Origin of the sequence: Mesorhizobium loti R88b (assembly GCF_013170845.1) — a bacterium.
In the GTDB taxonomy this organism is placed as follows: domain Bacteria; phylum Pseudomonadota; class Alphaproteobacteria; order Rhizobiales; family Rhizobiaceae; genus Mesorhizobium; species Mesorhizobium loti_B.
Genome location: NZ_CP033367.1, coordinates 1,866,310 through 1,972,500 on the forward strand (window position 1 = coordinate 1,866,310; position 106,191 = coordinate 1,972,500).

Here is a 106,191-nt window from a genome sequence, read left to right on the forward strand (position 1 = left end):
GCTGGAAGCGCTTGCCGCGGAGCTCCAGAAGTCAAAGTAAATTCGAACCGCCAGCCACGGCCTTGGTCAGGACCGTGAGCCGTTGGTGGCGATCCAGATGACGTGACGCGCGCCGCGCTTGCCGTTGGCGCGCGTGTTGACCTCCTCGACCGCAAAGCCCGCCTGCTTCAGCCGCCTGACAAAGCCGCTGTCCGGCCCCTGCGACCACACCGCCAGCACGCCGCCCGGTTTGAGGGCGCTGCGCGCGGCAACGAGGCCCGCCAGGCTGTAGAGGGCGTCATTGCCCTTGTGGACGATGCCTTCGGGGCCATTGTCGACATCGAGCAGGATCGCGTCCCAGGCTGCGGGCTCAGACCGTATCAGCTGCCCGACATCTGTCTCCTGGATGGTAACGCGGGGATCGTCGAGACAACCGCCGAACACCTCGGCCATCGGGCCGCGCGCCCAGGCGACCACTGCTGGTACCAACTCAGCGATAACAATGCTGGCGTCCCTGCCGAGTTCAGCCAAAGCCGCGCGCAGCGTGAACCCCATGCCAAGGCCGCCGATCAGGATCTGCGGCTGCCGATGGTCCGCAATCTTCTGGCAGGACAGTTTCGCCAGCGCTTGTTCGGAGCCGCTGAGGCGGCTGTTCATCAGCTCGTTGGTGCCAAGCATGATCGAGAATTCAGCGCCACGCCGCTTGAGGCGAAGCTCTTGTCCGCCATCAGGGGTCTTTGCCGAATCGAGCTGGACCCAGGGTATCAAGGGTCTAAACCGCGACCGCCGGCTGGCTCCAGCGGGCAGCGACCAGCCGGTAGGGGATGAGCGCGACCACGGCGATGATCAGCTTTACCGAGAGATCGCCAAGCGCCCACGAGACCCAGCGCATCGCGTCCACATGGAAGACGCCCATCAGTGGCGCCGTTTCAAGCGCAAAACTGTCGTTCGGGCCCGCAAAAGCGAAAGCGGCCGAGAAGGCGACGGTGAAGAACACGACGGTGTCGAACACCGATCCGACCAGCGTGCCGATGATCGGCGCCCGCCACCAGCTCTGCCGGCGCAAACGGTTGAACACGGTGACGTCGAGCAACTGCGCGGTCAGGAAGGCGGCACCGGAAGCGGCCGCGATGCGCACCAGCCGGTCGGCCGCGGTCTCGAATTCGATCAGGCCGTGGCGAAACAGGAAGGGCGGGACAAGGATCGAGCAGACCACCGCCGTCATGAAGCCGACAAAGACGATCCGGCGCGCCACGGCAGGCCCGTAGCGGCGGTTGGCGAGGTCGGTGACCAGGAAGGAGAAGGGATAGGTGAAAGCGCCCCAGGTGAGCAGGTCGGCCAGCGACAGGCCGCCGATCTGGCCCTGCATCGGGAACTGCACGAGGATGTTCGATGCCACGACGACAAGCGCCATGGCAGCCACGAAGGGCAAATATCGCGAGAAGGAAGACATTTTTTTATCCTGGGTAATGGAACCAGCGGAGCATCATGCCCATCGAGGCGATGCTCGCTTCGTCTTCGAGCATGGATGTCGAACCTTGCGGCTTCCATCCGATACCAGAGGGCCAACAAGAGGTTGGCCAGGGGCCAACAAGAGATTGGCCGGGGCGGTCGTCCCCCGCCTTGTCAGGTATTAGGCAGCGACCTGCTCGGCAAGCTTCTTGGCGATCTGCTTCTTCAGCAGACGCGCGCGCTGCGACAGTTCCTTGATGTCGGCCTTGGCCAGGAAAGCGTCGAGGCCGCCGCGATGTTCGACCGAACGCAGCGCGTTGGCCGAGATGCGCAGGCGCACATTCTGGTTCAGCGCTTCCGAAATCAGCGTCACATTGACGAGGTTCGGCAGGAAGCGGCGCTTGGTCTTGTTGTTGGCGTGGCTCACATTGTTGCCGGTCATAACTGCCTTGGCAGTGAGTTCGCAGGTGCGGGACATGGTTCTAACCTTCAGTTCTTTCGAGACCTGCCAAACCTTTGTGCCCACGCCGGGTGGCGCGCGGTTCTGGTGAGGCGGCCTTATGGAAAAGTTGGCGTTCCATAGTTGCATTTCGCCGGGGCGTCAAGCTCCAGCTTGCCCACGGAAGCGCCCGGGATTTCATATTAAGGCCGGATTTCATCCTATAAGCGGTCTTATAGGGACACGCCAGACCGGAGTCGCCCGCCTCCGGCTGAAATCAAGGATCCGATCCCGCCATGCCTCGTTTGTCTCACGCGCTCGCTATCGCGCTTGCCATCGCCTTGCCGTCCGCCGCATCGGCGGCCTCGCCCCAGTCCTTCAAGGGCGAGTACACGGTGTCGTTCCTCGGTCTCTCGATCGCGAGGTCGACCTTCTCGAGCCATTACGAGAACGGCGCCTATGCGATCGACGGTACCGTCAAATCAGCGGGACTGGCCAAGCTGTTCGACGACACGCGAGGCACGATCTCATCCAAGGGCACAATTTCCGGGAAGAAGCTGGTGCCGCAGGCGTTCCGCGCCGATTACACCTCCGGCAAGAAGGTGTCCGCAATCGACGTCCGCTTCACAAATGGCGCGGTGACGTCAACGCAGGTCATCCCCGCCCCGGGCAAGCGCGACCCCAAGGCCTGGGTGCCGCTCGGCGCCGGCGACCTGGCGTCGGTGCTCGATCCAATGGCCGCGACCGTTATCCATGCCGACAGTCTCGATCAGGTGTGCGGCCGCACGGTGAAATTCTATGATGGCGAGATGCGCGCCGATCTGAAGCTGACCTATGATTCGAAAGGCACAATATCGGTGCCGGGCTACAAGGGCGACACCATCACCTGCCGGATGGGCTTCGAGCCGGTGGCGGGCTATCGCAAGGGGCGCAAGGCGCTCAACTATCTCAAGAACAAGAGCCGCATGATGGTGACGTTTGCACCGCTCGGCCAAACCGGCGTATATGCGCCGATCCACGCCACGGTCGGAACGCAGATCGGCACCTTGACCATCAGCGCCGGGCGTTTCGAAGCGGTACAATAGGCACGCCCCTAGGGACAGAAGAGGGCGCGCCACGGGAGAAAAAATGGCGCGCGCAACACTGATCGGCTTCTCGGCGGTCGCCATGTGGGCGCTTTTGGCGCTGCTGACGGATGCATCCGGCAAGGTGCCGCCGTTCCTCTTGTCGGCGATCACCTTCTCGATCGGTACCGGTGTCGGGCTTGTCGCGCGCCTGTTCATGCCGGCTGCCGACAAGAGCCAGAAGATTCCACCCCAGGTCTGGGTGATCGGCATCGCCGGCCTGTTCGGCTACCACTTCTTCTATTTCACCGCTTTGCGCAACGCGCCGGCGGTCGAGGCGAGCCTGATCGCTTATCTCTGGCCGTTGCTGATCGTGCTCGGCTCCGCATTGATGCCGGGCGAAAAACTGGCGTGGAACCATGTCGTTGGTGCGTTGCTTGGCCTTGCCGGCACCGTGCTGATCGTCACCAAGGGCGGCGGGCTGGCCTTCGATGCGCGCTATACGTTCGGCTATGCCATGGCCGCCGTCTGCGCCGTGCTGTGGTCGTCCTATTCGCTTCTATCGCGGCGCTTTCCATCGGTGCCGACCAGCATCGTCACCTGGTTCTGCGCGGCGACGGCGGTGCTGTCGCTTGCCTGCCATCTGGCGCTGGAACAGACCGTGCTGCCAGACGGCGCCGGCCAGTGGCTGGCGGTGCTCGGCCTTGGCCTGATGCCGGTGGGTGCGGCCTTCTATGCCTGGGACATCGGCGTCAAGCGCGGCAACATCCAGGTGCTGGGCGCGGCAAGCTATGCGGCGCCGCTTTTGTCGACGCTGGTGCTGATCGCGGCCGGCGTCGCCGAGCCATCGCTGCGCATCCTCGCCGCCTGCGTGCTCATCACCGGCGGTGCTGCCCTGGCGGCAAAATCGCTGTTCCTGCGCAAGCCGGCCGCGGCCGAAAGCGGAGCCGGGGCATCCGAAAGCGGAGCCGGGGCATGACGATGCCGTTTGCCGGCGGCATCGAAGCCAATGCCAATGCTACGCTGATCTTCTCGCTGGCGGCGGCGGTGATCTACGCCTTCACGCTGGGTATGCCGCCGCGCCTCGCCCGCTCGGCGGCAAAGACGCTCTCGGTCGCCATGCTTGCCGTGCTGGCGGCACTGCAAGGCGGCCCGCTGCTGCTGGTCGTGGCCCTTGTACTCAGCGCGGTTGGCGATGCCTTCCTGACGCGCGACGGCGAGAAGGCCTTTATGGGTGGGCTGGCGAGCTTTCTCGTCGCCCACATCGTCTATGTCGTCCTGTTCCTGCGCAGCGGCGGCGGGTTGGGTCTGCTCGGCGCCGAATCCTGGCGCGGCGCGATCGCACTCGCCATGGCGGTGTTCGCTGTCGTCATGCTGGCAGCACTCTGGCGCCGTGTCGGCCCTGGCCTGCGGGTCCCGATCGCTATCTACGTCGTCGCGATCCTGGCGATGGGCCTGTCGGCGCTGACGACGAGCAGCGCCTGGGTGATCGGCGGCGCCGTGCTGTTCATGGCCTCGGACGGGCTGCTCGCCACCGAGAAATTCCTGGTCGCCGCCATCTCGCCGCATCGTGCCTGGATGCGTTTGGCCGTCTGGGTACTGTATTACGCCGCCCAGATGGCGATCACCTTGGGGTTCCTGCTGGGGTAGGGTTCCAGCCCGGTGCGGCCAGTTCGAAGGCGGCGAAATCAAACCCCGGCGCGACGGTGCAGCCAACCAGGGTCCACTCGCCCAGGCTGCGCGCCGATTGCCACCAGCCCGCCGGCACGACGATCTGCGGCCGTTCGCCCGCGGCGAACTCGATGCCGAGCACCTGCTCGATCACGGCTGCGCCTTCTTCCCACATCGACAGCGCCAGCGGCGCGCCGGCATGGAAATGCCAGACCTCGGAGGCGTCCCTGACCCGATGCCAGGCCGAAACCTGGTGCTGTTCCAGCAGAAAGTAGATCGCCGTCGAATGGCCGCGCGCGCCACCGGCGCCATCGCGAAAAGTCTCGGCATACCAGCCACCTTCCGGATGCGGTTTCAGGCCGAGTGTCGCGATGACTTCCGCGGAGCTGGTCATGGTCTGCGAAATCCCCGGTTCAGAAATTGTCCTTGCGTTTGCGGATTTCGGCGAAGACTTCGGCATCCCCGGCCTTTTCCATACCGAGATGCTTGCGGATCGCCGGATCGTGCCAACGCAGGAAAGGATTGGTCGACAGCTCCTCGCCGATCGTCGTCGGCAGCGTCGGCTTGTTGTCGAGCCGCAGTGCCTCGATCCTGGCGGCGCGCTCCTTCAATGCCGAATTGCTCGGGTCGACAGTCAGCGCGAAACGGGCGTTGGCAAGGGTGTATTCATGGCCGCAATAGATTGTCGTCGCGGCCGGAAGGGCCGCGAGTTTCTTCAGCGATTCATACATCACCGGTGGCTTGCATTCGAACAGCCGTCCGCAGCCCAGCGCAAACAGCGTGTCGGCGGTGAAGGCGACCTTCGATGCCGGCAGATGGTAGGAGACATGGCCAGCGGTGTGGCCGGGGGTGGCGATCACCTCGATGCGCTCATCGCCGAGATGAAGGACGGAGCCGTCTTCAACGGCTTCGTCGATGCCGGGGATCTTCGCCTTTTCCGCTTCAGGGCCGATGATGCGCAGCTTGAAACGCTCCTTCAGCGCCAGATTGGCCTCGACGTGGTCCATGTGGTGGTGCGTGGTCAGGATCATCGTCGGCGTCCAGCCGGTGCGCTTGACCGCGGCCAGGATCGGCGCTTCCTCGGGCGCGTCGATGATCGCGGTCTGGCCGCTCTTGGGGTCATGCACCAGCACACCGAAATTATCGCTGCGGCACATGAACTGTTCGATTTCGACCGCCATCGCATCTCTCCCTTTGTCGCCGCAGACATAAGGCCCCGGCACGCCGATGTCATCCCGGAGATGACAAAGTCACTCCCGGAGATGACAAAGTCACTCCCGGAGATGACAAATGTCACTCCGGCAAGTCGGGTTGATTGCGGCGTTTTGTTGAAACCCGCCAGTATCACGGCTACATCCCTGCCATGCATTCCGACATCGTCGACCTTCGCTCCTTCTATTCGACAACGCTCGGCCGGTTCGCCGAACGCTCGATCACCATGGCGCTGTCGTCGATATGGGCGGCCGTGCCCAACGAACGGCTGGTGGGCCTCGGCTATACCTTGCCCTGGCTGGAACGGTTCGGCACCGATGCCGAGCGGGTGTTTGCCTTCATGCCGGCGACGCAGGGCGCCGTGGTCTGGCCGACAACAGGGCCAACGGCGACGGCGCTGGTTTTCGACGAAGAGCTGCCGCTGGTCGATTCCTGCATCGACCGCATGCTGCTCGTCCATTCGCTCGAACATGTCGAAAACCCGCGCGAGACGCTGAACGAGATCTGGCGGGTGCTGTCGCCCGCGGGGCGCGTCGTCATCGTCGTGCCCAACCGGCGCGGTGTCTGGGCGCGCTTCGAGCACACGCCGTTCGGCAATGGCCGGCCTTTTTCGCGGGGCCAGCTCACCGAGTTGCTGCGTGAGGCGAATTTCACGCCGGCGTCCTGGTCGGATGCGCTGTTCTTCCCGCCATCGCGGCGACGCTTCATGATGCGCTTCCACAATGTGCTGGAGCGCGCCGGCCGGCGGCTGTGGCCGATCTTTTCCGGCGTCATCGTCGTCGAGGCGCAGAAACGGCTCTATCAGGGCGTGCCGGTTGCCCAGCGTGCGTCGCGCCGTGTCTTCGTGCCGGTGCTGTCGCCGCACGGTGCGACGCGGCTCGGCCGCCTCACCGAGGCCGGCAGCGCGGCGACCCGCCAAGTGACACCTTCGTGATCATGGTGAAAACTGGTGTTGCTCCGCGTTTTCCAACCTATCTGTCGCAAGCGCATTCCAAGTCCGGTTGAACGACGGATGCCTTCAAGTCTCTCCATCCGGTTTCAGCACCGCTGTTGAACGCAAGGACCCAGGCTATGGCTGATCAACCGGACAGGAATGCCACAGCTCAGCCGGCTGCAGTGGCGGTCGAAGCCAGCAGCTTGCGTGATCAGGTGGCGACGATCAAACGGGCGCTGGTGGGGTCGCCGGTTCGCAAATGGCTGCTGTGGACATCGGCCGGCATCATGGCCGTCATTGTCGCGACATCGATCGGCCAGGTGCTGCTCAACAGTTGGAACCAGCCCTTCTATGATGCGCTAGCGCGCCGCGACATGGCGGCTTTCCTGCACCAGCTCCTCGTCTTTGCAATGATCGCCGGCGGGCTTCTGGTGCTGAATATCGGCCAGACCTGGCTCAACCAGATGTTCCGGCTGAAGCTGCGCGCGGCGCTGACGCTCGATCTGATCGACCAGTGGATGCGACCGGCGCGCGCCTTCCGGCTGGCCAATGCCGGCGCCATCGGCGTCAATCCGGATCAGCGCATGGCTCAGGATGCCGCGCATCTCTCGGACCTGTCGACCGACCTCGGCGTCGGCCTGCTACAGTCGTTCATCCTGCTCGTCTCCTTCGTCGGCGTGCTGTGGGAATTGTCGTCGGGCTTCGTGTTCCACATCGGCGGCTGGTCGCTGGCGATACCAGGCTACATGGTCTGGGCTGCGTTCATCTATGCGGGCATCGCCTCCTGGTTGAGCTGGCTGGTCGGGCGGCCGCTGATCAGGCTCAACAGCGATCGCTACACGCGCGAAGCCGAGCTGCGCTCCTCCATGGTGCGGGTCAACGAGAATGTCGATGCTATCGCGCTCTACCATGGCGAAGACGACGCCAAACGGCGGCTCGAAACCGATCTCGGCACGGTGCTGGCCGCGATGCGGCGCATCTTCACCGCCCAGATCAATCTGTCCTGGGTGACCGATACCTATGGCTGGATCACGGTCGTGGCTCCCATCCTGGTCGCGTCGCCGGTCTATTTCTCGGGCGATATCAGCTTCGGCGGGCTGATGATGGCGGTCGGTGCGTTCAACCAGGTGCACTCGTCCTTGCGCTGGTTCGTCAACAACATCGGCAGCATCGCCGATTGGCGCGCCACGCTGATGCGCGTTGCCGACTTCCGCATCGCGCTCGATGAAACCGATGTGCTGCACGACAAGGAAAAGCGCATCGCCTTCGAGGAAAACGCCAATGGCAGTCTGACGTTCGAAAACCTTGAAATCGCCTCACCGGAAGGCTGTACCAAGGTTGCGGATCCGCATGTCGAGATCCATCCGGGCGAGCGGGTGATGATCACCGGCGAGCCGGGCGCTGGCAAGACGCTGTTCTTCCGCGCCATTGCCGGCCTGTGGCCCTGGGGCAGCGGAAAGATTGGCCTGCCGGCGGGCGAAACCCTCATCTTCGTGCCGCGCGTCCCCTATTTGCCGGCCGGCACGTTGCGTGACGTGCTCAATCACGCGAACGGGCATGCGCCTGCGAGTGATGCCGACATTTCGGCGGTGCTTGCCGAGGTTGGCCTGGAACGGCTGTCGTCGTCGCTCGACCGCGTCGGGCGCTGGGATCATGAGTTGGGCGATGACGAACAGCGCTTGCTGGGCGTGGCCAGGCTCGCCTTGCGGCAACCGAAATGGGTGATCATCGATGAAGCCATGGATGCGTTCGACGGGCCTGCACTGCGGCGCGTGCTGGCACTGCTGGAAAAGCATCTGAAGGGAGCCGCGATCATCAACATCGGGCGCGGCCAGCACAACAATCAGTTCTTTCCGCGCGGCCTGACGATCGTCAAGGATTCCGCTGCCCCGGCGCTAAAACCCGCCCGCGTCAGGGCTGGCGCCATCGATCCGCCGCCCGCTGCCGCGCGCCGCAAGAAGTAGGCTGTTTTCGCTGGTTGCTGGCGCAAAACCTTATTTTGCCGTGATCGCAATGGAAGATTTCGCGAAGAAACAACGCTGGCGCCGGCCATGTTTGATGCTCTTCTGCTTGCCTGTCTCGCCTGCGCGCACCCGATCGCGTCGCCACCAGCGCCGTTGGCGGTCGACGTTGAGTTGGTGCTGGCGGTCGATATCTCGTTGTCGATGGACGAGAAGGAATTTGCCTTGCAACGCGCCGGCTATGTCGAGGCGCTGCGGCATCCCGACTTCATCCAGGCTGTGCGGTCCGGCAATACGGGCCGCATCGCGCTCGCCTATTTCGAATGGGCAGGCACGGTGCGCGATGACGCGATCATCAGCTGGCAGATCATCGACAGTGCCGAGAGCGCCAACAGCTTCGCCGACAAGGTCGCGGCGCGTCCGTTCCGGAGCTTTCGCGGCACCTCGATCTCCACCGCGCTTGGCTTCGGCGCCGGGCTGTTCGACAGGGCTGACTTCACCGGCGAACGCAGCGTCATCGACATTTCCGGCGATGGTCCCAACAATATCGGGCCGCCGGTCACCGCCATGCGTGATGCGGCAACCGCCCAGGGCATCGTCATCAACGGCCTGCCGATCCTGATCAGCCCATCGCCGACCTTCAAGCATCTCGACCAGTATTACGCGCAGTGTGTGACGGGCGGACCGGGCTCTTTCGTGCTGCCTATCTACGCGGCTGCCGAATTTTCGACGGCCATCCGTCGCAAGCTGATCCTCGAAGTGAGCGGCATTCAGGACAAGGCTGGGGTCATTCCCGTCGACGCGGATGCGCCGATCGACTGCCTGCAGGGGGAGCGTGACAAGCGGTTCTTCTCGGATCCATATTTGCCCGAACTGGATCGATGAGCCGTCGTCGGTCACGCCGGCGCGGCTGCATCCTTGAGCAATCTGAAAGGGGGCCTCTTTAAAGCTGCTAAGAGCGTTGGTTGCGAACTTCATTGTAGAGGTCACGACGCGAGCGTCGGCCACAGACATAGCCATTGACCAGTTCCGGCAAGGAATAGCCGAGCGCCGCCGATGAGCGGTTGGTCATGTATCCCGCAAATGCCTGAGGTATCCGGCCCTTGAGAAGATCGGCGATGATCTGCCGCGCGATCATGAAAGGCGGGATGTGCGGATAGCGGCGGGCGATATCCGGATGTTTGGCCATCAGGTTCGCATAGGCTTCGACATAGCCGCCCCGGCGGCTCGAAATCGAGTTCTGCGAATTGTGCTTCGTCCAATCGATGTCCCCGGACAATTGTGCGCCGAAGCGTGCGGCGAGGCGCAGCAGCAACTCCCGGTCCTGCATCCGGCTGATGTCGCTGTCATAACCGCCTATGGCCAGCAAGGCCTCGCGACGAGCCGTTATCGCCGAACCGGCGACGAACGCTGTCTGCACAACCACCGCTCGCTCCAGCATGGGCGGGCTCAGAAAGGCGGTGCGGTTGATGCAATTGGTGGTTCGATTTCCTTTCAGGGAAACATATGAGGAGAGCAGCACCTGAAGTGTGGGATTGTCATCGAACCAGGCCAAGGTCCGTTCGAGTCGATGTGGCAGGTAGACGTCGTCGGAATCCAGGAATGTCACGACAGGCGCGCTCGCCCGCTCGATGCCGGCATTCCTGGCGGCGTTGGCGCCGCGCCATTTCGCGCCGATATAGACCAGCCGGGTGTCTTCAATGCGGGCCAGCGCCGCTCCGGTGCCATCGGTCGAGCCATCATCGACGACAATGTGCTCGATCCGCCGCAAACTCTGGGAAAGCACGCTGTCCACGGCGCGCAACACCGTCTCACGCCTGTTGTGGGTCGGCGTGACGACCGTGATGAGGGGAGAGGTGTCTGCGTTGTTGGACACGTTGTGTCAGCTACATCCCTGGCGAAGCAGCGAGCCCTGCCGAGCCTCTTCTACTTTTACAATGACCGGATGGATCCAACCGTCCTTTTCACGTCTCGGCTCAGATTCGAAACGCTACAGAAGACATGTCCTGATGTCACCTTTCGGACAGGATTCCAGTCTCGCGAAGACGATGAATTTGTCACCCAGTGACTCGATGGCAACACCGAACCCCTTGCGATCGAGCGTTCCCGGTGCGACGTGCTTTCGTGTCGTTTCGATTACCTCCGGGGTAATCGCATCCTCTCCTGTCTCCTTGCACATTGTGTCCATCAAGCCGGAGATCGGCTTCAACCGATAAGGGAGTTACGTCATGACCGCCTACGCCGTTGCCCATATGCGCCAAGTCACGATGGGCCCGCAGATCGTCGAGTATCTGCACAGGATCGATGCCACGCTGGAGCCGTTTGGCGGCCGCTTTCTGGTCCATGGCGGCGATGTCGAGGTGATCGAGAATGACTGGCCGGGCCATCTGATCATCATCGAGTTTCCCGATCGGCAGCAGATGCGCGGCTGGTATGATTCGCCGGCCTACCAGGCGATCCTTTCGCTGCGCACCGACAATTCGGACTCCGCCGTCATCATGGTTGACGGCGTCGAGCATCCGCACAAGGCCACGGATGTTCTGCAATAGGTCGGCGGATGCGTTCTATCGCTTCAGCAAGAACACCGCCTGCTGGCCGAAGAAATTCCAGAACCACCAAGGCATCGACAGGCCGATCTTCTGGCCGGCGGCGTCGAGCGCGGTTGCCTTTTCCACCGTGGCCCCCAGCTCCTCGCACAGATTGACGAAATCGCGAATGGTGCAGAAGTGGATGTTGGGCGTGTCGTACCAGGAGTAGGGCAGATCCGCGGTCACCGGCATCCGGCCTTTGACGAACAGCGACAGGCGCACCCGCCAATGGCCGAAATTGGGGAAGGACACGATCGCCCGGTTGCCGATCCGGAGCAGTTCGTCGAGCACCAGCTTCGGGTTGCGGGTGGCCTGCAAGGTCTGCGACAGGACGACGAAGTCGAAACCCTTGTCGGGATAGAATTCGAGATCCTTGTCGGCATCGCCCTGGATGACCGAGAGGCCGCGCGCCACGCATTCGTTGACGCCACGCTGCGAGAGCTCCAGCCCGCGGCCGTCGACCTGCTTGGTGTCCTGCAGCAATTCAAGCAACGAGCCGTCGCCGGAACCGACGTCGAGCACGCGGGACTGCGGCGGGATGAGATTGGCGACGACCTCGAGGTCGACGCGCTGGTTTCCATTGACGCTCATGATGTCAGCCCTCTGGCGCGAGCCGCCGAGCCGATGAAGCCGTTGATGGCGGCGAACAGTTCCGGCTCGTCGAGCAGGAAGGCGTCATGGCCACGATCGGTCTCGATCTCGACGAAGGATACCGATGCGCCGGCGGCATTGAGTGCGTGCACGATCGAGCGGCTCTCTTCGGTCGGAAACAGCCAGTCCGAAGTGAAGGACACAAGGCAGAAACGGGTCCTGGTGCCGGCAAAGGCGTCCGCCAGCCTGCCGCCATGGTCGGCGGCGAGGTCGAAATAATCCATCGACCGCGTCATGTAGAGGTAGGAATTGGCGTCGAAGCGATCGACGAAGGTCATTCCCTGGTGGCGCAGATAGCTTTCGATCTGGAAGTCGGCGTCGAAGCCGAAGGTCAGGTGGTCGCGATCCTGCAGGTTGCGGCCGAATTTGCGGTGCAAGGCGGCTTCCGAGAGATAGGTGATGTGGGCCGCCATGCGCGCTACCGCCAGGCCTTTTTCCGGGCGCTTGCCGTGCTCGAAATATTTGCCGCCGTGCCAGTCCGGATCGGCCATGACGGCTTGCCGGCCGACTTCGTGGAAGGCGATGTTCTGCGAGGAATGGCGCGCGCCGGTGGCGATCGGCAGCGCCGAGAACACGCGCTCGGGATAGCTCGACGCCCATTCCAGCACCTGCATGCCGCCCATCGAGCCGCCGAGGACGCAGAACAGCTGTTCGATGCCGAAATGGTCGATCAGCATCTGCTGGGCACGCACCATGTCGCGGATGGTGATGATGGGCAGGTCGAGCCCATAGGGCTTGCCGGTGGCGGGGTTGGTCGAGGCCGGGCCGGTGGAGCCCAGGCAGCCGCCGATGACGTTCGAGCAAATGACAAAGAAACGGTTGGTGTCGATGATCTTGCCGGGACCGATCAGCACTTCCCACCAGCCCGGCTTGCCGGTCACCGGGTTGGTGTTGGCGACATGCTGGTCGCCGGTCAGCGCGTGGCAGACGAGGATGGCATTGGAGCGGGCATCGTTCAGCGTGCCATAGGTCTGGTAGGCGATCTGGAATGGCGACAGCAGCGTGCCGGCGTCAAGCTTGAGCGGCTTGTCGGGCCCGAAACGCAACACCGGGCTCGACGGTTGGTCGGCCTCGTTGTTGGTCTTTCCAGCGCGCAGAGCGGCCATTCACATCTCTTCCATCGGTCGTCCGGCCGGGCGCGGACAACAAAAAACCGGCATTGCCGTCGCAAAGCCGGTTACAGGATGCAAACGGCCCTTTAGCAAGTTGTTTAACGTGGCTGCAAGCCGACCGGCCAAATCACCACGGAACTGTCGCTGACCTTCTAGAACTCGCCCGCCTTGCCGTCAATGCCGACTGCTGGCCGGCTATAGGCACAACTGCCGCCTCTCGACATTGCGGGCCATGGCTTGTATTTCCGCTGCGGCCTCCGGCTGGAGGCATTTTCGACGGATTTTGCAAAAAATGAACCAGACATCGGATCAGGCACGTCCAACCCCGCGCGCGGGCATCATGGACATCGACGCCTATGTGCCCGGCAAGAGCACGGCGCCTGCCGGTGTCGCCAAGGTCTACAAGCTGTCGTCGAACGAGAATCCGCTCGGGCCCTCACCGAAGGCGATCGAAGCCGCGCGGGAGATTGCCGGAAAGCTCGATATCTATCCCGACGGCACTGCCAGACGGTTGCGCGAGGCGATCGCCGAGGTGCACGGCCTCAATGCCCAGAACATCATCTGCTCCAACGGCTCCGACGAGATCCTCGGCCTTTTGGCACAGACCTATCTTGCACCCGGTGACGAGGCCATATTCACCGAACACGCCTTCATGGTCTACAAGATCTACATCCAGTCGGCCGGGGCCACACCGGTTGTGGTCAAGGAGACCGAGGAACGCGCCGACATCGATGCGTTGCTGGCCGCCGTCACGCCGCGCACGAAGATCGTGTTCCTCGCCAATCCCAACAATCCGACCGGCACCTATGTGCCGTTCCAGGAGGTGCGCCGCCTGCATGCCGGCTTGCCCCGCAATGTGCTGCTGGTGCTCGACGCCGCTTACGCCGAATATGTCCGCCGCAACGATTATGAAGCCGGTATCGAGTTGGTCGGCGGCGCCGAGAACGTGGTGATGACCCGCACCTTCTCCAAGATCGGCCTGGGCGGCGCACGCATTGGCTGGATGTATGGTCCGATGCACATCGTCGACGCCATCAATCGCGTGCGCGGTCCCTTCAACGTCAACACGACGGCGATCGAGGCCGGTGTCGCGGCGATCCGCGACCGCGCCCATGTCGAGCGCAGCGTGGCGCATAACGAGACCTGGCTCACCTGGCTGAGCGCGGAGATGACCGGGCTCGGGCTGCGGGTGACACCCAGCGTCGGCAATTTCCTCCTCATCCATTTTCCCGACGACAAGAAGCACTCCGCGGCCGCGGCGGACGACTATCTGACCGCGCGCGGCTATATCTTGCGGCGCGTTTCAGGCTACGGCTTTCCCAACGCGCTGCGCATGACCGTCGGCACCGAAGAAGCCAATCGCGGCGTTGTCGCCGCGCTCACGACATTCCTGAAGAGCTAGAATGCTCGAAAAGCTGGAACACCCCGAAAGCTGAACGCCATGACATCACCGATGTTTGAAAAGATCGCGCTGGTCGGCATCGGCCTGATCGGCTCGTCGCTGGCACGCGTCATCCGCCGCGAGGGCCTTGCCGGCCATGTCGCCATCTCGACCCGCAGTGCTGCGACGCTGGCGCGGGCGGAGGAACTTGGGCTCGGCGATTCCTACACGACCGATGCGAAGGAAGCGGTTCGCGATGCCGACCTGGTCATCGTCTCGGTGCCGGTCGGTTCGTCCGGCGCGGTGGCGCAGGAGATCGCGCCGGCGCTGAAGAAGGGTGCTATCCTCACCGATGTCGGTTCGACCAAGGCCTCGGTCATCGCGCAGATGCAGCCGCATGTGCCTGATGGCGTCCATTTCATTCCTGGCCATCCGCTGGCGGGCACCGAAAAATCCGGTCCAGATGCAGGGTTTGCCGACCTGTTCGACAATCGCTGGTGCATCTTTACGCCGCTGCCGGACACCGATCCGGACGCGCTGGAGAGGCTGTCGGAATTCTGGCGCCGCTGCGGCGCCAACATCGACACGATGGACCCGCAGCACCACGACATGACGCTGGCCATCGTCTCGCACCTGCCGCACATCATCGCCTACAATATCGTCGGCACCGCCGACGATCTGCAGTCGGTGACCAAGTCCGAAGTGATCAAATATTCGGCTTCCGGCTTCCGCGATTTCACCCGCCTTGCCGCCTCCGATCCGACCATGTGGCGCGACGTCTGCCTGCACAACAAGGACGCCATCCTCGAAATGCTGGCGCGGTTTTCGGAGGATCTGGCGTTCCTGCAAAGGGCGATCCGCTGGGGTGACGGCGACAAGCTGTTCGACCTGTTCACCCGCACCCGGGCCGTGCGCCGCTCGATCATCGAGGCCGGCCAGGACATCGACGTGCCCGATTTTGGCCGCCAGGCGGTCGAGCATCCCGCCAAGAACTAAGTCTGTTCAAGCAGGCCAGGTTGCGGCGACCATGGCCAGCGTCTCGGCCCGCTCCGGCGCACCCAGCCGGCCGCCGAAGCGCTGGCATTTGAGCGCGGCGGCGGCACTGGCGAAGCGCAAGGCCTGCTCGACCGGCATGGCTTCCGCCAGTCCGACGGCAAAGGCGCCGTGAAAGACGTCACCCGCAGCCAGCGTATCGACCGCCTTGATTTTTGGCGCCGCGACATGACGGGATGATCTGGCAGCGCGATCGAACCACCAGGTGCCTGCCGCGCCGCCGGTGACCGCCACGAATGCGTCGGTGCGGCAGGCGAGGTCGGTGCAAGCGGACTGCAGATCGAGCGCCTGGCCGCATATGATGCGGACCGCCGGCTCGGAGGCAACGATGTGAGAAGCCAGCGGCAACAGTTGCTCCAGCACCGCCAGCGGCGCGGTGTCGGCATCGAGAATCGCCGGTCGGCCGATGGCGTGCGCCGCTTTCAGGGCAAGCGCCGCGGCACCCGGCCAGCGCACGTCGGCCAACACGGCATCGAACGCCCTGATGTCGGAAAACGGCAATGCCTCGGGATCGGCCTGGGCGCGCCTGTCGTAGAAAGGCACGATGATGCGCTCGCCATGGGCATCGACCACGATCGAGGCCAGCGCCGAGCGGGCGCCAGGGACGCGGCGCACATAGCTGCAATCGACGCCTTCGGCCTCGATCCCGGCAACCAGCTGACCGCCGACCGAATCATCGCCGGCGCTCGCCCAAAGCGACACCTCGGCGCCCAGGCGCCGTGCGGCACAGGCAGCACTCGTGGCCATGCCCGAGGCAATCTGGACACCGTCGGAGGCGATGAACTTTCCCTGATGCGTGGGCAGCGTCTCGACGCGCAGGATGGTGTCCAGCGTCAATGCACCGACACTCAGGAGCCTCACAGGTCTTGCCATGGCAGCGCTATTGCACCGGCTTGATCTTGCCCAGCGGGATGAAGCCGAGCGAAGCCTTGCCCTTGTTCACTTTCAACGGCATTGACGGTTCGCTGCCGAGCATGGCCAGCGCGGCGAACCCCTGTTGGATCGCGTTCTTCTGCTCCGGTATGGCGCCGGCAAGAATAGTTGCCACGGCCTTCGGATCCTTGATCTTGATCATCAGATCGGCGTCGATCAGGCCTTCGGTGTCGACCGACAGCGGCCCGGAAACGGTGACACGCGCAGTCCCCGACGACAAATCGAGGTTGCGGATTTGGATGCTCTGGCCGCGCAGGCTTTTCACCTGCGTGCCGATCAGCGCAAGGCCGTTCTTCAGGGACACGTCACCGCTGGCGTCAAGCGCCGGCAGCACGCGCCCGCCGATCGCGTCGGGGTCGATCTCGAGATCGCCAAAGCTGCCGAGATAGTCGAGGTCCCCGCCATTCGGCTGCAATTGGCCCGCCGCCTTGCCGGCGCTGAACAGCTCGACCGGATCGGTGTCGTCAGCCGGATCGGTCTGGCCCGACAGCCCGTCGACCTGCAGCGATATACGCTGCGGCAGCGGGTACCACAATTTGACATTGGCCTGCAGATTGTCCCAGTCGATCCACAGCGGCGTCATGCCGGGGACGGAGGTTCTGAGTGGACCGCGCAGATTGGCAACCGGCGACAAGGGTTGGACGATCTGGGCTACCGCATTGAAACTGCCGGCCGAGGCGGCAATGTTCCTGGTATCGTCCTCGTAAGCAAGGTTGTCGCAGGAGACTGTGAAGCTCAAGGGATAGCCGCTGACCTGGAGGTTGGCGCAGCCGGCCTCGACGCCGCTCTTGTTGAGCGTGGCAACCGCCTTGTCGGCCTCGCTCCTGACCCGGTCAGCCAGATAGAACCAGCCGCCGCTGTAGATGGCAAACAGCACAACGATGAACGCCACAAGCCAGAACAGGCCACGGCGGGACTTTGGTTGGCGTTCGTCACTTGACGTCATGCTTTGGCTCTCATTAACGCACGGGTATTGGTGGACGGAGCTTCGATTCCGACAACAATAGGTAGACAGACACGGACGGAAAAAACACCGATTCGGATGCGGTGTCGGCAATCTTTTGCAATCAGGCGCGGCGATATGGGCGATTTTTGGGTGTTTGGCTACGGTTCGCTGATCTGGCGGCCGGGTTTCGCACATGTCGAAACACAACGCGCGCGCCTTTATGGCTACCGGCGCTCGCTTTGCGTCTATTCCTTCGTGCATCGCGGTACACGCCAGCGGCCGGGGCTGGTGCTCGGCCTCGACCGTGGCGGTTCCTGCATTGGGCTCGCTTTCCGTGTGCCCGGGGAATTGCGCGACGAGGTCATTGCCTATCTGCGCGAGCGCGAGCTGGTCACCTCAGTCTATCTCGAGCGCATGCTCAAAATTCGCCTCGACAGCGGCGGTACGGTCGAGGCGGTGGCCTACATCGCCGACCGCAAGCATGAGCAATATGCCGGCGCGCTGGACGCTGCCCATGCGGCGGCTGTGGTGCGGGGCTCGGTCGGCCAATCCGGCAACAATGAGGATTATGTGCTCAGCACGCTCGAACACCTCGAGGCGCTCGGCATTCGCGATCACTGGCTTGAGGAGGTGGCCAGGCAGGTCGCCCCCGACGTCACATCGTGAAGATCTGCTTTCCCAAATCGGCGCGGTCCAGGCTGTTGGCGACGGCAAGCTCGAACGACGGCAGCCGATGAAGCCCGCCGACCGGAACATGGAAATCCGGCTGGCCGAAGACGTCGATAATCCTGCGCAGGATCGGGCCGTCGGCTTCGGCGGGTGGTGAAAAGAAGTAGCGATAGATGTTGGCCTTGATCTGGAGGCCGCTCAGCAGCACATCGAAATTGTGCAGTTCATAGCGTTCCGCGCTCATACCGCCATTGATCACCATCTGGCCACCGAGCGCGAGGCAGCGGATCAGTTCGCCGCTGACAGGGCCACCGACATTGTCGATGACGCCGTTCAACCCGGCGCCTCCCGTCAGGTCCAGAACCGTTTCCCGAATCCCGGCCTCAAGCTTCGAGAGGTCAAGGACGGCGGCCGCGCCGTGCGTTTTCAGGTCCAGTCCGTCATGCACGCGCCGCACCACGGACAAGACATTGATGCCGCGCCGCCGGGCAAATTGCATGACCATTGTTGATACCGATGAATAGCCGGCGGTGACGGCGAGCCACTGAGCCGGCTGGACCCGGGTATCGTCCAGCAGATCCCATGCGGTAATCGGATTGACCATCTGCGCGGCACGTTCGAGCGGATAGTCCGCCGGCAACGGGATCAGCCATTGGACCGGAACAACGGCATATTCGGCCCAGCTGTTGTAGTAGCTGAAGGCGACCAGCGTGCCGGGCTGCAGGCCGACACCGGCACCGACCTGCTCGACAATGCCGGCGCCATGATTTCCGGCGACCTGCCTGGGAAAGACCGGCTTCTTCGGCTCCGGGTAGAGATTTTCGATGAACAGGAAATCGCCCGGGTTGATCGAGGCCGAAACCATCCTGACCAGCACCTCATTGTCGCCGATCCGGGGAACCGGAATATCGTCGAGGTAGAGCACGTCACGCGGCGAGCCGATCGTGTCGAACACAATTGCTTTCATGTCAGCCTCCAATGGCGAGCCCCGGCGCGACAGCCGCGCCGACTGTGCCGGGACGCTAGGATTGCTTCGGGGAAATCAGAATTGGCAGATTTGACAATCTATGTGCTAAAACTGCCAAATTCGTCGAGCCGCATGGAATTCGAGGATTCTGATGAGCCCCGTCCACGTCGTGATCTGGCTGCCGTCGACCTTCTATTCAGCGGTCGCCGCGACCCTCGTCGAGATGTTCGACCTGGTGAACACCATCCGCCGCGAACGGGTGCTCTCCTTCGAATTCGTGGCGCGGCAGGCGGATGCCGCCACCACGCCAGGGATTTCGTTTCAGACGCAGCGCGAGCCGTCGCGGCGAATGGACGTGCTGATCCTGCTCGCCATGCCCGGCATGCAGATACCGGACCTGGTCGCCTCGCTGGAGGACGAGAGCCGCCATGCAGCACCGATCATAGCCAGGGCGCAGCGTGAGAATGCCATCATCGCCGGCCATTGCGGTGCGGGCTATTTCCTTGCCGATGCCGGCCTGCTCGATGGCAAGCGGGCGACGATTTCTTGGTGGCTGAAGACCGATGCACGTCGCCGTTTCCCCAAAGTGCGCTGGGACGCTTCCCGCGTCCTTGTCCAGGAAGGCCGCATCTACACTTGCGGTGGCGGCTTTTCCGGCCTCGAACTCGGCCGGGCACTGCTCAGGGACCTTGGCTTTGCCGAGGAAGAACGCCTTGTGCGCAAGCTCCTGGTGCTGCCGCCATCGCGGCAGGTGCAGACGCCTTATGAATTTCCGTTGCCGGGCCAGCCATTGCCGGAACCGTTCCGCGACCGGATCGAAGCGTTGTCGAAGAAGCATCTGCGGCGGTTGGACCTTGCGTTTCTCTGCAGGGGGCTGGGACTGACGCCAAGGACACTTGCGCGCCGGTTCTCCGAGGAATTGCACACCACGCCTGGACGCTGGATTCAGGATCAACGCGTAGAAGCGGCCAAGACGTTGCTGGAGAGCACAAAGCTTGGTGTTCTCGAAGTCTGCTATCAGGTCGGCTACCAGGATGCGGCATCTTTCAGCCGCCTGTTTGCCCGCGCGGTAGGTCTGCCGCCAGGTGAATACCGGCGTCAGAATCAGGAGCTTGCAACTATCTGATGTGCGAAGAACCCAACCCGGCATCCGTGCCACTGGCTGGCGCCGGATAGCGCCTTTGTGAAGCGCTGGCTCTGCGAAAAAAGGCTGCCAGCCCTTTGACCTCGATAGGGCAAGACCTAGGTTAGACCTCGAACATCAGCCGGCGGGCATTTCGCCCGCCTCAAATCATCCCGGAGATCCGCCTTGCAGAAACGCCGTCTCGGTCGCACCGACCTTTCCATCGCGCCGCTGGTTCTGGGCGGCAATGTCTTCGGCTGGACCGCCGACGAGAAAACCTCTTTCGATCTGCTTGATCGATTCGTCGGCGCCGGACTGAACGCCGTCGATACGGCGGACGCCTATTCACGCTGGGTTCCCGGCCACAAGGGCGGCGAATCCGAAACCATCATCGGCAGCTGGATGAAGGACCGTGGCAACCGTGACAAGGTCGTGGTGGTCACCAAGGTCGGCTCGGATATGGGGCAGGGGCACAAGGATCTCTCCGCCGCCTATATCGAAAAGGCCGTAGACGCCTCGCTGAAGCGACTGCAGACCGAGGTCATCGACCTCTATCTGTCGCACTGGCCGGATCCAACCACGCCCTATGAGGAAACGCTCGGCGCCTATGAGAAGCTGCTCGCCAAAGGCAAGGTCCGCCATGTCGGCTGTTCGAACCTCGACGCCGGCCAGTTGCGCGCCGCACTCGATGTCGCGAGCCTGCGCAGCCTGCCGCGCTACGAAGTGCTGCAGCCGGAATACAATCTCTACGACCGCTCCTCCTTCGATGGGCCGTTGCGCGATCTGTGTGTGGCCGAGGATATCGGCGTCATCACCTATTTCAGCCTGGCGAAGGGTTTCCTGAGCGGCAAATACCGCAGCGAAGCCGATCTTGGCCAAAGCGAGCGCGGCGGCGGGGTGAAGGACTATCTCAATGCGCGCGGCACACGCATCCTGGCCGCACTCGACGCAGTGTCGGCAAGGCATTCCGCCAAGCAGGCGGAAGTGGCGCTTGCCTGGGTTATCGCGCGGCCAGGTGTCACTGCACCGATCGCCAGCGCCACCAAGCCGGATCAGATGGACAGCCTGATCAAGGCAGTGTCGCTGAAACTGACTGCCGACGACATGGCCGAACTCGACAAGGCGAGCGGCTAACACCTTCGGCAGCCGGACGCACGAACGTCCAAGACGATCCTTCAGTCTTGCCCTACCGTTCTCTCGAACAAGGGCAGGACTGAAGGCATGAGATGAGTGAGCCGCTCCTTTCGCAACCAGACTTCTGGCGGCAATTGCTCGCTCTGGTACTTGCCGCCACCGTCGTCATGGGCAGCCCCGGGCCGGCAACAATAAGCGTTACCGCCGTTGGGGCCGCCTTCGGCCTGCGTCACTCGTTGCGCTATACCTGCGGGATCATCCTTGGCACGATCGCAGTGCTGCTGGTTGTGGCAACCGGGGTCGTGGCAGTGCTCACGTCGATGCCGAAACTGGCGCCGTTGCTGCTGCTGGCGTCGGCGGCGTACATTCTCTATCTCGCCTTCAAGATTGCCACAGCCCCACCGCTGGCGGCACGCGACGCTGAAGCCTCGCGCCCGACATGGCTGGCCGGGTTTCTCCTGGCTGTCGCCAATCCGAAAGCCTATGTGGCGATCGCGGCCGTGTTTGCCGGCGCCTCTTCGAAACAGGGCGGTGCCGAACTTGGCCTATGGTTGAAGCTGGCGGTCCTGGCGGTAATGATCGTGATAATCCACGCCGTGTGGCTTCTCGCCGGAGCGGCATTCGCACGCTTTCTGCGCAGACCCATGGCGTCCCGCATCATCAACCTGGTGTTCGCCGCGACGCTGGTGCTGACCACCGCGCTGGCGGTGTTCGGCTGATTGCTTCGGCGACCAGCTTGTTCAGCCTTTCGCGCCGAGCTCCTGCAATCGCTTCACCGCCGTCGGCGGCATGGCTGGCGGGTTCGTTGCGCGGGACGCCTCGATGAGAAGCTGGTCGCAGGCAGCTTCCGTCTCACCGATCAGCCGCGCCATGAATTCGTCCTTGCCGAGGCCGGGCGGGATCGGCGGCAGGAACCGCGCCTTGACCGTGCCGGGATAGCGCAGGAATTTGCGGCGCGGCCAGTAGAGGCCGGCGACATGGGCGACAGGCACCACCGGCACGCCAAGCTGCGCATAGATTTCGACGATGCCGTATTTGTAGGCCGGCTCGTCGCCCGGCGCGCGGCGGGTGCCCTCGGGATAGATGATCAACTGGCGCGGGTTGCGCGCCATCTCCGCCTTGGTCGCGGCGACCACTGCCTTCAGCGCTTTCGAACGGCTGCCGCGATGAACCGGAATCATGCGCATCTTCATGATGTACCAGCCGAAGAACGGGATCCAGGTGAGTTCCCGCTTCAGGATGTAGAGCGGGTCCTGGAGGAAGGGGAAGAAAGCGATGGCGTCCCAGAATGACTGGTGCTTGGGCGCCAGGATGAAGGAGCCTTCGGGCAGGTTTTCCTGCCCGGTGATTTCGCTCCTGGTGCCGGCGATCTTGTCATAGAGCCACATGCAGGTGCGTGACCAGAATTTCGGCACGAACCAGGCGAGGTGACGGGGCGACAGGAAATAGAAGGGGGTCCAGAGGATCATCTGGACGATCAGATTGACGTAGAAGACGAAGTTGAACGCCAGCGATCTGACATAGAGCATGGGGGAGGTCCGGTGAGGAAGTGTGCGTTGGTTACACCAAGCGCGGGCAAAATGGAAATGGCTCGAAGCGTGTTCCAACCGGTGCTGAAGCACGGCTCGCTGCGGGGGCCGGCCTGCGGTCACTTTATCCCAAGCGCTCCAGCCGCTCCTTCAGACGCGGAGCCGCGAAATCGAGGAAGGCGCGCAGCTTGACCGGCAGCAGGCCGTGGCCCGCATGCACCAGGCTGACGGGCCACGGTTCCGGCTCGAACTCCCGCAACAGGATGCGCAACGCGCCGGACCGCACCGCGGCATCGACCTGGTAGGACAGAACCTTTGTCAGCCCGACGCCGGCAATCGCGGCATCGATCGCCGCCTCGGCGGCATTGACCTGAAGCCGTGAGCGGACCTGAACCGTGACTTCCATCTTGCCTCTGGTGAAGCTCCATGGGGCGGCGGAGGAAAGTCCCTCGAAGGTGATGCAATTGTGCGTGTTCAGATCTTCGGGGATCGCGGGCGTGCCGTGTTCGGCCAGATAGGCCGGGCTGGCGCAGACGACGCGGCGGATCGAGCCGACGGCAATGGCGACCAGGCTCGAATCGGGCAACTGGCCGATACGCAGCGCGAGGTCGAAATGGTCCTCGACCAGTTGGGTTATGCGGTCCCCAAGGGTCAGGCGGATGTCCACGTCGGGATAGGCCGCGAGAAAACCGGTAATGACCGGCAGCACGTGCAGGCGACCGAACACGACCGGCGCGGTGATGGCCAGTTCCCCGGTCGGAGCGCTGTATTCGCCGGCCGCCGCGCGCTCGGCCTCGCCGACATCGTCAAGAATGCGGCGGCAGGCGGCAAGATAGGCCTCGCCGGCATCGGTCGGTGTCAGCCGGCGCGTCGAACGGTTCAGGAGCCTTGTGTTGAGATGGCGTTCCAGATCGGAAACCTTGCGGCTGACGGTCGCCAGCGGAATGCCGAAACGGCGGGCCGCGGCGGAAAGGCTGCCGGCCTCCACCGCGGCGACAAAGAGCGACATGGCTTCGAGACGATCCATAGCTTCTTCCAGAAAACGGAAGGATAGATTGCAAATATGCCATCTGCATTTCAAGAATGGAAGGCGTTATATCAGCGCCGTGGGCCTGTCTGCAGCATGGTCCAGCAAAGGAGTTCGCATGTCTGATAGCCGCCCGCCACTTCCGCCTTTCACCGCCGAGACCGCAGCGCAAAAGGCGCGTATGGCGGAAGATGCCTGGAATTCGCGTGATCCGGCACGGGTCGCACTTGCCTACACGACGGACAGCCGCTGGCGCAACCGCGCCGAATTCCTGCAAGGCCGCGATGCCATCCAGGCTTTCCTGACACGCAAATGGAGCCGCGAGCTCGACTACCGGCTGATCAAGGAAGTCTGGGCCTTCCACGGCAACCGCATCGCCGTGCGCTTTGCCTATGAATGGCGCGACGACTCGGGCTCCTTGTTCCGCAGCTACGGCAATGAGAACTGGGAGTTCGACGAGCATGGGCTGATGCGCTTGCGCATCGCCAGCATCAACGACCTGCCGATCGCGGAAGCCGACCGCAAATATCACTGGCCGCTCGGGCGCCGCCCGGATGACCACCCGACATTGTCGGAACTCGGGCTTTAAACCCCGTCTGGCCTAGGAGGTTTCGATGAACGCGCATGCTTTCACCAGCGACGTCGCTTTCACGCCAAGCGTCAAGGCGATCCAGGCACGCAAAGGATCGCGCCAGTCTTACGCCCGCGTCGAGGAGCGTGGCGGTTGGCAATCGGTGATCACGCCGGACCTTGCCGCTTTCATCGAGAGGCAGACCAGCGTCTTCCTGTCGACGGCCAATGGCGAGGGCCAGCCCTACATCCAGCATCGCGGGGGCCCTGCGGGCTTCCTCAAGGTGCTCGACGAAAAGACCATCGGCTTCGCGGATTTTGCCGGCAACAGGCAGTTCATCACGCAAGGCAACCTGGCCGATAATGCGCAAGCCTTCCTGTTCCTGATCGACTACATGCTGCGTCAGCGCGTCAAGATCTGGGGCACGGCGCGTGTGGTCGAAAACGATGCGGAGCTGATGGCAAGTCTGATGCCGCAGAATTACAAGGCGCGGCCCGAACAGGTCATCCTGTTCACCGTTTCGACCTGGGATGCCAATTGCCCGCAGCACATTCCGCAGCGGTTCGAGGCCGCCGATGTGGCGACGGCACTTGGCGAACGGGACAGGCGCATTCAGGACCTCGAGCAAGAGATCGCACGCCTCAAGGGCGCGACCAGAGCTGGCGGCAGCGAATAGCGAAATGCCGTGAAAGGTTAACCGCCAGCCGCAGTTTCGGCGAGCGCAAGACCGTCCGGCGTTGGTTTGATCGGTAGGATGCCGCGCGCGAGCGCCAAGAGATACTTGTTGTATTCGGTGAACAGCACGCGCAACGCCTGCGGTTTGGTCAGCCAGCTGCCATCGTCGAGGTTCGAGTTGACCACCGGATAGGGCTCCAGCTTGGCGCCATGCAGCAACCGGCCCATTTCCAGCAGGCTGCGCGGCATGTGGTAGTTGTTGGTGACCAGGATCACCGTGCCATAGGCATGGTTCTCCACCCATTTGGCGCTTTCTTCGGCATTGCCGATCGTGTCGAGCGCGGCTCGGTCGATGTCGACGCAGCAGGAAAACAGCTTCTTGTCGCCGCCGGTCGCCGCCTGAAGCTGGCGACGGCTGGCCGACGGATGCACGCCACTGATCAACAGCCGCTCGCCCTTGCCGGAGGCCAGCAGATCCATCGCCGCATCGAGGCGCGACTGGCCGCCGGTGAGCACGATGATGGCATCGGCCTTGGCCGGATTGGCGGGGGTCGTCAGATGGGCGACCTTGTTGGCGAACCAGCCGAAGCCGCCGGCAAACAAGGTTGCGAGGACGAGGAGCGAGAGCGCGGATATCCGCAGCGCGGTCTTTAAACGGCTAACCCCGCCGTGGTCGCGCAAAGGAGCAACCACCACTGGCATCTGTCCAGCCGTCCCGGTCGAATCCCGCGCGTCCATAACCATATGGTTAATCCTGAAATGCGGCCTTGGGTAGGTGAAAGACGCACTTTGCGTTACGCCAATTCTCCGTCCGTGATCGCCCTGCTTTCTGTCCCCACCGCCACCCGTAAAAGTGCTCTCCCTCTTCATGCGTCGGGCTGGCGAACGTCGATGTCGCTCAGATAGGCGACGACGGTGGCATGCGAGGTTGCCGCCGTCAGGGCGCCGATCACCAGCACCATGAGGACGACACCAAGATAGCCCATCGAGCCGATGGCGAAATTGCCGAACAAGGCAGTCGCCTGGTCGGCTTGCGGCGTCGCCATATTGCGCGACGACCACCAGGAAAAGACGATGAAGACCAGCACCGCCGCTGCGCCGCCGGCAGCCGCGCCCTTCATGCCGGTGACCAGGAAATGCCGGCGGAACTCGCGCGCGATGAAGGCCGCCTCGGCGCCGACGAAATGCAGCACCTCGATGATGTGGCCATTGCCAGCCATGGCGCCGCGGGTCGCGAACACCACGGTCAGCACCGTTGCCGACAGCATCAGCGCTAAAACGGCAATGCCGATGGTCACCGTGGTGCGGGCCATGGCCACCAGACGATCGACCCAGGTGCGATGGTCGTCGAGCGATGCGCTCGGCAGTTTCGGCGTGATCGCGGCGCGCATGGCGGCAAAGTCGGGCGGGCTGTTCTCGTCGATGGTGACGATGATCAGGCGCGGTACCGGCAACTCATCGATGTTGAGACCCGAGCCCAGCCATGGCTCCAGCAATCTTGCCGTCGCCTCGCGGTCGATGACCCTTGTCGACTTGACGCCCGGAAATTCGCCGGCGATCTGCGAGGCCTGTGCAAGGGCGGCCTCCATGTCGAGGCCGTCGGCCGGCTTGACCTGGATCGTCGCCTCACGCGAGATCTGGTTCTCCCAGACCGAGGCTGTGTCGCGCACCAGCGTCACCGCGCCAAAAGTCAGGCAGGACAGGAAGGTCATGATGGCGATGACCAGAACCAGGGCGCGGCCGGCAATGTTTTGCGCCGGCACGATAGGCGCCATCCGGCGCTGCGCGCGGGGCTTTGCCTCGGCCGCCTCGGCGTCCTGCTCTTCGAGATGCTCGGCGGAGAGGTCAGTCATAGATGTCCAGCCTTCCGCCGGCCAGGATCAAGCGGCGCGCATCGACCTGCTCCATCAGGCCGAGATCGTGGGTGGCGATCACCACGGCGGTGCCAAGACGGTTCAGTTCGAGGAACAGCCGCAAAAGGCGCCGCGCCAGCGGCGGATCGACATTGCCGGTCGGCTCGTCGGCGAGCAGGATTTCCGGCTGCTCGATGAGGGCGCGGGCGATCGCGGCGCGCTGCTTCTCGCCGCCCGACAGAACTGGCGGCAGCACATGCATGCGCTCGCCAAGCCCCACCCATTTCAACAGCTCGGTGACATCGGTGCGGTAGCTTGCCTCCTCGCGCCCGCGCACGCGCAGCGGCAGCGCGACGTTCTCATAGGTGGTCATGTGGTCGAGCAGGCGAAAATCCTGGAACACCACACCGATGCGGCGGCGCAGGTGCGGCAGCTCGGCGCGCGAGATTCGCGAGCGGTCCTTGCCGAAGATGGTGATCAGGCCGCGCGTCGGCTTCAGCGACATGAACAGAAGGCGCAGCAACGTCGTCTTGCCGGCGCCCGAAGGTCCGCTCAGGAACTGGAAGGAGCGCTCCGGTATATGCAGGGAAATGTCGCGGAGGATTTCCGGACCCATGCCATAGCGGAGGCCGACATTTTCGAAGCGAATCAATTTCGACGACCTGAATTTCCTGGCCGCGGCGAGGCGGCCTGCTCTGTGAAAAGACCATCGGCCGGCATGGTTAACCGGCAGTTAATTCCTGTGCTGTTTCGGCTTGTCACGACGGCTCCGGTGGGGAAGCGTTAACCATTTATGTTTACGCAAAAGAAACGAAAAGCGAACACGCGCAATACTGGGGCCATGATGGCTGACGAACGAACCGCGCGCCCGGTTTCCGGCGAAATCATGACCGATCCGGCGCCTATTGCGGCGGCGGACCGTTTGATGATGCGCGGTCCAGCGAGCGACATCGTCGATGCCGACTATATCGTGATGCCTCGGCCAGTTCCTGCAGTCGAAAGCCCTTCGCCACCGCCGCGGGCGATTGTCACTCCGTCCATCGAGGGTATGGACATGCTGCGCAAGCCGGAAGCGCCGGCGGAACGGCCACCAGCCTCGCGCGGCGGGCCGATCTTCTGGATCGCCGGCATCGGTGCCGCCCTTGCCGCCTTCTGGGTCTCGGGCGGGCATGCGCTGGTGCGTCAGTCACCGTTCCTGACCGGCGCGCAAGCGTCGGCGCTGACCATTTCAGGCGTCACCTCACGCGTCGATGTCTCCGGAGCCAATCCGGTGTTGTTCGTCGATGGCGAGGCCGCCAATGATGGGACGGCTCCGGCGACCTTGCCGCCGCTCGAAATCCGGGTGACTGGCAATGACGGACGTTTGACACGCTATACGTTGGGGACATCCGGCCACTCGCTGGCATCCGGTGAAAGATTCGGCTTTGCCAGCCGGCTCGACGTGCCTAAGAACGGCGTGAGGACCGTTTTGGTCACTTTTGCTGAGTAGGCAATCACCGGGGAAGACCACCAATGCCAATCGTACGCGACAAGGACATCGAGGTCCTGTTTTCGGCGTCGGCGATCGCGCGCCGCAATCTCGAACTCGCCAAGGAGATCGCCGAGCACGATTATCACGATCTGCTGGTGATTTCGGTGCTGAAGGGCTCGTTCATCTTCGCCGCCGACCTGATCCGCGCCATGCATGATGTCGGCCTGTCGCCGGAAGTCGAGTTCATCTTCATTTCAAGCTACGGCGCCGGCACCACCAGCGGCGAGGTGAGGGTGCTGCGCGACATCGACAATGAGGTCGCCGGCCGCGACGTACTGTTGATCGACGACATTCTGGAATCGGGCAAGACGCTGACCTTCACCCGCGACCTGATGCTGTCGCGGGGCGCGAAAAGCTGTTCCATCGCGGTGCTGCTCGACAAGCGCATGCGCCGCCAGACCGCGCTCGTCGCCGACTATGTCGGCTTCGACTGCCCCGATTATTTCGTCGTCGGCTATGGCATGGACGTCGCGCACGCTTTTCGCGAATTGCCGTTCGTGGGTGTTGTGAAAGGCGATGCGTGAGACGAGCGCCTGGCACCGGCGAATTCTGAAAAAGCCCTTAACGGTGCCGGAAAAATTAGCCTGGTCGAACGCTGGGGGCTTTCAGAAAAAGTCAACTTTTCGCGGCCAAATTGCCGGCCATGGCAAAGCTTCTAATCGTCGAGGACGATGAGTCCGTCCGCACCCTCGCAGCCCGCGCCCTTGAACGCGCCGGTCACGCAATCGATATTGCCGCCGACGGCGCTCAAGGCCTGGCGATGATACGCGCCGCGGATGGCGGCTACGATCTTGTCGTCTCCGACATCCGCATGCCGGAGATGGACGGCATCGAGATGGCGATCGCCGCGGCCGCCCTTTTTCCGGCGATGAAGATCATGCTGATGACCGGCTACGCCGACCAGCGCGAGCGCGCCGAGGAGTTGGACGGCATCATCCTCGATGTCGTCCAGAAGCCGTTCACCTTGGCCGAAATCCGCGCCCGGGTGGACAAGGCGATCGCCTGCTTCGCTTAGGCTGAACATCTGGCTGGTGGGCTAGGCCTGCGTGGCGGTAACCACGCCGTCGCAAAAAAGCCGTGCCACGTGACAATCTATCTTCGCATCCCCTAATATGATCCGGGGCAAGTCGGGGTGGGTGGCATGGCGCGTCAGCGTCGCAAGGTTGAATTGACGGCGGACGAACAGCCTGCAAGCGCGGAGGCGCCGGCATCACCGCCGGAGCAGCGGCGACGCCTGCGCGAAAGGTTTTCACTTTCCGGCTTCGACACGTGGTCGACGACGGTTCGCAGCATTTTCCTAAACGCGCTTTTCCTGGTCGCCGTCATCGTCGTGTTTCCGGTGCTGGTCAGCCAGTTCCGTCGCGACGAGGTGGTCATCGAACCCATCGCCGTTCCCGAGACGCTGAGCAAGGAAGGGCTGACCGCCGATGTCGCGGCAAGCCGGGTGTGGGACGGGCTGCAGGACGTCACCGCGAAGGCCAAGACCAGCAAGGCAAGCATCAGCGCCATCCCGCAATCGCGCCGCGTCGAGTTTTCCTTTCCCGATTCGGGCTTCTCGATCGAATCGCTGATTTTCCACGTGCGCCGGCTGTTCAACGCGTATGAGACGCGCATTTCCGGAGAGTTCGTCTGTGCCGACGAGGCATGCGGCCGCTCCGGCCTGCGTCTGCGGCTGCGGGTCGTGCGCGACACGGTCGAGATCATCGACCTGCCGCCGATCGGCGACCGGTCCGAGCGGGAATATTTCGCCGACGCCGCTTCCAGCATCATGGCGACGCTCGATCCGTTCATCGCCATTGCGGCCGATGCCGAAAAGGAGCCGCTGCGGGCAACCACGCTGGCGCGGCGGCTGATCCGCTCGCACCACAAGGATGCCAAATGGGCCTACAATCTCGTCGGCCTCATCCGCTACAATGCCAACGACCTGCCGGCGGCCATCGAGGATTTCAAGGCAGCGATCGCGCTCGATGCCGGTTTTCTGCCGGCGCGCCTCAATCTGGGAAATGTGCTGCGTGTCTCCGGCGACCTTGACGGAGGCCAGGCTGAGTTCAACGAGGTGCATGGCCGCGATGCAGGCAATGCGCTTGCCGTCGAAGGTTTCTCCGACGTAGCGATGGCCCGCAAGCAGCCCGACGATGCGATAAAATTCCTGACAGAGGCGGCCGACCTCGACCCGGAAAATCCGCGCTATTATGCCAAGGCCGGCAAGATCGAGCTCGATCGCGGGCGCAAGGAGCAAGGCGTTGCCCTGTTGCGCCGGTCGCTCGAACTCGACCCCGGCTACATCGTGGCCTTCGCCTATCTGGCGTCGATGTATATCGGCGACGGCAATTATGAAGAGGCGGAAAAGGTTTTCCGCGACGCCGCCGACTATTCGCCGCAAAATGCCGAGGCGCAGGCGCAGGACGCCAATCTCCTGGCCTTGCTGCACAAATGGGATGCCGCGGCGCAGCGCTACGATCGCGCCAAGACCATAGAGCCCGGCAATGCTGGCTACTGGCTGGAATATGCCCGCTGCCTGCAGGCGCTCAGCCAGCAGAAGGAGGCGCTGGAGGCGCTGGATACGGCGGTGAAGCTGGCGCCTGACAAGGCCGATATCTACAGCGCGCTCGGCGACAGCTACCGCGACACCGGTCGCAAGCCCGAAGCAATCGCCGCCTACAAGAAGTTTCTGGAACTGGACAAGACCAACTCGCCAACCCGGCCAATCGTCCAGCGCTTCATCGAAATTCTGTCCGGCTGAGGTGCGGCCTCATACGGTGTCGCTGGTTGTGGCAAGCACAGGTGCCGCGCTCTTGCGCCGTTCTGTGTTGAGCGCAAGCAGGCCGGCGCCGATGATCAGGGCGGCGCCGATCACTGTCGTCGACCGCGGCACCTCGGCGAAGAACAGAAAACCCCAGAGCGGCGACCACAGAATGCCGGTGTATTCGAAGGTAGCGACGCGATTGGCCGGCGCCAGCCTGTAACCCTGCGATAGAAGGATCATGCCGGCGGAGGCGACGAAACCGCAGGCGGCCATCTTGAGGAAATCCGGCAGCGTCGGCCATATCCACGGCCGCACCAGGAATTCGACGCTGGGGTGGACGGCGTGGGTTATGCCGGCGAGATGGAATGTGCCGGCGACCAGGGCAGCGCCGATGAGATAAGCGCCATTCTGATAGAAGGCCATGACGGTGGACGATTCGGTATCGCCGATCTTGCGCGCCATCAACTGCGAGAAGCCGTAGAGCGCCGCCGAGCCCAGTGACAGCAATGCCGCCCAGTCGAACAGCCCGGCGCCGGGACGCACCATGACGATGACGCCAACCAGTCCGATCAGCACGGTCGCCAGCGTCCGCCGGGACACGCGTTCGCCAAGATAGGGGCCGGCCAGCGCCATGATGAACAGGGGCGCCATGAAATAGAGCGCCACGGCGTCGGCCAGCGGCAGGGCGGCGATGGCCAGATAATACACCGTGTAGGAGGTGAACTGGATGAAGGCGCGGATCGTCAGCAGGCCGAACCGCTTCGACAGGATTGCCGACAGCCCGACATCGGCGTGGACGAGGACGATCAGGATCGGCAGGGCGACGATCGAGCGGATCGCCATCACCTCGGTCACCGGGTAACCGCTCGACACGGCTTTGACGAGCGGGTCCTGCAGGGAGAAAACCAGCACGCCCAGGCACAGGCTCAGGATGCCGCGCACCATCCTATTCTGCATCTGCGTTCCGGCTCCTATGGTCCGAAGCTGTCGCCTGCGGGGTAAAAAGAACCCGCCACCGTTTCGGGCAGCGGGCACGAGTGAGGACTCTTTATTGGTCCGCCGCTGATTTCGCAGCCGCATATCCAATGGGTGAAGCAACCATCCTCCGGCGTTTGACATGTTGCAAACGAATTGGAATGATACCAGCAATCAAATTTGCTTATGATGGAAATCATGCGTCCAACCCTCGACAGCGATCTCTTGCGCACCTTTGTCGCCATTGCCGAGGCCGGCAATTTCACCAGGGCGGCCGAGCAGGCCGGCCGCACCCAGTCGGCGGTGTCGATGCAGATGAAGAAGCTCGAGGAGCTGGTCGGCGACAGCCTGTTCGAGCGCGGCTCGCGCGGCGTCTCCCTGACGCGGCGTGGCGGCGAACTCATCGTCAACGCCCGCCGCATCGTCTCGCTGCTCGACGAAACGGCGGCGTCGATGGCGGCAGCGCCGCTTGGCGGGCCGGTGCGCATCGGCATTCCGGAAGAATATGGCCACGCGATCCTGTCGCGCGCGCTCGGCGCATTCTCGAAGCGTCACACCAAGGTCGAGGTCACCGTGCGTTATGCGCATTCGGAGGCGCAGATCGCGGCGCTCGCCGCCGGCGAACTCGATTTGTGCGTGGTGTTCGAATGGCAGGACCCTTCCAGCGGCGAAGTGCTGATGCACGACCCAACTGTCTGGGTGACATCGAGCCTGCATCACATGCATGAGGAGCGCCCGGTGCCGATCGCGCTCTACAACCGGGTCAGCTGGTGCAAGGACTTCGCCATCAAGTCGCTGGAGCAGCGCGGCCTTGCCTATCGTGTCGCCTATACCAGCGACACAACCGGCGGCCTGAAGCTCGCCGTCACATCAGGACTGGCGATCGCGCCGATCTCGCGCAGCAACATTCCGGATGGCTGCCGCGAACTGACGTCCGCCGACGGGTTCGGCGACATCGATTCATCCAATGTGGTGATGCATCGCAACCCGAATGCGTCGGGCGAGGCGATCGACGGCATGCAAGAGGCGATCCGCGAGGCGTTCGTCAACAGGCAGGGTTAGAGCAGTTCACTGTTTCACGGAAACGGCGACCCGCTCTGACTCTTTGTTTTGACGCAATTCCCAAGGGAAAGCGCTACGCGCTTTTCCTGGAATTGCTCTAGTCTCTCATATCCTCATAGAAGGTCAGGCGATTGCCGAACGGATCGTCGACCGTGACCTCCTTCGTCTTCCAAGGTGTCTCCTCCAACCCCGGCCCGGCAAAGCGGTACTTCCTGGCGGTCAACTCGCGGTGTAGCCCCGCGATGTCGGTCGCCTCGATCCGGATGTGAGTGCCCGGCGTGCCGTCGCCATGATGTTCGCTCAGATGCAAGATGCAGCCGTCGCGGGAGACGCCAGTGTAAAGCGGCGCATTGTCTTCGAAGCGGTGTTCGAACTGCACTTCGAAACCGAGAAAGCCGACATAGAATTCATGCGCCTTGGCAATATCGAAGATGCGCAGGATGGGCGTGACGATACCGAGCGTCGGCATGGTGTCGCAATCGTTCGAGAGGGGTTTCGGGCGGGGGGTGGCGATCCCTATTTCAGTTCAAGCAGCCGTTCCAGATAGCTGCGCTCGATGTCGGGGCTGAGCGCGTTGCCGAGCCGCTTGCGGATCGCTTCCAGGATCTGGCGGGCGCGCTGGACGTCGATCTCGTCGGGCACTTTCACGGAATCGCCGAAATCCGGGCCCTGGCTCGCGCGCGGCCGGCCGAGCGGGTCACGGTCGGCGTCCTGCTGGCGGCCACCTTCTTGGCTGCCGCCCTGGTCGCCCTGCATGGCCTGCATCTGCTTCATCATGTCCTTGGCGCCTTTGCGTAGCGCCTCAAGAGCCCGGCCCTGGTGGCCAACGGCCTCGTCGCCCTGGCCCTCGCCAAGCGCCTGTTCGGCGTTGCCCATGGACTTGCCGGCCTCGCCAAATCCCTCATTGGGCTCCATGCCCATGCCTTCGAGGCTCTTCTTCAGCTGATTGAGATCGCTCTTCAGCTGGCCCTGGCCCTCCTGCAGCTGCTTCAGCGCATCGGCGAATTCCTGCGGCGTCATCGGCTTCGGCCTGGCGGGTGGATCACCGTTCTGGCCAACCCCCGGCAAGTTCTGGTCCTCGCCGCCACCGGGCTGATCGTTGGGGTTCTTGCCGCGTTGCATCTGGTCCATGCGGAAGGTGTCGTTCATCATCTCCTGCTGGCGCTTCAGGATATCGCCAAGCTTGTCCATCTGCTGGCGCATCTGGCTGTCCTGCTCGCCGCCCTGCTGCTGACGGCCGGCCTGGAGATTGTTCATCATGTCCTGCAATTGCGACAGCAATTGCTGGGCCTTGTCGCGGTCGCCTGATTTCGCCAGGTTCTCGATCTGGTCCATCATGCGGTCGATGTCGCTCTGGCGCAGTTCCTGGCCGTTCTGCTGCATTTGCGGCGCGTTCGGGTTTTGCTTGGCGCGTTCGGCGAATTCCTGCAGGAACTGGTTCATCGCCTCGCGCAGTTCCTTCATCGCCTTTTCGATTTCCTGGTCGCTGGCGCCGTTCTTGATCGCATCCTGCAGCGCCTGCTGCGCCTGGCGCAGCCGCTTCTCGGCGGCCGATAGGTTGCCTTCCTCGATGCCGAGCGCGATTTCCCAGAGATAGGAAACCACATTGCGCAACTGGTCGTCGCTGTCGGCAAGCTTCAGCCGGCTGCGCGCGCTCATGATGCCGAGATAGTTGGACATGTTGTCGAACGTGTCTTCCGGCCGCAGCGTGATCGCATCGATCAGGTCGAACACGCGTGGCTTGGCATTGACGTCGAGCGCCAGCAAGCGGCGCTGTTCGATCACCGCCCGAGCCAGCGGGTTGGCGAACGGCCGCTCGGGCATCATAAGTGTCTTGGTCTCGCTCGAGGCGGTGTGTCCGGCGTCGTCGGTGGCGACCAGCGTCAGCTTGATGCTGTTGCCGGCCCAGACATGCTCGGTCAGGTCCTTGGTGGTCTTGGCCGCATTCGACTTGCCGCCGCGGCGCGGCAGCGTCAGCGGCATCTCAGGCGGGCCATAGAGTGGGTGTGCGTCCGGCGCCTGCGGGTCGGCCAGAGCAAAGACCGCCTTGGCGGTGGCGGCGCCATAGTCGTCTTCGATCTGGTAGTTGAGTTCGAAGGCGCCGTTGGCGGCGCGCTTGGGCTCACCGACGAAGCGGATCTGCGGCGGCTTGTCCGCGATCACGGCGAAGGCCCAGCGGCCAAGCTGGTCTTCGCCCGACTTCAGCGTCAGCGTGCCGTCGCCGGTCAGCTTGCCGGTGAACTGGCGAACCTTCGAGGGAGAGGCGGGGGACGGTGTTGCCGGGCTGGCGGCAGGCTTGGCGGTCGCGGCCTGCGGGCTTGCCGGGTCGATGGCGCGCGCATTGCCATCCTTGTCGGCATAGGCAAGCGTTTCTTCGCCCGAGCCTCCGGTGACGCGCAACGAGACATCGCTACCCTCGGGCACATGAAAAGTCGGCGTTGCCTGGTTGGCATCTGCGGTCAGGAAGATCGGCGGCTTGCCGGTATAGGCCGGCGGTGTCACCCAGGCGTCGATGCGTGGCGGCACGGCATCGTGTGCGCCATGGGCGCTGAAGCCGTCAGCTATCCTGCCGCCGGTCGGCCCGAAGGAGAAGGCAAAGGCGGTGACAAGCAGGAGTGCCGCCACGGCGCGCAGCCCCCACGGGTCGCGTTCCGGCACGCGCGTGCGCGGCAGGTCGGCACTGATCCTGTCGAGCTTTCCGGCCATGCGCTTCTGGTGTTCGCGCCACAGCGCCTGCGAAAAGCTGCTTTCCCGGCCGCTTGGCCGGTCGGTTTGCACAAGCACCGGGCTGTGCAGCAGTTTGTTGGCGGCCTCGATGCGGCGATCGACCTCGGCGGCACCAGGCATGCGGAAGAAACGCAGTGGATAGATCGCTGCCAGCCCTGCCAGGCCGAACGCCGCGACAAGGCCGATGCGCGCCGCATCCGGCAGCCGCGAGAAAATGCCGAGCCAGGAAATGCTCAGGAACAGGCTGCCGACGATGATCAGCGGCAGCAGCAGCGGCCAGCCGCGCTCGACCATCATCGAGACCCGTGTCGCCAGCCGGCTCAGGGCTAGGCGTCCAGCCAGGCCGCGATCGTTGCTGAAGGTGGGTCGTTCCGTCATCGGCCCTTCCTGGAATCGGACAGGATAGCCCGATCCTCACGACTCGAAGAATACCAGCAAACACGGCAAAGGCGAGGCAGTTTGAAAAAACGTGAAGCCGGGCCGAATGGTTTCAGGTCAGAACGTAGCGGGGTTCGCGTTGGCGCCACAGACCAGCACAGCGACGCGTTCGCCCGGTGCCGGCGTGTAGCGGCCGGACAGGATTGCGGCGAAGGCGGCGGCACCGCCCGGCTCGGAGATGATGCGCACCCGGTTCCACAGCGCCTTCTGGGCGGCGACGATGTCGTCGTCGCTGACCAGGATGGAGCGTTCGACGAAGGCTTCGGCGATCGGGAACATCATTTCGCCGACGCGCTTTGGCGCCAGCGAATCGGCGGCGATGCCTTCCGCCGGCGCGTCGACGGGATGTCCGGCCTCGAAGGCGCGATGAAGCGTCGGCGCGCCCTCGGGCTCGATGGCGATGATGCGGATGCGGCCGGCGTACCAGGCGGCGATGCCGCCGATCAGCCCGCCACCGCCGACGGCGACCAGCAGCGTGTCGATCTCAGGCAGGTCGTTCTCGATTTCGAGCCCGAGCGTGCCCTGGCCAACCAGCGTTTCCTCCTGGTTGAAGGCGTGGATCTGCAAGGCGCCGGTTTCCTCGGCGAAACGTTCGCTGGCGGCCAGCGCCTCGGCATAGCGGGCGCCGCCGACCACCAGGTCGGCGCCATAGGAGCGGATGCGGTCCAGCTTGGCCTGCGGGCTCACTTCGGGAACGAAGATGGTCGCCTTGTGGCCAAGCCGCTTGGCGGCATAGGCAACGGCGGCACCATGATTGCCGCCCGATGCGGCGACGACACCGGCCGCGGGAACCGGCCTTTCCAGAAGATTGGTGAAGGCGCCGCGCGCCTTGAACGAGCCGGAATGCTGCAGGCATTCGAGCTTCAGGTCGACCACCTGCGGCGGCCGGTCGAAGTCGGCCATGTCGACGCGCAACACCGGTGTGTGTCTGACATAGGGGCGGATGCGCGGTTCCATCGCGGCAATGCGCTCGCGTGTGATGGTGTTGCCCTGCGACATAATCTGTTCCTCGTATGAAATCCCGACCTATGCAAGCCAGTCGGGCATCGAATCCAGGCCGAGCAGATCGTCATAGGTCAGGCGCGGGCGCACGACGTGGAAACGGTCGCCGTCGACCAGCACCTCGGGCACCAGCAGGCGGGTGTTGTAGGTGCCGGCTTGCACCGCGCCATAGGCGCCGGCCGTGGAAACGGCAATGAGATCGCCGGCCTTCAGCCTGGGCAGATCGCGGTCGAGGCCGAGATAGTCACCGGTTTCGCAGACCTGGCCGACCACGTCGACCATCATGCGCGGCGTGTCGGCCGGTGGCTGCACGACCGGTCTGATCTCGTGGAAGGCGTCGTAGAGCGTCGGCCGGATCAAATCGTTCATGGCGGCGTCGACGACAAGGAAATTCTTCGCGTCGCCTTCCTTCACGAAGATCACTTCCGAGACCAGGATACCGGCATTGCCGACAATCAGCCGGCCCGGCTCGAACATCACCTTTAGTCCGAGCTTGGTGACATGCTTCCTGACGATCTGGGCATAGGCATCGGGCAGGGGTGGTGGATTGTTGTCGACACGGTAGGGAATGCCCAGCCCTCCGCCAAGATCGACATGCTCGATGGCATGGCCGTCGGCGCGCAGCGTGCCGACCAGATCGACCAGCAGGGCGAAGGCGTCGTCGAAAGGCTGCAGTTCGGTAATCTGGCTGCCGATATGGGTGTCGATGCCGGTGATCTTGATGCCCGGCAACGCAGCCGCATGGGCGTAAACCTGCCGCGCCCGCTGCCACGGAATGCCGAACTTGTTCTCGGCCTTGCCGGTGGAAATCTTCTTGTGGGTCTTGGCGTCGACATCGGGATTGATACGCAGCGAGATCGGCGCCACCTTGCCGAGCGCCACGGCGCGGGCTGAAAGCAGCTCAAGCTCCGGCTCGGATTCGACGTTGAAGCAAAGGATGCCGGCTTCGAGCGCAAAGTCCATTTCACGCGCCGTCTTGCCGACGCCCGAAAACAGGATCTTGCTTGCCGGAATGCCGGCGGCCAAAGCGCGCCGCAATTCGCCTTCCGAGACCACGTCGGCGCCGGCACCGAGCTTCGCCAGAGTGCGCAGCACGGCCTGGTTGGAGTTGGCCTTCATGGCGTAGCAGACCTGCGTGTCGAGCCCGGCAAAGGCCTGGGCAAACACGCGGTAGTGCCGGGTCAGCGTGGCCGTCGAATAACAGTAGAAGGGGGTGCCGACCTGCGCGGCGATATCGGGGATTGCCACGTCTTCGGCATGGAGCACGCCGTCGCGGTAGTCGAAATGGTTCACGAGAGTGGTTCCGGAAAGTTGGAGCACGAAGAGATCGGGCTGGAATGCCCCGGTCCCGTCGGCTCTAGATCAGCGGGTCTAGGAAGAACTTCTTGTCCTTGACCGGTTTTTCCGGCTCCGGCGGCAGCGGCTGCTTGGCCTTCTCGGCATCCTTGCGGGCCTGTTCGGCGGCTTCATAGGGGGTGTCGAGACCGGCCTTGCGACCGCAAGCCGAAACGACAGCCAGCGCCGCCAGCAGCGTCAGCGTCACCAAAATCCTGCTTCCGGTCATCGATCCATCCGTCCGAAATGTTTGCCAGCCGCCGCTTTTAGCCGAGTTCTCGATGTATTGCACCCCTGGCTTAGGCTTTCGCCAGTCGCTTTTTCCAGGTCCGGATCTGCTTCCTCACCTCCGACGGCGCGGTGCCGCCGAAGCTGGTGCGGCTCTTGACCGAGTTCTGCACCGCCAGCACCGAAAATATGTCCGCCGTGATGCCCGGATTGATCGATTGCAGGTCCTCGAGCGAAAGCTTCTCCAGGCTCACCTTCTTATCCTCGGCCAGCGCGACGGCGCGGCCGGTGACGTGATGCGCCTCGCGGAACGGCAGGCCCAGCGTGCGCACCAGCCAGTCGGCGAGGTCGGTCGCGGTCGCGTGGCCGGAGCCGGCGGCCTTCTTCATCGCCGCTGCGTTGACTGTCATGTCCGAGACCATGCCGGTCATCGCGGCCAGCATCAGGTCGAGGGTCTCGGCGGCATCGAAGACGGATTCCTTGTCTTCCTGCATGTCCTTGCCATAGGTCAAAGGCATGCCCTTCATCACGGTCAGCAGGCCGACCAGGTGACCGGTGACGCGTCCGGTCTTGCCACGCACCAGTTCGGCGGCGTCGGGGTTCTTCTTCTGCGGCATGATCGAGGAGCCGGTCGAAAAACTGTCCGACAGCCTGATGAAGCCGAACTGCGGCGTCGACCAGATGATGATTTCTTCCGCCAGCCGCGACAGATGCGTGGCGCAGATCGCGGCCATGGCAAGGAACTCCAGCGCGAAATCGCGATCCGAAACGCTGTCCAGCGAATTGCGCATCGGCTCGCGGAAGCCGAGCGCCTTGGCGGTCTGGTGGCGGTCGATGGGGAAGCTGGTGCCGGCAAGGGCGGCAGCACCCAGCGGGCTCTCGTCCATGCGTTCGATCGCATCGCGGGTCCGCGACAGGTCGCGCGAAAACATCTCGACATAGGCCATGCAATGATGGCCGAAGGTCACCGGCTGCGCCGCCTGCATATGGGTAAAGCCCGGCATCACGGTCGCCGCATGTTCCTCGGCTCGCTCCAGCAGCGCAGTGATCAGGCCCTTCAGCGCCTCTGCGACGCGAAAGCATTCGTCCTTGACCCAAAGCCTCAGATCGACCGCCACCTGGTCGTTGCGCGAGCGCGCGGTGTGCAGGCGGCCGGCGGCCGGGCCGATCAGGTCGGCGAGGCGAGCCTCGACATTCATGTGGATGTCTTCCAGCCTGGTCGAAAACTCGAACGTACCGGCCTCGATCTCTTTCAGGATCGTGTTCAGCCCGTGAGCGATTTTTTCTTGATCGGCCGCCGAAATAATGCCCGTTTGCGCAAGCATCTCGCTATGGGCGATCGAGCCGCGGATGTCCTGCGCGTAGAGTTTGCGGTCGAACGAGATCGACGCGTTGATCGCTTCCATGATCGCGGCCGGACCCGAGGCAAATCGTCCGCCCCACATCTGGTTGCTGGTCTTCTTGTCGCTCATCGCTATAAAACCCGTGCTTCGGAGCAGTTTTGAGAAAATGGCAGACGGAAACAGATTTTTCCCGGCACCGCGCCTGATCCTCGCCGCCCTGGTGGCGGGAGTGCTGGCCGGCGCGGTCGCGGTATATGTCAGCGAGAGCCGGTCTGGCAACAACGGCGCACCCCAAGCGGCGGTCGGCGACAGCAAGGACGACGTCGCCTGCGCCGCCAAGAGCGACCGGGCCAAGAAGGTCGCGGCTGCCGCCACCGGCGAGGTCGCCGCTTTGTTGCCCGCTGATCCGCCGCAATCCCTGAAGAGCCTTGCCTTCAATGGTCCGGACGGCAAGCCGATGACGATCGCCGATCATGCCGGCAAGACGGTGCTGCTCAATCTGTGGGCGACATGGTGCGCGCCGTGTCGCGCCGAAATGCCGGCGCTCGATGCGCTGCAGAAGGAAAAGGGCAGCGACGCCTTCCAGGTCGTGGCCGTCAATGTCGATGCCGGCGACGATCAAAAGCCGAAGAAATTTCTCAAGGACACAGGTGTCGAGGCGCTCGGTTACTACCGGGATTCGACGGTGGCGCTGTTCAACGACCTCAAGGCGCGTGGCCTGGCGCTCGGCCTTCCCGTCACCATGCTGATCGACGGCGAGGGTTGCCTGATCGCCCATATGAACGGTCCGGCCGAATGGTCGGGGCCTGATGCCAAGCGGCTGGTCGAGACCGCACTCGGGTCGTAAGATCAAGCAATTCCAGGAAAAGTAGGCAACGGTTTTCCGAGGGAAAAGCGCGTAGCGCTTTCCCTAGACTAGGCCGAGCGCAGCTTTGACTTGAGCGATACAACACCGCCATCCTTGCGATGGGCGCGCGCCGGAGTGCGCTTGCCGTGGCCGGTCAGGTCGTCGAACGCCTCGATCGGTGCCGGCTTGCCGAGATAGTAGCCCTGGCCGATTTCGCAGGCTTCCGCGTCCAGGAACTTCAACTCGCCCAGCGTCTCGACGCCTTCGGCAAGAACCGGCAGGCCAAGGCCGCGCCCCAGCCCCAACACGGCGCGCACGATGGCCGCGACCTGGCCGTTGGTGTCCACCGCCTTGATGAAGGAGGAGTCGATCTTGATCTTGTCGAAAGGGAAGGCGCGCAGGTTGGAAAGCGAGGAATAGCCGGTTCCGAAATCGTCCATGGCCACGCGCACGCCAAGTGCCTTGACCTGCCGCAAGGTTGCCAGCGCACGCGGCATGTCCTTCACCAGTGCGGTTTCGGTGATTTCGAGTTCCAGCCTGGCGGGGGCGAGGCCGGTTCTCAGCAAGGTCTCGTGCACCTTGCGGCCGAAATTGGGATTGTGAAGTTGTACCGCGGAGACGTTGACGGCGACCGCCAGCGGATTTTCCCAGCGGGCGGCTTCCTCGCAGGCCGCGTCGAGCACCCAGTCGCCGATCTGCCCGATAGCGCCGCTGTCCTCGGCCACCGGGATGAATATGCCTGGGGGAACGTCGCCGCGCCCTGGATGGCGCCAGCGGATCAGGGCTTCGAAGCCAACCATCTTGCCGCTGCTGATCTCCTTCTGCGGCTGGTAGACGAGGTAGAATTCGCCGCGCACCACGGCCTGGCGCAATTCGTGCTCCATGACCCGCTTGTCGCGGGCCTCGGCGCCCATCGACGCCTCGAAATAGCGATAGGTATCCCGGCCTTCGGTCTTGGCGCGATAGAGTGCCGTGTCGGCATGACTGATCAGGCTGGTCTGGTCCTCGGCATCGAGCGGATAGATCGCGATGCCGATGCTGGCCGAGACGAGGCCGCCGCCGACCGCGCCCCGGTTTTCCCCGCGCATGGCGGCGAGCAGTGACCCGGCGATTCGGCCAGCCGCCTGCGGGTCGGGCAGGTCGGGCGCGATGACGGCGAATTCGTCGCCGCCGAGGCGCGCAAGCATCTGGCCGTGGCGCAGAACGCCGGCCGCGCAGGTCGCCACTTTCTGCAGCATCGCATCGCCGGCGCCATGACCGTAAAGGTCGTTCACCTCCTTGAAGCGGTCGAGGTCGAACAGCAGAAGCGCAAGATGCCGGCCTTTGACGCCCTTGCCGGTATTGGCGATCCTGGTCATGGATGCGATTTCCGCGTCAAGACGGCTGGAGAAGGAACGGCGATTGGCAAGCCCTGTCAGCGGGTCGAAATGGGCGAGGCGAAGGATCTCCTGCTCCGCCTTCTTGCGTTCGCGAACGTCGCGGACAGCGATGACGTTGTGGGGCTTACCGCAATAGTCGATGCTTCGGGCGATCAGCTCTACGGGAATTCGCGTTCCGTCGCGGTTCCTCAATTCCGCCTCCCGCGGCTGGCCTTCCAAGCCGGCCGCGTCGGCTGCAGTGCGTTCGTCGAAGAGCTCGCCCAGATCCGTGCCGGCAAGCATTGCCGCCGGCGTGCCGGTCAGCTTGCCCATGCTGTCATTGGCACTGACGATGCGGTTGCCGTCGCAGACGATCAGGCCTTCCACGGCGGCATTGGCCAGGCCGTGCATGCGGTCGACCTCGAGCTTTTGGCGACGGAAGCGCAAATCGATCCACAGCGCCGATGCCGACAACACCAGGATCACCAGAGTGGCGGCCGCGGCCGCGAAAGCCTGCGAGGTCGGCTCGATCGTGTATTCGGATATGACGATCGAGGAATCGGGAAAGATCGAGACCGCACCCATGCCGATGAAATGCAAGGTGCAGATCGCCAGCGTCAGCAGCACCGCGCCGGCGGATGTCGCGGCCAGGGAGGGGCGGCGCAGCACGACACGCAGCGCCAGCGCCGCGAGCGTCACGCCAGCCAGCAGGGAGACGGCGACAAGCAGCAGGTTCCACTCGATCCGGCCCTGGACCTCGAACGCCGCCATGCCGATGTAGTGCATGGCGGCGATGCCGCCACCCAGAACGGCGCCACCGACGAGATGATAATCGAGCTCGTCCCGCAAGGTGGCGATCCACATACCGGCCGCCGTCAGCGTGACCGAGGCAGCGAGCGAGAGCACGGAAAGCGCCGGCTCGTAGGCACTGGGAATGCCCGGCGTGAACGCAAGCATGGCGATGAAATGCGTTGCCCAGATGCCGAAGCCGGTCGACGTGGCCGCGATCATCAGCCAGGCAAGCCTGTTCCGGTCCGCTGAGCGGCTGATGTGGCGAAGCAGGCTGACAGCAGAGAAACAGGAAATTCCGCAGATCAGTGCGGCGAGCGCGACCAGTCTCAGATCGTGCTGGTTCACGATGCAATTGTAGACCGTCAACATCTTATTTCCCCAAGCCCACCGGAGATAAGAAACGAAATATGACTGATTAATGCTTGGCTGTTGAAGGATCGATAAGTCCGCCTGCAACCGTAGCGTGCTTTCTCGGCGCAGGCGTCAGCTGCCGCACCGACATTTCATGACCCCTTTAGTCGGATAATCATGGCTGCCGGTCATGGTCTTTACGCCCTCAACAGACGCCCTAGCTAGAAAGGCGCCGGTGTGACGTTTTGATGCCGGCCAAGCCGCCGAAGGCGAGGAATGAGCAGCTGTGCAAAGGCCGGAGGCCACAACAGAACTGTCACATACCTTCTCTAAGAGAGCGGGCAAGGACTTGCGCAAGACCCTTGTCTCTAGCCACTCAAGAGGGAAAACCCATGACCATGATCAAGCGGGGCTTTGCTGCCCTTGCCGCTGGCGCGCTCAGCACCGCGCTCGCAATGCCTGCCTTTGCAGAGCCGGTAAAATTCGATTTCTGGTTCGGCCTTTCAGGCGATCTCGCCCGTGTCGTCGACACGATGTGCAAGAACTTCAACGCTTCGCAGTCCGATTATGAGGTGGTCTGCACCAGTCAGGGCAATTACGACGCCACGCTGCAGAACACCATCGCTGCCTTCCGTGCCGGCAAGCAGCCGACCGTCGTTCAGGTCTATGACGTCGGCACCGCCACCATGATGCTGTCGGGCGCCTACAAGCCCGCCGACAAGCTGATGGAAGAAAACGGCTACAAGATCGACTACGCCGACTATTTCCCCGGTATCGCGCGCTATTACGCGACGTCGAAGGGCGAAATGCTGTCCTTCCCGTTCAATTCCTCGACCGCGCTGATGTACTGGAACAAGGACGCCTTCGCCAAGATCGGCAAGACCGAAGCGCCAAAGACTTGGGAAGATGTCGGCGCCGACCTTCAGGCCATGAAGGACGCCGGCTATGAATGCCCGATGGCGATCAACATCTCGGCCAACGAAAGCTGGCAGCTGATGGAGCAGTTCTCGGCCATCCACAATCAGCCGGTCGCCACCAAGAACAACGGCTATGACGGCCTCGACGCGCGCCTGGAAGTCAACAAGACCAAGTTCGTCCAGTACGTCACCGACTTGAAGAAGTGGTATGATTCCGGTCTTATCAAGATCAAGTCCAAGGACCTCGGCCAGGACATGGTTCAGGCCTTCGCCTCGGGCACCTGCCAGGTCATCCTGACGTCGGTCGGCGACCACGGCACCGTCGGCCGGACCCAGAAGGAAGGCATGAACTGGGATGTTGCCGAACTGCCGGTCTATGCCGGCACCGAGCGCAAGAATTCGCTCGTCGGCGGCGCTTCGCTGTGGGTTCTCTCGGGTAAGTCGGATGCCGAGTACAAGGGCGCGGCCGCGTTCCTCAACTTCATCCACGATCCCAAAACGGCGCTGTTCTGGTCGACCAACACCGGCTACATCCCGGTGACCAAGTCGGGCTTCGACTACATGAAGGGCCAGGGCTTCTACGACAAGGCGCCCTACAAGGGCCGTGAAACCGCGATCGCCAGCCTGACCGCGTCCGAGCCGACCGAAGTCACCCGCGGTGTGCGCCTGGGCAACTTCACCCAGATCCGCGCCGAGTTCGGCACGCAGATGCAGGCGATCTTCGCCAACAAGGTCAGCGTCCAGGAAGGCCTCGACACGCTGGTCAAGAACGGCGACGCCATCCTCGACCGCTTCCAGCAGACCTATCCGGGTAAGACCCTGCCCTGATCCCGGGTAGCGGAAGGGCCGTCCGTCCAGATTCGACGGGCGGCCATTTCGTATATTAATCTCATCTTTGCTCTAAGTGGCCGTTGTGCGGCATCGGCGGACCGATGGAAAAACGCGTTACCTTCAGCAGTTGGACGATCGGCATCCTTTTCGCGGTGCCGCAACTGCTTCTTATCTTCACCTTCTTCTACTGGCCGGCCGGCCAGGCCGTATACTGGTCGCTGACGTTGCAGCAGCCCTGGGGCGGTGGCAACATCTGGGTCGGGCTCGACAATTTCCGCTCGATCCTGGCCAACGCCGACTACTGGAACTCGATTACCGCCAGCCTCGTCTTTGCCGGCATCAGCACCGGGCTTGCGATGTTCATCGCGCTCGTGCTCGCCGCCTTGACCGATCGGCAACTCGCTGGCTCGCGCCTCTATCGCGTGGTGCTGATCTGGCCCTATGGCATCGCTGCGCCCGCGCTGGCGCTGGCGTTCCGCTTCATCCTGGCGCCGGAGGCGGGGTTCCTTTCCGTCGTCAACCGGATGTGGCCGGGGATCTGGGATCCGGGTCTCGATGGCGCGGATGCCATGGCGTCGATCATCGTCGCCTTCTCGTGGAAATATGTCGGCTACAACTTCATCTTCTTCCTCGCCGCGTTCCAGGCCATACCCCGCTCGCTGATCGAGGCCGCCGCAATGGACGGTTCGGGCGTCATCAGGCGTTTCTGGGACATCCAGTTCCCGCTGATCACGCCGACGATCTTCTTCCTTCTGGTCATCAACATCACCGAAAGCTTCCAGGATTCCTTCGGCATCGTCGACATCATGACATCAGGCGGGCCGGCGAACGCAACCAATCTGATGGTCTACAAGATCTATTCCGACGGCTTCAAAGGTCTGGATTATTCGGGTGCCGCCGCGCAGAGCATCATCCTGATGCTGCTTATCATCCTGCTCACCATCTTCCAGTTCCGCTTCATCGAGCGGCGCGTGCACTACGGGTGAGGATGACATGGTAGAGCGCACCCCATTCCTCAATTTCTTCACGCATCTGATCCTGTTCATCGGCTTTGTCTTCTGTATCGCGCCGTTCCTGATTGTCGCCATCGCCGCGTCCCACAACCTCAAGGATGTCAACGATGTGCCGATGTCGCTGCTGCCGGGCAGCGACTTCTGGGTCAACATCAAGACGGCTTGGGTGACAGCCGATCTCGGCCCCAAACTGCTCAACAGCTTCATCGTCGCCGGCGGCGTGGCGGCGGGCAAAGTGATCATTTCGGCGCTCACCGCCTTCTCGATCGTCTATTTCCGCTTTCCCGGCCGGATGTTCATGTTCTGGCTGATCTTCATCACGCTGATGCTGCCGCTGGAAGTGCGCATCGTGCCGACCTACGCGGTCGTCGCCAACGTGCTGTCGCCCTATCAGGCCATCCTCGATTTGACAGGCTTGAGCTGGCTGATCGAGAAGGTGTCGGGGGTGCAGGTCTCGCTCAACCTCGGGCTGCTCAATTCCTACCCCGGACTGATCCTGCCGTTGGTCGCCACGGCGACCGGCACATTCCTCTACCGGCAGTTCTTCCTCACCCTGCCGGATGAACTGACCGAGGCGGCGCGCATGGACGGGGCCGGGCCACTGCGTTTCTTCATCGATGTCCTTCTTCCGCTGTCGCGCAACAATATGGCCGCTCTCGGCACCATCATGTTCCTCTGGGCCTGGAACCAGTATCTGTGGCCGCTGCTCATCACCACCGACCAGTCGCATGCGATGGCAGTGACCGAGTTAAAGCAGCTCATTCCCAATGTCGGCGGCACTCCGGAATGGCATATTGCCATGGCAGGCACGCTTATCATCATGCTGCCGCCGCTGCTTGTCGTGGTGCTCATGCAACGCTGGATCGTGCGTGGCCTGATCGCCACCGAGAAATAACAGGAGACAAACAATGGCCTCCATCACCATTCGCGGTGTCAAGAAGAATTACGCCAAGACGCAGGTCGTGCACGGTGTCGACCTCGACTTCGCCTCGGGCGAATTCGTCGTCATTCTCGGGCCTTCCGGCTGCGGCAAGTCCACGCTGCTGCGCATGATCGCCGGCCTGGAGGAGATCTCCGACGGCACGATCGCGATTGACGGCACCGTGGTCAACAAACTGGAGCCGCGCGAGCGTGGCTGCGCCATGGTGTTCCAGAACTACGCGCTCTATCCGCATATGAGCGTAGCGCAGAACATCGGCTATTCGCTGAAAGTGGCCGGCGTTCCCGCGGCTGAGCGCACGCAGCGCATCCAGGCGGTCGCCCGCACTCTGGAGCTCCAGCATCTGCTCGACCGCAAGCCGATGGCGCTTTCCGGCGGCCAGAGGCAGCGTGTCGCCATGGGCCGCGCCATGATCCGCGAACCCAAAGTGTTCCTGTTCGACGAGCCGCTGTCCAACCTCGACGCCAAGCTGCGCGTCCAGATGCGCTCCGAAATCCGCAAGCTGCATCGCCGGCTCAACGTCACTTCGGTCTTCGTCACCCACGACCAGGTCGAGGCGATGACACTGGCCGACCGGCTGGTGGTGATGAATGGCGGGCGTGTCGAACAGGTCGGTACACCGGCGGAAGTCTACAGCCGTCCGGCCAGCCGCTTCGTTGCCACCTTCGTCGGCGCGCCGGCGATGAACATTCTGGAAGGCACGGTCGAGCTCGACGGGCTGTCGCTGCTTGGCGGTAGCCGCCGCCTGACGATGGCACGCGCCGGCCTGCCGGTCGGCACCAAGGTGGCGATGGGCATCCGGCCGGAAGCCGTCCGTCTGGTGGCTCCGGACACGGCCGGCGCGCTCAATGCCACCGTCGACCTGGTCGAGGAACTTGGCGCGGGGCGGGTCATCTATGTCGATCTGGACGGTGCGCCGTTTTCGGTGATGACTTCGGAGGCTGTGCACCTGGAGCCTGGCACTACTGTTGGTCTCAAGATTTCGCCCGAGGACATGCATTTCTTCTCGTCGGAGACGGGAAGCCGCCTCGATGTGTTCAAGGCGTCCGTCCCCGAGCCGGCGCTCTGATCTTCAAGCCTGAGCCGTAAGCCTTCGGACGCTCAGGCGAAGACATGCGCCTTTCCCGACACGGTCAGCCGCACGATCTCGCCGACCGCCGGCGCGTCCATGCCGGATTTGCGCAGGATCAGCGGCGTGTTGCCGATGGCGGCGGCGTCCGGCGGGTCGGAATTGTTCAGGAGCCGCACCGCGATCGTGCACGTCGAGCCGGCGAATTCCGATTCCGTCACCTCGCCGAACGGCATGTCCGATGTACCAGACATGCCTTCGCGCGACGTTCTTTTCAATGCGATCTGCTCCGGCCGCAGCATGATGCGGGCGACATCGCGCCGCTCCTTTGTGTCGACAGCGATGCGGCCGAGAGATGAGTTGGCGAAGCCATCTGATATCTTTGCCGGCAGGATGATGGCGTCGCCGAGGAATTCGGCGATCATCCTGTCCTTCGGCTTGAGGTAAAGGTCGCGCGGCGTGCCGACCTGCGAGAATTTTCCGTCGCGCATCACCGCCACCTGGGCAGCGAAGGACAGCGCTTCGGCCTGGTCATGCGTCACCAGGATGGTGGTGATACCGGCCGCCTCCAGAAGTTCGGCCACCGCCTTGCGCATCGAGGCGCGCAGGCCAGTGTCGAGTGCCGAGAACGGCTCGTCGAGCAGCATCAGCCTCGGCTTCATCGCCATGGCACGGGCGAGCGCCACGCGCTGCTGCTGGCCGCCGGAAAGTTCGTGCGGACGGCGCTTGAGGATCGCCTTGTCCAGGCCGACGATATAGGCGAGCTCTACGATGCGCTCGGCGCGCTTGTCCTCGTTCCGGCCCATGCCGAAACCGATGTTGTCGCCAATGGTCAAATGCGGGAACAGGGCGCCGTCCTGCGCCACAACGCCGATGCCGCGGCGATGCGCCGGCACCGCCACACCGCCATTGGCCAGCGCCTCACCGTCGAGCGCGATGCGGCCCTGGTCGGGTGCCTCGAAGCCGGCGATCAGTCGCAGCAAGGTGGTTTTGCCACAGCCGGATGGTCCGACGATCGCCGTGCGGCTGCCGCTGGCGACGCTCAGGTCGACACCGGCCAGCGCGGCGACCGGGCCGTAATGCTTTTTCAGGCCGCTGATTTCGAGAAAGCTCATCGTCCGGCCATCCGTTTCGACTGGACATAGAGCAGCCAGGTGAGGGGGAGCGACATCGCTACCATGATGAAGGCGTAAGGCGCCGCAGAGGCATAATCAATCTCGCCACTATAGGACCAGAACGCCATCGCCAGGGTCCGGGTGCCGTTTGGCGCCAGCATCTGGGTCGCGGTCAGCTCGTTCATGATGCCAAGCGCCACCAGCGCCATGCCGGCCGCGGCTCCGGGCGCCGACAGGCGGATGGTCGTCGACCACAGCGCGTTGAGCGGTGCCCGGCCGAGGCTGGACGCGGCTCGCTCGAGCTCGACCGGCGCCTGCGCGATCGAGGCGCGCAGGCTGACCAGCGCGCGTGGCAGGAACATGAGTGCATAGGCGACCAGGATGGTGAACAGGGTCTGATAGAGCGGCAGGGCGATGCGCACGGTGATGGTGACGAGCGCCAGTGCGATGACGACACCCGGCAGCGAGCCGACGATGTAGTTGCAGCCCTCCAGCAAGCGCTGCAACGGTCCCGGGGCGCGGATCGAGATCCAGGCCATCGGCATGGCGGCGACAGTGGCGAGCAGGGCGCCGGCGAGCGCCAGGAACAGCGTCTGGCCAAGCGCCAGGCCGATCTCATCGAGGCGCCACACATCTGTGCCGCCGGCGGCAAGCCAGCGGCCGATGGTGACGAAGGGCACGCCCAGCGCCAGCAGCGTGGTGACAAGAAGCAAGAGGAGGCTCGGGATGGTGGCGCGTCCGAGATTGGCGCGCTGCTGATAGCGGGCGGCACCAGAGCCGACACGGGCATAGCGCTCCTCGCCGCGCACCAGCACTTCGAGGCCCAGAAGCACGAAGCAGCAGGTCACCAGCACGCCGGCCAGCATGTTGGCGGCCGGTCCGTTGAAGGTCGACTGGAACTGGTCGACGATCGCCGTGGTGAAGGTGTCGAAGCGGATGAAGACATAGAGGCCGTATTCGGCCAGCAGATGCAGTCCGACCAGCAGCGAGCCACCGCAGATGGCGAGCCTGAGCTGCGGCAACACGACACGCCAGAATACGCGCCACGGCCCAAGGCCAAGGGCTGCGGCCGCATCCTCCAGGGCAGGATCGAGGCGCCGCAGCGCCGCCGATATGGGCAGATAGAGGAAGGGAAAATAGGCGATGACGGATACCAGCACGCCGGCCCACAGGCCATGCAGCCCGGGCACCATGGTGATCCAGGCATAGGAATGCACGAAGGCGGGAATGGCGAGCGGCGCCACGCACAGCCAGGCCCACAGCCGGGCGCCAGGCAGGTCGCTACGTTCGGTCAGCCAGGCCAGCGCGACGGACAGCACGATGGCGATCGGCACGGCCAGCAGCACCAGCAGCGTGGTGTTGACCAACAGTTCGCCGACGCGCGGCCGGAAGACAAGCGCCGAGACGGTGTCCCAGCCGGTCTGCACCGCGATCCAGATGATGAAGGCGAGCGGCAAAAGGGCGAGCAGCGAAACGGAAATGGCGGCGGTGATCAGCCAAGGCGCCACGCGCCTTCGAGCCCTTCTGCCAGTGCCCGAAGGCAGGCCCGAGCGCGTGAGATCGACCGCGGACTGCATCACGTCAGACGCCGTGCCGCTGCCGTCCAGCGGCAACTTTTGAAGGACCACGGTTGCGGTCAGGAATGCAGCGTGTCGTCATCGACGAAAATGCCATCTCAAAACAAAACGCTCCCGCGGAAGGCAAAGTCCCGCGGGAGCACGGTCTGACGTCCTTATCAGGACGAACGGCAACTAAAGCAAGCCGGCTGCCGTCATCAGGTCGGTGACCTTCTTGGAGTTCAACGTCGTGGCGTCGACCTTCGGCGCCTGCAGCTCAACCAGCGGCACCAGCTTCGGATTGGACTCGGCCTCCTTGCCGACCGCGTATTCGAACGACGTACCGTTCTTCAGCACATCCTGGCCGCCCTTGCCGGTCACAAACTTCAGGAAGGCCTGGGCTTCCTTCGGATGCTTGCTCGAGGCGAGCACGCCGCCACCGGAGACCGAGACGAAAGCGCCCGGATCCTGGTTCTTGAAATAGTGCAGCGCAACGTTCTTGCTGTTCTCGCCGGTCTTGGCCTGATCGCCGAAGTAGTAATAATGATAGATCACGCCGCCTTCGATCTCGCCGGCGTTGACCGCCTTCATCACCGTGCTGTTGCCCTTGTAGGCGGTGAAGTTTGTCTTCATGGCCTTCAGCCAGTCAGCCGTCGCCGCCTCGCCCTTGAGCTGCAGCAGCGCGCTGACGATGGCCTGGAAATCGGCACCCGAGGGCGATGCCGCCCAACGGCCCTTCCAGCTTGGGTCGGCAAGATCGAGCAGCGACTTGGGCAACTGGTCGGTCTTGAGTTTGGTCGTGTTGTAGGCAAAGACGGTGCTGCGCGCGGCCACACCCACCCATTTGCCGCTGGTTGCCTGATAGTCCTGCGGCACCTGAGCCAGCGTGTCGGCGTCGACCGGCGCGAACAGGCCGGCATTCTCGACCAGCACCATGGCGGGTGAGTTTTCGGTCAGGAACACGTCGGCGGGCGAGGCGGTGCCTTCGGCGACGATCTGGTTGGAGAAGTCGCTGTCACCGCCATTGCGCAAGGTGACCTTGATGCCGGTCTCCTTGGTGAAACCTTCGGCCCATTCCTTGGCCAGGCTTTCGTGCTGGGCGTTGTAGACGATGATGCCGGCATCCTCGGCCATCGCCGGGCCGGCGATCAGGCCAATTGCCAGCGCCGTCGCGCCGACGAGCGTGGAAAGCGTGTATTTCATGGTGTCGTCCTCGATCTGGGGTTTTGGCACGAGGCCACCTATCGATACCTGACCACGATAGTCAACATTGATGATCTCGCTCAGGCACAAACGTTGGCCTCAGGCGATTAATCCACCGGGTGCAAAATAACGGCGATTGGCCCGATGAGCGTTGGCGCGCCAAGGGAATCCGGGCTCCCCTTGCTGGAAGAAGCCCGCGGACCGACCGTCATCGGCTCACATCGACCTGTCAGCAAACTTTCGTGACTTGCCCGTAATTTGGCTTGGACATTATTTCGCCGGCCACGTAACAAATCAGTGCCGAGGCACGAAATCGGGGGAGTGAACTCTTGTGAGCGGCAAGGACGAGGCCGAGCTTTCCCGGCTGTTGCGGGCCGCGATCGCGGGAGATGAAAGGGCTTACGCCGACTTTCTGCACCGGATTGCCGCGTTGGTTCGCGGTTTTGTGCGGCGCAAGATCGTGCAGGGCGGAGTCGATCCCGAGGATGTCGTGCAGGAAACCTTGCTGGCCATTCATGTGAAACGGCATACCTGGCGCCAGGACGCGCCGGTGCTGCCGTGGATCTATGCGATCGCCCGCTTCAAGCTGATCGACGCGTTCCGGCGGCGCGGCCGGCGCATCGAGATCGATGTCGACGATATCGCCGAGACGTTCGCCGAGCCGGAGCCCGAAACCGTCAGCGAGCGTGACATCAACAGGGCTCTCGACGGCCTGTCGCCGGCACAGCGTTCCGTGGTTTCGGCTGTGTCGGTGGAAGGCCGATCCATCGGCGAGACGGCCGCCAAGTTCGGCATCACCGAGACGGCGGTGCGTGTGTCGCTGCATCGCGGACTTGCCGCCATAGCCAAGCGTTTTGGGCGGGAATGACATGAGGACCGAGGATCTCATCAGGGCGCTCGACGCCGATGCAAGCAGCAAGGCGATGCCGCTGCGCTCGGCCTGGTGGCTGGCGGCTGGCGCGGCCATTGTCATTGCGGCGGTCGTTTTCCTGCTGACGATCGGTCTGCGCCCCGATTTCATGGTGGCCGCGCACACGATGCGCTTTCTGTCCAAATTCGTTTTCACCATCGTGCTGGCCATCAGCGCCTTCGCCCTGATCCGTGCCTTGTCGACACCGGGTGCGGCGACAGGCCGGGCGATGGCGGGGATGATCGCGGCGCCGCTGCTGGTCGCCGTTGCGGTGGTGCTGGAGCTCTTCATGGTGCCGGAGGCGTTGTGGGGCACGCGCATGGTCGGCTCCAACATGATGATCTGCATGGGCTTCATCCCGCTGATAGGCATCGGCCCGCTGGCCATTTTCCTGTGGATGCTGCGCTATGGCGCGCCGACGCGGCCGGTGCTTGCCGGCGCGGTGGCGGGGCTGCTTGCCGGCGGGCTGGCGGCGACCTTCTATGCCGCGCACTGTTTCGACGACTCACCGCTTTTCGTCGCCACCTGGTACACGATCGCGATCGCGGCCCTTGCTGTGCTTGGCGCGCTGGGCGGGCGGTTTTTCGTGCGCTGGTAGCTGGGTACCTGCGACCATACCTCGTGCATACCGATCCTTAATCATGCCGGCAATTGTTTGCCGGTTCTCCATATCGCCGGTACCCCAGGCGCAACCTTTCCTTAAAATCGATCCTTCAAGGTTTTGACGGGAAAAAGCGATTGCCCACGGGGGTGGCACAGATCGTGACATTGCGAGGAATGATCGGGCCGAGGCCCCACAAACAGGCAGCGCCGGCGTTGCTTGTGGCCGGTCTTGCCGTGGTGGCAGCCTCCCTCATGCTGCCGAGGCTTGAGCTTGGTGCGGACACACTCAGGCTTTGTCTTCAGGTGTCGGTCGCCGTTGCCGCCGGTGCGCTTTTCCTCGCCGGCCTGTTTGTCGTCCGCATCTCCGACGACCGGCGGCAGATCGCGCAGAGCGAGCAGCGGTTCCGTCGGGCCATGCAGGATTCGGCGATCGGCATCGCTATTGTCGGGCTGGACGGGCGCATTCTCGAAACCAATCCAGCTTTCGCCGCCATGCTTGGCTACAGCCGCGAGGAGATCGAGGCGCTGACCTTTCTTCAGATCACCCATCCCGACGACCTGCAGATCGGACGCGAAACGATGGACGGTCTGAAGGCCGGGACCGTCAATGCTTTTCACTTCGAGAAACGCTATCTGCGCAAGGACGGCACGCCCGTCTGGGCACATCTTGCCGGCTCCGTCATTCGTGACGAGACAAGCGGGCGCCCGCTCTATCTCGTCTCGCAGATCGAGGACATCGACGCGCGCAAGCAGGCCGAGGCGCGCATTGCCGAGGCCGAAACGCGGTGGAATTTCGCGCTGGCCGGCGCCGGCCAAGGCGTCTGGGACCTCGACATCCGCAGAGGCGGCACCACCTATTCCTCCACCTGGGTCAAGATGCTTGGCTATGCGGATGGTGAACTCGATGGCGACCCCGATCGCTGGCTGACGATGATCCATCCCGACGACCGCGAGGCCGTCGCCGAGGCGGACCGCGCCCATCTCGACGGCAAGACCGAGTTTTTTGAAGCCGAGTTCAGGATGCGCCACAAGGATGGTCAGTGGGTCTGGATCCTCGATCGCGGCAAAGCCATCGAGCGCGACCGGGACGGGCGTCTGGTCAGGGCCATCGGCAGCCTGACTGACATCACCCGGCGCAAGCAGGCCGAAGAGCGCCTGACGGTGTCGGCGGCGATGCTGGCCGACGAGAAAGAGCGGCTCAGGGTGACGCTGCAGTCGATCGGCGATGCCGTCATCTGCACCGATGCGGCGAACCGCGTCACCTTCATGAACCCGGTTGCCGAGAAGCTGACCGGCGTTTCCGGCGCGGCGGCTCTCGGCAAGACGCTCGGCCATGTCTATTGGGCGGTCGACGAGGAGACGGGTCACAGGATCGGGGTGACACGGCCCGCGATTGGCGCGGAAGCGCCCTCCGATCAGAACAGCCGCGCCGTGTTGATCCGGCGTGATGACACACGCTGCAGCATCCGCCAGGTCGTGTCGCCGATCATGAATGAACGCAGCGAATTCTGCGGTCTGGTCATCGTCTTCCAGGACTTCACCGATGCACGTGCGCTGCAGCGCCAGCTGGCCCACGCCGCGGCGCATGATGCGCTGACCGGCCTTGCCAATCGCTCAAGCTTCATCCGTACCATGGAGGGACTGGTCGATCAGGCGCGCAAGGACGGCACGACGGCTGGGGGCGGCCATCAGTTCATGTTCATCGACCTCGACCATTTCAAACTGGTCAACGACACAGGCGGTCACGCCGCGGGAGACGCCTTGCTGAAGCGGGTTGCCGAGGCGGTGCGCGGCGTGCTTGGTCCTGAAGACATCGTCGCGCGCCTGGGCGGCGACGAATTCGCGGTCATCCTGAAATCCGGTTCGACCGCCGGCGCCAGGATCGCGGCACGCTCCATCATCGATGCGATAGCCGGCCTGAACTTCACCTGGGATGGCCGCCAGCACGCGATCGGCGCCAGCATCGGCCTGGCGGCGATCTGCGCCAATTGCGGGGAAGTCGACGAGATCATCGCCAAGGCCGACGCCGCCTGCTACGTGGCCAAGGCCGCCGGCCGCGGCTGCGTTTCCGTGGCGCCAGACGGCAAGATCGCCGACGACAGGTCGGTGCCGCCCACGCCGCTGGCTGCGGCGTCGTAAGCGGACGCGTACCTCTTTTTGACGCAATTCCCAAGGGAAAGCGCGATGCGTTTCCCCGGGAAAGCCGCTTCAAACTTTTCCTGGAATTGCTTTATCGCGTCGGGACGGGATGCTCGCCGCGATAATCGTAGAAGCCGCGCCCGGTCTTGCGACCGAGCCAGCCGGCCTCGACATATTTGACCAGCAGCGGGCAGGGGCGATACTTCGAATCCGACAGGCCGTCATGCAGCACCTGCATGATCGACAGGCAGGTGTCGAGGCCGATGAAGTCGGCCAGCTGCAGCGGTCCCATCGGATGATTGGCGCCGAGCCGCATGGCAGTGTCGATGGCGTCGACCGAGCCGACGCCCTCATAGAGCGTGTAGATCGCCTCGTTGATCATCGGCAGCAGGATGCGGTTGACGATGAAGGCCGGGAAATCCTCCGAGACCGTGATCGTCTTGTCGAGCTGCTTCACATAGGTCTTTGCCGCCTCGAAGGTCTGGTCCTCGGTGGCGATGCCACGCACCAGTTCGACCAGCTTCATCAGTGGCACCGGGTTCATGAAATGTATGCCGATGAAACGCTCCGGCCGGTCGGTCTGCGCGGCGAGCCGCGTGATCGAGATCGATGAGGTGTTGGTCGCCAGGATCGCTTCGGGATTGAGCTGCGGACAGAGCTGCGCATAGATCTTGCGCTTGACCGTCTCGTCCTCGGTCGCCGCCTCGATCACCAGGTCGGCGCCGGCAAGATCGGCCATCGTCGGTGCCGAGGCAATGCGCGCCATCGCCTGGTTGCGCAGCTTCTCGTCGAGCTTGCCTGAGCCCACCTGGCGGGCCATGTTGCCGCTGATGGTGGCGATGCCCTTCTCGATGCGGTCAGGCGATATATCGTAGATGAGCACCTTGAAGCCTGAAAGCGCGGAGACGTGGGCGATACCCCCACCCATCTGGCCCGCGCCGATGATGCCGATCGTCTCGATCTTGCTCATTACACCGATCCCGTCCGGAGCCCTTCCGCCTGAATTGCGGAAGCGCCCCACCTTTTTGTTTTATTGCAATTCCGGACGCAAAACCGCTGGAATTGCTTTGGCCTCTGCGGCCTGTTTTTGTGCAGTGCAAACTAAAAGGGCGGGGCGACTTCGTCTACCCCACCCCAGGCATTTAATACGCTTTGTCCGAAAGCGTCAAAGCGCCTTCTGCAACTCCGGCAAGATGACGAAAAGATCGCCGACGAGGCCGTAGTCGGCAACCTGGAAGATCGGTGCCTCCTCATCCTTGTTGATGGCGACGATAACCTTGGAATCCTTCATGCCGGCGAGATGCTGGATAGCGCCGGAGATGCCGACCGCGATGTAGAGATCGGGGGCGACGACCTTGCCGGTCTGGCCGACCTGCCAGTCGTTCGGAGCATAGCCGGCATCCACCGCCGCGCGCGAAGCACCAACCGCCGCACCAAGCTTGTCGGCAACCGGCAGGATGACCTCCTGGAATTTTTCCGCCGAGCCGAGCGCGCGGCCGCCGGAGATGATGATCTTGGCCGAGGTCAGTTCCGGACGGTCGTTCTCCGACAGCTTGTTCTCGACGAAGGTGGACAGGCCGGGATTGGCCGCCGCGTTGACTGTCTCGACCGCAGCGGAGCCGCCCTCTGGTGCCGCCTGGAAGGAGGCGGTGCGCACGGTGATGACCTTCTTGGCGTCGGTCGACTGCACCGTCTGGATGGCGTTGCCGGCGTAGATCGGCCGCTTGAAGGTATCCGGCGAGACCACTTCGATGATTTCGGAGACCTGCGCGACATCGAGCAGGGCGGCGACGCGTGGCGCGATGTTCTTTCCCGACGAGGTCGCCGGCGCGATGATGGTGTCATAGCCGCCCGCGAGCGACACAACGAGTGCTGCCGTCGGTTCGGCGAGGCGCTCAGTGAGTTCGTCGGCTTCTGCGAGCAGCACCTTGGTCACGCCCTTCAGCTTGGCGGCGGCTTCAGCAGCGCCCTTGGCGCCCTTGCCGGCCACCAGCACATGCACGTCGGAGCCGATCTGCAGGGCTGCCGACAGCGCCTTGGCGGTCTGGTCGGAGAGCGTTGCGTTGTCGTGTTCGGCGATGAGGAGAATTGCCATTTTATCTGTTCCTTTCCCGATCGCTTACAAGACGCCGGCTTCGTTCTTGAGCTTGTCGATGAGCTCGGCAACGCTCTTCACCTTGACGCCCGCCTTGCGGCCGCTCGGCTCCTCGGTCTTGATGACCTTGAGGCGCGGCTTGACGTCGGCGCCGTAGTCGGCCGGGCTCTTTTCGTCGAGCTGCTTCTTCTTGGCCTTCATGATGTTGGGCAGCGAGGCGTAGCGCGGCTGGTTGAGGCGAAGGTCGGCGGTGACGATCGCCGGCATCTTCAGCTCCACCGTCTGCAGGCCGCCGTCGACTTCGCGCGTTACCTTGGCCTTGTCGCCGTCGAGCACGATCTTGGAGGCGAAGGTACCCTGTGCCCAGCCCAGCAGTGCGGCCAGCATCTGGCCGGTCTGGTTGGAATCGTCGTCGATTGCTTGCTTGCCGAGGATGACGAGGCCGGGCTGCTCGGCGTCGACGACGCCCTTCAGCACCTTGGCTACGCCGAGTGGTTCGGTCTGCTCGTCGGTCTTGACCAGGATGGCGCGGTCGGCGCCCATGGCGAGCGCGGTGCGCAAGGTTTCCTGCGCCTGCTGCGGTCCGATCGACACGACGATGATTTCTTCGGCCTTGCCGGCTTCCTTCAGCCGGATCGCCTCTTCGACCGCGATCTCGTCGAACGGGTTCATCGCCATCTTGACGTTGGCGAGTTCAACCGCCGAACCATCAGCCTTCACACGAACCTTGACGTTCGCATCCACAACCCGCTTCACGGGCACTAGGATCTTCATTTGCCTGTCACCTCTTCACGCTAGTTGGGCGCGCTATAGCAGCCTGCGCCTTTTCTGAGTTGTCGAAAGCCGACATTCCCGACTGAATTCCGGCCAGACGGAATTCTGGCCGGATGGAAATTCTGGTCTTTGCCCGTCTTGGACTGCGGCGCAGACGTTTCCGTAGTTGTGGTAACCCTGCACGTCAATACGCTGAAAGCGGCTCAAATCGGTTCAGTTTGAGCCAGAAGGATTTCCTCGGCCCCAGCGCGCCGTGGTGGCTGGCGGTTCTGACGCCGCTGGTTCGGCAGCAACCGGCGGCTGGTCGGGCGCAGGAGACACGGTATCCTCATCGGCGCCGGCAAAAAGCGGCACGCCGCGGCTGCGCAGGACAAGCACCAGCACGGCGCCTGCCATGATGCCGCCGATGTGGCAAGCCCAGGAAATCTGGTCCTCGCCGCCGCGGGCAAACATGAAAACCTGGAACAGCACCCACAGGATGAGCGGGATGAAGGCCGGTATGCGCAAAGGGATACGGGCAAAGGCCAGCACCCAGACCTTCACCCTGGGGTAGAGGATCAGGTAGGCGACGACCACGCCGGCGATGGCACCGGAGGCACCGATCAGCGGCACCTGAGAGTTCCAGGCGACGAGCCCCTGGAAAGCGGCGCCGGCGATGGCGCACAGCAGGTAGAAGATCAGGTAGCGGATGTGGCCGAGCGCGTCCTCGACATTGTCGCCGAACACCCACAGGAACAGCATGTTGCCACCGAGGTGGAAAATGTCGGCATGCAGAAAGGAGTAGGTGAGGTAGCTCAGGCTTTCCGGAATGATAATAAAGCGCGGGTCGAGCTCGGCCGTGTTGTGAACGACCGATGGAATGAAGCCGAGGCCAAGCACCGCTGCATTGGTGAAGTTCTCGCCGCCGAGCGCGGTGGCGCAATAGACCAGCGCGTTGGCCACGATCAGCCCGATCGTCACATATTGCAGGCGGATATGGCGCAGCCTGTTGGTGTCGTAAAGCGGGATGAACATCGGTTGCTGGCCCCCTCCCGCTCTTCGGTCCGTTCAGCGGTTCTTGCCGGGAACCCATAGCACGTCGGCATTTCCATTGTCATTGACCGCTCGGGCGGCGACAAACAGGAAATCCGAAACGCGATTGATGTATTTCAGCCCGTCGCGGTTGACGTGCTCATGCGGTTCTTGCGCCAAGGCCACCATCAGCCGTTCGGCCCGCCGCGCCACGGTGCGGGCAAGATGCAAGGCAGCGGCCGCCGGCGAACCGCCATTGAGCACAAAGGATTTGAGCGGCTGGAGGTCCTTGTTGAGGAGGTTGATGTCCTTCTCGACACGGTCTGTCTGAGCCGCGGTGATCCGCAACGGCTCGTATTCGAGCGGCTTGCCGTCGTCCGGCACGGCAAGGTCGGCGCCGAGGTCGAAGAGATCGTTCTGGATGCGCGAAAGCATGGCGTCGATCGCCGGGTGGTTCTCTGCGGTATGGACACGGGCAATGCCGATGCAGGCATTGGCTTCGTCCACCGTACCGTAGGCGTCCACACGCCGGTCGGATTTTAGCCGCCGTTCACCAGTGCCGAGGCCCGTGGTGCCGTCGTCGCCGGTGCGGGTATAGATCTTGTTGAGCTTGACCATGTCGTCTCCCCCGCTGCCGGTATCCTCACTTGCGGGTGAAATACACGGCCAGCAGGATCAGCACCAGCGCCACGGCCTGCAGCATGACGCGTGCCTGCATCAGCTTGTTCGAGGTGACGCCGGAACCGCCACGCATCATGTTGATGAGGCCTCGGATCAGCACGATCACCACGGCGGCCATGACCAGAATGGCGAGGATGTTGAAGACGGTTGCCATTATTGCGTTTCCAGTTGTTTGGCGTTCAGGCGCGTTTGGCCATCAGGCGGTAGAGTATCGATGCCGGCAGGATGCGTTTGAGCGCTGCGCCGATTTTAGCCGGCACTGTTACCACATAGTGCGGGCGCGGGCGCCGCGACAGAAGTGCATGGCGCAGAACCTTGTGGACCACCTCCGGCCCGGGTTTCAGCGCCGACTGGCTGCCGCCGGCGCGCAGCCGTTCCAGTTGCGCGGCATAGTCGGCGCTATGCACGGACTTCTCGATGTCGATGTTTTTCAGGAACCAGGGCAGGCCGTTGCTGGCGATCTTCGATTTCACCGGCCCCGGCTCGATCAGCGAAACATGGATGCCGCTGCCTTCCAGTTCCTGGCGCTGGCAGAGCATCAGCGCTTCGAGCGCATGCTTCGATGCCGAATAGGCGCCGCGGAAGCGCACCGGCACCAGGCCAAGGATCGACGAGCAATGGACGATGCGGCCATGGCCCTGGCGGCGCATCACCGGCACGAGGCGGCTGGTCAAATCATGCCAGCCGAAGAAATTGACCTCGAATTGCGCTTTGAGCGCTGCCACCGACAGGTCCTCGACAGCGCCTGCCTGCGCGTAGGCGCCATTGTTGAAGAGCGCGTCGAGCGTGCCACCGGTGCGGTCGAGCACCGCCGCTACCAGGGCGGCGATTGAGTCCGGTTCGCTGTAGTCGAGATAGAAAGCCTCGATGCCGTCCGCTTCGAGGGCGGCGATGTCTTCCGGCTTCCGCGCCGTCGCGAACACCCGCCAGCCCTCGGCCTTCAACGCCCGGGCGCAGTAGGCGCCGATGCCGGAGGACGCACCGGTGACGATGATGGTGCGCAACTCGGGAGCTGAAGAAATCGTGGTTTGACTTAGGGTTGCCATTTGCCGCATTCACTTCCCATATTCGCGGCGTCGAGACAATCGAAGGGAGCGCGCGTCCTTGCTGCGGAACATTGTCGCCCTGCGCCGCGTGCTCTACGACGCGCTCGGACATTTCAACACCGATGACGGCTGGGCGATGGCCAGCCATCTGGCGATCACCTCGCTGATGGCGCTGTTTCCGTTCCTGATCTTTGCAACGACCTTGGGCAGCTTCCTCGGCGCCCAGGCCTTTGCCGACACGGCCGTGCATCTGGTCTTTGATACCTGGCCGGATCAGATCGCCAAGCCGATCGCGCATGAGGTGCTGAACGTGCTGACCGTCAGGCGCACCGACCTGTTGACCTATGGCGTGCTGCTTGCCGCCTACTTTGCCTCGAACGGCATCGAGGCGCTGCGCACGTCACTCAACCGCGCCTATCGGGTCACGGAAACGCGCGGCATCATTTATCGCCGCGTGCAGAGCATTTTCTTCGTGCTGATCGCGACGGCCGGTTTCCTCGCGATCAGCGTGCTCCTGGTGTTCGCGCCCTTGCTGGCGCGGCTGGCGGAAGCCCATTTCGAGTGGATCAAACCCTACACCGGCACGATCACGCTGTGGCGTTATGTCATTGCCTCGACTGTCATCATCGGTGGCTTGTTTGCCGTCCACTACTGGCTGCCGGCCGGCAAGCGCCGCTTCGTCTCACTGGTGCCGGGCATCATCTTCACACTGGCCGCATGGCTCATCGGCTCGACGATGTTTGCCACCTATCTCGACCATTTCTCGTCTTATGTGACGACGTATGCCGGTCTCGCCTCGATCATGATCGCGGTGGTTTTCCTCTACATCGTCTCAGCGATCTTCATCCTAGGCGGCGAGCTCAATGCCGCGATCAGCCGTTACCTTGAGGCGCGTGCCCGGGTCGGCTGAGATTTTGCAGGTCGCGCCGTTGCCAGGCCAACGCCGAAGGTGGTGATCGCCATGCCGACAATCTGCAGCGCGTTGAGCTGCTCGTCGAACAGGGCCCAGGCGATGATCGCCGTCACCGCCGGCACCAGGTAGAACAGCGAGGCGACTTTCGACATTTCGCCGTCGCGGATCATCACCATCAACAGGAAGATGGCGCCAAGCGACAGCACCAGCACCAGCCAGGCCATGGCGAAGATCAGTTCGCCGTTGATGGTGACTGTATGTGTTTCGAAGGCAAGTGCTGCCAGGATCATCACGGAGGCGCCGCCGACATATTGCCACATGGTCGCGGCGACGAGGTCGCCGCCGGAGGCAAATCGCTTCTGCCAGATGGTGCCGGCGCTCATGCCGAGCACCGAGACCAGCGAGGCTGTCAGGGTCGCCACCGTCACGCCGCCGCCGAGCGCGCCGAGCTTCGGCCACAGCACGATGACGATGCCGATCAGGCCGATGCCCAGGCCAAGCCAGTGGCGCGGCAGGATCGCTTCGCCCAGGAATTTGCCGGCAAGCACGGCCGTGATCAGCGGCTGCAGGCCGACGATGAGAGCCGAAAATCCGGCGGGCATGCCCCGGTGGATGGCCCAGAAGACGGCGCCGAGATAGACGCCGTGCATCAGCACGCCGGCGCCCGTCGCATGCAGCGCCTCTTCCCGCGTAGCGCGTTTCGAGCCGAGCACCAGCATCAGCACAGCCAGCAGGATGGCGGCGATGACGAACCGTGCGGCGAGGAAGGTGAACGGCTCCGCCCACGGCATGGCGTAGCGCGCGCCGATGAAGCCGGTCGCCCACAGGACGACGAAGGTGGCGGGGATGAACCGCTTGATGCTGTGCATTTTCCGGAAACCACCGCGCTGGAAAGAATTGAACGTGGCGCTGCTCTAATCCCGTTCAGCCCGGCGCGCAAAACCAAACGATTGATCCATGCATCACGGGAATTCAACCGGCGGTACGTCCGCCAGGCTGCTTACCAGGCTCACTGAGGTCAAAGCCCGATCATTCGCCTGACATCGTCCGGCGACGCACCGGTGCCGCGCAGCGTGGCAAGGCCGCTGTCGCCAAGGCTCTTCGACAGTTTTCGCCCGTCCGGCCCGAGGATGAGCCGATGATGGAAATAGGCCGGTTGCGGGAGCCCCAGAAGCTCCTGGAGCAGGCGCTGCACGCCGGTGGCGGAAAACAGGTCCTGGCCACGCACGACATGGCTGACGCCTTGCAGCGCATCGTCCATGACGACTGCGAGGTGATAGCTGGTCGGGATATCGCGGCGCGCCACGATCACGTCGCCCCAGTCCTGCGGTCGGGCTTCGACCAAACGGGTCGCGGAAAGCGTCTCATCGGTGAATTCGGTCCATGCGAGATCCCCGCCGACACGCGCAACAGCGGCATCGACATCCAGACGCCAGGCGAAGGGTGCATTCTCGGCGATGCGCCGCTTGCGCTCGTTCATGGTCAATGCCTTGTCGGCGGGGGGATAGAGTGGCACGCCGTCGGGATCGCGCGGCCAGACACGCCCGCGCTTCTCGCTTTCGGTGATGAAGGCCCTGATGTCGCCCCGGCTCATGAAGGCGGGATAGACCAGTTCCATGCCTATCAGCCGGTCAAGCACCGCCTCGTACTCGGCAAAATGCTCGGACTGGCGGCGCACCGGCTCTTCCCAGCCAAGGCCCAGCCATTTGAGATCGGCAAGCACGCCGGCCTCTAATTGCGGCGTGCAGCGCGTCGTGTCGATATCCTCGATGCGCAGCAGCAGACGGCCGCCCGACGCCCTTGCCAGCTTCTGGTTGAGCAGCGCCGAATAGGCGTGGCCAAGGTGCAGTTCTCCATTGGGGCTGGGCGCGAAGCGGAATGTCAGGAGCGTCATGTCTCAAGCGGCAATCGGGTTGTGCTGTGGTTTCGGCGGTTGCTACCTTGCGGCACATCGGCGGACAAGGAAACCATGCAACGCATCGCGACACTGGACGACATCGCCCGGGGGCTGGATGCGCTTTGCATCATCGACCCGCGCCTGGAGAAGGTGCGCGGCATGGCGGGCGAAGTGCCGCTGCGGCTCTCAGAGCCGGGCTTCAGGAGCCTGGCCTCGATCATCGTCTCGCAGCAAGTGTCCCGGGCGAGCGCCGACGCCATCTTTGGCCGGCTGACCAGGCTTGTCGATCCGCTGACGCCGCAGGCGGTTCTGGCGGCCGGCGAGGACATGTTTCGCGAGGCCGGCCTGTCGCGGCCCAAGCAGCGCGGCCTGATCGCGGTTGCCCAGGCGGTGGCCGACGGCCTCGACCTCAATCACCTCTGTTCGCTTGAGGCTGAGGAGGCGATCACGGCGATGACTGCGGTGTCCGGTATCGGCCCATGGACGGCGGAAGTTTATCTCCTGTTTGCCGCCGGGCACCCCGACATCTTCCCGGCGCGTGACGTTGCCTTGCAGAGCGCGGTCGGTCATGCGCTCGGCATCGACCCGCGTCCGCCGGAGAAAACACTGATCCAGCTCGCCGAATCATGGAGCCCGTGGCGAGGTGTCGCATCGCGGCTTTTCTGGTCCTATTATCGCGAAACCAGAGGACGGGATGCTGCACCACCGGCCTGACTCTGCAAAAAACCATGAAAATCATGCGTTTTTGGCACTTTGGCCGAACGACAATCCGCTTCACATCCCTGTCATGTCGGGCTTACAGTATCCGCGCCGTTCGGGTCTAGAACCAAGGAGGTGAACACGTGACGGTTGCCGTATCTCCGGATGGGCTTCCAGCACTGGTGCTGAATGCGGATTACCGTCCGCTCAGCTATTACCCCTTGTCGCTCTGGTCCTGGCAGGATGCCATCAAGGCGGTGTTCCTCGACCGGGTGAACATCGTCGCCGAATACGAGCATGCGGTGTCCTCGCCGACCTTCTCGATGAAGCTGCCGAGCGTGGTCAGCCTGAAGGCCTATGTGAAGCCGTCCAGGCATCCGGCCTTCACCCGCTTCAACGTCTTCCTGCGCGACCGCTTCCAGTGCCAGTATTGCGGCACGCCGGAGGATCTGACCTTCGACCACGTCATTCCCCGCCATCGCGGCGGTGCCACGACCTGGGAGAATGTCGTCGCCGCCTGTTCGCCCTGCAACCTCAGGAAGGGCGGTATGATGCCGGCGCATGCCAAGATGTTTCCGCTGCAGAAGCCTTACCAGCCGACGGTGCATGATCTGCACAACAATGGCCGGCTGTTCCCGCCGAACCATCTGCATGAAAGCTGGATGGATTATCTCTACTGGGATGTCGAACTCGAACCTTGAGATCGTTCGAGAATTCGGGAGGCTGGCCGCCGAAGCGATTTTCTGCGCTTCCGGTGCTCACGTGCTTTAATACGCTCCGCTCCGGTTCTCGAAAATCACTTCATCCGACTCAGCCTGCCGAATTCTTTGAACGATCTCGCGTCGGCTCTGCAGCTTAATCGCGCGACAGCGCGCCGCGGAAGGCGACGGCGGCGAGGATCAGGCTGGCGATGGCGTTCCAGCCGGCCAAAGACAGGCCAAGGATGCGCAGTGCGGCCTTGTCGCAGGAGGGCGGCACGAATTTGTCGAGTGCGTCGAGCACGCCCTTGCCGCCGGTGTCGACCGGCCCGGCGCCTGCCGTGCAATCGGTCGGGCCTGCCCACCACTGCCATTCGACGCCGGAGTGGTAGACGCCGAGATAGAGGCCGTAGAGCATCAGCAGGCCGCCGATGCCCAGCAGGCCGCGCGTCAGCCAGGCCGGCGCGCGCAGCATCGATGCAATCGCCGCCAGCACCATCAACGGCACGCCGACGTAATAGGGGGTGCGCTGCTCCAGGCAGAGATGGCAAGGGATGTAGCCGCCGATGTGCTCGAAGCCGAGGGCCGAGCCGACGGTAGCGGCCATGGCGACTGCGAGAAACAAGGCCATGCGCGTGCGCTGGCGTCCGGTGTCGGCATTCATGGTCGCTGTCATGGTTCTTTCGTCCGTTGTGTTCGCCGCCCGTTCGCCCTTATCCATGTCGTTGTCCCAAAACCGCAGGACACTATTGGGCGACATGGACTAGAGCGCGTATTTGATCAGGATATAGAGCAAAATCAGGGCAGCCGCGCCGGCGCCGACAATCAATCCCAGGCGCTTCTCGATGAACTCCTTGATCGACTCACCATAGCGACGCAGCAGCCAGGCAAGCAGCAGGAAACGAGCGCCTCGCGCCAGGATGGCCGAGACGATGAAAACAACAAGATTTATGTGAAGCGCCCCGGCCAGAATGGTGACCACCTTGATCGGCGGCAGGTGCGCAACGCCGGACGTGACGAGCAGCACCAGCATTAGCCCCGTGCCCGACGACTGCCACTGCTCGAAGGCGGCAAGGCCGCCGAAGTGCTCCAGAATCGGCCGTGCTATCGTGTCGTAGGCATAGTAGCCGATCAGCCACCCGGCAATGCCGCCCAGCACGGACGCAACTGTGGCGGTCAGCGCGTAGCGATAGGCGCGTTCGGGCCGTGCCAACGCCATGGGCAGGAACAGTACGTCCGCCGGAATGAAGAACACCGAGCTCTCGACGAAGGCGATGAAGGCCAGCCACCATTCAGCAGATTTGCGCGCCGCCAGCGACAGGGTCCAATCGTACAGTCCGCGAAGCATCGGCTCTCCTAATGCATGTCGCCCAAAAAAGCGCAGATGCCTGGGGCAAGGGCATGGATGAAGACAAGACCCAAAGCGCGCGCGGCCATCCGTTCCGACGCGCCACGCTCCATGCGCCGCCTGTCTAGAAAGATTTTCCGCGCTGCACAATGGCAGCGCCGCCACGAAATCAAAAGGCGCAGTTGGTCGCATGAGGGCGATCCCTGGAATTGGCCAGTTGACGAACAGGCCTCCAACCGTATAGTCCGCGCCCATCCAGGCCGCCCGGCCTGAGCCCCTATGGCGGAATTGGTAGACGCGCTCGACTCAAAATCGAGTTCCGCAAGGAGTGCTGGTTCGATCCCGGCTAGGGGCACCATTTTCTCTACAACCCGCTACACGACAGTGGCGGGCGCTTGCTTCCAGAGCGATGCGAACGTCCAACCATAGACCATGGCCGTCAATCCTGTGCCCGGGCCACCTGCTTGCGTAGTTTGGCGTGCGGCTATACTCCTAGAGGCCAACATCAAACGGCACGATTGCCGAGTTTCCGGCCACTTTGCGTGATGGAAATACTCTACGGGCTTGGGTTTTTGATGCTGTTCAGCTTAAGCGCGGTCAGCGGGGTCGTGTTGCGCGCCCGGCTGCATGAAGCCCATTTCTCGAAGGACAATATGGATGCGGTAAGCCTGGGTACAGGTCTCCTCGTAACCTTCGCCGCCCTGGTTCTCAGCCTGCAGTTGTCTTCGGCGAGATCGACTTTCGATGTCGCCAACCGCGACCGCTCGCTCTACGCCGCCAAATTGGCACGCCTGGACGAATGCCTTCGAAATCTTGGCCCCGAGATGGGAGCAACGAGAGAACGCCTTCGCCAATATACCGCTGCCGTTATAGCGAGCACGTGGCCGCACGAGGTTGCGCCCGTCGTCGACGGCATGCCGGATGTTCAGCACATGGCCGTAAGTGGCGAAGATGCGACCCTAAAGGCCATCATGAACGAGGTCGGAGTATCGATCGACTCCGTGGCGCCGGCGGATACCGCGCATGTAAACATGGCTGCCAGGTGCCGATTGAATTTCACAATGGTCGAGGAGAGCCGTTGGCTGGTCATTGAAGATTCGGATCGTGGCGCCAGCAATTCGTACACTGGCATAGTCAGCTTCTGGCTGGCGCTCGTGTTCTTCAGCTTTGGGCTTCGGGTTCCACGGCGCACGTTGAGTGTCATGGCCCTGGCAATCTCGGTCGTGGCCGTCGCCAGCGTGATGTTTGTCATTGTCGATTTGAATTTTCCCTACGGAGGCATATTCGGCATTAAAAGTTCCGCTATGCGCGATGCCTTGGCGGATATGAGCCGATAGGCTGTGCAGGGCATGCGCAAGACCAAGCGTTCGCAAGGGTGCGTTCTCTCGGCCCAGCCTGTTCGGAGCCGAGAGAACGTGGCTGAAGCCCGCACTGTGGCTTCAGCCGGCTTTTGCCAATCCGCTCAGAGCGAGTGCTTGTACCCGATCGCGATGTTCCACTTGTCGCCCGCGAGATCGTTGTAGGGGGCTGACGTGGTGTCGGTCTTCTTCCAGGAATAGCCAACGCTGGCATAGACCGCGTTGGTGGAGTCGATGCTGTAGGTCAAGCCGGTGGCCAGCTTCGGCGTTTCCCAGGTGGCGTTGAAGGCATTCCGGTAGCGGAAGTTGAAGACGTTCCAGGTCCATTGCTTGGAAACCTTCCAATCGCCGGCGATGTACAAGGCGTAGTAGGGAACGTTCGCATTGGCATCCGCATCTTTGATGATGCCTGTATCGTGCCAGGTGTAGCCGAGCCCCAGGCTGGGGGTCAGGGTGAAGGCATCGGTGATCTTGATTTTGTAGCCGAGGCTCGCTTCGGCGTAGTACTGCGACTTTCCACCGGTCTTGAAGGTCGGCTGGATAAAGATCCCGCCGACGAAATTGTTGTCGAAACTGTGCGAAACACTGAGCTTGTAGTAACTGTCGGCAAGCGACCGGGCGGTGTTGCTGCCATTGTCGATGGCGTAGAATTCAGGGCTACCCTCGATGGCAATCGTCCAGGTCGGCGCTGCCGGTGGCGGGGCTTCGACCAGGTCGGCTGCAAAGGCCGATGTGGCCATGGACAAGCAGACGCCCAATGGGGCGATGATGGTGCGCAAAAGCATGGTCTTTCCTCGAGATGTGGCGGCGCGTCGGACAGCGGCGCGTTGGGATGTGGCGAGGATTTAGCTAGGCGCGCCCTATTACAGTTATGTGACGACGTGCCATTTGTATGGATCGCTTTGTCCAAACGGCTCCCGGCACGATATTGGCGGTGCAGTTTGGCCACACTCGGGAGGCGACGGCAGGAAAACTCTTCGATGAAAACGGTTTCTGTCTTGGACGAAGCAGGCGGACTGGCCGGCTGTGTCACGCGTTTCCGCGGTCGAGACGCCTATCGCATGTTGCCGGTGTGGCCTTGCGAGTATCTGCCCGGCTGCGGCCAGACCGTCAGGCCGTGGGGCTCGACGCCGACCCGGATTTTCGTCACGGCGCCCGAGGTCGTGTCGATCATGTAGACCTCGCTATCGAAGCGACCGGACAGCCACAATTGCTTGCCGTCGGCGCTGACATTGCCCATGTCGGGGCTGCCGCCACCCGGTATCGGCCATTGAGCGACGACCGAGCGGGTGGCGAAATCGATGACCGTCACGCTGCCCGGCCCCTTTGCACGGCCTTGCTCCATCTTGTGCGAGCCGCGGTTCGACACATAAAGTTTTTTCCCGTCACGGCTGACAACAAACCCGTGCGTGCCGATGCCGGTGGCGATGAAGCCGATCTCGGTAAAGCTGTCTCCGTCGATCAGGAACACGCCGTCGTTCATCATGTCGGCGACGTAGAAGACCCTGCCGTCGGGGGAGAGCCTAACGTCCTGCGGCATGCCCATTTTCGACAGAGCGAGGTGGCCGAGCACCTTCTGGTTTTTCAGGTCGACCTTTAGCAGGCCGCCATCGCCATATTCGCAGGTGAAGATGGCGTAGGAACTGTCGACGGAAAAATCGGCGTGGTTGATTCCGGGGCAGGTCGGCGTCGCGAGCGTCGATTTCAGCGCCATGGTCTGCGGATCGCGCAGGTCGAGCCGCTGGTAGGCTTCATCGACTATGATGGCCGAACTTCCGTCCGGCATGAAATACATGTTGTAGGGGTCATCGACCGGAATTTCGTGACCCGGCTTGGCGGTCTTGGGGTCGATTGGTGTCACGCTACCCTTGCTGGTGCCGCTGGCGTTGTTGGCGACCCAGAGTGTCTTCAGATCCCAGGACGGAACGATGTGCTGCGGCTTGCGCCCGACAGGGAACCTGTCGACTTCCTTGAGCGTCAGGGGGTCGATGACCGATACGCTGTTGGACGAGCGGTTTGGAACATAGACACGAGGCAGTGCGCCTGCCGTCGCGGGGCTCAAATGATCAGAGCTTGTCTGGTCGTAGATATTGATCGGGGAGTGCGAAGGCGCCGGCTCGCTGCAATCCTCCGGGCATGAGCCGGCCGAAGCCGATGCCGAAGACAGGGCAAGCAACAAGACGAGCAGCGCGCGAAAGCTCGTGACCTGCGGATATGGTTTGATCATTTGGGCTGCTGTTTTTCGAATTTACGGATCGCTTCGGTCGTTCCGTTGACGATCAGGTCGACGCCGAGCTGGCCAAACGCGGCTGACGATCGTGTCGGATCGCCGCCATAGACGCCGTCGCCGGCATCGAGCTTCGGGGTGGCCGCGAGGCGATCCTCGCGCACCATGGACGGATCGATGGCGAGCATGAGCGATGTGTCGGCCAATCCCGCGTGGGTTCCGATCTCCGGCCGCGTCGCGCCGGCCGACAGGAGCTTGTCGACATAGGCGCCTTGGGTGATCTGATAGTACTCGAGCGCCGCAAAGACCCTGACCGGGGTTTTGCGCCATTCGGCGTTCAGGCGGTCGGCGACATGGCGCTCGTCGGCCTGATAGCCACCATGGTCGCCGATCAGCACGATGGTCTTGAAGCCGTGCAGCTTGAAGCTGCGGGCAGCGGATTCGAGCAGCTGCTCGAAAGTCTTGTCACTGATGGTGATCGTGCCGGGAAACCGCATATGGGCGGTCGGCGGATCGATGGCTCCTTCCGGAACATAGGAGATCACGGGCGCGACCAACGCGTTGCCCAGTTGGCCGGCTATTTTTTCAGCCAGAAACTTGACCCGCACATTGTGCTTGCCCAAAGCCATAGCGGGGCCGCTCTGTTCAGTGCCACCTATCGGGACAATGATCGTCGTCATTCCGGCGGCGATCCGATCGCTCAGTTCGGTCCAGGTCTGGTCCTCGAGCAAAACCGACGCGTTGGCGGCGTTCGCCACTGACGCAAGGCCTGACAGAAACCAAACGCAGACGACGGTGCCCGCGAACCGTGCGATCGTTCTGGCCTGTGCGCCATACGTCGCATTGGACCGCGGACGCCCGTCCGTTGTTCCTGCGCCATTTGTGTAAGGGGCAGGGGGCTCGGCAAGGCGCCTGCAGTCGCGGAAGTTCGAGATCATGGGTCTAGCGCCGTCTCAGCAGGCTCTTCATCCGGTTGCGCAGCAGGCGTGCCATGTTGCGGGTCTCGCGGTAGAGATGCAGTTGCGAGGCGGCCTGGCGGGTGAGCCGGTCGGCATCCGGCGTCAGCCCGATCACCAGCGTTCCGATCGGCTTGCGTTCGGTCCACAGCCTGCTCATCACTGGATGATCTGGCACCGCGCAGGAATCGGTCATCATGATGTTGGGATCGTCGAGGTGCTGCCTGGTCACCTCGATCATCAGCAGCGTGCCCGGCGAATAGGCGGCCAGCGTCTCGTCATAGGCTGTCTTCCACGTATAGGCGACGCCGGCTTCGACGAAGACGATCAGGCAGGCGATGGTGCGGCCATCGAGCGTCAGCGAATGGATGCGGCACATGTCCTGTTCGGCAAGCCTGTGCACCGCCTCGCGGGCAAAGGCGGCGCGGAAGCGGTCGATCGCCATGGCGGTGCGATCGCGGCCCTTCCAGCCGGACGCTTCCAGCGTCAGGAAGCTTTCGATGGCGTGGCGGATGTCTTCGGGGCCGCGCGCCACCACATGCTCCAGCCTGCCGAGGTCGCCAAGGCGCCGTTTCAGGCGGCGGAACTCGCGATAATGGTGCGAGCGCAGCGAGGCCTTCAGATAGTCGTCGCCGTCGAGTTCGCTCTCCAGCGCGGGGCGCTGGGCCTGGCTGGTGGTGACCAGCGTCAGCCCTCGCGTCTCGGCCACCGTGGCAAGCAGGCTCGCCACTGGACCGTCGAGCCTGATGTCGGGCAAGACAAAGACTTTCGGCAGCTTGAGGTGCGGGCGCGACAGCATCGAGAAGAAATCCTCGACGACACCTATCGGATCGTCGCGGTCGATCAGCGGCGTGCCGAGCGGACCAAACGGGCTCGACCATGTACGCATCACCGGAACGCCGAACGGCACCACCGGGCGCTCGACCGAGATCGGCACCAGCAGCCGCAGCCGGTTGCGGTATTCGTCGCCGTCGCGGATCACCGCCAGCCGCACCTCGCGGTCTTCCAGCCGCGGCATGGCCGGGGCCAGGAAGCGCGGGTTGAAGAAGACGTTCGGCTCGATCGTGCGGGCGCAGAGGTAATCCAGTTCCTCGACCAGATCGAAGCCGGCCGATGCCGGATAGATGGCAAGCTTGCGCTCGGGCCGGTTGTTGGCGAGGATTTCGATATGGGCGGGATCGGCGTCGCGCCCGAGCCCGGCGAGGCCGGACACCATGGCGCCGGCGGTGCCGCCGCTGGTTTCCTCGAGCAACGGGATGGCGGCCATCAGGCGGCTCCTTTGGCAGGCACGAAGATCACCATGACAATGCCGAGCTTGCGCCACACCGTGAAGGACAGCGCGCTGGCCTCGAAGATCATGGCAAAGGCGGTGGCCATGGCCGCGCCCCACAGGCCGAAATGCGGGATCAGCACCACGTTGAGGCCGATGTTGAAGGCCAGTGTCATGGCATAGACGGCGGCGCAGATATTCTGGTTGCCGCTCATGGTGAGCAGGCTTTCGCAAGGGCCGACGGCGGCGCGCGCCACAACGCCGAAGACGAGCAGGAACAGCAGCGGATAACCGGACGTGAATTCGGGGCCGAACAGCACCAGCATGGGTTCGCCCAGCGCCAGCACCAGGAACGCCATCAGCAGGGATGGCCAGAAGGTCCACGACACCGTCTCGCGGGCGAAGGCGGCAAGCTTTTCCGGGTCGCCATGGGTGAATTGCGCATAGCGCTGGGCAACACCGGCCTTGACGGCGAAATAGACGAAATGCACCAGCGCCAGCGTCTTGACCGTGGCGAAATAGACGGCGACGTCGTTGGGCGCCATATAGGCGCCGACCATCAGCACATCGGCATTGGTGAGCAGGAAGAAGAAGCTTTCGACCAAGAAGATCGGCAGCGAGACGACGAACCATTGTGCGAAATGCACCTTCATCGGCCCGGCCGGGATCTGCCTTTCCATGCGGTGGGTGACGCCGATCAGCTGGGCGAGCGTGGTGACATAGGTGGCGGCGATCGAGGCGAAGATCGCCGTCCTGGCATCGGCGGCGTAGCCGGCGTAAAGCATCAGCGCCATGAACAGCAGGATCAGCACCGGCCGTATCAGATAGGTTGGCGACAGGGCAAACAGCGCCCAGCTGTTGGCCCTTGCCTGGCCTTGCAACAGATCCGACACCGCGATCATAGGCAGGCAGATGACGCCCAGGATGAACGGTATCACGTAGTAGTTTTCGAGCCAGGGTGCTGCCAGCCAGACGCCGAGCGCGCCGAGCCCGGCGATGATGGTGGAGGCGATCAGCACGAACAGGCGGCTGGCCACGACGATGCCGCGCAGTTCATCCATCATTCCGCGCTCGCGGTATTCGGGGATGAAACGGATGACCGAGGTGTGGAAGCCGAGGCAGGCGAGGTTGCCGACGATGACCATCGTCACCCAGACAAGCACGAAGATGCCGTATTCGAACGAACCCATCCAGCGCGCCATCAGCACCTGGCTGATGAAGGCGATAACAGCGCTGACGATGCGGATGGAGAAGGCGATGACCGACATGCGGCCGGCCTCGCCGCGTTCATCGGCGGTGAACAGCACGGCATCGATGCGGCCAAGCAGAGGCCCCACGCGCAGCGCCAAACGCTGCGGCAAGAACCGCCCGGCAGTCGTGGCCGCGGAAAAGCGCACCCCGAATATTCTCCGTTTTCCGCCTCTTTTTCAGGCTTTGGTGTAGCGGAGACACATTAAGAAACGGTTGGGTGAGCTTCCTTCGCCCCGTTCACGGGGAGAAGGTGCCGGCAGGCGGATGAGGGGCGGCGCTCGGTGGGGATTTGGGCTGATACCGGCAGGGCGAAGAAGAACTGCCTACGGATGAAGCGGCTTTGCGGGGGCCGGTATTTCATCCATCTCGGTGGAGATGTGGGCCAATCGCGGAACTCAGCGCCGCCCCTCATCCGCCCTTCGGGCACCTTCTCCCCGCGAACGGGGAGAAGGGAAGCAGTGGCTTACGCGAACGCCCCGTGGCAGTGCTTGTACTTCTTGCCCGAGCCGCAGGGGCAGGCTTCGTTGCGGCCGACCTTGCCCCAGGTGGCCTGGTTGTTGGGGTCGCGATCCTCGGGAGCAACGATAACGTTCTGCTCCGGGCGCACCAGGAGGGCGGTTTCGCCGCCTTCGAAATCATTCTCGCCGGTGGTGCCGTCGATATGCGTGCCGAACATGTCGGGGGCTTCCGGGGGCGGGGCTTCGGCGGCCTGGCGGACCAGTTCGACGCGCATCAGCTGCGCTGTGACGGCCTGTTCCAGATTGCCGAGCATCGCCTGGAACAGCTCGAACGCCTCGCCCTTGTATTCCTGCAGCGGATCGCGCTGGGCGTAGCCGCGGAAGCCGACGACAGAGCGCAGATGGTCGAGGTTGACGATGTGCTCGCGCCACAGCATGTCGAGCGTCTGCAGAACCACCGAGCGCTCGACATAGGTCATCACTTCGGGGCCGAAGCGTTCGGCGCGCTCCTTGGCGGCTGCATCGGCGGCAGCAGTGATGCGCTCGCGGATGTCGTCCTCGGCGATGCCTTCTTCCTTGGCCCAGTCATCGACCGGCAGGTCGAGATTGAGGAATTCGGCAACCCCGGCCTTGAGGCCGGCGACGTCCCACTGCTCGGCATAGGCGTTTTCGGGAATGGCCTTGGCGACGATATCGTCGATGACGCCTTCGCGCATCTCGGCGATGGTTTCCGAAAGACCTTCGCCGTCCATCAGCTCGATACGCCGCTGGAAAACCGCCTTGCGCTGGTCGTTGGAGACGTCGTCATATTTCAGGAGGTTCTTGCGGATGTCGAAGTTGCGCGCCTCGACCTTCTTCTGCGCCTTCTCGAGCGCCTTGTTGATCCAGGGATGGATGATCGCCTCGTCTTCCTTGAGGCCGAGCTTCTGCAGCATGCCGTCCATGCGCTCGGAGCCGAAGATGCGCATCAGATCGTCCTGCAGCGACAGGAAGAATTTCGAGCGGCCGGGGTCGCCCTGGCGACCGGAGCGACCGCGAAGCTGGTTGTCGATGCGGCGCGATTCATGGCGCTCGGTGGCGAGCACGTAGAGGCCGCCGGCGGCCAGCGCCTTTTCCTTCAGGCGCTCGATGTCGGCGTGGATTTCCTTTTCCCGCGCCTCGCGCTCGGGGCCGGCAGGCATGTCGCCCAGTTCGTCCTCGATGCGCATTTCGGCATTGCCGCCGAGCTTGATGTCGGTGCCGCGGCCGGCCATGTTGGTGGCGATGGTGATGGCGCCGGGCTTGCCGGCCTGGGCGACGATCGCCGCTTCACGCTCGTGATGGCGGGCGTTCAGCACCTCGAAATCCTTGAAACCTTCCTTGCGCAGGCGCTCGGCCAGTTGCTCGGACTTTTCGATCGAGGTCGTGCCGACCAGCGTCGGCTGGCCCTTGGCGCTGGCTTCGCGGATCTCCTTGACGATCGCCTTGTACTTCTCCTCGACCGACCGGTAGACCTCGTCGTCCTCGTCCTTGCGGATGACCGGCAAATTGGTCGGGATCTCGGTGACTTCGAGGCCGTAGATGTTGCCGAATTCCTCGGCCTCGGTCAGCGCCGTGCCGGTCATGCCGGAAAGTTTTTTGTAGAGGCGGAAGTAGTTCTGGAAGGTGACGGAGGCGAGCGTCTGGTTCTCCGGCTGGATCGCCACATGCTCCTTGGCTTCCAGCGCCTGGTGCAGGCCTTCCGAATAGCGGCGGCCGGGCATCATGCGGCCGGTGAACTCGTCGATAATGACGATCTCGTCGTTGCGGACGATGTAGTCCTTGTCCTTCTGGAACAGCCGGTGCGCCTTCAGCGCGTTGTTGACATGGTGGACGATGGCGACGTTCTCGACGTCATAGAGCGACTCGCCCTTCAGCAGGCCAGCGTCGCGCAGCAGGTTCTCCAGCTTCTCGGTGCCTTCCTCGGTGAAGATCGAGGTCTTCTGCTTTTCGTCGATCTCATAATCCTGCGGCTGCAGCTGGATGATGAAGGTGTCGATAGTGTTGTACATTTCCGAACGGTCCTCGAGCGGACCGGAAATGATCAGCGGCGTGCGCGCCTCGTCGACCAGGATGGAATCGACTTCGTCGACGATTGCGTAATTGTGACCGCGCTGCACCATCTGGGCGCGCTCGTACTTCATGTTGTCGCGCAGATAGTCGAAGCCGAGCTCGTTGTTGGTGGCGTAGGTGACGTCCGAGGCGTAGGCGGCGCTGCGTTCCTCGTCCGACAGGCCGTGGACGATGACGCCGACCGAGAGGCCGAGGAACTTGTAGACGCGGCCCATCCATTCGGAGTCGCGGGTGGCGAGATAGTCGTTGACGGTGACGACGTGGACGCCCTTGCCTGCGAGCGCGTTGAGGTAGACCGGCAGCGTCGCGACCAGGGTCTTGCCCTCGCCGGTGCGCATCTCGGCGATGCCGCCATTGTGCAGCACCATGCCGCCGATCAGCTGGACGTCGAAGGGGCGCATGCCGAGCACGCGGCGTGCCGCTTCACGGGCGGTGGCGAAGGCCGGGACCAGAAGATCCTCAAGGCTGGCGCCATTGGCGATGTCCTGGCGGAATTTTTCCGTGCGCCCAGCGAGTTCGGCGTCGGAGAGCGCCCGCATCTCGTTTTCCATGGCGTTGATCGCCTCGACACGAGGCCGGGTCGATTTGACCCGGCGGTCGTTAGAGGAACCGAAAACCTTACGGGCGAGACCGCCGAGACTGACCATTCAATGGTCCTTTCGATAGAATTCTCAATCTTTAAGATGAGCGCCGGCCGGCCCCATCAAATCCACGTGAATGCACCGCCCAAATACGGACAAACACAAAAAGCGCCCGGAAAACGGTTCTGGACGCAAAGTCGTTGGACAGATAAGAGGGGGCTCAACTGATGTCAACGCCGCGCTGGCCCTGCCGGTCGCGCCAAATTCCGCCACAATCTGGCTGATCTGGAAGCCACCCTCCTTATAATCCCTCACCGGAGTCATCCTTATGCCCTTGTTGTTTCGCCGTGCGTCGCTCGCCAGCCTTGGTTTGGCCTTCGGCCTGTCGGCTCTTTGCCTGTCGCCTGTCATGGCGCAGGAGACCGCTCCCGCTACTCCGGCCGATGCCGCGGCCCCCGCAGCACCCCCCGCGGCCCCCGTCGACCCGAATGCCGTGGTCGCCACCGTCAACGGCCAGCCCTTGACGGAAGCCGATCTGGTGCTTGCCGAGGGCGAGCTGTCGCAGCAATTCGCGCAGCTGCCGCCTGAACAGCGCCGCGCCGCTGCCCTTTCGGCGGCTATCGAGATCCGCGTCATGGCCGCCAAGGCCGTTACCGACGGTCTCGACAAGGATCCCGACTTCCAGCGCCGCATGGCCTTCCTGCAGCAGCGCGCGCTGCATGGCGAGATGGTCGAGAAGGGTGTTGTCGACAAGGTCACCGACGCCGAAATCCGCGCCCGCTACGACCAGGAAATCGCCAACACGCCGCCGGTCAACGAAGTGCATGCCCGTCACATCCTCGTGAAGACGAAGGAAGAGGCCGAGGCGATCATCAAGCAGCTCGACGGCGGCGCCGACTTCCAGAAGCTCGCCAACGAGCACACCAGCGATCCCTCGGGCAAGTCCAATGGCGGCGACCTCGGCTGGTTCGGGCCTGGCCAGATGGTGCCGGAGTTCGACAAGGCCGCGTTCGCGCTCGATGTCGGCAAGTACACCGAGCAGCCGGTGCAGTCGCAGTTCGGCTGGCATGTCATCAAAGTCGAGGACAAGCGCGCCAAGCAGCCGCCGGCCTTCGACGACGTCAAGGACCAGGCCAAGCAGGCGGTCATCCGCGACAAGTATTTCGCCCTGGTCAAGTCGCTGCGCGCCGGCGCCAAGGTCGAAATCGCGGACGCCAAGCTGAAGCAGGCCGTCGACACGCTGGAAAGCGCCAAGTAAGCCTCAAAGCGGTTCATCGTTTCATGGAAACGCCGAACCGCTTTATTTCCAACGCAATTCCGGACGGAAAACCGCTTCACACTTTTCCTGGAATTGCTCGAAAACTTTTCAAAAGGGCGCGGCAGCCAAGGTTGCCGCGCCCCTTTTTTATTGGCCCGCGCTGGCCGCTATGCCTTGCAGGAGATAGCGGACCATTTTGCGGATCGTTGTCTCAGGCTCGTCGAGCCGGTTGGTCAGCAGATGCCGCCAGGCATAGGAGGTGACGAGGTCGGCGACCACGGCCGGATCGATATCATCGGCGATCTCGCCCCGTGCCTTGGCGCGATCGATGATCTGGCCGGTGTGGGTGCGGCGGCCTTCGGCATATCCGGCAAGAGCGGCGGCCGCGGTTTCATCCGACTGTGCCTCGGCGATCAGCGACCTGAACACGCTGCCTGACGATGTCTGGCGCCAGTGCGCGAACAGATTGACCAGGAAGCCGACGAGATCCTCTTCCAGTCTTCCGGTATCGGGAATGTCGACGCGCTTCTGGCGCTGGTAGACGTCAAGCAGCAGTGCCGCCTTGCTCGGCCACCAGCGGTAGATGGTCGGCTTGCCGGCGCGGGCACGGCGCGCCACCGCCTCGATCGAGAAACCGGCATAGCCGGCCTCGACCAGTACGGCTTCGGCGGCCTCCAGAATGGCTTCGGCGCTGTCGGGATTGCGCCGGGCGCCAATCGATTTGCGTGCCGGATCCGCGTCCTCGGCCATTCCTGATGTCCTCGTTTCAATTTGCCGGCAACGATAAGTGATCCGGCCATGAAACGAAACGCCCCGTTTTCAAGCGCAGAAGCTTAGCCGCAGGCGATGGCCGTCACATCGCCTGTGACGTCTCCGACACGATACGCCACCCATCAACAGTCTTGATCAATTCCAGCGTCACCCGCGCCTTGCCTGCCACACGCGCCGCCGCCTTGTCCTTTGGTGTGTAGTCGTAGCTCATGGCAAAGACGGCCTGGGCACTGCCCTCACCGTGCGGTGTAACCTCCAGGCTGCCTGGTTCCAGGCCAAGCGACCATGAGGCCCATTGCGCGAACCAGTCGCTTTTCACTTTCACGAGCGCTTCGGCATCGTAAGGCGTGCCGAAGATGGTGGCGGATGGGCCGTAAAGCCGTTTGACGGCCGTGCGCATATCCTTGATGTCCGGCGACAGGTAATCGTCGCGCAGGAACTTCTCGATCGCGCTTTTGTCGTCGCCGACCGAACGCTCGAGCGTCGCCACTTGTGTCGAGGGCTCAGGGGCCGCGGCTGGCGCGGGCGGTTTCACCGGCTCGCCGCTCGGCACAAACTCGAAGCGTTCGAGCAGCGAGCCCTGTTCCCAGGGGCGCTGGCTTTCGCGCGTCTGCGAAACCACGTCGCGGCGCACCGCGATCATCATGTCGTTGATGCTCTGGCCGGGTTCGGCGATGTGCCGCAAAAGCGCGGCGGCGAAGGGCGAGTTGCGCCCGCTCCCGTCCATGGCGACAGCGCCCGGTGCCGTCGAGAAGGCGATGAAGGAGCCGCGCGTCGAATCGAACTGTGCCAGGCCGGCGAGTGCCGTCGCCGACCGCGTCGTGGCGGTGCGGCTCAGGCTGCGGGCAAACGGGTTGTTGCGGCAGGCATCGAGAAACACCAGGCTGACCTTGGTCTGCTGTTCCATGATGTCGAGGATTTCGTCGATCGGCACCGCTTCGAGCTGCAGCTTCACCGGCATGTCCAGCCTGGCGTCGACCGGCACGATGTAATTGCGCCCGTCGACCTGCAGGCCATGGCCGGCATAGTAGAACAGCCCGACACCGGCGCCTTCGAGCGCATCCGAGAACTCGCCGATGCTGCGTTCAAGCTCGCGCTTGCCGAGGTCGTTGCCTTCGATGACCTCGAAACCGATGGAACGCAGTTTGTCGGCGATGTCGAGTGCGTCGTTGACCGGATTGGCCAGCGTGCCAGCCTCGGCATAGGTGCCGTTGCCGATGACGAGCGCCACGCGCCGCTGCGGCTCAGCGTCGGCGCTCAGCAGCAAAAGTCCCAGAAATGCCCATGCGAGGATCGCAAGCCTGCCCATGGGGCAATCATAGCGCCACAGGCCCCCGCGACGCCAACAGAATTGAAATGCAAGCTTAATTCGCGGTGGTTGCCGCCCCGGCAGGCGCGGCGAAAACGCCCTTGCGCCCGCGCGCCGTATCGGGCAAACCGGCCTTCCCTTGCGAATTTCCCGCCCGAGGTCCCCATGTCCACGACGATTTCGCCGCTCGCGCCGAAGAAATACCCCAAAATGCCTGTCATTGAAGGGGTGCGCATCGCCACCGCCGAAGCGGGGATAAAGTACAAGAACCGCACCGATCTGCTGGCTATGGTCTTCGACGCGGGCACAGCGGTCGCCGGCGTGTTCACGAAGTCGAAATGCCCTTCGGCGCCGGTCGATTTTTGCCGGCAGAACCTTGGCGCCGGCAAGGCTCGGGTGCTGATCGTCAATTCCGGCAACGCCAACGCCTTCACCGGCAAGAAAGGCCGCGAGTCCACCGCGCTGACCGGCGAGGCGGCGGCCAAGGCGGCCGGCTGCACGGCTGGCGAGGTGTTCCTCGCCTCGACCGGTGTCATCGGCGAGCCGCTCGACACAACCAAGTTCAGCCATCTGCTCGCCGGGCTGGTCAGCAACGGCAAACCGGACCTGTGGACCGAGGCGGCAAAAGCCATCATGACCACGGATACCTATCCGAAAGTGGCGACGCAGACGGTCAAGCTCGGCGACACCGATGTCACCATCAACGGCATTTCCAAGGGCGCCGGCATGATCGCGCCCGACATGGCGACGATGCTGTCCTTCATCGCCACCGACGCGCCGATCGCAGCGCCCGTGCTGCAGGATCTGTTGTCGCGCGGCACCGCCAAGACCTTCAACGCGGTGACCGTCGACAGCGACACCTCGACCAGCGACACACTGCTGATCTTTGCCACCGGCAAGGCCGCGAAGCGTGGCGCGCCTGAGATCACCGATCCCAAGGATGCCCGGCTCGGCCAGTTCCGCCGGGCGCTAAACAAGGTGCTGAAGTCGCTGGCGCTGCAAGTGGTGCGCGACGGCGAGGGCGCCCGCAAGCAGGTTGAAGTCACCGTCACCGGTGCGAAGTCGGCCCGCTCGGCCAAGCGCATCGCGCTGTCGATCGCCAATTCGCCGCTGGTCAAGACGGCGGTTGCCGGCGAGGACGCCAATTGGGGCCGTGTCGTCATGGCCGTCGGCAAGGCCGGCGAGCCCGCCGACCGCGACCGGCTGTCGATCTGGTTCGGCGACAACCGGCTGGCGCATGAGGGCGAGCGCGACCCGGCCTATTCGGAAGAAAAGACCTCGGCCTACATGAAGCGCGACGATATCCTCATCCGCGCCGATATCGGCATTGGCCGCGGCAAGGCGACGGTGTGGACCTGCGATCTCACCAAGGAATATGTCGCCATCAATGGCGACTACCGGAGCTGACGGTTTTGGCTTCCAGGCATCCGGCAAGCATGCTCGCGATCGTGCGCCGCTACGAGGCGGCCGGCTTTCGCGCCTGGCCGGCAGCGGCCGTCCACTATGACGGCACCTGGGTGGTGCGGCTGACCGCCGGCCATCCGGCCAAGCGGCTGAATTCGGTCAACCCGCTCGATCCCGGCGACATCCAGCACATGGCCGACCGCATCGGCCGCGCCAGCCGCCGTTTCGACGCCTATGGAAGACCGTTGACGTTCCGCATGTCGCCGCTGTCGGGACCCGACCTGGCCAGCCATCTCGACAAGGAGGGCTGGAGCCGGTTCGACGAATCGCTGGTCATGCGGCTGCCGCTGGCCGATGCCCAGCTTGATGCCGCCATGGACCAGATTCCGCTCAAGGACATCAGCCGCTTCATCGGCGCATTGCTCAAGGTCAGCTGCTCGGACGTTTCGCTGCGGCCCGGCCTGTCGGAGATCATTGGCGCCATCCAGCCGGAGGCAGGGCTGTTTGCGCTCGAGGATGGAGCCGAGGCGCTGGCGACGCTGATCTGCGTGCATGACGGCGATCTCGCCGGCCTGTTCGAGGTCGCCACCGACAAGGCGGCGCGCAACAAGGGCCACGGCCGTAACCTGATCCTGTCGGCGCTGAAATGGGCAAGGCTGCGCGGCGCACGCGAAGCCTGGCTGCAGGTCGAGGCCGGTAACGTGCCGGCATTGGCGCTCTATCGCTCGCTAGGCTTCGAGGAAGTCTACCGCTACCACTATCGCCGGCCGCCTGGTCATGAGTGAAGTTGGGCATGAATGACGTCGTGAATGCCGGCAAGCGCCTGCTGCTGGTCGCCGCCTGTGCGCTGGTCGACGCCGACGGCCGTGTGCTGCTGGCGCAGCGGCCAGAAGGCAAGCAGCTTGCCGGCCTGTGGGAATTTCCCGGCGGCAAGGTCGAACCCGGCGAGACGCCGGAGCAATGCATCATCCGCGAGCTGCAAGAGGAGATCGGCATCGAGACCGACATTCCGTGCCTGGCGCCACTCACCTTCGCCAGCCATTCCTATGACGACTTCCATCTGTTGATGCCGCTGTTCGTCTGCCGCCGCTTTCGTGGCATCGCCCAGCCCCGGGAAGGGCAGGCGTTGAAATGGGTGCGGCCAAAACAGATGCGCGACTATCCAATGCCGCCGGCCGACGCGCCGCTGATCCCGTTCCTCATCGATCTCCTGTGAGCATCGGGACTAAGGGGCCACGGTCCATATCAGCCAGCGTTAATGGAAGATTTATCTGATCATGAAAAATTGACCCATGGCCGCGTCATGATGGCCACGTCGCCTTTTCGCTGGGGAGCGATCGTATGAGCCTGGACAGGGATTGGGATTCGATCCGGCCCGACCGCGGTTTTCGCGCCGCCGATGCCGGCATGGGCATCCTGCGCATCACACTGCTGTTTGGCTCGGCCGCGGTGGCACTGGCCCTGATCGCGACACCTTTCCTCGACAGCGGGACGCGCTCGCAAGCGGCCCGCAATGACTTTCCCGGCCTCGACATGACGGCCACCGGCTCGATCGGTCATCGCAGCACCTATACGGTGCGCCGCAGTGTGCTGCAGTCGCAGCCCGATTCAGTCTGCATTATCGCGTCCGACGGCAAGACCAGCGGCGACTGCTGAAATGGTTAAGATGTTTTCGAAAGGGCGGCCTTTTCACCGCCTGTTAAGGCTTTGCCGTTAACCTTTCTTAACAGATCGGCGGTAAGGTTCCGGCACGGGGGATTGAGGTGATGAAAACATTGCTGCTGCGCTTTCTGAAGGACGAGACTGGTGCCACGGTCGTCGAGTACGCCCTGATCGTCGCAGTGGTGTCCCTGACAATCATTGGTGGCATCGGCCAGGTCTTCAACCAGATAAGCTGGATGTTCAGCAACAGTGGGAGCAGGCTCGCGAACGCTTTCGCACCTTCACCTTGAAGTTAGCCCTGTCGGTACAGGTCAATTTTCTTCAGGCCCCTCCAGTATAGCTTTCAGCGAGACCTTGGCTGAACCTGGCTTCAGCGGTTTTTGCTGCGACGCATCGGGCGCCCAGCCGGACATCCAGATCATCGAGAAACTTGCCCGGACCCGACCGTCGGGATCGGAAAAACGCTTGGCGTAGATTTCCGCGGCCCTCGCAAACAGCTGGCGTGAGCCCGGCCGCCGGCTGCGATCGGCGAGAGCGCTGGTTTCGCCCATGGCGCGCAGGTCGGCCATCAGGGCAAACAGGCTGGCGTAGCGCACAGTCACGGTCTCCACATCGGCGACCGGCAACGCAAGACCGGCACGCTGCAGAAGCGCTCCGGCATCGCGCACGTCGGTGAACGGGATGACGCGCGGGCTTGCGCCACCGTAAAGCTCGGTCTCGGCCGCAAGCAGGCTTTCGCGCAACTCGCCCAGTGTGCCGGCGCCGGCGAAGGCACCGAGGAAAAGCCCGTCCGGCCGCAGCGCGCGGCGGATCTGGATCAGCATGCCGGGAATGTCGTTCATCGCCTGCAGCGACAGTAGCGACACCGCCAGATCGAGGCTCTGCGGCTCGAAGGGCACGGTTTCCAGCGGTGCGGTCAAGCCGGCGGCCCCATTCAGAAAACCCGCGTCCGTCTCGACACGGACGATATCCCCCACCTTGCCGCTCGCGGCGAGCACGTCAGCCGCGGCCGGCGTCTGGCAAAACAGCACCGCCGCCTTGCCGAACCTGCGCTCGACGGCACCCAGCCGGTCGGCAAGATCCTCGGCGGCACGGTTCATCAGGAAATCGGCGCCGTCGACGCGATGAGTGAGCGCGCGCCGCTTGTGCGCCAGCCAGAGATCGGTATCCATTATCGGCTGCAACGGGCGGATCCTTGTTTGTCGACGCCCCGATGTAATTGGTATGGTGGCGCGAAGGACCAACCACGTGGCCGATCCGATGCTGGAGATCAAGTCAATTGGGATCAGGAAGCTCACCCGATCGGCTTTCGGCTGGCCGGCGCGCATCCTGTTTCCGCCGGTCTGCGCCGGTTGCCGCCGGCACGTTTCCCAGCCCGGTGTGCTGTGCGGCGCCTGCTGGCCGAAGCTGCGGCTTCTGGAACGGCCGTGGTGCCCGGTGATGGGCACGCCCTTCACCCACCATATGGGCGAGGGCTTTCTCTCGGCCGAGGCGATCGCCGATCCCCCGCCCTTCGAGCGGGCGCGGGCCGCCGTTGCCTATTCCGGCGTTGCTCGTCAGATGGTGCAAGGGCTGAAATACCAGGATCGTACCGATTTGGCACCTTGGATGGCGCGCTGGATGGTGCGCGCCGGCGCCGACCTCATCGCCGAGGCCGATGTGGTGGTGCCGGTGCCGCTGCACTGGCGGCGTTTCTTCAGGCGGCGGTTCAACCAGTCGGCGGAATTGGCACGTTCGGTTTGCGAACTCAGTGGGCTGTCTTTCGCGCCTTCCGCCATGCGGCGCGTGAAACTCACGCGCCAGCAGGTCGGGCTGGAGCGGCAGGAGCGCGAGGAGAATGTTCGTGCCGCCTTTCGAGTGCCCGCCGAGGCGGAAATCGAAATCGCCGGCCGCAGGGTGCTTCTGATCGACGATGTCTACACCACCGGCGCCACCGTGCGTGCGGCAACCAAGGCGCTGAAAAGGGGAGGTGCGGCCGGCGTCGACGTGCTGACCTTCGCGCGTGTGTTGCCGGGGGACTTCCGGGCGGACGAGTCCGCGACTATATAAGTCGGCAAGGAAAGCGGAAATTCGTCATGGTCGATGTCACCATCTACACGCGCATGATGTGCGGCTACTGCACGGCAGCCAAACGGTTGCTGGAGCGCAAGGGCGTCACTTATACCGAGCATGACGCTTCGTTTTCGCCGGAATTGCGCCAGGAGATGATTTCGCGGGCGCACGGGCGCACCACCTTTCCGCAGATTTTCATCGGCGACATGCATGTCGGCGGCTGCGACGACCTTCATGAGCTGGAGGCCGAAGGCCGGCTCGACAAGATGCTCGCCAACGGCGCAACGATTTGAGGGTTTGACGATGGGTGTTTTCAAGGCCGCTGCGATCCAGATGCGTTCAGGCGAGAGTCCCGAACGCAATGCGGTCGATCTCGAACGGCTGGTGCGTGAGGCGGCAGGCCAGGGTGCGACCTACATCCAGACGCCGGAAATGACCGGGGCATTGATCCGCGACAAGGAAGCGCGCGCCGCTTCCTTCACCTCCGAGGACAAGGACATCGTCGTCGCGACCGCGCGCCGGCTGGCGCGCGAACTCGGCGTCTTCCTGCATATCGGCTCGACCGCCATCCTGCGCGCCGACGGCAAGCTCGCCAACCGGGCGCTGCTGTTTGGTCCGGACGGTGCCACGCTGGCCACCTATGACAAGATCCACATGTTCGATGTCGATCTCGACAATGGCGAGAGCTGGCGCGAATCCGCCGCGTACGAGCCGGGCACCGAGGCTGTCGTGACCGAGGTCGCGGGCGCGAAATTGGGATTCGCGGTCTGCTACGACCTGCGGTTCCCGCAACTGTTCCGTGCCGAGGCGCTGGCAGGGGCCGACGTTTTGACCGTGCCCGCCGCCTTCACCCGCCAGACCGGCGAAGCGCACTGGCACGTGCTGCTGAGAGCCCGTGCCATCGAGAACGGCGCCTATGTTATCGCCGCCGCGCAAGGCGGCCTGCATGAGGACGGCCGCGAGACCTATGGCCATTCGCTGATCGTCGATCCTTGGGGCCGTATCGTCGCCGAAGCCGCGCATGACGAGCCGGCGGTGATCGTCGCCGAGATCGATCCGGCGCAGTCGCTTGCAGCGCGCAAGAAGATTCCGAATTTGAAGAATGCGCGTGATTTCACCATCAATGCCGGCGCAGTGGAGGCGCCGCGTCTCCGGGGTGCGGCCTCTTGATCCGCTTTGCCCTGATCTGCGAGCATGAGCATGAGTTCGAGGGCTGGTTCCGCAGCAATGACGATTTCGACACCCAGAAGAAGCGCGGCTTTGTCGATTGCCCCAGCTGCGGCTCGCACAAGGTGCAGAAGGCGCTGATGGCGCCGGCTGTCTCCACGGCGCGCAAGCAGGAAACCATAGCGCTGGCCATGGGCGAGGCGCAGAAGCAGGCGCTGGCGCAGCTCAAGGCGATGGCCGAGAAAGTGCGCGAGAACGCCGACTATGTCGGCGACAAGTTCGCCGAGGAAGCGCGCAAAATCCATTTCGGCGAAACCGATGCACGCGGCATCTATGGCGAGGCGACGCTGGACGAGGCCAAGAGCCTGGCCGAGGATGGCGTCGATTTCATGCCGATCCCGGTGTTTCCGGACGATCGCAACTGAGCGACTAGCTCAAGCTTCCGATCAATTTGCCAAGGAGCAGAGCCAGCGTCTCCTGTTCGGCGTTGCTCAGGCCGGCGAGGATTTCATGCTCGTTGGCGACGTGAGCGGTCAGAGCCTCGTCGATTAACGCCAGACCTTTTTCAGTCAGCTGCACGACAATGCCGCGCCGGTCGTTGGGGTGCGGGCCGCGTAGGATCAATCCGGCCTTCTCCAGCCGGTCGAGCCGGTTGGTCATGGCGCCTGACGTCACCATCGTCGCCTCGTAGAGAGCGGTCGGCGTCAACGCGTAAGGCTGGCCGGAACGGCGCAGCGTCGCCAGCACGTCGAATTCGCCGGCTTGCAGTCCGAAACGGGCGAACAGCGGGGCGAGGCGGTCATGCGCGATCAGCGACGAGGCTTCGTTCAATCGCCCGAGCACGCCCATCGGCGAGACGTCCAGGTCCGGCCGCTCCCGTTTCCACTGCTCGATCGCCTTTGCCGCGCGATCCATATGTCTCACCGTTAAATATATTGACGTTAAGAATCTTTGCGATATGTTATCTCAACATACAGGACCGGCCAAGCGCCGCAAGTGCCAAATTTGGCCGTTGAGTGACGGGGACAATCCGATGAAATATCTGTGGGATTCGGCGCTCGGCCTGCTCGTCGTCACCGGCGGCCTGCTCGGCCTGACGCTACCCTTCGGCAAGCTCGCCACGGCGGCCGGCGTGCCGGCCATGGTCTGGGCCTTCGTTATCTCGCTCGGCGCCGGCGGTGTACTTTTGTGCGTGCTCCTGGCACGCGGCCAGCACATCCAGCTCAACGCGCACAAATTGCGCTATTTCTTCGTTACCGCGGCAGTGTCCTATGCCGCGCCCAATCTTTTGATGTTCTCGGCCATTCCGCATCTTGGCGCCGGCTACACCGGCATCATGTTCACGCTGTCGCCAGTCATCACGCTGGTGTTTTCAATCGTGCTGCGTGTCCGGCGCCCCAACATGCTGGGCATCATTGGCATCGCCGTCGGCTTCGTCGGCGCCGTCATGGTGGCGGCGACGCGCGGCGAGGCCGGCCAGCCGGCCGACCTGTTCTGGGTGGTGATGGGCCTACTGATCCCGGTCAGCCTTGCCGCCGGCAACATCTACCGCACCATCGACTGGCCGGAAGGCACCTGCCCGATCGAGCTTGCCGTCGGTAGCCATCTGGCGTCTGCGGCGATGCTGCTCGCCGGTATTCTTGTCCTGCTGGGCGGCAAGGCCTTCGCCCCACTCGGCGCCCTGCCGCTGGTGGTCATTGCGCAGGTTGCGTCGGCCACGGCAATGTTCGCCTTCTTCTTCCGGCTGCAGGCGGTCGGCGGCCCGGTCTATCTCAGCCAGATCGGCTATGTGGCGGCGGCAGTCGGGCTGTTTGCCGGCACGATCTTCCTTGGCGAGCACTATCAGCTGCTGACCTGGATCGGCGCCGTCATCATCACCGTCGGTGTCGTCATCACCACCAAGGCGCAAAGCCAGAAGGCGTAATCAGGATCAGACCGATCCCTTTTCCGCCAGCACCATGTAGTTGACGTCCATGTCCTTCGAGCGCGCCCAGCGATCGGCGAGCGGATTGTAGGTGACGCCGGTGCGGTCGATGATGGTCAGGCCGGCGCCGCCAAGCGCCTTTTCCAGTTCTTCCGGGCGCACCAGCTTGCCGAACTGATGGGTGCCGCGCGGCAGCCAGCGCAGCACATATTCGGCCCCGATGATCGCCAGGCCCAGCGCCTTCAGCGTGCGGTTGATGGTGGCCACGAACATGATGCCGCCGGGGCGGACCATCTGCCCGCATTTGGCCACGAAAAGGTCGATGTCGGCGACATGTTCGACCACTTCCATGTTGAGGATGACGTCGAATGTCTCGCCGGCATCGGCGAGGTCCTCGGCCGTCGTGGCACGATAGTCGACACTCACATTGCCTTCGGCCGCGTGCAGTTTCGCGACTTCGATGTTTGTTTCAGAGGCGTCCGCTCCGACCACCTCGGCGCCAAGCCGCGCCATAGGCTCGCACAAAAGGCCACCGCCACAGCCGATGTCGAGGATGCGCAGGCCTTCGAAAGGCCGCGCGGCACGCGGGTCACGGCCAAAGCGCGCCGCGATCTGGTCGCGGATATAGGACAGCCGGACCGGATTGAATTTGTGCAGCGGGCGGAACTTGCCGTTCGGGTTCCACCATTCGGCGGCAAGGGCGGAAAAGCGTTCCACTTCTCCGGCATCGATCGTCGATCGTCGGGGCTCTGGCATCGGTTGGTCTCCTCGAACGCTAGGAAGTCGGGCGTGAGGCATCGAATGTCAAGGCAACAATTTTTCAACGCTGCCAGAGTGACGGGCTGACCAATAGTGGGGCCGGCGGCGTGGCCGGCCTTACTTCGCGTCCAGCACGTCGCGCAGCTTCGCGGCCAGCTGCTCGATGGTGAACGGCTTGGCCAGGAAGTGCACGTCATGGTCGAGCACGCCGTTGTGGACCACGGCATTCCTGGTGAAACCGGTGGTGAAGATCACCTTCAGCGCAGGCATGCGTGTGACCGCCTCTTCCGCCAGCCTGCGGCCGTTCATCACCGGCATGACGATGTCGGTGAACAGAAGGGCGACGCCGGGGTTTTCCGCCAGCTTCTGCAACGCTTCCTGGCCACTGCCGGCATGGATGACGGTGTAGCCGAGTTCGCGCAAGGCATCGGTGGTGGAAGCGCGCACGCGGACGTCGTCCTCGACGACAAGGATTGTTTCGGTGACAGGTGCTGGATTCTCGTTCCGCCCGGTCGGCACGGCGGCTTCCTCTGCACCAAAAAAGCGCGGCAGATAGATCTTGATCGTCGTGCCCTGGTCCGGCTCGGAGTAGATCTTGACGTGGCCGCCTGACTGTTTGACGAAGCCGAACACCTGGCTCAGCCCCAGACCCGTGCCCTTGTTGACAGGCTTTGTGGTGAAGAACGGCTCGAAGGCCTTGGCCATGATATCGGCGGACATGCCTTCACCGGTGTCACTGACGGCGATCATCACATATTGGCCGGCCGCAACCTCGGCGTGCGTTGCGGCGTAGCTGTCGTCAAGGTGGCTGTTGGCGGTCTCGATGGTCAGCTTGCCGTCCTCGCCCATGGCGTCGCGCGCATTGACCGCCAGGTTGAGGATGGCGTTCTCGATCTGGCTTGGGTCGGCATGGGTCTTCCACAAGCCGCCCGCCAGTACGGTTTCGATGCGGATGCCCTCACCAAGCGCGCGGCGCAAAAGGTCGGACATTCCCGTCACCAGACGATTGGTGTCGACAATCTGCGGTGCCAGGGGCTGCTGGCGGGAGAAGGCAAGCAGCCGGCCCGTCAGATTGGCCGCCCGCGTCGCGGCGTCCGTCGCCGCTTCGATGAACTTCTCGAGGTCGTGCTCGCCGCGCTTCAACTTGCGCTGGGCAAGGTTCATGGCGCTGAGGATGACCGCCAGCATGTTGTTGAAATCGTGAGCGATGCCGCCGGTCAGTTGCCCGACAGCCTCCATCTTCTGCATCTGGCGGATCTGGGATTCGGCGTTTTCGCGCGTCTGGATCTCATTGCCGAGCTCGATGTTCTTGCGCATCAGCTCTTCCTGGCCGGTGACAACCTCGCGGAAACGGCGGCGGGATTCGCGGATCGTGTAGGTGCCGAGCAGGAAGATCGCCAGCAGGGCGGCAAGCGAGCCGATGCGCAGCCAGGTCTCGACCTGGTCGGTGTGGTCATCACGCGCGGCAATCGCGGCGCCGCCAATGCGCCGGATCGTGTCCATGCTGGCCCGGATCTCGTCCATGGCCGCCTTGCCCTGGCCGCTGCGGACCAGTTGCAGCGCCTTTGCCGCGTCACCCTTGTCGTAGAGAGCTATCGTCTCGGCCAGTTCAGCTTGTTTCTGTGCCAGTGCGTCCTTGATGTGGCTGACCTGAGGGGCGAGCTGATCGTTGGACGCTGTCATGGCATCGATGCGGGCAAGTTGCCCCGGGATTGCCTCGACGGCCTTCTGGTACGGTTCGAGATAGGATTTCTCGCCGGTCAGCAGGTAGCCGCGCTGGCCGCTCTCGGCATCCTGCGCCATTGAAAGCAGCCCGGAAAGCTGTTCCTGGTACTCGATCGTCTCGCGCGCGGCGGCGCGATTGGCCCTCTGGCCTTCAACCAGAAAGGCCCGGGTGCCGACGATCAGCGCCAGCACGGCGAACCCGATGACAAGCGGGAGCGATTGCAATCGCATGGCGCGCCGAAGACGAGCAATCATCTGTTATGCCGAACCAAAAGGAATTCCCCGCGGGCAGCATTTGGTAAGCGGCGCAGGGTTGGAACGCAATATGCCGTCTTCTTGAAACCGGCAATCCGCTGCCAGCCTTGCGAAACCTTCATCATTTGGCTAAGGAGGCCGCGCATTCAGCGGCCGGCGCCAGCCGGGCGCTTTCTTTTATTTTCGGCTCCAGGCCGGCTTCAGTCAAAGGCATTTCGCTTCCATGGCGCGCATCGTGATGAAATTCGGCGGAACCTCCGTCGCCGACATCGCCCGCATCCGCAATGTGGCGCGCCACGTCAAACGCGAGGTCGACGCTGGCCACGAGGTGGCCGTGGTTGTCTCGGCGATGTCGGGCAAGACCAATGAGCTGGTTGCCTGGACACGCGAAGCCTCGCCGATGCACGATGCACGCGAATATGACGCGGTCGTCGCTTCCGGCGAACAGGTCACGGCCGGCCTGCTGGCCATCACCTTGCAGAACATGGGTGTGCATGCGCGCTCCTGGCAGGGCTGGCAGATCCCGATCAAGACCGACAATGCGCATGGCGCGGCGCGTATTCTCGATATCGATGGTGCCTTCCTGATCAAGCGCTTCGGCGAAGGCCAGGTGGCCGTCATCGCCGGCTTCCAGGGCATCGGGCCGGATAATCGCATCGCTACGCTTGGACGTGGTGGTTCCGACACCAGCGCGGTGGCTATAGCGGCCGCGGTCAAGGCCGACCGCTGCGACATCTACACCGATGTCGACGGGGTCTACACCACCGATCCGCGCATGGAGCCCAAGGCGCGCCGGCTGGCCAAGATCTCGTTCGAGGAAATGCTTGAAATGGCCTCGCTCGGCGCCAAGGTTCTGCAGGTGCGTTCGGTCGAGCTTGCCATGGTGCACAGGGTGCGTACCTTCGTGCGGTCGTCCTTCGACGATCCCGATGCGCCCGGAATGGGGGATTTGCTCAATCCTCCGGGAACGCTCATTTGCGACGAGGAAGAGATCGTGGAACAGCAGGTCGTCACCGGAATTGCCTATGCCAAGGACGAAGCGCAGATTTCGCTGCGCCGCGTCGGCGACCGGCCGGGCGTCGCCGCCGGCATCTTCGGCCCGCTGGCCGAGGCTAACATCAATGTCGACATGATCGTCCAGAACATTTCCGAGGACGGCAAGTTCACCGACATGACCTTCACGGTGCCGTCAGGCGACGTCGACAAGGCGCTTGTCGTGCTGGAGCGCCTGAAAACCGAGATCGGCTACGATGTCGTGCAGTCGGAAGCCGGCATGTCGAAGGTTTCGGTCATCGGCATTGGCATGAGGAGCCATGCCGGCGTTGCCGCCACCGCCTTCAAGGCGCTGGCCGACAAGGCGATCAACATCCGCGCCATCACCACCTCCGAGATCAAGATTTCGATACTGATCGATGGTCCGTACACAGAACTCGCGGTTCGCACTTTGCATTCCGTCTACGGTCTGGATAAGCAGTAGCGAGAACGATTTGAGTTGTTGCGCGTGCACCGGTCGCAGTGGAAACTGCGGCGGGCAAAATGCCTATTGGAGAAGAAGCCGCGATGCGTGACCAGGCCAGTGGCCCGCGCGTTTTGCTGAAACGGCTCCGCGAGCTCATGCAAGAGCCGCTGGAGCCGCAGGAGCGGCTTGACCGGATCGTGCGCGACATCGCCTCCAACATGGTCGCCGAAGTCTGCTCGCTTTACGTGCTGCGGGCCGATTCGGTGCTTGAGCTCTATGCCACCGAAGGTCTGAACCCGAATGCCGTCCACCTGGCGCAGCTGCGGCTGGGGCAAGGTCTGGTCGGCACGATCGCCGCCAGCGCGCGGCCGCTCAACCTGTCCAATGCGCAGGAGCACCCGGCCTTCGCCTACCTGCCGGAGACCGGGGAAGAGATTTACAATTCCTTCCTTGGCGTGCCGGTGCTGCGGGCAGGGCGCACGCTGGGCGTCCTGGTCGTCCAGAACAAGACCATGCGCCATTATCGCGACGACGAGGTCGAGGCGCTGGAAACCACCGCCATGGTCATCGCCGAGATGATCGCCACCGGCGATCTGGCGCGGCTGACCCGGCCCGGCCTTGAACTTGATCTGCGCCGGCCAGTCAGTTTCACCGGCCTGTCCTTCAACGACGGCGTCGGGCTTGGCCATGTCGTGCTGCACGAGCCGCGCATCGTCGTCACCAATCTGTTCAATGAAGACAGCGAGGAAGAGGTCCGGCGGCTCGAGACCTCGCTCGGTTCGCTCCGCCTCTCCATCGACGACATGCTGGAGCGCCGCGATGTCGCCTTCGAAGGCGAGCATCGCCAGGTGCTGGAAGCCTATCGCATGTTCGCCAATGACCGCGGCTGGGTGCGGCGCCTGGAAGAGGCGATCCGCAACGGCCTGACCGCCGAGGCTGCCGTGGAAAAGGTGCAGAGCGACATGCGCGCGCGCATGCTGCACATGACCGATCCCTATCTGCGCGAGCGGATGAGCGATTTCGACGACCTCGCCAACCGGCTGCTGCGCCAGTTGATGGGCCGCGGACCCGAGGATGTCGCGGCATCGCTGCCGAAGGATGCCATCATCGTTGCCCGCTCGATGGGGGCTGCCGAGCTTCTGGACTATCCCAGGGAGAAGATGCGCGGGTTGGTGCTCGAGGATGGTGCGGCCACCAGCCACGTCGTCATCGTCGCGCGCGCCATGGGCATCCCGGTGGCCGGCCAGATGAAGGGCGCCGTTTCCATGGCGGAAAACGGCGATGCCATCATCGTCGACGGCGAAGAGGGCGTGATCCATTTGCGGCCGCAGCCCGATCTCGAGGCTGCCTATGCCGAAAAGGTGCGTTTCCGGGCGCGCCGGCAAGAGGTTTATCGCGAACTGCGCAAGAAGCCGTCAACGACCAAGGACGGTGTCCAGGTCGATCTCTTGATGAATGCCGGGCTTGCCGTCGACCTGCCGCAGCTGGCCGAGGCGGGCGCCGCAGGCATCGGCCTGTTCCGCACCGAACTGCAGTTCATGGTCGCTTCGACCTTTCCGCGTGCCGAGGCGCAGGAAAAACTCTATCGCGACGTGCTCGAGGCGGCGCGCGGCAAGCCGGTCACCTTCCGCACCATCGATATTGGTGGCGACAAGGTGCTGCCCTACTTCAAGGGTGCCATCCAGGAAGAGAACCCGGCGCTGGGCTGGCGGGCGATCCGCCTGACGCTCGACCGGCCGGGATTGCTGCGCACCCAGATCCGCGCCTTGCTGAAGGCCAGCGGCGGGCGTGAGCTCAAGCTGATGCTGCCGATGGTGACCGAGCTTGGCGAAATCGCCCAAGCGCGCGAAATCATCGACCGTGAAGTGCGGCATCTCTCGCGCTTTGCCCATCATCTGCCGACCAGCCTCAAGCTGGGCGCCATGCTGGAAGTGCCGTCGCTGCTGTTCCAGCTCGACGAATTGATGAAGGCGGTCGATTTCGTTTCGGTCGGCTCGAACGATCTGTTCCAGTTCGTCATGGCGGTCGACCGCGGCAACACGCAATTGGCCAACCGGTTCGACACGCTGTCGGCGCCGTTCCTGCGTGTGCTCAAGCAGATCGCCGATGCCGGCGCCCGCAATCACACGCCCGTCACGCTGTGCGGCGAACTTGCCGGAAAACCCATATCGGCCATGGCGCTGATCGGCCTTGGCTTCCGCTCGATCTCGATGTCGCCGGCCTCGATCGGCCCGGTCAAGGCAATGCTGACGGAACTGCCGCTGGACGAGCTGAAAGCGTTCTTTGACGACAATCTGATGGCGCCGGCGCAGGGGCTGCCAATGCGGGCGCTGCTGCAGGCCTTTGCCGACGACCGCTCGATCCCGCTGTAGCATCTCATCATGGTCAATTTGCCCCGCGATCGTATGGATCAAGTCGTCAAGCGTTTCGAGATGCTTGAGGCGCAGATGTCTGCCGGGCCGGCGCCGGATGCCTATGTGAAGATGGCGTCGGAATATGCCGAGCTGCAGGACATGGTGGCCAAGGTCAGGGAACTGCGCGCGGCCGAGCATGAGCAGGCCGACCTCGAAGCGATGCTTGCCGACAAGGGCACCGATGCGGAGATGCGGGCGCTCGCCGAGGCAGATCTGCCCGGCGTGGAGGATCGCATCGAGGCGCTGCAGAAGGACATTCAGGTCCTTCTGTTGCCCAGGGATGCCGCCGACGACAAGAACGCCATCCTCGAAATCCGTGCCGGTACCGGCGGCGATGAGGCCGCCCTTTTCGCCGGTGATCTGTTTCGAATGTATGAGCGCTATGCAGCCGAACGCGGCTGGCGGTTCGAGACGGTGTCGGCCAGCGATGGCGATGCCGGTGGTTTCAAGGAAATCATCGCCACCATTTCCGGCAGGGGGGTCTTTGCCCATCTGAAATTCGAATCTGGCGTGCATCGCGTGCAGCGCGTGCCGGCGACCGAGGCCAGCGGGCGCATTCATACTTCCGCCGCGACCGTCGCCGTGTTGCCGGAAGCCGAAGAGGTCGATATCGACATCAAGGCCGAAGACATCCGCATTGACACGATGCGCGCCTCGGGCTCCGGCGGCCAGCACGTCAACACCACCGATTCGGCGGTGCGCATCACCCATCTGCCGACCGGCATCATGGTGGTGCAGGCGGAGAAGTCGCAGCACCAGAACCGGGCGAAGGCCATGCAGATCCTACGCGCCCGGCTCTACGACCTGGAGCGCAGCAAGGCGGACGAGGAGCGTTCCGAATCGCGCAAGTCGCAGGTTGGCTCCGGAGATCGCTCGGAGCGCATCCGCACCTACAATTTCCCGCAAGGCCGCCTCACCGACCATCGCATCAACCTGACGCTTTACAAGCTCGACCGGGTGATGATGGGCGAACTCGACGAAGTCATTGACGCGCTGATCGCCGATCACCAGTCGAAGCTGCTCGCCGATATCGGCCTTGATGGCTGATCCTTTGCCCGAGGCGCTGGGGCCGCTGCTGCGGGAAGCGCGGGCCAGGCTTGTGGCGGCCGCAGTCGGTGATCCCACGCTCGATGCCAGGCTGATCGTCGAACATTTTTCCGGAACGACGCGGACGCAGGCGGTCTCCGATCCCGCACGCAAAGTGGCAGCCGACGCACTTGCGCAGATCGATGCCGCCTTGAAACGGCGGGCGGGTGGCGAGCCGGTGCATCGTATCCTCGGTTACCGCGAGTTCTATGGCCTGCGCCTGTCACTGTCGCCCGAAACGCTGGAGCCGAGGCCTGATACTGAAACGCTGGTCGAGGCGGTGCTGCCCTTCGTCAAGGCAATCGCCGCGCGGGAGGGTGAATGCCGCGTTCTGGATCTCGGCACCGGAACGGGCGCAATCGCGCTGGCGCTGCTGAGCGCAGAGCCGGCCGCGACCGCCACCGGTGTCGACATTGCCGCTGGCGCTCTGGCGACGGCGAGCCGCAATGCCAGGCAACTGGGCCTCGCCGATCGGTTTACTGCGCTCGAGTCAAACTGGTTCGAAAAAGTTTCCGGCCGATACCATGTAATTGCCGCAAACCCTCCCTACATATTATCACAAGACATCGAAAATCTGCAGGACGAGGTCCGCGATTTCGATCCCCGCGCAGCCCTTGATGGTGGCGAGGATGGTCTGGACCCTTACAGAACAATAGCCGCCGAGGCGGAAGTGTTTTTGAAGCCCGAAGGCAGGATCGCAGTCGAGATCGGTTATACGCAACAGGACGACGTTACGGGTATATTCACGGCCGCGGGCTATGCACCGGTGGGTGCTTTCCGTGATCTCGGCGGAAATGACAGGGTTCTTGTCTTTCAACGGGGAAACCCTTGACGCAGTGCAAAAAAACCGCTTGGCAATACCGGGGAATGCGGCTAGGGTCGCCTCAACCGGATGAGACGAAGCAGGCAGTGCTCTTAGCGATTCGGTTTCCTTGGAAATAGCTGCCTTCTTGCGCAAACGACGCCCAAGCTTCGTGCGGGAATCGTCCGGCAAGTGATGTAACCGGAACAGGATGGCACGTGGCGCCAACGCAATCGATGCGGGCGAACGCCGGTGAAGAAACCAAACGGCTGGCTGCATGAGCGCCACCGTTCGTGACGAGTTTTCAAAAAATTTCAAAATGAAGAGAGTCTAATGAGGCCACAACAGCAGAACAGGCGCATGCGCGGTCGCAACAACAATGGCGGCGGCGGTGGCGGCAACAACAATAATAATAACAACAATCGCAAGGGACCGAATCCCCTGACGCGTAACTACGAGAGTAACGGCCCGGACGTGAAGATCCGTGGATCGGCTCAGCAGATCGCCGAAAAATACGCCACCCTGGCCCGAGATGCGCAAAGTTCCGGCGACCGTGTCATGGCGGAAAACTACCTCCAGCACGCCGAACACTACAATCGCATCATTGCCGCCGCTCAGGCGCAGATGCCGATCCAGAATGCGCAACAGAATCGCGACGATTTCGACGATGACGGCGATGAGGATCGTGACGACTTCGACAATTCCGGCAACAACAGCAACACTATTTCCGATGCCCAGATTCCGGTGGCCAACCACGGCACCGGCCCGCAGCCGGTTATCGAAGGCATGCCGGCCGAGGTCGCGCTGAACCGGGAAAACGGTCGCGACAATCGCGACAATGGCGGGCGCGACAATGGCGGGCGCAACAACGGCCGCGACAACAATGGCGGGCGCCACCGCGATCGTCGCCCCAATGGCGGCTACGGCCAGAACGGCCAGCGCGACTTTGCTTCATCCTCCGATCAAGGTGGCCAGCAGCAGCGCAACGAGGCCCCGGTCCAGGCAGACGCACAGGCAGAGCCCGCTTCACCGGTCGAGATCGTTGCGGTAGCCGAGCCGGCTCCGCTGTTCGAGAGCTTTTCGCCGGCGGCTCTTGCCGCGCAGGCCGAGCTCAACGAGGCGGCCGCCGAGAGCGGCGCTGCCCGTCGCCCGCGCCGCCCGCGGCGTCCGCGCACCAACGCCGATCAGGTCGACAGTGGTGGCGACAATGCCGATACCGGCGAGGTGGCCGCGGCTCCGGCCGATAGTGGCAGCACCGAGCCCGTGATCGTCGACATCGACAACTGATCGAACGGCAGCTCAAAGCATTGAACGGCGGGGAGAAATCTCCGCCGTTTTCGATTGGGCTGACGTGGAATATTATGCATTGACCGACATCAAGGCGTCTTGAGACAGCATGGCCTATGCACCATATCTCGGCTGAACAGGACTCGGCTCGAATGGGCGGGTCCGTCACCGCAATCTGATCCGGTGCCGCAAAGCGGGCCGGTGATGGAAGGAGACAGATATGAACCTTGAGAAATACTCAGAGCGTGTGCGTGGCTTTATCCAGTCGGCGCAGACCATGGCGCTCTCGCGCAATCACCAGCAATTCACTCCCGAACACATGTTGAAGGTGCTCGTCGACGATGACGAGGGCTTGGCCGCGTCGTTGATCGAACGCGCCGGCGGCACCACCCGCGACGTCAAGCTTGGCGTCGAGACGGCACTTGAGGCGATGCCGAAGGTGGAAGGCGGTAACGGCCAGCTCTATCTCGCGCAGCCTTTGGCCAAGGTGTTTTCGACGGCCGAAGAACTGGCCAAGAAGGCCGGTGACAGCTTTGTCACCGTCGAGCGGCTGTTGCAGGCGCTGACCATGGAGAAATCGGCCAAGACCGCCGACATCCTGGCCAAGGCCGGCGTCACCGCGCAGGCCCTGAATCAGGTCATCAACGATGTCCGCAAGGGTCGTACCGCGGATTCGGCGAGCGCCGAGCAGGGCTATGACGCGCTGAAGAAGTACGCGCGCGATCTCACGGCGGACGCCCGCGCGGGCAAGCTCGACCCGGTGATTGGTCGCGACGACGAGATCCGCCGCACCATCCAGGTGTTGTCGCGCCGCACCAAGAACAATCCGGTGCTGATCGGCGAGCCGGGCGTCGGCAAGACGGCGATCGCCGAAGGCCTGGCGCTGCGCATCGTCAATGGCGACGTGCCGGAATCGCTGAAGGACAAGCAGTTGATGGCGCTCGACATGGGCTCGCTGATTGCCGGCGCCAAATATCGTGGCGAGTTCGAGGAGCGGCTGAAGGCGGTGCTGTCCGAAGTCACTTCGGCCAACGGCAACATCATCCTGTTCATCGACGAGATGCACACGCTGGTCGGCGCCGGTAAGGCTGACGGCGCGATGGATGCGTCGAACCTGTTGAAGCCCGCGCTCGCGCGTGGCGAACTGCACTGCGTCGGTGCGACCACGCTCGATGAATACAGAAAACATGTCGAGAAGGATCCGGCACTTGCCCGCCGCTTCCAGCCCGTTTTCGTCGATGAGCCGACGGTGGAAGACACCGTCTCGATCCTGCGCGGCCTGAAGGAAAAATACGAGCAGCACCACAAGGTGCGTATTTCCGACTCGGCTCTGGTGGCGGCGGCGACGCTGTCCAATCGCTACATCGCCGACCGCTTCCTGCCGGACAAAGCAATCGACCTGATGGACGAAGCCGCGTCGCGGCTCAGGATGCAGGTCGATTCCAAGCCCGAGGCGCTGGATGAGATCGACCGCCGCATCATGCAGCTCAAGATCGAGCGCGAGGCGCTGAAGGTCGAGACGGACGATGCCTCGAAAGACCGGCTCGTCCGCCTGGAAAAAGAACTTGTCGGCCTTGAGGAAGAATCGACCGAGATCACCGCCAAGTGGCAGGCCGAGAAGCAGAAGCTCGGGCTCGCCGCCGATCTGAAGAAGCAGCTCGACGAGGCGCGCAACGACCTTGCCATTGCCCAGCGCAAGGGTGAATTCCAGCGCGCCGGCGAGCTTGCCTATGGCAAGATCCCCGAGCTGGAAAAGAAGCTGAAGGAGGCCGAAGCCCAGGACGGCAAGGTCGGCATGGTCGAGGAAGTGGTCACACCCGACCACGTCGCTCATATCGTCTCGCGCTGGACCGGCATTCCCGTCGACAAGATGCTGCAGGGCGAGCGCGACAAGCTGCTGCGCATGGAAGACGAGATCGGCAAGCGTGTCGTCGGCCAGGGCGAGGCGGTGCAGGCCGTTTCCAAGGCGGTACGGCGCGCGCGTGCGGGCCTGCAGGATCCGAACCGGCCGATCGGCTCGTTCATCTTCCTCGGGCCGACGGGTGTCGGCAAAACCGAACTGACCAAGGCGCTGGCAAGCTTCCTGTTCGACGACGATAGCGCCATGGTGCGCATCGACATGTCGGAGTTCATGGAAAAGCACTCGGTTTCCCGGCTGATCGGTGCGCCTCCCGGCTATGTCGGCTATGAGGAAGGCGGCGCGCTGACCGAAGCGGTGCGGCGCCGGCCCTATCAGGTCGTGCTGTTCGACGAGATCGAGAAGGCGCATCCGGATGTTTTCAACGTCTTGCTGCAGGTGCTCGATGACGGCCGCCTGACTGATGGCCAGGGCCGCACGGTCGATTTCCGCAACACGCTGATCATCATGACGTCCAACCTCGGCGCCGAATATCTGGTCAATCTCGGCGAGGATCAGGATGTCGACCAGGTTCGCGACGAGGTGATGAATGTCGTCAAGGCGTCGTTCCGGCCGGAGTTCCTGAACCGCGTTGACGAGGTGATCCTGTTCCACCGGCTGCGCCGGCAGGACATGGGCCGCATCGTGGAGATCCAGCTCAAGCGGCTGGAAAGCCTGCTTGTCGATCGCAAGATCACGCTGTCGCTGGACAAGGAGGCGATCGAGTGGCTGGCAGCCAAGGGTTACGACCCGGCCTATGGCGCACGGCCGCTTAAGCGGGTGATGCAGAAGGAGTTGCAGGACCCGCTGGCGGAGAAAATCCTGCTCGGCGATATTCTCGATGGCTCGACCGTCAAGGTCACCGCCGGTTCCGACCGGCTGAACTTCCGCTCGAAGCCGTCGATTGTCGCGGCTGAAGCGGCCGCCTGATCAATGCATGTCGCCCAAAAGTGAGTTCGGTTTTGGGACAACGACATGCATAAAACAAAGATCTGACGCGCGTCGCGCTTCAGGGTGCCGCGCGTCCAGACTGGGCGCGCGGCGTTTTCATTTCATTTTGAAGGCGGGAGCGGATGACGCTGGACGACTACAACAGCTTCTGCGCTTCGCTGCCCGCGACAAATCATATCGTCCAGTGGGGCGGCGCCCATGTCTGGAAGGTCGGCACCAAGGTGTTTGCGATCGGCGGCTGGGATCACGGCCAGCAGCTCTTCGTCACCTTCAAATGTTCCGACATCGCCTTTGATGTGCTGAAGGAGCAGCCGGGTTGCCGGCCGGCGCCCTATCTTGCCTCGCGCGGCATGACATGGATCCAGCGTCAGACAAGCCAAAGCATGGATGATGGGGCGCTGAAGGACTATCTGCGCGAGAGCCATCGCCTGGTCGCCCTGAAGCTGACCAAGCAGGCGCGCAAGGACTTGGGGCTCGCAAGCTAGCTAATATTCGTCGATACGCCGGAAAACCGCCATCTTCATGCCCGGTTCATGTTGGAACCATATGGTGGGTAACTGGTTTGTTGGCGAAGGGGTTCGCCTTACAGGGACACCACTGCCGGGCGGCGGCAATTACGGACCGGAGAGTTTGGCCACGATGTTCCGCACGATCTTCGCCCTTTCGGCGCTTGCCGCCGGGCTTGTGTCTTCTGCCGCGCTTGCCGCGCCGACACAGGACAACGCACCAAGAGTTGCCCGCGCTGCCAGTGATGGCGGCATTCTCGTCGCCCAGGACGGAAATCTGGACATCTATTACGACGCCCGCGGCAACCGCGTCATCGTCGATGCCGATACCGGCAAGGTCATCGCCATCCAGCCGCCGCAGACACGCCTTGACCGCCGCGCGCTGCGCCGCGATACACGGCTGCGCGAATTGGGCCGCGCTCCTGCCGATGATGACCGCTATTATCTCGACGATCCGGAAGACATGGCGCGTTTGCGCCGCAAGCGGATGGACGAGGACGGCCGGGTTATCGCCCCGCCGGCGGATGAATACGATCCCAACAGTGACAACTCCGTAGAGGCCTACCCACCAGCGCAACAGGACGATGGCGGCTACGACAACACTTATCCCGATGCACCGCGGCCGGCAAAGCCGGGCACGATCAAGCGCCAGCCGCTCAACGAGGCTTCGATAGACCCTGTTCAGCCGGCCCAGCCGGAGGTGCAGCCAGCCAATCCGGAAACGCCGGCGGCGCTGCCGCCGGAGACCGGCGGCAAGGCCGCCGTCGATCCGTCGCTGTCGCTCGGCGCGCGTCAGGATGTGGCGGCGCTGCAGGTCCTGCTCGACCGTGGCGGCGCTTCGCCGGGCGTGATTGACGGGCGCTTCGGCTCGAATGTCGACAAGGCCTTGGCCGCCTACAACCAGATCAACGGCAGCAATCTGAAATCGACCGACGCGGTCGGCATCCAGTCAGCTCTTTCGCAATCCGGTGGCGACGCCTTTGCCAACTACACAATCACGGCGGAGGATGCGGCAGGCCCTTATGTCGCCTCGATCCCGGAAGACTACAGCCAGAAGGCGCAGCTCAACTGCATGTGCTATACCTCGGTCACCGAGGCGCTGGCCGAGCGCTTCCACATGGACGAGAACTATCTAAAGTCGATCAACAAGGGCCTCGACTTCAACCGTCCCGGCACGATCATCAAGGTCGCCAATTTCGGCAAGCTGGTGTCTACGCCGGTCGCGCGCATCGTCGCCGACAAAACCAAGAAAGAAGTGTACGCCTACGATGCGGGCGGCAAGCTGGTCGCAGCCTATCCCGCCACAATCGGCTCGGCCGACACGCCATCGCCCACCGGCATCCACGCCGTGTCGCGCATCGCGCTCGACCCGAACTATACCTACAACCCCAATATCAACTTCAAGCAGGGCGAGAACGACAAGATTCTCACCGTTCCGCCAGGCCCCAACGGCCCTGTCGGGTCGGTCTGGATCGCCTTGGACAAGCCGACCTACGGCATCCACGGAACGCCCGAGCCGTCGAAGATCGGCAAGACCGAAAGCCATGGCTGCGTGCGCCTGACCAACTGGGACGCACGAGAGCTCGCCAAGCTGGTGTCGCCAGGCGTCACCGTGGAATTCATTGGCGGACCTTCATCCGATGACGTTGCGCAGCAATGAGCTGCGCAGCGCAGCGGCATAGATCAACTGCACAAGCAGAATGAAGCCGATGCTGAGCAATGGGCTGATCAGGCAGAGTGCGGCGCCGACTGCCCACAGGATCTGCGCCTTGACGATGCGCAGATAGACCGTGCGCCTCGTTTCGGCGTCGACATCTTCCGCTACAAAGCCGTTCTTATCCGCGTAGTGCCAGCTGGCGAGCAGCGTGACGCCGAGCATCAGCAGGTTGAGCCAGTAGACGAGCACCGCGGTCCTGAATTCGAGGAAATCGGCCAGAAGATCGGTCGAGAACGGCAGCAAGGCGATGAAGGCGAGAAAGCAGAGGTTCAGCGTCGCGAGCCGCCTGTCGGATTTGGCGATCAGCCCATGCTGCGCCTGCTGGCCGAACCAGAAGATGGTCAGCGTCAGGAAGCTCAACGCATAGGTCAGGAAGCGCGGCGCCAGTGCGGCAATAGCGGCAAGCAGATTGCGCTCGGAATGGATTATCTCATGCGCCGGCACCCGGATCTCGAGCACGATGAGCGTGAGCGCGATTGCGAAGACGCCGTCGGTGATGCCAACGATGCGGCCGCGCCCTTCCGCCGATGCTTCCAGTGGATGCTTCATCGCCTTCTCCCGCTTGCGGCTCCGCGAAAAACTTAGCATGGCTGCCGCCATTTGCATCCGGACAGATGCGATCCTGGCAATATGGCTGGTTTCAAGGACTGCTAGCGGCTGGCCGGTTGTTGCCAGCACGGCGTCGGTCTAAGCAGAGCGCCATGCATTCGCCAAATGAAGCCGCCGCAGTCCCGCTGACCAGTCCGGTCACGAACGGAACCTTCTGTCCGCAATCGCAGCGGCGATTCGTGCTGATTGCGGCGATCCTGGCCTCGGCGCTCGGCTTTATCGACGGCTCGATCCTGGCCATCGCCATGCCGGCGATCCGTGTCGATCTCGGTGCCAGTCTTGCCGAGGCACAGTGGATTTCCAATGCCTATGCGTTGACGCTCTCGGCGCTGATCCTTGCCGGCGGTGCCGCCGGCGACCGGTTCGGGCTGCGCCGCGCCTTTGTGGCCGGCATTGTGCTGTTCGTCGCCGCGTCGCTTGCCTGTGCGTTGGCGCCGAACGCTGTCGTGCTGATCGCGTTTCGCGCCCTCCAGGGCATCGGGGCTGCAATCATGGTGCCGGGCAGTCTCGCCATCATCGCCAAGGCCTATCCGAAGAAAGAACGCGGCCGCGCGATCGGCATCTGGGCCGCCGCCTCGGCACTGACCACCGCGCTCGGCCCGGTGCTCGGCGGTCTGGTGCTGTCGGCTTTCGGCGGCGGCATCTGGCGGGCGATCTTCGCCATCAATCTGCCGCTCGGCCTGATCTCGATCTATCTTCTGCTCACCAAGATCCCGGCCGATGCGCCGACGGAAAAACGCAGTCTGGATTTGGGTGGCGGTGCGCTGGCGACGCTGGCCTTCGGCGCGCTCGCCTATGGGCTGACCTCGATGAGTTCCAGCGGCGAGGGCCATATGGCGGGACCAAGCATTGCCGCCGGTGTCGTGCTGCTTATCGTCTTTGTCCTGTTCGAGCACCGGCAGCGCGAGCCAATGATCAATCTCAGCCTGTTTCGCATCGGTGCGTTTGCCGGGGCAAATGTCGCGACCTTCTTCCTCTATTTCGCGCTGTCAGCCAATCTCTTCTATCTGCCGATGCTGCTGATCGCCGGCTGGGGGCTGAGCACGGCCGAGGTTGGTTTCATTTTCCTGCCGTTGTCGGCGTCGATCGCGTTGCTGTCGGGACCGGTCGGCCAATTGTCGGACCGGATCGGGCCGCGCTTTCCGATCGCCTGCGGCAGCCTGATCGTCGCGTTCGCCTTCGCCGGACTTACCTTGCTCACCCATGCCGGCATGCACCATTTCTGGACGGGAATATTTCCGCTGATGGCGCTGATGGGGCTCGGCATGGCTCTGGTCGTCTCACCACTCTCAACCGCGATCATGACGGCTGTGGACGACAAGGATACGGGGGCTGCTTCGGGCATCAACAATGCCGTCTCGCGCATAGGCGGCTTGATCGCGGTGGCGGCAATGGGATCGCTAGCCGCCTGGGTCTACGCCAATGCGCTGGACGAAAGTGTGGTCTCAGGCGTGCCAGGCTTTGGCGAGCCGGCGCCGGCTGGACTTGCGCCGGCGCTCGATGCGGCAAGGCTCGCCGCCGGCGATGCGGCGTTTTCCGCCGTCTCGTCTGTTACGGCGCTGCTTTGCCTGCTTTCGGCCATTATCGCGTGGACGACCATTTCCGGTGAGCGGCTGCCATGGTCGCGGCGCACCGAAAATCCGCAAGACTGAGACGTCAGCAAGACTGAAAACGAAAGGTCAGCCGTCGATCTTGGCGCTCGCGACCTTCAGCGAATCGCTGTCTTCCTGCTTCAGCAGGTCATCGATTCGCTCGCGCTCGCGCCTGAAGGCGACGAGATCATCGCCCTTCAGCACCTTGCCGACCGGCAGGCGGACGCGCATCGAATCGACCTTGGTGCCGTTGACGATCAGCTCGTAGTGGAGGTG

General features: G+C 63.3%; 105 protein-coding genes, 1 tRNA gene and 1 riboswitch (2 of these 107 cut by a window edge). Of the genes, 54 read left to right on the forward strand and 52 right to left on the reverse strand.

Going from position 1 to position 106,191, the window contains the following annotated elements; all coding sequences use genetic code 11:
• Window positions 1–40, forward strand: the final stretch of a protein-coding gene (locus EB235_RS09105; RefSeq protein WP_027031303.1) for an SRPBCC family protein. Its footprint begins 446 nt before the window's first position; 40 of the gene's 486 nt are visible here — the last part of the coding sequence; the start codon falls outside the window, past its left edge; it ends in the stop codon at window positions 38–40.
• A 26-nt stretch (window positions 41–66) separates the two neighbouring features.
• Here the strand turns inward: EB235_RS09105 and EB235_RS09110 are convergent, their stop codons facing one another.
• The 3 genes from EB235_RS09110 to rpmB all read right to left on the reverse strand — a co-directional run bounded on the left by EB235_RS09110 (window position 67) and on the right by rpmB (window position 1,909).
• On the reverse strand, window positions 67–747 hold the full coding sequence (locus EB235_RS09110) for a spermidine synthase (protein WP_027031302.1): 681 nt from the start codon (window positions 745–747) through the stop codon (window positions 67–69).
• A gap of 4 nt (window positions 748–751) precedes the next feature.
• On the reverse strand, window positions 752–1,432 hold the full coding sequence (locus EB235_RS09115) for a queuosine precursor transporter (protein WP_027031301.1): 681 nt from the start codon (window positions 1,430–1,432) through the stop codon (window positions 752–754).
• A gap of 180 nt (window positions 1,433–1,612) precedes the next feature.
• Window positions 1,613–1,909 (reverse strand): 50S ribosomal protein L28, encoded by a 297-nt coding sequence (rpmB, locus tag EB235_RS09120; protein WP_027031300.1) that lies wholly within the window; start codon window positions 1,907–1,909, stop codon window positions 1,613–1,615.
• Window positions 1,910–2,166: 257 nt separating this feature from the next.
• On the opposite strand from rpmB, the gene EB235_RS09125 reads away from it, so the two are divergent.
• The 3 genes from EB235_RS09125 to EB235_RS09135 are packed head-to-tail and all read left to right on the forward strand — an operon-like array spanning window position 2,167 to window position 4,584.
• Window positions 2,167–2,955 carry a DUF3108 domain-containing protein gene (locus tag EB235_RS09125; protein WP_027031299.1) on the forward strand — a complete coding sequence of 263 codons (789 nt, stop codon included), beginning with the start codon at window positions 2,167–2,169 and terminating at the stop codon, window positions 2,953–2,955.
• Between the two features lie 43 nt (window positions 2,956–2,998).
• The gene (gene yddG / locus EB235_RS09130) at window positions 2,999–3,913 is read left to right on the forward strand and encodes an aromatic amino acid exporter YddG (RefSeq protein ID WP_027031298.1); all 915 of its coding nucleotides are present in this window, start codon (window positions 2,999–3,001) and stop codon (window positions 3,911–3,913) included.
• Window positions 3,910–4,584 (forward strand): lysoplasmalogenase family protein, encoded by a 675-nt coding sequence (locus EB235_RS09135; RefSeq protein ID WP_027031297.1) that lies wholly within the window; start codon window positions 3,910–3,912, stop codon window positions 4,582–4,584. Before yddG ends, EB235_RS09135 begins: the two co-directional genes overlap by 4 nt.
• Here EB235_RS09135 and EB235_RS09140 read toward each other — a convergent pair.
• Both EB235_RS09140 and gloB read right to left on the reverse strand, forming a co-directional pair.
• Complete coding sequence (locus EB235_RS09140; RefSeq protein WP_027031296.1) at window positions 4,559–4,999, reverse strand: cupin domain-containing protein; 441 nt, start codon at window positions 4,997–4,999, stop codon at window positions 4,559–4,561. The genes EB235_RS09135 and EB235_RS09140 overlap by 26 nt on opposite strands.
• A gap of 19 nt (window positions 5,000–5,018) precedes the next feature.
• The gene (gene gloB / locus EB235_RS09145; protein WP_027031295.1) at window positions 5,019–5,786 is read right to left on the reverse strand and encodes a hydroxyacylglutathione hydrolase; all 768 of its coding nucleotides are present in this window, start codon (window positions 5,784–5,786) and stop codon (window positions 5,019–5,021) included.
• A gap of 182 nt (window positions 5,787–5,968) precedes the next feature.
• Between gloB and EB235_RS09150 the strand changes: the two genes are divergently transcribed.
• The 3 genes from EB235_RS09150 (at window position 5,969) to EB235_RS09160 (ending at window position 9,597) form a co-directional block, all read left to right on the forward strand.
• Window positions 5,969–6,751 carry a class I SAM-dependent methyltransferase gene (locus EB235_RS09150; RefSeq protein WP_027031294.1) on the forward strand — a complete coding sequence of 261 codons (783 nt, stop codon included), beginning with the start codon at window positions 5,969–5,971 and terminating at the stop codon, window positions 6,749–6,751.
• Window positions 6,752–6,888: 137 nt separating this feature from the next.
• Window positions 6,889–8,715 carry an ABC transporter ATP-binding protein/permease gene (locus EB235_RS09155; protein WP_027031293.1) on the forward strand — a complete coding sequence of 609 codons (1,827 nt, stop codon included), beginning with the start codon at window positions 6,889–6,891 and terminating at the stop codon, window positions 8,713–8,715.
• An 87-nt stretch (window positions 8,716–8,802) separates the two neighbouring features.
• Entirely contained in the window at window positions 8,803–9,597 is a 795-nt protein-coding gene (locus EB235_RS09160) for a DUF1194 domain-containing protein (RefSeq protein WP_027031292.1), read from the forward strand.
• A 67-nt stretch (window positions 9,598–9,664) separates the two neighbouring features.
• Here the strand turns inward: EB235_RS09160 and EB235_RS09165 are convergent, their stop codons facing one another.
• Window positions 9,665–10,588 carry a glycosyltransferase family 2 protein gene (locus EB235_RS09165; RefSeq protein ID WP_027031291.1) on the reverse strand — a complete coding sequence of 308 codons (924 nt, stop codon included), beginning with the start codon at window positions 10,586–10,588 and terminating at the stop codon, window positions 9,665–9,667.
• Window positions 10,589–10,940: 352 nt separating this feature from the next.
• Between EB235_RS09165 and EB235_RS09170 the strand changes: the two genes are divergently transcribed.
• A complete protein-coding gene (locus tag EB235_RS09170) occupies window positions 10,941–11,261 on the forward strand; it encodes a DUF1330 domain-containing protein (RefSeq protein WP_027031289.1) in 321 nt (106 codons plus the stop codon).
• A 15-nt stretch (window positions 11,262–11,276) separates the two neighbouring features.
• Here the strand turns inward: EB235_RS09170 and metW are convergent, their stop codons facing one another.
• Window positions 11,277–11,891 (reverse strand): methionine biosynthesis protein MetW, encoded by a 615-nt coding sequence (metW, locus tag EB235_RS09175; protein WP_027031288.1) that lies wholly within the window; start codon window positions 11,889–11,891, stop codon window positions 11,277–11,279.
• Complete coding sequence (gene metX / locus EB235_RS09180) at window positions 11,888–13,057, reverse strand: homoserine O-acetyltransferase MetX (protein ID WP_027031287.1); 1,170 nt, start codon at window positions 13,055–13,057, stop codon at window positions 11,888–11,890. The genes metW and metX overlap by 4 nt, the downstream gene beginning before the upstream one ends.
• Before the next feature lie 72 nt (window positions 13,058–13,129).
• Window positions 13,130–13,207, reverse strand: a riboswitch (SAM riboswitch).
• A 148-nt stretch (window positions 13,208–13,355) separates the two neighbouring features.
• On the opposite strand from metX, the gene hisC reads away from it, so the two are divergent.
• Entirely contained in the window at window positions 13,356–14,465 is a 1,110-nt protein-coding gene (gene hisC, locus EB235_RS09185) for a histidinol-phosphate transaminase (protein WP_027031286.1), read from the forward strand.
• A 39-nt stretch (window positions 14,466–14,504) separates the two neighbouring features.
• Complete coding sequence (locus EB235_RS09190; RefSeq protein WP_027031285.1) at window positions 14,505–15,440, forward strand: prephenate/arogenate dehydrogenase family protein; 936 nt, start codon at window positions 14,505–14,507, stop codon at window positions 15,438–15,440.
• 6 nt (window positions 15,441–15,446) lie between these two features.
• On the opposite strand, the gene EB235_RS09195 is transcribed toward EB235_RS09190, so the two are convergent.
• Complete coding sequence (locus EB235_RS09195; RefSeq protein ID WP_027031284.1) at window positions 15,447–16,370, reverse strand: sugar kinase; 924 nt, start codon at window positions 16,368–16,370, stop codon at window positions 15,447–15,449.
• Window positions 16,371–16,377: 7 nt separating this feature from the next.
• Entirely contained in the window at window positions 16,378–17,376 is a 999-nt protein-coding gene (locus tag EB235_RS09200; RefSeq protein WP_027031283.1) for a DUF2125 domain-containing protein, read from the reverse strand.
• Window positions 17,377–17,511: 135 nt separating this feature from the next.
• On the opposite strand from EB235_RS09200, the gene EB235_RS09205 reads away from it, so the two are divergent.
• The gene (locus EB235_RS09205; RefSeq protein ID WP_027031282.1) at window positions 17,512–18,042 is read left to right on the forward strand and encodes a gamma-glutamylcyclotransferase; all 531 of its coding nucleotides are present in this window, start codon (window positions 17,512–17,514) and stop codon (window positions 18,040–18,042) included.
• Here the strand turns inward: EB235_RS09205 and EB235_RS09210 are convergent.
• On the reverse strand, window positions 18,032–19,012 hold the full coding sequence (locus tag EB235_RS09210) for a quinone oxidoreductase family protein (RefSeq protein WP_027031281.1): 981 nt from the start codon (window positions 19,010–19,012) through the stop codon (window positions 18,032–18,034). The genes EB235_RS09205 and EB235_RS09210 overlap by 11 nt on opposite strands.
• Before the next feature lie 151 nt (window positions 19,013–19,163).
• Here EB235_RS09210 and EB235_RS09215 point away from each other — a divergent pair, with 151 nt between their 5' ends.
• The 3 genes from EB235_RS09215 (at window position 19,164) to EB235_RS09225 (ending at window position 21,988) form a co-directional block, all read left to right on the forward strand.
• On the forward strand, window positions 19,164–20,138 hold the full coding sequence (locus EB235_RS09215; RefSeq protein ID WP_051429689.1) for a GlxA family transcriptional regulator: 975 nt from the start codon (window positions 19,164–19,166) through the stop codon (window positions 20,136–20,138).
• A 183-nt stretch (window positions 20,139–20,321) separates the two neighbouring features.
• Complete coding sequence (locus EB235_RS09220; RefSeq protein WP_027031280.1) at window positions 20,322–21,269, forward strand: aldo/keto reductase; 948 nt, start codon at window positions 20,322–20,324, stop codon at window positions 21,267–21,269.
• 92 nt (window positions 21,270–21,361) lie between these two features.
• Window positions 21,362–21,988 carry a LysE family translocator gene (locus EB235_RS09225; RefSeq protein ID WP_032925581.1) on the forward strand — a complete coding sequence of 209 codons (627 nt, stop codon included), beginning with the start codon at window positions 21,362–21,364 and terminating at the stop codon, window positions 21,986–21,988.
• Between the two features lie 21 nt (window positions 21,989–22,009).
• Here the strand turns inward: EB235_RS09225 and EB235_RS09230 are convergent, their stop codons facing one another.
• Window positions 22,010–22,798 carry a lysophospholipid acyltransferase family protein gene (locus EB235_RS09230; RefSeq protein WP_027031278.1) on the reverse strand — a complete coding sequence of 263 codons (789 nt, stop codon included), beginning with the start codon at window positions 22,796–22,798 and terminating at the stop codon, window positions 22,010–22,012.
• A gap of 124 nt (window positions 22,799–22,922) precedes the next feature.
• A complete protein-coding gene (locus EB235_RS09235) occupies window positions 22,923–23,825 on the reverse strand; it encodes a LysR family transcriptional regulator (protein ID WP_027031277.1) in 903 nt (300 codons plus the stop codon).
• Between the two features lie 118 nt (window positions 23,826–23,943).
• Between EB235_RS09235 and EB235_RS09240 the strand changes: the two genes are divergently transcribed.
• Both EB235_RS09240 and EB235_RS09245 read left to right on the forward strand, forming a co-directional pair.
• Window positions 23,944–24,414, forward strand: a complete 471-nt coding sequence (locus tag EB235_RS09240) for a DUF1348 family protein (RefSeq protein WP_027031276.1) — start codon at window positions 23,944–23,946, stop codon at window positions 24,412–24,414.
• 25 nt (window positions 24,415–24,439) lie between these two features.
• Entirely contained in the window at window positions 24,440–25,072 is a 633-nt protein-coding gene (locus EB235_RS09245; protein ID WP_027031275.1) for a pyridoxamine 5'-phosphate oxidase family protein, read from the forward strand.
• Window positions 25,073–25,089: 17 nt separating this feature from the next.
• Here EB235_RS09245 and EB235_RS09250 read toward each other — a convergent pair whose 3' ends face one another.
• The 3 genes from EB235_RS09250 to ftsE form a co-directional block, all read right to left on the reverse strand.
• Window positions 25,090–25,815, reverse strand: coding sequence for a YdcF family protein (locus EB235_RS09250; protein ID WP_027031274.1), 726 nt, complete (start codon window positions 25,813–25,815; stop codon window positions 25,090–25,092).
• Window positions 25,816–25,937: 122 nt separating this feature from the next.
• A complete protein-coding gene (locus EB235_RS09255) occupies window positions 25,938–26,924 on the reverse strand; it encodes a cell division protein FtsX (RefSeq protein ID WP_027031273.1) in 987 nt (328 codons plus the stop codon).
• Complete coding sequence (gene ftsE, locus EB235_RS09260; protein WP_027031272.1) at window positions 26,917–27,576, reverse strand: cell division ATP-binding protein FtsE; 660 nt, start codon at window positions 27,574–27,576, stop codon at window positions 26,917–26,919. Before ftsE ends, EB235_RS09255 begins: the two co-directional genes overlap by 8 nt.
• Window positions 27,577–27,765: 189 nt before the next feature.
• Between ftsE and EB235_RS09265 the strand changes: the two genes are divergently transcribed.
• The 4 genes from EB235_RS09265 (at window position 27,766) to EB235_RS09280 (ending at window position 31,198) form a co-directional block, all read left to right on the forward strand.
• The gene (locus EB235_RS09265; protein WP_027031271.1) at window positions 27,766–28,413 is read left to right on the forward strand and encodes a hypothetical protein; all 648 of its coding nucleotides are present in this window, start codon (window positions 27,766–27,768) and stop codon (window positions 28,411–28,413) included.
• Between the two features lie 23 nt (window positions 28,414–28,436).
• Window positions 28,437–28,979, forward strand: coding sequence for a hypoxanthine phosphoribosyltransferase (hpt, locus tag EB235_RS09270; RefSeq protein ID WP_027031270.1), 543 nt, complete (start codon window positions 28,437–28,439; stop codon window positions 28,977–28,979).
• Between the two features lie 119 nt (window positions 28,980–29,098).
• Window positions 29,099–29,470, forward strand: coding sequence for a response regulator (locus tag EB235_RS09275; protein ID WP_027031269.1), 372 nt, complete (start codon window positions 29,099–29,101; stop codon window positions 29,468–29,470).
• Window positions 29,471–29,596: 126 nt separating this feature from the next.
• Window positions 29,597–31,198, forward strand: a complete 1,602-nt coding sequence (locus EB235_RS09280) for a tetratricopeptide repeat protein (protein WP_027031268.1) — start codon at window positions 29,597–29,599, stop codon at window positions 31,196–31,198.
• Between the two features lie 9 nt (window positions 31,199–31,207).
• Here the strand turns inward: EB235_RS09280 and EB235_RS09285 are convergent, their stop codons facing one another.
• Entirely contained in the window at window positions 31,208–32,158 is a 951-nt protein-coding gene (locus EB235_RS09285) for a DMT family transporter (RefSeq protein WP_027031267.1), read from the reverse strand.
• Window positions 32,159–32,374: 216 nt separating this feature from the next.
• Between EB235_RS09285 and EB235_RS09290 the strand changes: the two genes are divergently transcribed.
• The gene (locus EB235_RS09290; RefSeq protein WP_032926507.1) at window positions 32,375–33,238 is read left to right on the forward strand and encodes a LysR family transcriptional regulator; all 864 of its coding nucleotides are present in this window, start codon (window positions 32,375–32,377) and stop codon (window positions 33,236–33,238) included.
• 97 nt (window positions 33,239–33,335) lie between these two features.
• Here EB235_RS09290 and EB235_RS09295 read toward each other — a convergent pair whose 3' ends face one another.
• The 6 genes from EB235_RS09295 to argH all read right to left on the reverse strand — a co-directional run bounded on the left by EB235_RS09295 (window position 33,336) and on the right by argH (window position 40,440).
• On the reverse strand, window positions 33,336–33,707 hold the full coding sequence (locus EB235_RS09295; protein ID WP_027031265.1) for a glyoxalase superfamily protein: 372 nt from the start codon (window positions 33,705–33,707) through the stop codon (window positions 33,336–33,338).
• Between the two features lie 47 nt (window positions 33,708–33,754).
• Window positions 33,755–36,343 (reverse strand): TIGR02302 family protein, encoded by a 2,589-nt coding sequence (locus EB235_RS09300; RefSeq protein ID WP_027031264.1) that lies wholly within the window; start codon window positions 36,341–36,343, stop codon window positions 33,755–33,757.
• Between the two features lie 117 nt (window positions 36,344–36,460).
• A complete protein-coding gene (locus tag EB235_RS09305; RefSeq protein WP_027031263.1) occupies window positions 36,461–37,402 on the reverse strand; it encodes a threonine/serine dehydratase in 942 nt (313 codons plus the stop codon).
• A 27-nt stretch (window positions 37,403–37,429) separates the two neighbouring features.
• Window positions 37,430–38,698 carry a diaminopimelate decarboxylase gene (gene lysA / locus EB235_RS09310; RefSeq protein WP_027031262.1) on the reverse strand — a complete coding sequence of 423 codons (1,269 nt, stop codon included), beginning with the start codon at window positions 38,696–38,698 and terminating at the stop codon, window positions 37,430–37,432.
• Between the two features lie 64 nt (window positions 38,699–38,762).
• Window positions 38,763–38,969 (reverse strand): hypothetical protein, encoded by a 207-nt coding sequence (locus EB235_RS09315; RefSeq protein ID WP_027031261.1) that lies wholly within the window; start codon window positions 38,967–38,969, stop codon window positions 38,763–38,765.
• 70 nt (window positions 38,970–39,039) lie between these two features.
• The gene (argH, locus tag EB235_RS09320; RefSeq protein WP_032925580.1) at window positions 39,040–40,440 is read right to left on the reverse strand and encodes an argininosuccinate lyase; all 1,401 of its coding nucleotides are present in this window, start codon (window positions 40,438–40,440) and stop codon (window positions 39,040–39,042) included.
• 37 nt (window positions 40,441–40,477) lie between these two features.
• Between argH and tlpA the strand changes: the two genes are divergently transcribed.
• Entirely contained in the window at window positions 40,478–41,158 is a 681-nt protein-coding gene (gene tlpA / locus EB235_RS09325) for a thiol:disulfide interchange protein TlpA (RefSeq protein WP_027031259.1), read from the forward strand.
• A 68-nt stretch (window positions 41,159–41,226) separates the two neighbouring features.
• Here the strand turns inward: tlpA and EB235_RS09330 are convergent, their stop codons facing one another.
• The gene (locus EB235_RS09330; protein ID WP_027031258.1) at window positions 41,227–43,677 is read right to left on the reverse strand and encodes a sensor domain-containing diguanylate cyclase; all 2,451 of its coding nucleotides are present in this window, start codon (window positions 43,675–43,677) and stop codon (window positions 41,227–41,229) included.
• Between the two features lie 374 nt (window positions 43,678–44,051).
• Here EB235_RS09330 and EB235_RS09335 point away from each other — a divergent pair, with 374 nt between their 5' ends.
• From EB235_RS09335 to EB235_RS09350, 4 genes are all read left to right on the forward strand, one after another.
• The gene (locus EB235_RS09335; protein WP_032925578.1) at window positions 44,052–45,404 is read left to right on the forward strand and encodes an extracellular solute-binding protein; all 1,353 of its coding nucleotides are present in this window, start codon (window positions 44,052–44,054) and stop codon (window positions 45,402–45,404) included.
• 104 nt (window positions 45,405–45,508) lie between these two features.
• Window positions 45,509–46,393, forward strand: coding sequence for a carbohydrate ABC transporter permease (locus EB235_RS09340; protein WP_027031256.1), 885 nt, complete (start codon window positions 45,509–45,511; stop codon window positions 46,391–46,393).
• Window positions 46,394–46,400: 7 nt separating this feature from the next.
• Complete coding sequence (locus EB235_RS09345) at window positions 46,401–47,315, forward strand: ABC transporter permease subunit (protein WP_027031255.1); 915 nt, start codon at window positions 46,401–46,403, stop codon at window positions 47,313–47,315.
• A gap of 13 nt (window positions 47,316–47,328) precedes the next feature.
• The gene (locus EB235_RS09350) at window positions 47,329–48,429 is read left to right on the forward strand and encodes a sn-glycerol-3-phosphate import ATP-binding protein UgpC (protein ID WP_027031254.1); all 1,101 of its coding nucleotides are present in this window, start codon (window positions 47,329–47,331) and stop codon (window positions 48,427–48,429) included.
• Window positions 48,430–48,461: 32 nt separating this feature from the next.
• Here the strand turns inward: EB235_RS09350 and EB235_RS09355 are convergent, their stop codons facing one another.
• The 3 genes from EB235_RS09355 to EB235_RS09365 form a co-directional block, all read right to left on the reverse strand.
• Window positions 48,462–49,544, reverse strand: coding sequence for an ABC transporter ATP-binding protein (locus EB235_RS09355; RefSeq protein WP_027031253.1), 1,083 nt, complete (start codon window positions 49,542–49,544; stop codon window positions 48,462–48,464).
• On the reverse strand, window positions 49,541–51,121 hold the full coding sequence (locus EB235_RS09360; protein ID WP_027031252.1) for an ABC transporter permease: 1,581 nt from the start codon (window positions 51,119–51,121) through the stop codon (window positions 49,541–49,543). Before EB235_RS09360 ends, EB235_RS09355 begins: the two co-directional genes overlap by 4 nt.
• Before the next feature lie 174 nt (window positions 51,122–51,295).
• The gene (locus EB235_RS09365) at window positions 51,296–52,303 is read right to left on the reverse strand and encodes an iron ABC transporter substrate-binding protein (protein ID WP_027031251.1); all 1,008 of its coding nucleotides are present in this window, start codon (window positions 52,301–52,303) and stop codon (window positions 51,296–51,298) included.
• A 331-nt stretch (window positions 52,304–52,634) separates the two neighbouring features.
• Between EB235_RS09365 and EB235_RS09370 the strand changes: the two genes are divergently transcribed.
• The 3 genes from EB235_RS09370 (at window position 52,635) to EB235_RS09380 (ending at window position 55,955) form a co-directional block, all read left to right on the forward strand.
• A complete protein-coding gene (locus tag EB235_RS09370; RefSeq protein WP_027031250.1) occupies window positions 52,635–53,171 on the forward strand; it encodes a sigma-70 family RNA polymerase sigma factor in 537 nt (178 codons plus the stop codon).
• Window position 53,172: 1 nt separating this feature from the next.
• Complete coding sequence (locus tag EB235_RS09375; protein ID WP_027031249.1) at window positions 53,173–53,811, forward strand: NrsF family protein; 639 nt, start codon at window positions 53,173–53,175, stop codon at window positions 53,809–53,811.
• 179 nt (window positions 53,812–53,990) lie between these two features.
• Window positions 53,991–55,955 carry a PAS domain S-box protein gene (locus EB235_RS09380; protein ID WP_051429688.1) on the forward strand — a complete coding sequence of 655 codons (1,965 nt, stop codon included), beginning with the start codon at window positions 53,991–53,993 and terminating at the stop codon, window positions 55,953–55,955.
• Between the two features lie 91 nt (window positions 55,956–56,046).
• Here EB235_RS09380 and EB235_RS09385 read toward each other — a convergent pair whose 3' ends face one another.
• The 7 genes from EB235_RS09385 to EB235_RS09415 form a co-directional block, all read right to left on the reverse strand.
• Complete coding sequence (locus EB235_RS09385; RefSeq protein WP_027031247.1) at window positions 56,047–56,925, reverse strand: 3-hydroxybutyryl-CoA dehydrogenase; 879 nt, start codon at window positions 56,923–56,925, stop codon at window positions 56,047–56,049.
• Window positions 56,926–57,120: 195 nt separating this feature from the next.
• Window positions 57,121–58,050 carry an electron transfer flavoprotein subunit alpha/FixB family protein gene (locus tag EB235_RS09390; RefSeq protein WP_027031246.1) on the reverse strand — a complete coding sequence of 310 codons (930 nt, stop codon included), beginning with the start codon at window positions 58,048–58,050 and terminating at the stop codon, window positions 57,121–57,123.
• Window positions 58,051–58,074: 24 nt separating this feature from the next.
• Window positions 58,075–58,824 (reverse strand): electron transfer flavoprotein subunit beta/FixA family protein, encoded by a 750-nt coding sequence (locus EB235_RS09395; protein WP_027031245.1) that lies wholly within the window; start codon window positions 58,822–58,824, stop codon window positions 58,075–58,077.
• 213 nt (window positions 58,825–59,037) lie between these two features.
• Window positions 59,038–59,838, reverse strand: coding sequence for a rhomboid family intramembrane serine protease (locus EB235_RS09400; RefSeq protein ID WP_027031244.1), 801 nt, complete (start codon window positions 59,836–59,838; stop codon window positions 59,038–59,040).
• 33 nt (window positions 59,839–59,871) lie between these two features.
• The gene (locus tag EB235_RS09405) at window positions 59,872–60,453 is read right to left on the reverse strand and encodes a cob(I)yrinic acid a,c-diamide adenosyltransferase (protein ID WP_027031243.1); all 582 of its coding nucleotides are present in this window, start codon (window positions 60,451–60,453) and stop codon (window positions 59,872–59,874) included.
• Between the two features lie 25 nt (window positions 60,454–60,478).
• Complete coding sequence (locus EB235_RS09410; RefSeq protein WP_027031242.1) at window positions 60,479–60,670, reverse strand: twin transmembrane helix small protein; 192 nt, start codon at window positions 60,668–60,670, stop codon at window positions 60,479–60,481.
• Between the two features lie 25 nt (window positions 60,671–60,695).
• Entirely contained in the window at window positions 60,696–61,562 is an 867-nt protein-coding gene (locus tag EB235_RS09415) for an SDR family oxidoreductase (RefSeq protein ID WP_080680832.1), read from the reverse strand.
• A gap of 58 nt (window positions 61,563–61,620) precedes the next feature.
• On the opposite strand from EB235_RS09415, the gene EB235_RS09420 reads away from it, so the two are divergent.
• Window positions 61,621–62,472 (forward strand): YihY/virulence factor BrkB family protein, encoded by an 852-nt coding sequence (locus tag EB235_RS09420; protein WP_027031240.1) that lies wholly within the window; start codon window positions 61,621–61,623, stop codon window positions 62,470–62,472.
• On the opposite strand, the gene EB235_RS09425 is transcribed toward EB235_RS09420, so the two are convergent.
• Window positions 62,442–63,344 (reverse strand): DMT family transporter, encoded by a 903-nt coding sequence (locus tag EB235_RS09425; protein ID WP_027031239.1) that lies wholly within the window; start codon window positions 63,342–63,344, stop codon window positions 62,442–62,444. The two genes, EB235_RS09420 and EB235_RS09425, sit on opposite strands and share 31 nt — an antisense overlap.
• A 149-nt stretch (window positions 63,345–63,493) precedes the next feature.
• A complete protein-coding gene (gluQRS, locus tag EB235_RS09430; RefSeq protein ID WP_027031238.1) occupies window positions 63,494–64,369 on the reverse strand; it encodes a tRNA glutamyl-Q(34) synthetase GluQRS in 876 nt (291 codons plus the stop codon).
• A 75-nt stretch (window positions 64,370–64,444) separates the two neighbouring features.
• Here gluQRS and EB235_RS09435 point away from each other — a divergent pair, with 75 nt between their 5' ends.
• Window positions 64,445–65,086: a DNA-3-methyladenine glycosylase family protein gene (locus EB235_RS09435; protein ID WP_027031237.1), complete on the forward strand. Its 642-nt coding sequence runs from the start codon at window positions 64,445–64,447 to the stop codon at window positions 65,084–65,086.
• Window positions 65,087–65,214: 128 nt separating this feature from the next.
• Complete coding sequence (locus EB235_RS09440) at window positions 65,215–65,772, forward strand: HNH endonuclease (RefSeq protein WP_027031236.1); 558 nt, start codon at window positions 65,215–65,217, stop codon at window positions 65,770–65,772.
• A gap of 154 nt (window positions 65,773–65,926) precedes the next feature.
• Here the strand turns inward: EB235_RS09440 and EB235_RS09445 are convergent, their stop codons facing one another.
• Together EB235_RS09445 and EB235_RS09450 are read right to left on the reverse strand one after the other, a co-directional pair.
• The gene (locus tag EB235_RS09445) at window positions 65,927–66,445 is read right to left on the reverse strand and encodes a disulfide bond formation protein B (RefSeq protein ID WP_027031235.1); all 519 of its coding nucleotides are present in this window, start codon (window positions 66,443–66,445) and stop codon (window positions 65,927–65,929) included.
• An 87-nt stretch (window positions 66,446–66,532) separates the two neighbouring features.
• The gene (locus EB235_RS09450) at window positions 66,533–67,117 is read right to left on the reverse strand and encodes a YqaA family protein (RefSeq protein WP_027031234.1); all 585 of its coding nucleotides are present in this window, start codon (window positions 67,115–67,117) and stop codon (window positions 66,533–66,535) included.
• 273 nt (window positions 67,118–67,390) lie between these two features.
• Between EB235_RS09450 and EB235_RS09455 the strand changes: the two genes are divergently transcribed.
• Window positions 67,391–67,475: transfer RNA gene (locus tag EB235_RS09455), tRNA-Leu, on the forward strand.
• Between the two features lie 184 nt (window positions 67,476–67,659).
• Window positions 67,660–68,454: a hypothetical protein gene (locus tag EB235_RS09460; protein WP_171878141.1), complete on the forward strand. Its 795-nt coding sequence runs from the start codon at window positions 67,660–67,662 to the stop codon at window positions 68,452–68,454.
• 125 nt (window positions 68,455–68,579) lie between these two features.
• On the opposite strand, the gene EB235_RS09465 is transcribed toward EB235_RS09460, so the two are convergent.
• The 6 genes from EB235_RS09465 to secA form a co-directional block, all read right to left on the reverse strand.
• Window positions 68,580–69,260: a hypothetical protein gene (locus EB235_RS09465; protein WP_051429687.1), complete on the reverse strand. Its 681-nt coding sequence runs from the start codon at window positions 69,258–69,260 to the stop codon at window positions 68,580–68,582.
• Window positions 69,261–69,529: 269 nt separating this feature from the next.
• Complete coding sequence (locus EB235_RS09470) at window positions 69,530–70,702, reverse strand: YncE family protein (protein ID WP_027031232.1); 1,173 nt, start codon at window positions 70,700–70,702, stop codon at window positions 69,530–69,532.
• Window positions 70,699–71,460: a creatininase family protein gene (locus tag EB235_RS09475; RefSeq protein WP_245268839.1), complete on the reverse strand. Its 762-nt coding sequence runs from the start codon at window positions 71,458–71,460 to the stop codon at window positions 70,699–70,701. Before EB235_RS09475 ends, EB235_RS09470 begins: the two co-directional genes overlap by 4 nt.
• 184 nt (window positions 71,461–71,644) lie before the next feature.
• Window positions 71,645–72,925 carry a GNAT family N-acetyltransferase gene (locus EB235_RS09480; protein WP_027031230.1) on the reverse strand — a complete coding sequence of 427 codons (1,281 nt, stop codon included), beginning with the start codon at window positions 72,923–72,925 and terminating at the stop codon, window positions 71,645–71,647.
• Window positions 72,925–74,325: an oligosaccharide flippase family protein gene (locus EB235_RS09485; RefSeq protein WP_027031229.1), complete on the reverse strand. Its 1,401-nt coding sequence runs from the start codon at window positions 74,323–74,325 to the stop codon at window positions 72,925–72,927. Before EB235_RS09485 ends, EB235_RS09480 begins: the two co-directional genes overlap by 1 nt.
• Before the next feature lie 317 nt (window positions 74,326–74,642).
• Window positions 74,643–77,375: a preprotein translocase subunit SecA gene (gene secA / locus EB235_RS09490; RefSeq protein ID WP_027031228.1), complete on the reverse strand. Its 2,733-nt coding sequence runs from the start codon at window positions 77,373–77,375 to the stop codon at window positions 74,643–74,645.
• Window positions 77,376–77,637: 262 nt separating this feature from the next.
• On the opposite strand from secA, the gene EB235_RS09495 reads away from it, so the two are divergent.
• Window positions 77,638–78,567, forward strand: coding sequence for a peptidylprolyl isomerase (locus EB235_RS09495; protein WP_027031227.1), 930 nt, complete (start codon window positions 77,638–77,640; stop codon window positions 78,565–78,567).
• 147 nt (window positions 78,568–78,714) lie between these two features.
• Here EB235_RS09495 and EB235_RS09500 read toward each other — a convergent pair whose 3' ends face one another.
• Entirely contained in the window at window positions 78,715–79,317 is a 603-nt protein-coding gene (locus EB235_RS09500; protein ID WP_027031226.1) for a TetR/AcrR family transcriptional regulator, read from the reverse strand.
• A 103-nt stretch (window positions 79,318–79,420) separates the two neighbouring features.
• Window positions 79,421–80,647: a caspase family protein gene (locus EB235_RS09505; protein ID WP_027031225.1), complete on the reverse strand. Its 1,227-nt coding sequence runs from the start codon at window positions 80,645–80,647 to the stop codon at window positions 79,421–79,423.
• A 165-nt stretch (window positions 80,648–80,812) separates the two neighbouring features.
• Between EB235_RS09505 and argJ the strand changes: the two genes are divergently transcribed.
• From argJ to EB235_RS09530, 5 genes are all read left to right on the forward strand, one after another.
• Entirely contained in the window at window positions 80,813–82,054 is a 1,242-nt protein-coding gene (argJ, locus tag EB235_RS09510) for a bifunctional glutamate N-acetyltransferase/amino-acid acetyltransferase ArgJ (RefSeq protein ID WP_027031224.1), read from the forward strand.
• A 29-nt stretch (window positions 82,055–82,083) separates the two neighbouring features.
• Window positions 82,084–82,836 carry a GNAT family N-acetyltransferase gene (locus tag EB235_RS09515; RefSeq protein ID WP_027031223.1) on the forward strand — a complete coding sequence of 251 codons (753 nt, stop codon included), beginning with the start codon at window positions 82,084–82,086 and terminating at the stop codon, window positions 82,834–82,836.
• 8 nt (window positions 82,837–82,844) lie between these two features.
• A complete protein-coding gene (mutT, locus tag EB235_RS09520) occupies window positions 82,845–83,267 on the forward strand; it encodes an 8-oxo-dGTP diphosphatase MutT (RefSeq protein ID WP_027031222.1) in 423 nt (140 codons plus the stop codon).
• Window positions 83,268–83,392: 125 nt separating this feature from the next.
• Complete coding sequence (locus EB235_RS09525) at window positions 83,393–83,707, forward strand: hypothetical protein (RefSeq protein ID WP_027031221.1); 315 nt, start codon at window positions 83,393–83,395, stop codon at window positions 83,705–83,707.
• A gap of 110 nt (window positions 83,708–83,817) precedes the next feature.
• Window positions 83,818–84,003, forward strand: a complete 186-nt coding sequence (locus EB235_RS09530) for a Flp family type IVb pilin (RefSeq protein WP_027031220.1) — start codon at window positions 83,818–83,820, stop codon at window positions 84,001–84,003.
• 21 nt (window positions 84,004–84,024) lie between these two features.
• Here the strand turns inward: EB235_RS09530 and EB235_RS09535 are convergent, their stop codons facing one another.
• Window positions 84,025–84,897, reverse strand: a complete 873-nt coding sequence (locus tag EB235_RS09535; protein WP_027031219.1) for a methyltransferase domain-containing protein — start codon at window positions 84,895–84,897, stop codon at window positions 84,025–84,027.
• Between the two features lie 76 nt (window positions 84,898–84,973).
• On the opposite strand from EB235_RS09535, the gene EB235_RS09540 reads away from it, so the two are divergent.
• The 4 genes from EB235_RS09540 to EB235_RS09555 are packed head-to-tail and all read left to right on the forward strand — an operon-like array spanning window position 84,974 to window position 87,357.
• Window positions 84,974–85,762 carry a ComF family protein gene (locus tag EB235_RS09540; RefSeq protein WP_432431177.1) on the forward strand — a complete coding sequence of 263 codons (789 nt, stop codon included), beginning with the start codon at window positions 84,974–84,976 and terminating at the stop codon, window positions 85,760–85,762.
• 26 nt (window positions 85,763–85,788) lie between these two features.
• Window positions 85,789–86,058 carry a glutaredoxin 3 gene (gene grxC, locus EB235_RS09545; RefSeq protein ID WP_027031217.1) on the forward strand — a complete coding sequence of 90 codons (270 nt, stop codon included), beginning with the start codon at window positions 85,789–85,791 and terminating at the stop codon, window positions 86,056–86,058.
• Between the two features lie 10 nt (window positions 86,059–86,068).
• Window positions 86,069–86,935, forward strand: a complete 867-nt coding sequence (locus EB235_RS09550; RefSeq protein ID WP_027031216.1) for a carbon-nitrogen hydrolase family protein — start codon at window positions 86,069–86,071, stop codon at window positions 86,933–86,935.
• Window positions 86,932–87,357: a DUF1178 family protein gene (locus EB235_RS09555; protein ID WP_027031215.1), complete on the forward strand. Its 426-nt coding sequence runs from the start codon at window positions 86,932–86,934 to the stop codon at window positions 87,355–87,357. The genes EB235_RS09550 and EB235_RS09555 overlap by 4 nt, the downstream gene beginning before the upstream one ends.
• A gap of 4 nt (window positions 87,358–87,361) precedes the next feature.
• On the opposite strand, the gene EB235_RS09560 is transcribed toward EB235_RS09555, so the two are convergent.
• The gene (locus tag EB235_RS09560; protein WP_027031214.1) at window positions 87,362–87,847 is read right to left on the reverse strand and encodes a MarR family winged helix-turn-helix transcriptional regulator; all 486 of its coding nucleotides are present in this window, start codon (window positions 87,845–87,847) and stop codon (window positions 87,362–87,364) included.
• 118 nt (window positions 87,848–87,965) lie between these two features.
• On the opposite strand from EB235_RS09560, the gene EB235_RS09565 reads away from it, so the two are divergent.
• Window positions 87,966–88,856 (forward strand): DMT family transporter, encoded by an 891-nt coding sequence (locus EB235_RS09565; protein ID WP_027031213.1) that lies wholly within the window; start codon window positions 87,966–87,968, stop codon window positions 88,854–88,856.
• A 6-nt stretch (window positions 88,857–88,862) separates the two neighbouring features.
• Here EB235_RS09565 and ubiG read toward each other — a convergent pair whose 3' ends face one another.
• Entirely contained in the window at window positions 88,863–89,612 is a 750-nt protein-coding gene (gene ubiG, locus EB235_RS09570; protein ID WP_027031212.1) for a bifunctional 2-polyprenyl-6-hydroxyphenol methylase/3-demethylubiquinol 3-O-methyltransferase UbiG, read from the reverse strand.
• A 120-nt stretch (window positions 89,613–89,732) separates the two neighbouring features.
• The gene (locus EB235_RS09575; RefSeq protein WP_027031211.1) at window positions 89,733–91,571 is read right to left on the reverse strand and encodes a CHASE3 domain-containing protein; all 1,839 of its coding nucleotides are present in this window, start codon (window positions 91,569–91,571) and stop codon (window positions 89,733–89,735) included.
• A 247-nt stretch (window positions 91,572–91,818) separates the two neighbouring features.
• On the opposite strand from EB235_RS09575, the gene EB235_RS09580 reads away from it, so the two are divergent.
• From EB235_RS09580 to EB235_RS09615, 8 genes are all read left to right on the forward strand, one after another.
• A complete protein-coding gene (locus EB235_RS09580) occupies window positions 91,819–93,072 on the forward strand; it encodes an aspartate kinase (protein WP_027031210.1) in 1,254 nt (417 codons plus the stop codon).
• Between the two features lie 83 nt (window positions 93,073–93,155).
• Entirely contained in the window at window positions 93,156–95,426 is a 2,271-nt protein-coding gene (ptsP, locus tag EB235_RS09585; RefSeq protein WP_027031209.1) for a phosphoenolpyruvate--protein phosphotransferase, read from the forward strand.
• Window positions 95,427–95,435: 9 nt separating this feature from the next.
• Window positions 95,436–96,515, forward strand: a complete 1,080-nt coding sequence (prfA, locus tag EB235_RS09590) for a peptide chain release factor 1 (RefSeq protein ID WP_027031208.1) — start codon at window positions 95,436–95,438, stop codon at window positions 96,513–96,515.
• The gene (gene prmC, locus EB235_RS09595) at window positions 96,508–97,386 is read left to right on the forward strand and encodes a peptide chain release factor N(5)-glutamine methyltransferase (RefSeq protein ID WP_027031207.1); all 879 of its coding nucleotides are present in this window, start codon (window positions 96,508–96,510) and stop codon (window positions 97,384–97,386) included. The genes prfA and prmC overlap by 8 nt, the downstream gene beginning before the upstream one ends.
• A 303-nt stretch (window positions 97,387–97,689) precedes the next feature.
• Window positions 97,690–98,643, forward strand: coding sequence for a DUF4167 domain-containing protein (locus EB235_RS09600; RefSeq protein ID WP_027031206.1), 954 nt, complete (start codon window positions 97,690–97,692; stop codon window positions 98,641–98,643).
• 220 nt (window positions 98,644–98,863) lie between these two features.
• Complete coding sequence (clpB, locus tag EB235_RS09605; protein ID WP_027031205.1) at window positions 98,864–101,470, forward strand: ATP-dependent chaperone ClpB; 2,607 nt, start codon at window positions 98,864–98,866, stop codon at window positions 101,468–101,470.
• Window positions 101,471–101,613: 143 nt separating this feature from the next.
• Window positions 101,614–101,976, forward strand: a complete 363-nt coding sequence (locus EB235_RS09610; RefSeq protein WP_027031204.1) for an MmcQ/YjbR family DNA-binding protein — start codon at window positions 101,614–101,616, stop codon at window positions 101,974–101,976.
• A 154-nt stretch (window positions 101,977–102,130) separates the two neighbouring features.
• A complete protein-coding gene (locus tag EB235_RS09615; RefSeq protein ID WP_027031203.1) occupies window positions 102,131–103,657 on the forward strand; it encodes a L,D-transpeptidase family protein in 1,527 nt (508 codons plus the stop codon).
• On the opposite strand, the gene EB235_RS09620 is transcribed toward EB235_RS09615, so the two are convergent.
• Window positions 103,631–104,263 (reverse strand): TMEM175 family protein, encoded by a 633-nt coding sequence (locus EB235_RS09620; RefSeq protein ID WP_027031202.1) that lies wholly within the window; start codon window positions 104,261–104,263, stop codon window positions 103,631–103,633. The two genes, EB235_RS09615 and EB235_RS09620, sit on opposite strands and share 27 nt — an antisense overlap.
• Before the next feature lie 152 nt (window positions 104,264–104,415).
• Here EB235_RS09620 and EB235_RS09625 point away from each other — a divergent pair, with 152 nt between their 5' ends.
• The gene (locus EB235_RS09625; protein ID WP_027031201.1) at window positions 104,416–105,975 is read left to right on the forward strand and encodes an MFS transporter; all 1,560 of its coding nucleotides are present in this window, start codon (window positions 104,416–104,418) and stop codon (window positions 105,973–105,975) included.
• A 27-nt stretch (window positions 105,976–106,002) separates the two neighbouring features.
• Here the strand turns inward: EB235_RS09625 and EB235_RS09630 are convergent, their stop codons facing one another.
• On the reverse strand, window positions 106,003–106,191 hold the end of the coding sequence (locus EB235_RS09630; protein WP_027031200.1) for a M23 family metallopeptidase. The gene runs 1,782 nt beyond the window's last position; 189 of the gene's 1,971 nt are visible here — the last part of the coding sequence; its start codon lies beyond the right edge, outside the window — the gene reads right to left on this strand; it ends in the stop codon at window positions 106,003–106,005.

Coding starts and splice junctions, on each gene's coding strand:
- EB235_RS09380 (WP_051429688.1), top strand. CDS start 53,991: ATGATCGGGCCGAGGCCCCACAAACAGGCAGCGCCGGCGTTGCTTGTG.
- EB235_RS09135 (WP_027031297.1), top strand. CDS start 3,910: ATGACGATGCCGTTTGCCGGCGGCATCGAAGCCAATGCCAATGCTACG.
- EB235_RS09300 (WP_027031264.1), bottom strand. CDS start 36,343: ATGACGGAACGACCCACCTTCAGCAACGATCGCGGCCTGGCTGGACGC.
- EB235_RS09230 (WP_027031278.1), bottom strand. CDS start 22,798: ATGCTCTATGTCAGATCGCTGGCGTTCAACTTCGTCTTCTACGTCAAT.
- grxC (WP_027031217.1), top strand. CDS start 85,789: ATGGTCGATGTCACCATCTACACGCGCATGATGTGCGGCTACTGCACG.
- EB235_RS09125 (WP_027031299.1), top strand. CDS start 2,167: ATGCCTCGTTTGTCTCACGCGCTCGCTATCGCGCTTGCCATCGCCTTG.
- EB235_RS09290 (WP_032926507.1), top strand. CDS start 32,375: ATGCGTCCAACCCTCGACAGCGATCTCTTGCGCACCTTTGTCGCCATT.
- EB235_RS09580 (WP_027031210.1), top strand. CDS start 91,819: ATGGCGCGCATCGTGATGAAATTCGGCGGAACCTCCGTCGCCGACATC.
- EB235_RS09540 (WP_432431177.1), top strand. CDS start 84,974: ATGCTGGAGATCAAGTCAATTGGGATCAGGAAGCTCACCCGATCGGCT.
- EB235_RS09200 (WP_027031283.1), bottom strand. CDS start 17,376: ATGACGTCAAGTGACGAACGCCAACCAAAGTCCCGCCGTGGCCTGTTC.
- EB235_RS09330 (WP_027031258.1), bottom strand. CDS start 43,677: ATGTTGACGGTCTACAATTGCATCGTGAACCAGCACGATCTGAGACTG.
- EB235_RS09450 (WP_027031234.1), bottom strand. CDS start 67,117: ATGCTTCGCGGACTGTACGATTGGACCCTGTCGCTGGCGGCGCGCAAA.
- yddG (WP_027031298.1), top strand. CDS start 2,999: ATGGCGCGCGCAACACTGATCGGCTTCTCGGCGGTCGCCATGTGGGCG.
- EB235_RS09600 (WP_027031206.1), top strand. CDS start 97,690: ATGAGGCCACAACAGCAGAACAGGCGCATGCGCGGTCGCAACAACAAT.
- EB235_RS09405 (WP_027031243.1), bottom strand. CDS start 60,453: ATGGTCAAGCTCAACAAGATCTATACCCGCACCGGCGACGACGGCACC.
- EB235_RS09340 (WP_027031256.1), top strand. CDS start 45,509: ATGGAAAAACGCGTTACCTTCAGCAGTTGGACGATCGGCATCCTTTTC.
- clpB (WP_027031205.1), top strand. CDS start 98,864: ATGAACCTTGAGAAATACTCAGAGCGTGTGCGTGGCTTTATCCAGTCG.
- EB235_RS09255 (WP_027031273.1), bottom strand. CDS start 26,924: ATGACTGACCTCTCCGCCGAGCATCTCGAAGAGCAGGACGCCGAGGCG.
- EB235_RS09265 (WP_027031271.1), top strand. CDS start 27,766: ATGATGGCTGACGAACGAACCGCGCGCCCGGTTTCCGGCGAAATCATG.
- EB235_RS09245 (WP_027031275.1), top strand. CDS start 24,440: ATGAACGCGCATGCTTTCACCAGCGACGTCGCTTTCACGCCAAGCGTC.
- EB235_RS09575 (WP_027031211.1), bottom strand. CDS start 91,571: ATGCGATTGCAATCGCTCCCGCTTGTCATCGGGTTCGCCGTGCTGGCG.
- gluQRS (WP_027031238.1), bottom strand. CDS start 64,369: ATGACGCTCCTGACATTCCGCTTCGCGCCCAGCCCCAATGGAGAACTG.
- EB235_RS09355 (WP_027031253.1), bottom strand. CDS start 49,544: ATGAGCTTTCTCGAAATCAGCGGCCTGAAAAAGCATTACGGCCCGGTC.
- EB235_RS09205 (WP_027031282.1), top strand. CDS start 17,512: ATGGGCGATTTTTGGGTGTTTGGCTACGGTTCGCTGATCTGGCGGCCG.
- EB235_RS09505 (WP_027031225.1), bottom strand. CDS start 80,647: ATGGGCAGGCTTGCGATCCTCGCATGGGCATTTCTGGGACTTTTGCTG.
- EB235_RS09625 (WP_027031201.1), top strand. CDS start 104,416: ATGCATTCGCCAAATGAAGCCGCCGCAGTCCCGCTGACCAGTCCGGTC.
- EB235_RS09275 (WP_027031269.1), top strand. CDS start 29,099: ATGGCAAAGCTTCTAATCGTCGAGGACGATGAGTCCGTCCGCACCCTC.
- EB235_RS09140 (WP_027031296.1), bottom strand. CDS start 4,999: ATGACCAGCTCCGCGGAAGTCATCGCGACACTCGGCCTGAAACCGCAT.
- EB235_RS09360 (WP_027031252.1), bottom strand. CDS start 51,121: ATGCAGTCCGCGGTCGATCTCACGCGCTCGGGCCTGCCTTCGGGCACT.
- EB235_RS09315 (WP_027031261.1), bottom strand. CDS start 38,969: ATGACCGGAAGCAGGATTTTGGTGACGCTGACGCTGCTGGCGGCGCTG.
- mutT (WP_027031222.1), top strand. CDS start 82,845: ATGAATGACGTCGTGAATGCCGGCAAGCGCCTGCTGCTGGTCGCCGCC.
- EB235_RS09305 (WP_027031263.1), bottom strand. CDS start 37,402: ATGTCGCAGGGCAACACCATCACACGCGAGCGCATTGCCGCGATGGAA.
- EB235_RS09480 (WP_027031230.1), bottom strand. CDS start 72,925: ATGGCCGCCATCCCGTTGCTCGAGGAAACCAGCGGCGGCACCGCCGGC.
- EB235_RS09215 (WP_051429689.1), top strand. CDS start 19,164: ATGAGCCCCGTCCACGTCGTGATCTGGCTGCCGTCGACCTTCTATTCA.
- tlpA (WP_027031259.1), top strand. CDS start 40,478: ATGGCAGACGGAAACAGATTTTTCCCGGCACCGCGCCTGATCCTCGCC.
- EB235_RS09425 (WP_027031239.1), bottom strand. CDS start 63,344: ATGCACAGCATCAAGCGGTTCATCCCCGCCACCTTCGTCGTCCTGTGG.
- EB235_RS09335 (WP_032925578.1), top strand. CDS start 44,052: ATGACCATGATCAAGCGGGGCTTTGCTGCCCTTGCCGCTGGCGCGCTC.
- EB235_RS09395 (WP_027031245.1), bottom strand. CDS start 58,824: ATGAAGATCCTAGTGCCCGTGAAGCGGGTTGTGGATGCGAACGTCAAG.
- EB235_RS09235 (WP_027031277.1), bottom strand. CDS start 23,825: ATGGATCGTCTCGAAGCCATGTCGCTCTTTGTCGCCGCGGTGGAGGCC.
- hpt (WP_027031270.1), top strand. CDS start 28,437: ATGCCAATCGTACGCGACAAGGACATCGAGGTCCTGTTTTCGGCGTCG.
- prfA (WP_027031208.1), top strand. CDS start 95,436: ATGGTCAATTTGCCCCGCGATCGTATGGATCAAGTCGTCAAGCGTTTC.
- EB235_RS09115 (WP_027031301.1), bottom strand. CDS start 1,432: ATGTCTTCCTTCTCGCGATATTTGCCCTTCGTGGCTGCCATGGCGCTT.
- EB235_RS09375 (WP_027031249.1), top strand. CDS start 53,173: ATGAGGACCGAGGATCTCATCAGGGCGCTCGACGCCGATGCAAGCAGC.
- EB235_RS09620 (WP_027031202.1), bottom strand. CDS start 104,263: ATGAAGCATCCACTGGAAGCATCGGCGGAAGGGCGCGGCCGCATCGTT.
- EB235_RS09190 (WP_027031285.1), top strand. CDS start 14,505: ATGACATCACCGATGTTTGAAAAGATCGCGCTGGTCGGCATCGGCCTG.
- EB235_RS09280 (WP_027031268.1), top strand. CDS start 29,597: ATGGCGCGTCAGCGTCGCAAGGTTGAATTGACGGCGGACGAACAGCCT.
- argH (WP_032925580.1), bottom strand. CDS start 40,440: ATGAGCGACAAGAAGACCAGCAACCAGATGTGGGGCGGACGATTTGCC.
- hisC (WP_027031286.1), top strand. CDS start 13,356: ATGAACCAGACATCGGATCAGGCACGTCCAACCCCGCGCGCGGGCATC.
- EB235_RS09560 (WP_027031214.1), bottom strand. CDS start 87,847: ATGGATCGCGCGGCAAAGGCGATCGAGCAGTGGAAACGGGAGCGGCCG.
- EB235_RS09390 (WP_027031246.1), bottom strand. CDS start 58,050: ATGGCAATTCTCCTCATCGCCGAACACGACAACGCAACGCTCTCCGAC.
- metX (WP_027031287.1), bottom strand. CDS start 13,057: ATGGCCGCTCTGCGCGCTGGAAAGACCAACAACGAGGCCGACCAACCG.
- EB235_RS09195 (WP_027031284.1), bottom strand. CDS start 16,370: ATGGCAAGACCTGTGAGGCTCCTGAGTGTCGGTGCATTGACGCTGGAC.
- argJ (WP_027031224.1), top strand. CDS start 80,813: ATGTCCACGACGATTTCGCCGCTCGCGCCGAAGAAATACCCCAAAATG.
- EB235_RS09470 (WP_027031232.1), bottom strand. CDS start 70,702: ATGATCAAACCATATCCGCAGGTCACGAGCTTTCGCGCGCTGCTCGTC.
- ubiG (WP_027031212.1), bottom strand. CDS start 89,612: ATGCCAGAGCCCCGACGATCGACGATCGATGCCGGAGAAGTGGAACGC.
- EB235_RS09525 (WP_027031221.1), top strand. CDS start 83,393: ATGAGCCTGGACAGGGATTGGGATTCGATCCGGCCCGACCGCGGTTTT.
- EB235_RS09565 (WP_027031213.1), top strand. CDS start 87,966: ATGAAATATCTGTGGGATTCGGCGCTCGGCCTGCTCGTCGTCACCGGC.
- ptsP (WP_027031209.1), top strand. CDS start 93,156: ATGCGTGACCAGGCCAGTGGCCCGCGCGTTTTGCTGAAACGGCTCCGC.
- EB235_RS09210 (WP_027031281.1), bottom strand. CDS start 19,012: ATGAAAGCAATTGTGTTCGACACGATCGGCTCGCCGCGTGACGTGCTC.
- EB235_RS09365 (WP_027031251.1), bottom strand. CDS start 52,303: ATGAAATACACGCTTTCCACGCTCGTCGGCGCGACGGCGCTGGCAATT.
- EB235_RS09500 (WP_027031226.1), bottom strand. CDS start 79,317: ATGGCCGAGGACGCGGATCCGGCACGCAAATCGATTGGCGCCCGGCGC.
- metW (WP_027031288.1), bottom strand. CDS start 11,891: ATGAGCGTCAATGGAAACCAGCGCGTCGACCTCGAGGTCGTCGCCAAT.
- EB235_RS09345 (WP_027031255.1), top strand. CDS start 46,401: ATGGTAGAGCGCACCCCATTCCTCAATTTCTTCACGCATCTGATCCTG.
- EB235_RS09410 (WP_027031242.1), bottom strand. CDS start 60,670: ATGGCAACCGTCTTCAACATCCTCGCCATTCTGGTCATGGCCGCCGTG.
- EB235_RS09465 (WP_051429687.1), bottom strand. CDS start 69,260: ATGCTTTTGCGCACCATCATCGCCCCATTGGGCGTCTGCTTGTCCATG.
- EB235_RS09385 (WP_027031247.1), bottom strand. CDS start 56,925: ATGAGCAAGATCGAGACGATCGGCATCATCGGCGCGGGCCAGATGGGT.
- gloB (WP_027031295.1), bottom strand. CDS start 5,786: ATGGCGGTCGAAATCGAACAGTTCATGTGCCGCAGCGATAATTTCGGT.
- EB235_RS09445 (WP_027031235.1), bottom strand. CDS start 66,445: ATGACAGCGACCATGAATGCCGACACCGGACGCCAGCGCACGCGCATG.
- EB235_RS09155 (WP_027031293.1), top strand. CDS start 6,889: ATGGCTGATCAACCGGACAGGAATGCCACAGCTCAGCCGGCTGCAGTG.
- EB235_RS09295 (WP_027031265.1), bottom strand. CDS start 33,707: ATGCCGACGCTCGGTATCGTCACGCCCATCCTGCGCATCTTCGATATT.
- EB235_RS09615 (WP_027031203.1), top strand. CDS start 102,131: ATGTTCCGCACGATCTTCGCCCTTTCGGCGCTTGCCGCCGGGCTTGTG.
- EB235_RS09515 (WP_027031223.1), top strand. CDS start 82,084: ATGCTCGCGATCGTGCGCCGCTACGAGGCGGCCGGCTTTCGCGCCTGG.
- EB235_RS09530 (WP_027031220.1), top strand. CDS start 83,818: ATGAAAACATTGCTGCTGCGCTTTCTGAAGGACGAGACTGGTGCCACG.
- EB235_RS09415 (WP_080680832.1), bottom strand. CDS start 61,562: ATGGCAACCCTAAGTCAAACCACGATTTCTTCAGCTCCCGAGTTGCGC.
- EB235_RS09495 (WP_027031227.1), top strand. CDS start 77,638: ATGCCCTTGTTGTTTCGCCGTGCGTCGCTCGCCAGCCTTGGTTTGGCC.
- EB235_RS09285 (WP_027031267.1), bottom strand. CDS start 32,158: ATGCAGAATAGGATGGTGCGCGGCATCCTGAGCCTGTGCCTGGGCGTG.
- EB235_RS09225 (WP_032925581.1), top strand. CDS start 21,362: ATGAGTGAGCCGCTCCTTTCGCAACCAGACTTCTGGCGGCAATTGCTC.
- EB235_RS09170 (WP_027031289.1), top strand. CDS start 10,941: ATGACCGCCTACGCCGTTGCCCATATGCGCCAAGTCACGATGGGCCCG.
- rpmB (WP_027031300.1), bottom strand. CDS start 1,909: ATGTCCCGCACCTGCGAACTCACTGCCAAGGCAGTTATGACCGGCAAC.
- EB235_RS09550 (WP_027031216.1), top strand. CDS start 86,069: ATGGGTGTTTTCAAGGCCGCTGCGATCCAGATGCGTTCAGGCGAGAGT.
- secA (WP_027031228.1), bottom strand. CDS start 77,375: ATGGTCAGTCTCGGCGGTCTCGCCCGTAAGGTTTTCGGTTCCTCTAAC.
- EB235_RS09435 (WP_027031237.1), top strand. CDS start 64,445: ATGCAACGCATCGCGACACTGGACGACATCGCCCGGGGGCTGGATGCG.
- EB235_RS09240 (WP_027031276.1), top strand. CDS start 23,944: ATGTCTGATAGCCGCCCGCCACTTCCGCCTTTCACCGCCGAGACCGCA.
- EB235_RS09160 (WP_027031292.1), top strand. CDS start 8,803: ATGTTTGATGCTCTTCTGCTTGCCTGTCTCGCCTGCGCGCACCCGATC.
- prmC (WP_027031207.1), top strand. CDS start 96,508: ATGGCTGATCCTTTGCCCGAGGCGCTGGGGCCGCTGCTGCGGGAAGCG.
- EB235_RS09610 (WP_027031204.1), top strand. CDS start 101,614: ATGACGCTGGACGACTACAACAGCTTCTGCGCTTCGCTGCCCGCGACA.
- EB235_RS09150 (WP_027031294.1), top strand. CDS start 5,969: ATGCATTCCGACATCGTCGACCTTCGCTCCTTCTATTCGACAACGCTC.
- EB235_RS09350 (WP_027031254.1), top strand. CDS start 47,329: ATGGCCTCCATCACCATTCGCGGTGTCAAGAAGAATTACGCCAAGACG.
- EB235_RS09400 (WP_027031244.1), bottom strand. CDS start 59,838: ATGTTCATCCCGCTTTACGACACCAACAGGCTGCGCCATATCCGCCTG.
- EB235_RS09250 (WP_027031274.1), bottom strand. CDS start 25,815: ATGGTTATGGACGCGCGGGATTCGACCGGGACGGCTGGACAGATGCCA.